This window comes from Paenibacillus sp. CR_12 (genome assembly GCF_041953985.1).
Taxonomy (GTDB): domain Bacteria; phylum Bacillota; class Bacilli; order Paenibacillales; family Paenibacillaceae; genus Paenibacillus_AQ; species Paenibacillus_AQ lautus_A.
Genome location: NZ_JAVFHO010000004.1, coordinates 517,965 through 633,307, shown reverse-complemented (window position 1 = coordinate 633,307; position 115,343 = coordinate 517,965). Strand labels below are relative to the sequence as shown.

Annotated in this window: 97 protein-coding genes and 1 pseudogene (2 of these 98 cut by a window edge); 69 read left to right on the top strand and 29 right to left on the bottom strand. The window is 53.2% G+C overall.

The features are described from left to right. The 4 genes in view from RB297_RS18525 to RB297_RS18510 are tightly spaced (at most 57 nt apart) and all read left to right on the top strand, a layout consistent with a single transcriptional unit that may run on beyond the window. A protein-coding gene (locus RB297_RS18525; RefSeq protein WP_375121098.1) for a GerAB/ArcD/ProY family transporter crosses the window boundary here: on the top strand, positions 1 to 597 show its 3' portion. 510 nt of this gene lie to the left of the window's left edge; the window shows 597 of its 1,107 coding nt (coding positions 511-1,107); its start codon lies off the left edge, out of view; the stop codon is at positions 595 to 597. After that, the gene (locus RB297_RS18520; protein WP_375121097.1) at positions 590 to 1,741 is read left to right on the top strand and encodes a Ger(x)C family spore germination protein; all 1,152 of its coding nucleotides are present in this window, start codon (positions 590 to 592) and stop codon (positions 1,739 to 1,741) included. The genes RB297_RS18525 and RB297_RS18520 overlap by 8 nt, the downstream gene beginning before the upstream one ends. Before the next feature lie 13 nt (positions 1,742 to 1,754). Beyond that, complete coding sequence (locus tag RB297_RS18515; protein WP_015734068.1) at positions 1,755 to 1,940, top strand: hypothetical protein; 186 nt, start codon at positions 1,755 to 1,757, stop codon at positions 1,938 to 1,940. Positions 1,941 to 1,997: 57 nt separating this feature from the next. Next, positions 1,998 to 3,788, top strand: a complete 1,791-nt coding sequence (locus tag RB297_RS18510; protein WP_096772953.1) for a peptidoglycan D,D-transpeptidase FtsI family protein — start codon at positions 1,998 to 2,000, stop codon at positions 3,786 to 3,788. Here the strand turns inward: RB297_RS18510 and RB297_RS18505 are convergent. Next, positions 3,737 to 4,900 carry an AI-2E family transporter gene (locus tag RB297_RS18505; protein ID WP_015734070.1) on the bottom strand — a complete coding sequence of 388 codons (1,164 nt, stop codon included), beginning with the start codon at positions 4,898 to 4,900 and terminating at the stop codon, positions 3,737 to 3,739. The two genes, RB297_RS18510 and RB297_RS18505, sit on opposite strands and share 52 nt — an antisense overlap. Positions 4,901 to 5,043: 143 nt before the next feature. Here RB297_RS18505 and RB297_RS18500 point away from each other — a divergent pair, with 143 nt between their 5' ends. Then, positions 5,044 to 6,426, top strand: coding sequence for a polysaccharide deacetylase family protein (locus tag RB297_RS18500; protein WP_375121096.1), 1,383 nt, complete (start codon positions 5,044 to 5,046; stop codon positions 6,424 to 6,426). 131 nt (positions 6,427 to 6,557) lie between these two features. Here the strand turns inward: RB297_RS18500 and ilvD are convergent, their stop codons facing one another. Together ilvD and RB297_RS18490 are read right to left on the bottom strand one after the other, a co-directional pair. Further along, positions 6,558 to 8,246, bottom strand: a complete 1,689-nt coding sequence (gene ilvD, locus RB297_RS18495) for a dihydroxy-acid dehydratase (RefSeq protein ID WP_015734072.1) — start codon at positions 8,244 to 8,246, stop codon at positions 6,558 to 6,560. A 237-nt stretch (positions 8,247 to 8,483) separates the two neighbouring features. Beyond that, positions 8,484 to 8,723: pseudogene (locus tag RB297_RS18490) on the bottom strand (KGG domain-containing protein); the annotation flags it as partial. Between the two features lie 212 nt (positions 8,724 to 8,935). Here RB297_RS18490 and RB297_RS18485 point away from each other — a divergent pair. From RB297_RS18485 to mgrA, 3 genes are all read left to right on the top strand, one after another. After that, positions 8,936 to 9,703 carry an HAD family hydrolase gene (locus tag RB297_RS18485; protein WP_015734073.1) on the top strand — a complete coding sequence of 256 codons (768 nt, stop codon included), beginning with the start codon at positions 8,936 to 8,938 and terminating at the stop codon, positions 9,701 to 9,703. A gap of 37 nt (positions 9,704 to 9,740) precedes the next feature. After that, positions 9,741 to 10,493 carry an NAD-dependent protein deacylase gene (locus RB297_RS18480; RefSeq protein WP_096772956.1) on the top strand — a complete coding sequence of 251 codons (753 nt, stop codon included), beginning with the start codon at positions 9,741 to 9,743 and terminating at the stop codon, positions 10,491 to 10,493. Between the two features lie 124 nt (positions 10,494 to 10,617). Beyond that, positions 10,618 to 11,634 carry an L-glyceraldehyde 3-phosphate reductase gene (gene mgrA, locus RB297_RS18475; protein WP_375121122.1) on the top strand — a complete coding sequence of 339 codons (1,017 nt, stop codon included), beginning with the start codon at positions 10,618 to 10,620 and terminating at the stop codon, positions 11,632 to 11,634. 116 nt (positions 11,635 to 11,750) lie between these two features. Here mgrA and RB297_RS18470 read toward each other — a convergent pair whose 3' ends face one another. Beyond that, positions 11,751 to 12,614 (bottom strand): AraC family transcriptional regulator, encoded by an 864-nt coding sequence (locus RB297_RS18470; RefSeq protein ID WP_375121095.1) that lies wholly within the window; start codon positions 12,612 to 12,614, stop codon positions 11,751 to 11,753. Between the two features lie 187 nt (positions 12,615 to 12,801). On the opposite strand from RB297_RS18470, the gene RB297_RS18465 reads away from it, so the two are divergent. From RB297_RS18465 to RB297_RS18410, 12 genes are all read left to right on the top strand, one after another. Continuing rightward, positions 12,802 to 13,980, top strand: a complete 1,179-nt coding sequence (locus RB297_RS18465) for a galactokinase (RefSeq protein ID WP_375121094.1) — start codon at positions 12,802 to 12,804, stop codon at positions 13,978 to 13,980. Between the two features lies 1 nt (position 13,981). Next, the gene (gene galE / locus RB297_RS18460) at positions 13,982 to 14,971 is read left to right on the top strand and encodes a UDP-glucose 4-epimerase GalE (protein WP_375121093.1); all 990 of its coding nucleotides are present in this window, start codon (positions 13,982 to 13,984) and stop codon (positions 14,969 to 14,971) included. A 19-nt stretch (positions 14,972 to 14,990) separates the two neighbouring features. After that, positions 14,991 to 16,580 (top strand): UDP-glucose--hexose-1-phosphate uridylyltransferase, encoded by a 1,590-nt coding sequence (locus RB297_RS18455; RefSeq protein ID WP_375121092.1) that lies wholly within the window; start codon positions 14,991 to 14,993, stop codon positions 16,578 to 16,580. 179 nt (positions 16,581 to 16,759) lie between these two features. After that, positions 16,760 to 17,923: an iron-containing alcohol dehydrogenase gene (locus RB297_RS18450; RefSeq protein ID WP_096772960.1), complete on the top strand. Its 1,164-nt coding sequence runs from the start codon at positions 16,760 to 16,762 to the stop codon at positions 17,921 to 17,923. A 203-nt stretch (positions 17,924 to 18,126) separates the two neighbouring features. Beyond that, positions 18,127 to 18,660, top strand: coding sequence for an NfeD family membrane protein (locus RB297_RS18445; protein ID WP_015734081.1), 534 nt, complete (start codon positions 18,127 to 18,129; stop codon positions 18,658 to 18,660). A gap of 4 nt (positions 18,661 to 18,664) precedes the next feature. Next, positions 18,665 to 20,194, top strand: a complete 1,530-nt coding sequence (locus tag RB297_RS18440; RefSeq protein WP_009591831.1) for a flotillin lipid rafts scaffold protein FloT — start codon at positions 18,665 to 18,667, stop codon at positions 20,192 to 20,194. 150 nt (positions 20,195 to 20,344) lie between these two features. After that, complete coding sequence (gene glcT / locus RB297_RS18435; RefSeq protein ID WP_375121091.1) at positions 20,345 to 21,202, top strand: glucose PTS transporter transcription antiterminator GlcT; 858 nt, start codon at positions 20,345 to 20,347, stop codon at positions 21,200 to 21,202. Between the two features lie 282 nt (positions 21,203 to 21,484). Further along, positions 21,485 to 23,566: a glucose-specific PTS transporter subunit IIBC gene (gene ptsG / locus RB297_RS18430; RefSeq protein WP_375121090.1), complete on the top strand. Its 2,082-nt coding sequence runs from the start codon at positions 21,485 to 21,487 to the stop codon at positions 23,564 to 23,566. A gap of 58 nt (positions 23,567 to 23,624) precedes the next feature. Further along, on the top strand, positions 23,625 to 23,900 hold the full coding sequence (locus RB297_RS18425) for an HPr family phosphocarrier protein (RefSeq protein ID WP_009591829.1): 276 nt from the start codon (positions 23,625 to 23,627) through the stop codon (positions 23,898 to 23,900). Beyond that, positions 23,893 to 25,614 carry a phosphoenolpyruvate--protein phosphotransferase gene (ptsP, locus tag RB297_RS18420; RefSeq protein WP_096772963.1) on the top strand — a complete coding sequence of 574 codons (1,722 nt, stop codon included), beginning with the start codon at positions 23,893 to 23,895 and terminating at the stop codon, positions 25,612 to 25,614. Before RB297_RS18425 ends, ptsP begins: the two co-directional genes overlap by 8 nt. A 333-nt stretch (positions 25,615 to 25,947) precedes the next feature. Further along, positions 25,948 to 28,308 carry a type I pullulanase gene (gene pulA, locus RB297_RS18415; protein ID WP_375121121.1) on the top strand — a complete coding sequence of 787 codons (2,361 nt, stop codon included), beginning with the start codon at positions 25,948 to 25,950 and terminating at the stop codon, positions 28,306 to 28,308. A gap of 186 nt (positions 28,309 to 28,494) precedes the next feature. Next, on the top strand, positions 28,495 to 29,127 hold the full coding sequence (locus RB297_RS18410; RefSeq protein ID WP_015734086.1) for a 50S ribosomal protein L25: 633 nt from the start codon (positions 28,495 to 28,497) through the stop codon (positions 29,125 to 29,127). Positions 29,128 to 29,205: 78 nt separating this feature from the next. Here the strand turns inward: RB297_RS18410 and RB297_RS18405 are convergent, their stop codons facing one another. From RB297_RS18405 to kduI, 4 genes are all read right to left on the bottom strand, one after another. Then, on the bottom strand, positions 29,206 to 30,090 hold the full coding sequence (locus tag RB297_RS18405) for a transporter substrate-binding domain-containing protein (protein ID WP_375121089.1): 885 nt from the start codon (positions 30,088 to 30,090) through the stop codon (positions 29,206 to 29,208). Positions 30,091 to 30,352: 262 nt separating this feature from the next. Next, positions 30,353 to 31,105 (bottom strand): 2-dehydro-3-deoxy-D-gluconate 5-dehydrogenase KduD, encoded by a 753-nt coding sequence (gene kduD / locus RB297_RS18400; protein WP_009591832.1) that lies wholly within the window; start codon positions 31,103 to 31,105, stop codon positions 30,353 to 30,355. A gap of 90 nt (positions 31,106 to 31,195) precedes the next feature. Continuing rightward, on the bottom strand, positions 31,196 to 31,945 hold the full coding sequence (locus RB297_RS18395) for a DeoR/GlpR family DNA-binding transcription regulator (RefSeq protein ID WP_192569288.1): 750 nt from the start codon (positions 31,943 to 31,945) through the stop codon (positions 31,196 to 31,198). 40 nt (positions 31,946 to 31,985) lie between these two features. Then, a complete protein-coding gene (kduI, locus tag RB297_RS18390; protein ID WP_009591835.1) occupies positions 31,986 to 32,819 on the bottom strand; it encodes a 5-dehydro-4-deoxy-D-glucuronate isomerase in 834 nt (277 codons plus the stop codon). A 271-nt stretch (positions 32,820 to 33,090) separates the two neighbouring features. Here kduI and RB297_RS18385 point away from each other — a divergent pair, with 271 nt between their 5' ends. The 11 genes from RB297_RS18385 (at position 33,091) to RB297_RS18335 (ending at position 45,872) form a co-directional block, all read left to right on the top strand. Further along, on the top strand, positions 33,091 to 33,987 hold the full coding sequence (locus tag RB297_RS18385; protein WP_375121088.1) for a glycerophosphodiester phosphodiesterase: 897 nt from the start codon (positions 33,091 to 33,093) through the stop codon (positions 33,985 to 33,987). A 301-nt stretch (positions 33,988 to 34,288) separates the two neighbouring features. Continuing rightward, positions 34,289 to 35,548 carry an urea ABC transporter substrate-binding protein gene (urtA, locus tag RB297_RS18380; RefSeq protein WP_375121087.1) on the top strand — a complete coding sequence of 420 codons (1,260 nt, stop codon included), beginning with the start codon at positions 34,289 to 34,291 and terminating at the stop codon, positions 35,546 to 35,548. A 58-nt stretch (positions 35,549 to 35,606) separates the two neighbouring features. Then, on the top strand, positions 35,607 to 36,512 hold the full coding sequence (gene urtB / locus RB297_RS18375) for an urea ABC transporter permease subunit UrtB (RefSeq protein ID WP_015734091.1): 906 nt from the start codon (positions 35,607 to 35,609) through the stop codon (positions 36,510 to 36,512). A gap of 15 nt (positions 36,513 to 36,527) precedes the next feature. Further along, positions 36,528 to 37,616 carry an urea ABC transporter permease subunit UrtC gene (urtC, locus tag RB297_RS18370; protein WP_015734092.1) on the top strand — a complete coding sequence of 363 codons (1,089 nt, stop codon included), beginning with the start codon at positions 36,528 to 36,530 and terminating at the stop codon, positions 37,614 to 37,616. Further along, positions 37,591 to 38,430 (top strand): urea ABC transporter ATP-binding protein UrtD, encoded by an 840-nt coding sequence (urtD, locus tag RB297_RS18365; RefSeq protein ID WP_375121086.1) that lies wholly within the window; start codon positions 37,591 to 37,593, stop codon positions 38,428 to 38,430. Before urtC ends, urtD begins: the two co-directional genes overlap by 26 nt. Further along, positions 38,408 to 39,103, top strand: coding sequence for an urea ABC transporter ATP-binding subunit UrtE (gene urtE / locus RB297_RS18360; protein WP_375121085.1), 696 nt, complete (start codon positions 38,408 to 38,410; stop codon positions 39,101 to 39,103). The genes urtD and urtE overlap by 23 nt, the downstream gene beginning before the upstream one ends. A 254-nt stretch (positions 39,104 to 39,357) precedes the next feature. Next, positions 39,358 to 40,845 (top strand): L-arabinose isomerase, encoded by a 1,488-nt coding sequence (gene araA / locus RB297_RS18355; protein ID WP_375121084.1) that lies wholly within the window; start codon positions 39,358 to 39,360, stop codon positions 40,843 to 40,845. A 101-nt stretch (positions 40,846 to 40,946) separates the two neighbouring features. Then, positions 40,947 to 42,035, top strand: coding sequence for a GntR family transcriptional regulator (locus RB297_RS18350; protein WP_375121120.1), 1,089 nt, complete (start codon positions 40,947 to 40,949; stop codon positions 42,033 to 42,035). A gap of 93 nt (positions 42,036 to 42,128) precedes the next feature. Then, complete coding sequence (gene araD / locus RB297_RS18345) at positions 42,129 to 42,818, top strand: L-ribulose-5-phosphate 4-epimerase (RefSeq protein WP_096772973.1); 690 nt, start codon at positions 42,129 to 42,131, stop codon at positions 42,816 to 42,818. Between the two features lie 45 nt (positions 42,819 to 42,863). Further along, entirely contained in the window at positions 42,864 to 44,534 is a 1,671-nt protein-coding gene (locus RB297_RS18340) for a ribulokinase (protein ID WP_096772974.1), read from the top strand. A 132-nt stretch (positions 44,535 to 44,666) separates the two neighbouring features. Further along, positions 44,667 to 45,872, top strand: coding sequence for a sn-glycerol-1-phosphate dehydrogenase (locus RB297_RS18335; protein ID WP_375121083.1), 1,206 nt, complete (start codon positions 44,667 to 44,669; stop codon positions 45,870 to 45,872). 140 nt (positions 45,873 to 46,012) lie between these two features. Here the strand turns inward: RB297_RS18335 and RB297_RS18330 are convergent, their stop codons facing one another. Next, positions 46,013 to 46,930, bottom strand: coding sequence for an ArsR/SmtB family transcription factor (locus RB297_RS18330; protein WP_009590874.1), 918 nt, complete (start codon positions 46,928 to 46,930; stop codon positions 46,013 to 46,015). Positions 46,931 to 47,339: 409 nt separating this feature from the next. On the opposite strand from RB297_RS18330, the gene arfA reads away from it, so the two are divergent. From arfA to RB297_RS18305, 5 genes are all read left to right on the top strand, one after another. Continuing rightward, positions 47,340 to 48,839: an arabinosylfuranosidase ArfA gene (arfA, locus tag RB297_RS18325; RefSeq protein ID WP_213579778.1), complete on the top strand. Its 1,500-nt coding sequence runs from the start codon at positions 47,340 to 47,342 to the stop codon at positions 48,837 to 48,839. Positions 48,840 to 49,000: 161 nt separating this feature from the next. Further along, positions 49,001 to 50,329, top strand: a complete 1,329-nt coding sequence (locus RB297_RS18320) for an ABC transporter substrate-binding protein (RefSeq protein WP_015734101.1) — start codon at positions 49,001 to 49,003, stop codon at positions 50,327 to 50,329. Positions 50,330 to 50,407: 78 nt separating this feature from the next. Then, a complete protein-coding gene (locus RB297_RS18315) occupies positions 50,408 to 51,301 on the top strand; it encodes a carbohydrate ABC transporter permease (RefSeq protein WP_036666213.1) in 894 nt (297 codons plus the stop codon). A gap of 2 nt (positions 51,302 to 51,303) precedes the next feature. After that, positions 51,304 to 52,137 (top strand): carbohydrate ABC transporter permease, encoded by an 834-nt coding sequence (locus tag RB297_RS18310; protein WP_015734103.1) that lies wholly within the window; start codon positions 51,304 to 51,306, stop codon positions 52,135 to 52,137. Between the two features lie 100 nt (positions 52,138 to 52,237). Then, positions 52,238 to 52,453 (top strand): DUF2905 domain-containing protein, encoded by a 216-nt coding sequence (locus tag RB297_RS18305; RefSeq protein ID WP_009591958.1) that lies wholly within the window; start codon positions 52,238 to 52,240, stop codon positions 52,451 to 52,453. A gap of 180 nt (positions 52,454 to 52,633) precedes the next feature. Here the strand turns inward: RB297_RS18305 and RB297_RS18300 are convergent, their stop codons facing one another. From RB297_RS18300 to RB297_RS18280, 5 genes are all read right to left on the bottom strand, one after another. After that, positions 52,634 to 53,503 carry a YitT family protein gene (locus tag RB297_RS18300; RefSeq protein ID WP_096772977.1) on the bottom strand — a complete coding sequence of 290 codons (870 nt, stop codon included), beginning with the start codon at positions 53,501 to 53,503 and terminating at the stop codon, positions 52,634 to 52,636. Positions 53,504 to 53,520: 17 nt separating this feature from the next. Continuing rightward, positions 53,521 to 54,765, bottom strand: coding sequence for a cation:proton antiporter (locus tag RB297_RS18295; protein ID WP_096772978.1), 1,245 nt, complete (start codon positions 54,763 to 54,765; stop codon positions 53,521 to 53,523). Between the two features lie 3 nt (positions 54,766 to 54,768). Further along, complete coding sequence (locus RB297_RS18290; RefSeq protein ID WP_009591954.1) at positions 54,769 to 55,260, bottom strand: cation:proton antiporter regulatory subunit; 492 nt, start codon at positions 55,258 to 55,260, stop codon at positions 54,769 to 54,771. A gap of 237 nt (positions 55,261 to 55,497) precedes the next feature. Beyond that, on the bottom strand, positions 55,498 to 55,842 hold the full coding sequence (locus RB297_RS18285; RefSeq protein WP_015734106.1) for a hypothetical protein: 345 nt from the start codon (positions 55,840 to 55,842) through the stop codon (positions 55,498 to 55,500). Between the two features lie 141 nt (positions 55,843 to 55,983). Continuing rightward, positions 55,984 to 56,175: a hypothetical protein gene (locus RB297_RS18280; RefSeq protein ID WP_096772979.1), complete on the bottom strand. Its 192-nt coding sequence runs from the start codon at positions 56,173 to 56,175 to the stop codon at positions 55,984 to 55,986. 217 nt (positions 56,176 to 56,392) lie between these two features. Between RB297_RS18280 and RB297_RS18275 the strand changes: the two genes are divergently transcribed. The 11 genes from RB297_RS18275 to RB297_RS18225 all read left to right on the top strand — a co-directional run bounded on the left by RB297_RS18275 (position 56,393) and on the right by RB297_RS18225 (position 73,430). After that, positions 56,393 to 57,022 carry a stalk domain-containing protein gene (locus RB297_RS18275; protein WP_375121082.1) on the top strand — a complete coding sequence of 210 codons (630 nt, stop codon included), beginning with the start codon at positions 56,393 to 56,395 and terminating at the stop codon, positions 57,020 to 57,022. A gap of 47 nt (positions 57,023 to 57,069) precedes the next feature. Further along, entirely contained in the window at positions 57,070 to 57,501 is a 432-nt protein-coding gene (locus RB297_RS18270) for a zinc ribbon domain-containing protein (protein WP_375121081.1), read from the top strand. Between the two features lie 181 nt (positions 57,502 to 57,682). Beyond that, entirely contained in the window at positions 57,683 to 59,242 is a 1,560-nt protein-coding gene (locus RB297_RS18265) for an extracellular solute-binding protein (RefSeq protein ID WP_375121080.1), read from the top strand. Then, the gene (locus tag RB297_RS18260) at positions 59,224 to 61,074 is read left to right on the top strand and encodes a sensor histidine kinase (RefSeq protein WP_375121079.1); all 1,851 of its coding nucleotides are present in this window, start codon (positions 59,224 to 59,226) and stop codon (positions 61,072 to 61,074) included. Before RB297_RS18265 ends, RB297_RS18260 begins: the two co-directional genes overlap by 19 nt. A 26-nt stretch (positions 61,075 to 61,100) precedes the next feature. Then, positions 61,101 to 62,711 (top strand): response regulator transcription factor, encoded by a 1,611-nt coding sequence (locus RB297_RS18255; RefSeq protein WP_213577345.1) that lies wholly within the window; start codon positions 61,101 to 61,103, stop codon positions 62,709 to 62,711. An 18-nt stretch (positions 62,712 to 62,729) separates the two neighbouring features. Beyond that, a complete protein-coding gene (locus RB297_RS18250) occupies positions 62,730 to 62,966 on the top strand; it encodes a hypothetical protein (RefSeq protein WP_375121078.1) in 237 nt (78 codons plus the stop codon). Positions 62,967 to 64,123: 1,157 nt separating this feature from the next. Next, complete coding sequence (locus tag RB297_RS18245) at positions 64,124 to 65,092, top strand: ABC transporter permease (protein ID WP_050802821.1); 969 nt, start codon at positions 64,124 to 64,126, stop codon at positions 65,090 to 65,092. 16 nt (positions 65,093 to 65,108) lie between these two features. Then, positions 65,109 to 66,026: a carbohydrate ABC transporter permease gene (locus RB297_RS18240; protein ID WP_375121077.1), complete on the top strand. Its 918-nt coding sequence runs from the start codon at positions 65,109 to 65,111 to the stop codon at positions 66,024 to 66,026. Between the two features lie 288 nt (positions 66,027 to 66,314). Continuing rightward, positions 66,315 to 67,847, top strand: coding sequence for an extracellular solute-binding protein (locus tag RB297_RS18235; protein ID WP_096772987.1), 1,533 nt, complete (start codon positions 66,315 to 66,317; stop codon positions 67,845 to 67,847). 124 nt (positions 67,848 to 67,971) lie between these two features. Continuing rightward, the gene (locus RB297_RS18230) at positions 67,972 to 72,621 is read left to right on the top strand and encodes an S-layer homology domain-containing protein (RefSeq protein ID WP_375121076.1); all 4,650 of its coding nucleotides are present in this window, start codon (positions 67,972 to 67,974) and stop codon (positions 72,619 to 72,621) included. Positions 72,622 to 73,322: 701 nt separating this feature from the next. After that, the gene (locus RB297_RS18225; RefSeq protein ID WP_015734120.1) at positions 73,323 to 73,430 is read left to right on the top strand and encodes a hypothetical protein; all 108 of its coding nucleotides are present in this window, start codon (positions 73,323 to 73,325) and stop codon (positions 73,428 to 73,430) included. A 23-nt stretch (positions 73,431 to 73,453) separates the two neighbouring features. On the opposite strand, the gene RB297_RS18220 is transcribed toward RB297_RS18225, so the two are convergent. Continuing rightward, positions 73,454 to 74,215 carry an aminoglycoside adenylyltransferase domain-containing protein gene (locus tag RB297_RS18220; RefSeq protein WP_375121075.1) on the bottom strand — a complete coding sequence of 254 codons (762 nt, stop codon included), beginning with the start codon at positions 74,213 to 74,215 and terminating at the stop codon, positions 73,454 to 73,456. A 184-nt stretch (positions 74,216 to 74,399) separates the two neighbouring features. On the opposite strand from RB297_RS18220, the gene RB297_RS18215 reads away from it, so the two are divergent. Further along, a complete protein-coding gene (locus RB297_RS18215; RefSeq protein ID WP_375121074.1) occupies positions 74,400 to 75,107 on the top strand; it encodes a 4'-phosphopantetheinyl transferase family protein in 708 nt (235 codons plus the stop codon). A gap of 74 nt (positions 75,108 to 75,181) precedes the next feature. On the opposite strand, the gene RB297_RS18210 is transcribed toward RB297_RS18215, so the two are convergent. Next, positions 75,182 to 76,756 (bottom strand): FAD-dependent oxidoreductase, encoded by a 1,575-nt coding sequence (locus RB297_RS18210; protein WP_375121073.1) that lies wholly within the window; start codon positions 76,754 to 76,756, stop codon positions 75,182 to 75,184. Between the two features lie 145 nt (positions 76,757 to 76,901). Next, the gene (locus RB297_RS18205) at positions 76,902 to 79,214 is read right to left on the bottom strand and encodes a helix-turn-helix domain-containing protein (protein ID WP_375121072.1); all 2,313 of its coding nucleotides are present in this window, start codon (positions 79,212 to 79,214) and stop codon (positions 76,902 to 76,904) included. 198 nt (positions 79,215 to 79,412) lie between these two features. Here RB297_RS18205 and RB297_RS18200 point away from each other — a divergent pair, with 198 nt between their 5' ends. The 8 genes from RB297_RS18200 (at position 79,413) to RB297_RS18165 (ending at position 88,612) form a co-directional block, all read left to right on the top strand. Then, positions 79,413 to 80,951: an extracellular solute-binding protein gene (locus tag RB297_RS18200; RefSeq protein ID WP_375121071.1), complete on the top strand. Its 1,539-nt coding sequence runs from the start codon at positions 79,413 to 79,415 to the stop codon at positions 80,949 to 80,951. Positions 80,952 to 81,161: 210 nt separating this feature from the next. Beyond that, complete coding sequence (locus RB297_RS18195) at positions 81,162 to 82,700, top strand: extracellular solute-binding protein (protein WP_036672196.1); 1,539 nt, start codon at positions 81,162 to 81,164, stop codon at positions 82,698 to 82,700. Positions 82,701 to 82,850: 150 nt separating this feature from the next. Continuing rightward, positions 82,851 to 83,744 carry an ABC transporter permease gene (locus tag RB297_RS18190; RefSeq protein WP_375121119.1) on the top strand — a complete coding sequence of 298 codons (894 nt, stop codon included), beginning with the start codon at positions 82,851 to 82,853 and terminating at the stop codon, positions 83,742 to 83,744. Positions 83,745 to 83,765: 21 nt separating this feature from the next. Then, positions 83,766 to 84,644, top strand: coding sequence for a carbohydrate ABC transporter permease (locus RB297_RS18185; RefSeq protein WP_009592190.1), 879 nt, complete (start codon positions 83,766 to 83,768; stop codon positions 84,642 to 84,644). Between the two features lie 46 nt (positions 84,645 to 84,690). Further along, entirely contained in the window at positions 84,691 to 86,100 is a 1,410-nt protein-coding gene (locus RB297_RS18180; protein WP_375121118.1) for a family 43 glycosylhydrolase, read from the top strand. A gap of 14 nt (positions 86,101 to 86,114) precedes the next feature. Then, positions 86,115 to 87,233 (top strand): hypothetical protein, encoded by a 1,119-nt coding sequence (locus RB297_RS18175; protein WP_375121070.1) that lies wholly within the window; start codon positions 86,115 to 86,117, stop codon positions 87,231 to 87,233. A gap of 181 nt (positions 87,234 to 87,414) precedes the next feature. After that, entirely contained in the window at positions 87,415 to 87,747 is a 333-nt protein-coding gene (locus RB297_RS18170) for a cupin domain-containing protein (RefSeq protein ID WP_375121069.1), read from the top strand. Positions 87,748 to 87,802: 55 nt separating this feature from the next. Continuing rightward, positions 87,803 to 88,612 (top strand): alpha/beta hydrolase, encoded by an 810-nt coding sequence (locus tag RB297_RS18165; protein ID WP_375121068.1) that lies wholly within the window; start codon positions 87,803 to 87,805, stop codon positions 88,610 to 88,612. A 96-nt stretch (positions 88,613 to 88,708) separates the two neighbouring features. Here RB297_RS18165 and RB297_RS18160 read toward each other — a convergent pair whose 3' ends face one another. Genes RB297_RS18160 through RB297_RS18150 form a run of 3 tightly spaced genes read right to left on the bottom strand, consistent with a single transcriptional unit; the run spans position 88,709 to position 91,969 of the window. Further along, positions 88,709 to 89,812: an ABC transporter permease gene (locus tag RB297_RS18160; protein ID WP_228468769.1), complete on the bottom strand. Its 1,104-nt coding sequence runs from the start codon at positions 89,810 to 89,812 to the stop codon at positions 88,709 to 88,711. Then, positions 89,778 to 90,800, bottom strand: coding sequence for an ABC transporter ATP-binding protein (locus RB297_RS18155; RefSeq protein ID WP_096772997.1), 1,023 nt, complete (start codon positions 90,798 to 90,800; stop codon positions 89,778 to 89,780). Before RB297_RS18155 ends, RB297_RS18160 begins: the two co-directional genes overlap by 35 nt. 5 nt (positions 90,801 to 90,805) lie before the next feature. Beyond that, positions 90,806 to 91,969, bottom strand: a complete 1,164-nt coding sequence (locus tag RB297_RS18150; protein WP_375121067.1) for an NEW3 domain-containing protein — start codon at positions 91,967 to 91,969, stop codon at positions 90,806 to 90,808. A gap of 221 nt (positions 91,970 to 92,190) precedes the next feature. On the opposite strand from RB297_RS18150, the gene RB297_RS18145 reads away from it, so the two are divergent. The 3 genes from RB297_RS18145 to RB297_RS18135 all read left to right on the top strand — a co-directional run bounded on the left by RB297_RS18145 (position 92,191) and on the right by RB297_RS18135 (position 94,789). Continuing rightward, positions 92,191 to 92,790, top strand: a complete 600-nt coding sequence (locus RB297_RS18145) for a sigma-70 family RNA polymerase sigma factor (protein WP_015734135.1) — start codon at positions 92,191 to 92,193, stop codon at positions 92,788 to 92,790. After that, positions 92,771 to 93,667: an anti-sigma factor gene (locus tag RB297_RS18140; protein ID WP_375121066.1), complete on the top strand. Its 897-nt coding sequence runs from the start codon at positions 92,771 to 92,773 to the stop codon at positions 93,665 to 93,667. The genes RB297_RS18145 and RB297_RS18140 overlap by 20 nt, the downstream gene beginning before the upstream one ends. Positions 93,668 to 93,757: 90 nt before the next feature. Further along, positions 93,758 to 94,789, top strand: coding sequence for a dienelactone hydrolase family protein (locus RB297_RS18135; protein WP_096773000.1), 1,032 nt, complete (start codon positions 93,758 to 93,760; stop codon positions 94,787 to 94,789). Between the two features lie 180 nt (positions 94,790 to 94,969). On the opposite strand, the gene RB297_RS18130 is transcribed toward RB297_RS18135, so the two are convergent. The 5 genes from RB297_RS18130 to RB297_RS18110 form a co-directional block, all read right to left on the bottom strand. After that, on the bottom strand, positions 94,970 to 98,221 hold the full coding sequence (locus RB297_RS18130; RefSeq protein WP_375121065.1) for a carbohydrate-binding protein: 3,252 nt from the start codon (positions 98,219 to 98,221) through the stop codon (positions 94,970 to 94,972). Positions 98,222 to 98,301: 80 nt separating this feature from the next. Beyond that, positions 98,302 to 99,651, bottom strand: coding sequence for an ABC transporter substrate-binding protein (locus RB297_RS18125; RefSeq protein ID WP_375121064.1), 1,350 nt, complete (start codon positions 99,649 to 99,651; stop codon positions 98,302 to 98,304). A gap of 98 nt (positions 99,652 to 99,749) precedes the next feature. After that, positions 99,750 to 100,649 (bottom strand): carbohydrate ABC transporter permease, encoded by a 900-nt coding sequence (locus RB297_RS18120; RefSeq protein WP_192569260.1) that lies wholly within the window; start codon positions 100,647 to 100,649, stop codon positions 99,750 to 99,752. A 14-nt stretch (positions 100,650 to 100,663) separates the two neighbouring features. Continuing rightward, positions 100,664 to 101,554, bottom strand: coding sequence for a carbohydrate ABC transporter permease (locus RB297_RS18115; protein WP_096773004.1), 891 nt, complete (start codon positions 101,552 to 101,554; stop codon positions 100,664 to 100,666). Continuing rightward, positions 101,541 to 102,872 (bottom strand): glycoside hydrolase family 125 protein, encoded by a 1,332-nt coding sequence (locus RB297_RS18110; protein ID WP_375121063.1) that lies wholly within the window; start codon positions 102,870 to 102,872, stop codon positions 101,541 to 101,543. The genes RB297_RS18115 and RB297_RS18110 overlap by 14 nt, the downstream gene beginning before the upstream one ends. Before the next feature lie 526 nt (positions 102,873 to 103,398). On the opposite strand from RB297_RS18110, the gene sigK reads away from it, so the two are divergent. Beyond that, a complete protein-coding gene (gene sigK / locus RB297_RS18105; protein WP_006208952.1) occupies positions 103,399 to 104,100 on the top strand; it encodes an RNA polymerase sporulation sigma factor SigK in 702 nt (233 codons plus the stop codon). A gap of 179 nt (positions 104,101 to 104,279) precedes the next feature. On the opposite strand, the gene RB297_RS18100 is transcribed toward sigK, so the two are convergent. From RB297_RS18100 to RB297_RS18090, 3 genes are all read right to left on the bottom strand, one after another. Beyond that, complete coding sequence (locus RB297_RS18100) at positions 104,280 to 104,549, bottom strand: hypothetical protein (RefSeq protein ID WP_375121062.1); 270 nt, start codon at positions 104,547 to 104,549, stop codon at positions 104,280 to 104,282. Positions 104,550 to 104,754: 205 nt separating this feature from the next. Then, complete coding sequence (locus RB297_RS18095) at positions 104,755 to 105,033, bottom strand: hypothetical protein (RefSeq protein WP_096773007.1); 279 nt, start codon at positions 105,031 to 105,033, stop codon at positions 104,755 to 104,757. A 103-nt stretch (positions 105,034 to 105,136) separates the two neighbouring features. Continuing rightward, complete coding sequence (locus tag RB297_RS18090; RefSeq protein ID WP_375121061.1) at positions 105,137 to 105,973, bottom strand: sugar phosphate isomerase/epimerase family protein; 837 nt, start codon at positions 105,971 to 105,973, stop codon at positions 105,137 to 105,139. Between the two features lie 302 nt (positions 105,974 to 106,275). Here RB297_RS18090 and RB297_RS18085 point away from each other — a divergent pair, with 302 nt between their 5' ends. From RB297_RS18085 to RB297_RS18055, 7 genes are all read left to right on the top strand, one after another. Next, positions 106,276 to 107,241 (top strand): acetylxylan esterase, encoded by a 966-nt coding sequence (locus RB297_RS18085; RefSeq protein WP_277748348.1) that lies wholly within the window; start codon positions 106,276 to 106,278, stop codon positions 107,239 to 107,241. Positions 107,242 to 107,522: 281 nt separating this feature from the next. Then, positions 107,523 to 107,897, top strand: coding sequence for a Na-translocating system protein MpsC family protein (locus tag RB297_RS18080; protein ID WP_009592183.1), 375 nt, complete (start codon positions 107,523 to 107,525; stop codon positions 107,895 to 107,897). Between the two features lie 149 nt (positions 107,898 to 108,046). Further along, positions 108,047 to 108,826 carry an ABC transporter ATP-binding protein gene (locus tag RB297_RS18075; protein ID WP_009592193.1) on the top strand — a complete coding sequence of 260 codons (780 nt, stop codon included), beginning with the start codon at positions 108,047 to 108,049 and terminating at the stop codon, positions 108,824 to 108,826. A gap of 30 nt (positions 108,827 to 108,856) precedes the next feature. Next, complete coding sequence (locus RB297_RS18070; protein WP_375121060.1) at positions 108,857 to 109,738, top strand: ABC transporter permease; 882 nt, start codon at positions 108,857 to 108,859, stop codon at positions 109,736 to 109,738. Positions 109,739 to 109,791: 53 nt separating this feature from the next. Then, entirely contained in the window at positions 109,792 to 110,835 is a 1,044-nt protein-coding gene (locus RB297_RS18065) for an ABC transporter substrate-binding protein (RefSeq protein ID WP_375121059.1), read from the top strand. A gap of 45 nt (positions 110,836 to 110,880) precedes the next feature. After that, a complete protein-coding gene (locus tag RB297_RS18060; protein WP_375121058.1) occupies positions 110,881 to 111,543 on the top strand; it encodes a cysteine hydrolase family protein in 663 nt (220 codons plus the stop codon). 100 nt (positions 111,544 to 111,643) lie between these two features. Further along, positions 111,644 to 113,047: an MFS transporter gene (locus tag RB297_RS18055; protein ID WP_096773498.1), complete on the top strand. Its 1,404-nt coding sequence runs from the start codon at positions 111,644 to 111,646 to the stop codon at positions 113,045 to 113,047. A gap of 74 nt (positions 113,048 to 113,121) precedes the next feature. Here RB297_RS18055 and RB297_RS18050 read toward each other — a convergent pair whose 3' ends face one another. Further along, positions 113,122 to 114,195 (bottom strand): M42 family metallopeptidase, encoded by a 1,074-nt coding sequence (locus RB297_RS18050; protein ID WP_009592187.1) that lies wholly within the window; start codon positions 114,193 to 114,195, stop codon positions 113,122 to 113,124. Between the two features lie 559 nt (positions 114,196 to 114,754). On the opposite strand from RB297_RS18050, the gene spoVAC reads away from it, so the two are divergent. Together spoVAC and spoVAD are read left to right on the top strand one after the other, a co-directional pair. Further along, positions 114,755 to 115,243, top strand: a complete 489-nt coding sequence (spoVAC, locus tag RB297_RS18045) for a stage V sporulation protein AC (protein WP_015734151.1) — start codon at positions 114,755 to 114,757, stop codon at positions 115,241 to 115,243. A gap of 7 nt (positions 115,244 to 115,250) precedes the next feature. Then, positions 115,251 to 115,343, top strand: the 5' end (the start) of a protein-coding gene (spoVAD, locus tag RB297_RS18040; protein WP_096773012.1) for a stage V sporulation protein AD. It continues 921 nt past the right edge of the window; the window shows 93 of its 1,014 coding nt (coding positions 1-93); it begins with the start codon at positions 115,251 to 115,253; its stop codon lies beyond the right edge, outside the window.

Below are 115,343 nucleotides of genomic sequence, written 5' to 3'. Positions count from 1 at the left end.
AGCTTAAACATGCACTTTCTGCTGCCTGTGTTTAAAACCGATTGGAGAAGAATCGTTGCCTCTTCGAAGGATACGGTATTCTCCTACCTCGGACTGGAGATCATGCTGTTCTACAACATCTATGTCGCTAGGAAAAGCAAGCTTCCAGGCTCTATCTTACGCGGGCTGATGATACCGATCTGCATATACTTTGTTGTTTTTGTGTTTGTCATTGGCGTTTTTGGACCGATGGTGGTTTCCAATACGCTGTATCCGTTAGCCGAATTGGCCAAAGAGGTTGAAGTTCCGGGAGGAATATTCGAACGGTTTGAATTTTTCTTTTTTGTCATCTGGTTGATGACGTTGTTCAGCACGAATGCGATGGCGTTTGACGTGGCTTTATTGGCGTTGGAATCCGTATTCCCTAAACATCGAAGATTTACGATGATCCTTGTTCTTGGACCGGTACTGTTCATCCTCGGTTTATTGCCGAGCTCGCTCCGAGAACTCAACGTATTTGCCGAATGGATCAGTTATATGGGGGTCGGATTCGCATGGGTGCTTCCGGCACTGCTGCTCTTGATCGCTAAAGTTCGGGGGGTGAAGGGGGATGGCTAGAAAACTCCGGATGTTCCTGGCGCTTATGCTGTTATGGCCGACAGCCGGCTGCTGGGACCGCATCGAAATCGAGGAGCGCGGATTTGTAGTCGGCACGGCTCTTGACGCGGCAGAGGAAGGACAAATTAAGCTTACGTTTCAAATTGTCGTGCCTACGCAGATGAAAGGCTCCAGCGGCCAAAAGAGTGAGGGAGGGAGCCCTTTTATCAATCTGTCCTCGACCGCGAGCAGCGTATTCAAAGCCGCCCGGAAGATGTCGAATGAGATCAGCCGCTCTCCTTACCTGGCCCATAATCAAGTGATCATTATCTCCGAAGCGCTAGCCGGAACGGAGCACATAGGCGATGTACTGGATTTGTTTGTCCGGGATCCGGAGAACCGGCGAGCTTCCAATATTATGGTCGCTGAGGGAGAGGCAAGCAAGATCCTGGAGATCCATTCAAAGATTGAAACCCTGCCCGTGCAGTACATTCGTTCGACGCAAGAAAATAAGGACAAAAGCGAATCCATCACGCCTCCAACGAATATGGGGGAACTGCATCATTTCCTGTTGTCCAAGTCGAGTTATGCGCTGCCCCGGGTATCGATCACGCAAGACGACAGAGTATCCACCAGCGGCGCGGCTGTGTTTAACGGCGAGAACTACAGGTTCATGGGATTCCTGGACAACGATGAAACCACGGGCCGGAACATGATGCAGGGAACGGTAAAAACCGCATCCCTGGAACTGGTCGTTCACGGCAAACAGCTCGTTTATGAAGTCAGGGAATTCAACCGGATCATTCGAGTCCATCTGGACGATCGCGGACTTCCCGAGTTTGACGTTGAAATTTCGGTCAGAGGCAATATTGGGGAAGCTGAGATGGAAGAGAGCGAAATCGTTCGCGAACTAAACGGGGAGATCAAACGCAAGACGGAGGAACGGATCAAGGAAATCGCAATGGATGTCATTCGAAAGGCCCAGAACGATTATAAATCGGACTTTTTGGGCTTCTGGAAGAAATGCCAAGAGCAGGAGTACGAAACTTGGAACCGTTACAAGGACGACTGGGACCGAGGTCAAAACATTTTTTCGCAATGCAAGATCCATGTGCACGCAGACGCAAGAGTCCGAACCATTGGAACCATTACCGGGACGGAATAAGGAAGGCAGGTTGATGGAATTCATGGATCTTCGCTACGATATTTTGTTAAATCCGCTTGTCGTGATTGGTATACTGCTGCTCATCCTCGTACCGTTGACCTTATTCCAAACGAACCGGTATCTGCACAAATACGGGGATCCGCCCTGGAAGCAGCCGGAGAAACCGGATGATGGTGCAGAGAGAAGCGAACATGATTGAGTCAGGTTCCATATGGAAATAATGAGGAAACAAAGACTCAATTGGAGGAGCGGAAACATGAGGCTAATCCGCAATAAACGAATTACATACGGATGGCTGATTTTGACGGTACTGATTGCTATTTTGACGATGCGCCTTGCTTGGGTGCAGCTCGTGATGAAGCATCAACGGGTCCCCGGAAGCCGGCATACAATGGTGGAGGCATCGCTTATCCAGCGGGAACGGGGCATCGTGCTGGATTCGGGCCGCGGACATTTTACGGATCGCAACGGAAAACCGCTCACAGGCAATTTGATCTGGACAGCCGTATTGTTTCCGGCCGGCGAGAAGGAGCTGAGGAACGCCCATCATCAGGTTGCCAAGCTGGCCCGCATCCTGGGAACGGACACGAATCAGTTGCTGCAAATCTGGGGCAAGCTAAAGGAGCCGCAGCTGTGGCATGGAGCGGATTCCCGCATTCCGCGTTCCTTGTCCAAGGAGCAGATCGAGCAGATTCGCGAGCTTGAGCTCCCCAAACTCAAGGTTCTTCCTTATGAGCAGCGGTACGGTAATCGCCAATCGGGCATGCAGTGGCTTGGTTTTGTATCCGGCCAGCGTAAGGAAAGCCTGTTCTTTCAGGATTATCCGGAGATTTCGGGAACCAGCGGACTGGAGAAGACGATGGATTCGCTGATCCGGGGTGAAGGACCTACGGTCGTCTATTTTCCGGTAAACAGCACGAATGAAGTGATTCAGGATATGAAGCCGATGGTGAAGGCGCCGGACAATCGGTACTATCCGTTACGGGTATCCACAACGATCGATATCGACATTCAGCGGGGGATCGAGGACATCACGGAAAAAGCGGGCATGAAAGAAGGGGCGGTTGTCGTGCTGGATGCACGCAATGCCGATATCGTGGCGATGGTATCCAGACCGTTTTACAATCCGGAGCAGATACATCCGAAAGACGGTCAGTGGGAGAATCGCGGATTGAAAGCGGCCACGCCAGGCTCCGTGTTCAAGCTTGTCACGGCAGCGGCCATTTTGGAGAATGGTCTCAGCTCGCCAAACGAACATTTTCATTGCGATGGGGAATACGGCAAGTTCGGATTGTCCTGCTGGAAAAAGGGCGGGCATGGAACGATTGATCTGCGCGAGGGCTTTGCGGAATCCTGCAACGTCGTATTTGCCACGCTTGCGGAAAGATTAACCCCACAGCAAATAATCTCAGCGGCATCCGCGCTGGGCTTTGGTCAAAGCGTAGGCTGGCAATCACAGCAGTTTTTAGGGCTTCGCTCATTTGCACCGTTGGATCATGAAGAGAAGGGGACGGTCTTTTCAGGCTCCGCGGATGCCTCCGATGCAGGCGTAAGAGTGCAGACAGGCATAGGCCAAAGAGACGCTGCCGTATCTCCGCTCCAAGCCGCTAATGCGATGGTGACGCTGCTTCATGGCGGGGTGAAGAGCAAGCCGCGTATTGTGAAGCAGATTCGGTACGCGAACGGCCAGTTGCTTCAGGATACGAATCCGCTGTACGAACGCCCAGCAGGAAACGGTATTTCCCGGGAAACCTCTTCGATCCTGCTCGAATGGATGGAGGATGTCGTTCAAGAGGGAACAGGAAGCGCTTTGAATCATCGCAAATGGACCCTTGCAGGCAAATCGGGAACCGCTCAGGTCAAAGTAAAGGGCCGCGCCCGAAACAACCAGTGGTTTGTCGGGTACGGCCCGGTGGAGAAGCCACGTTATGCGGTGGCAGTATTGGTGGAGAATCGGAGCACGAACAGCAGCAATCAGGCAACCGAAATATTCGGTCAGGTCTCCGATTTCTTGGCCTCGGTTGAAGCGGGCTCCGGCTCCGCGTAAGAGCGGGACATATCCCAAGGGGACACATCGAATTCTTCGCTCGGCAGATGGATCCACTGCTTCAGATATCCCTGCGCAAGCAATTCCTTGATGAGAATCAGCAGGATGGGAGCCAGAATCAAACCGGCAACCCCAAATATCGACAGGGAGATCATCATAAAGGACAGCATCAGAAAGGCGGAGGATACGCCGATCGAGTTTCCCGTAATTTTAGGCTCAAGCAGCTGTCTGGAAATGACCACAACGGCAAGCAGAACGATCAAGCCGATTGCAAGCCCGGTGTTGCCTACAATGAACAAATAGGTGATCCACGGAATAAGAATAACGGGAACCCCGAGCAGCGGCAATACATCGAATACGGCGCAGATAAGCGCGACGGACAGGGAATTGCCCGTACCTAATATCAAGAGTCCTATGTATACAATGACAAAGGTGATGCTGACCAGCTTCATCTGGGCTTTAATATAAGAGCCGATTGCCTTGAATACATTGTCCTTCAGGAAAACGAAAGCCGTCTTAAGCGTCTTCGGCGTCTTGTCCTTGGCGATTCTCCGCCAGCTGCCGATTTCCGTGCTCAGGAAGAAAGCGAGGATAATCGCAACCCCGAAATTCGCGATGAACGAGGAGAACGACCCCATGAATCCAACGATGTAACGGAAGAACGACTCGGCAGCGCCCTGGGCAAAGGTGGTAATGTCTTGGAAGTAACCGTTCAGGCGGTCCGTCAGATCCGGCGGCAGCGCGTCGAGCTTCGTCTGCAGGAACATCAGGGTTTCCGAGAAATGCTTCTGGATCGTTTGGGTGTAAGCCGGCAAATTGTCCTGCAGGTTCATGAATTGCGATACGATGAGCGCTCCGGCTCCAAACAGGATGCCAAGGATGACGAGCAGGAAGAGCAGAACGGATATCGCCGCGGCGAAGGGCTTCGGAAGCCCCCTGCGGTGCAGGAATTTGGAGAAAGGCTCAATAATCAGGAAAACGAGGAAAGATAAAAACACCGGAGCCGCAATCTGGTAAAGCTTGCTGAATATGAGCATGATCAAGTAAACCGTAAGCACGATTAAACCTATATCGAAGGCGGTTCTCCAATATTTTTTATACAAGGGAAGCATAGTGGGATATCGGCTCCTTTATACTTTATTGATAGATATCATTGTACACGATTTGCGAAAAAAAAGCCTATTTCTTTAAGTGCTATGATAAAATAATAATAGTGTCTTTCATTAGAAAAAGAAATAAAAAGCGGGGAGTTAGCATGCAAACGTTACTGCTATGGTTGTTTTACCTTTCATCTTTTTATGCATTCATTCCCGGCATCCTGACCCGGATATTCGGTTTTCGAGTATTTCGCAGGGGAACAGGCTTGGAAGACTTCGCCTTAACCTTTGATGATGGTCCTGATCCGTTCTATACGCCAAGACTGCTGGATCTATTGAAGCGGTATAATATGAAAGCGACTTTTTTTCTGGTCGGTTCCCATGCCGAGAAGCATCCGGAGGTCGTCAAACGCATTCATAGCGAGGGTCATCTGATCGGGATTCACAACTATGTTCACAAGAGCAATTGGTTAATGCGACCCGTGACCGTCCGCAAGCAAGTCAAGCGCACGGACGATATCATCTACGCCATAACCGGCGAGCGCTCGAGATATTACAGACCGCCTTGGGGAATCGTGAATCTATTCGATTTTGCCAAGAATACCGGCTGCCGCATCATCTTATGGTCCTCGATGTTTAATGATTGGCGAAGCAAGATCGGCGCTGACAAGCTGACTCAGCGTATGCTGGCCAAGCTGAACGGCGGCGAGGTTATGCTCCTCCATGACTGCGGTACGACGATGGGAGCGAACCCCGATGCGCCGGAGCAAATGCTGATTGCCTTGGAACGCGTACTGAAAGTCGCAGAGCAGAAAGGAATGAGAAGCATCCGAATCGACGACATGATGGCTAAGGAAAGCAAAGCGAAAGCGAAGAAGCTGTCTCCTCTCAAGCGGTTGATCGTCTCATTGTGGCTCTTGTGGGAAAAAGCATTTCATGCGGTGTTCGCGCTCGAAACGGTTAATCCGGAGGATCCGATGCTGCATTTCCGAAAGCGTGCCTTCACCGGCAAAACGGTCGTGATGGAAGACGGCAGCCGGCTTGAGAAGGGAGACCAGGTGCTCGAGCTCCACTTTGACAACAAAAAATTGTTCGAGATCGGCAGCCGCTCCCGCTCGGAAGTGCAGCTTGCCATCAAAATGATTCGTGCCGTGCAGAAGGATTTGCCTTCTCTGGCGAACATGGTGATGGACCGGCCCGAGTTTAAGGATATCAAAGGTTTGTATGCCGTAACCATGATTTCGCGGGGCCCCGAGCAATTCGGATTCCATGTGATGGATTTGCCTCGGGGGCTGTTCGCAAGCTCGTCCAGACTGTATCTGAAACTGCTGCTCAGCGTCATTCACCCGAAAGGGCAGGCCCGCCTGAAGGAGGGCACCCAGATGATGGAGCCGAAAATGCTCATCATGCCGGTGGATGTTCTGATCGGACGTTATGCGGAGAAGAAAACGCAGGTTTTGCCTCCATCGGAGGAACAGCAGGAAGTTCAACAGGAGCATGCGGGTGATCTGGCGGTTGCCAGTGTATCGCAAGGCATGTAGTTCATCGAATCGATGGTTTCCGCTATTATGCATGGATTATCTCTTAGATGGTTTTGGTTATAAAAAAGGGGGTTATCCCCGCAGGCTGCTGCAAATGCCTGCGCGGGATAACCCCTTTGCTTTATTAAGGATTAGATTTTCAATACGCCGCCAGAGCTGGCGTTGGTCACAAGCTTCGAGTAGCGGGCAAGGTAACCGGTTTTCACTTTCGGTTCGAACTCAACCCATTTGCTGCGGCGTACAGCCATTTCCTCTTCGGAAACGTCCAGCAATTGAATCGTCCGTTTATTCAGGTCCAGCTCGATGATATCCCCGTCTTCAACGAAAGCGATAGGTCCGCCTTCAGCCGCTTCCGGCGAGATGTGTCCGATGCTGATGCCGCGGGAAGCGCCGGAGAAGCGTCCGTCAGTGATCAGACCGACTTTGGCTCCAAGCCCCATGCCTGCAATCTGCGAGGTCGGCGCCAGCATTTCCGGCATGCCCGGTCCGCCCTTCGGCCCTTCATATCGAATGACAACCACATGGCCTTCCTTGACCTTGCCGTTGGCAATGCCGCTTAGCGCCTCGTCCTGGGAGTCAAAGCAGATGGCAGGTCCTTTATGGTATCCGCCAACCGACGGATCGACCGCACCGACTTTGATGATGGAGCCTTCAGGAGCCAGATTGCCGTACAGTACCGCGAGTCCGCCGCGCTCGGAATACGGGGAATCGATCGGATGGATGACGTTCTCATCCTGGATTTCACAGCCCTCTACGTTCTCGGCCAGCGTTTTGCCGGTTACGGTAATGCAATCCCCGTGCAGTGCGCCGGGCTTCTTCAGAAGCTCGTGCAGAACCGCGCTTACTCCGCCTGCCAAATGCACATCCTCGATGAAGTAATCCGAAGCCGGAGCCAGCTTGGAGATGTGTGGAACGCGGTCAGCGACTTCGTTGATCCGCTCCAGCGGGTAATCAAGGCCGGCTTCTTGGGCAAGCGCCAATGTATGAAGCACCGTGTTGGTGGAGCCGCCCATCGCCATATCGAGCGCAAACGCATTGTCGATAGCTTCCAGGGTTACGATGTCACGCGGCTTCAGGTCCATTTTGACAAGTTCCATCAATTGTTTGGCCGATTGTTTAACAAACTCTCTGCGCTCTTCGGCGATGGCAAGAATGGTGCCGTTGCCCGGCAGAGCCAGACCCAGCGCTTCGGCGAGGCAGTTCATGGAGTTGGCGGTGAACATGCCGGAGCAGGATCCGCAGGTTGGACATCCGTATTGTTCCAATTCCAGGAGCTCATCGTCATTGATTTTGCCGACCTGGTGAGCGCCGACGCCTTCGAATACGGAAGTCAGGGACAATTTGCGGCCTTTGCTGTCCACGCCGGCCTTCATCGGTCCGCCGCTGACAAACACCGTCGGGATGTTAACGCGCAGGGCGCCCATCAGCATGCCGGGCGTAATTTTGTCGCAGTTCGGGATACACACCATACCGTCGAACCAGTGGGCGGATACAACGGTTTCCAGGGAATCCGCAATGATCTCGCGGCTTGGCAGCGAGTAGCGCATGCCGATATGTCCCATGGCAATTCCGTCATCCACGCCGATGGTGTTGAACTCGAACGGAACGCCGCCGGCTTCACGGATCGCATCCTTCACGATCTTGCCGAATTCCTGAAGATGCACGTGACCCGGAACGATATCGATGTAAGAGTTGCACACGGCGATGAACGGTTTGCCGAAATCCTCTTCCTTAACGCCTGCTGCACGCAGCAAGCTGCGGTGCGGCGCGCGGTCAAAGCCTTTCTTGATCATGTCTGAACGCATTTTTTTGGTTGTCATGATGTCGATTTCCCCCCAGATCTATTTTAAAATTGTTACGCTTTAGCGCGGTCTTCCGGCAAAGCAGCCGGGTACCTGTAAACAGCGAATAGGTTTTAAATGAGTCTATCACAAAAAGGTAGGTTTTTCTACATGATATTAATAGGAAGCGATGGAAGGAAGCCTGTCGTGAAGGCCAAGAAAAAGCCTGTCCCCCTTGGTCGGGAACAGGCTTCCTACTGAAAAGATATGCTATTTCTTGCCGCCTTTGCGGCCAATTTCCTGATAGAATTCGCGATTATGATTCCGCGAGGTGGCTTCGCCGCCCTTTTGACCGATTTCCTGGTAAAACTCGCGGCTATGGTTTTTGGACGTCGCTTTGCCGCCTTTTTTGCCGATTTCCTGATAGAATTCGCGGCTGTGTTTTTTGGCGGTGGCTTCGCCGCCAAGACGTCCGGCTTCTTCGCGGGTCATCTTTCGATTGCTGCTGGTGGCCATGAACAAATCACTCCTTTACCGTCGTATTTGCTATGCGTATATGTTACTTACCACGGTCCATTTGTCATGAATCAAAACATTCGACTAAAGATTGGTAAATTTTCAAGTCGGAGCGATTTCTTGATCCCATGCGCCAATAACGCTTAAATCAGAGTTTATTTCATGGTTTAATAAGAGTATGATCAAGAATAGGATAGGGAGGTTTTGAACCATTGCCGTTTGTTCAACTGAAAGGACGAACCGTTCCCTGCCAAGGGATCTTGTTTGATAAAGACGGTACGCTGCTTCATTTCATGGCGCTGTGGGGAGGATGGGCCGATTATGTGCTCGAGTTCATGGAGGAACGGCTGGAGCTGATGGGATCCGGCTTTACGCTGCCGAAAGAGAAGGTGCTGGGGACCAAGCACGATGCCGGCGGACGCGTATCGGGGTATGATCTGCGGGGTCCGCTCGCCATGGGCACCGTGGAGGAGACGAACGGGCTTCTGGCCTGGCAATTGTACGCAGCCGGGATGCCATGGAACGAGGCGATTGTGCAGGTCCATCAGATTACGAAAAATGCCATGTACGAAGTCCGTCAGCGAAAGCCGGCATTCCCGATGCCCGGACTGGAACATTTTCTGGAAAAATGCAGCTTGGCCTCCGTGAAGATGGCAGTGGTGACTTCGGATCAAACCTCAGGCGCCGTGGAGCAGTTGGAATGGATGGGGCTTCGCTCGTACTTTACGGTCATTATGGGAAGAGATCAGGTTCGAAATGGCAAGCCGCACCCCGAAATGACCGAGGCGGCCTGCCGCCGGCTCGGGATCAAACCGGAGGAAGCGGTCGTCATCGGCGACAGCAACGCGGATATGCAGATGGCGAAGCAAGCAGGCGCTGCGCTGGCCGTAGGTTTAATGACGGATGAAGGGGAGCCGGCGCATCTGACAGATGCCGATGTTGTCATATCCGATTATAATGAATTAGACGTGCACAGGTAGACGTGTTATTTTAAGGGCTGTACGGAGGTGTATAAGAGTGGAGAACAGGGAAAAGATCGAGCAGTTGGCAACATGGATCGAAGCGAGCGACTACATTGTTTTTTTCGGGGGAGCGGGTACCTCCACCGAGAGCGGAATACCAGACTTCCGTTCGGCAGCCGGACTGTACCAGAGCGAGCACCAGTCTCCGTATCCGCCGGAGGTCATGCTCAGCCATACTTTTTTTATGCAGCATCCGGAAGTGTTTTACGACTTTTACCGGAGCAAGATGCTGCACCCGCTTGCGCAGCCGAACGGCTGTCACCGCCTATTGTCGAGACTCGAGCATGACGGGAAGCTAAAGGCGGTCATCACGCAGAATATCGATGGCCTGCATCAGTCGGCGGGATGTTCCGAGGTGCTGGAGCTTCACGGTTCCGTGCACCGCAATTATTGCATGGATTGCTCCCGATTCTACAGCCTTCAGGAGATTCTGGACATTAAGGAAATCGTCCCGCGCTGCAAGGATTGCGGGGGGCTGGTTCGGCCGGACGTCGTGCTGTATGAAGAGGAATTGGACCAGAACGTCATCATGCGCTCGATCCAGGAAATATCGACGGCCGACTTGTTGATTATTGGGGGGACTTCCCTGACGGTACACCCCGCCGCTAGTTTGATCTCCTATTTTCATGGAAGCAAGGTAGCTTTGCTGAATGCAGATCCAACCCCATACGATCATCGGGCAGGCCTCCTGATTGCGGATCGGATCGGTCAAGTCATGACGCAGGTGGATAAACTGATCAGCACGTGAGGGGACAAAAGGCGGCGTATTGCCGTACCTGTCCCTGTAATCGTTTTCTTGTCAAAGGAAGACCAAACGCGATAAGATGGAATTTAGCAATGGACCTATTCACTTAGAGAGGCAGGGATTGCAAGTGACCTATGTGGCTAGCGAAGACCGCTATGAAGGAATGAAGTATAACCGCGTGGGGCGGTCCGGGCTTAAACTTCCCGCGATCTCCCTTGGATTATGGCATAATTTCGGTGGCGTCGACACGTACGAGAACGGGCGGAACATGATTACGCGCTCCTTCGATCTGGGCATCACCCACTTCGATCTGGCGAACAATTACGGACCTCCTGCAGGCTCTGCCGAGGAGACTTTCGGTAAAGTGCTTTCCAGAGACCTTAAGTCATATCGTGACGAAATCGTCGTTTCGTCCAAAGCCGGCTATTATATGTGGCCCGGTCCTTACGGCGATTTCGGATCGCGTAAATATCTGGTATCAAGCCTCGACCAGAGCTTGAAGCGAATGGGCCTGGACTATGTGGATATTTTCTATCATCATCGGATGGATCCGGGAACGCCGCTCGAGGAAACCATGGCAGCGCTGGATCATCTCGTTCGTTCCGGCAAGGCGCTGTATGTCGGAGTCTCCAACTATTCGCCGGAGAAGACCCGGGAAGCGATATCGATCTTGAAAAACCTGGGTACCCCGCTGCTCATCCATCAACCGAGCTACTCCATGCTGGACCGTTGGGTGGAGAACGGATTGCTTGACGTCCTGGAAGAGAACGGGGTCGGAAGCATCGCATTCACGCCGCTTGCTCAAGGGCTCTTGACGAACAAATATTTGAACGGCGTGCCTGTCGATTCCCGTGCCGCAAGCGCATCCGTGTTCCTGAACGAAAGCAATATCACGCCTGAGGTGCTGCGCAAGATCAGAGCCTTGAACCAAATCGCCCAAGCCCGGAACCAGAGTCTGGCTCAATTCGCGCTCGCCTGGGTTCTGCGCGGCGGCCGGGTGACGTCTGCCCTGATCGGAGCTAGCAAAGTAAGCCAGATTGAAGACAACGTGGCTGCCTTGAACAATCTGGAGTTCTCGAAGGAAGAGCTGGATCGGATCGAAGCGATTCTCAAAACGGAGAATGCATCTTCTTCGGAAGGATAGATGCTGGCGAAAACACGGTGGCATTAAAATAGATACATGAAAAGGAGCGCCTTTAGGATGATAACCGACCTGAAGGGCGCTCCTTTTTTTGCTAAGGGATGGCTTGGGCGCACTCTTTAAGTAAGCGCGGATGAAGAGATGATGTCCTTGCGGTACCGCGACGGGGATCGGCCGACGAGCCGCTTGAATTGGCGTGAGAAATAGAGCGGGTCGGTCAGTCCGACCGATGCGGAAACCTGCTCGATGGACAAATCGGGACGTTCGCGCAGCAGCCGTTTGGATTGGTCGATTCTTAATTTAAGCAGATACGTGATCGGAGTCATGCCCGTTTCCTGCTTGAAGATCCGTGACAGGTATGCGCGGTTGTAGCCTAGGCTCGTACACATCTGTTCGATCGAGACGGGATGGGCGTATTGGGAAGCCATGTAACTGATCATCTGCTTCACCGTGCGCTGAACCTGGGGTTCTGACAGCGTCAATCGGGACGGCCGGTCGCTCTGATTCATGATCTCGGCCCAGATTAAATGCAGGTAACCGATGGCGGCCATGTGAGAGCTTTCTTCCCTGGATTGAAAATGGCCCTGGATGAGGGATACATAGCCGGGAATGGGGTTGTTCTCCACGAGGTGGAGGACAGGCTTTTCGGGCGTGAGCCCCAAACGGGATATCTCTTCATCGGCGTGTTCTCCGTCAAAGGCGACCCAGCGGTAACGCCACGGCTGGCTCGCATCGGATACATAGCTGACAATCTGGCCGGGATGAATCAGGAAGCAATCGCCGGGCCCGAGCTGGTATCTGTCGGTTTCGGTCCGAAATACGCCATGGCCCAATTCGATGATGTGCAAGAGGTAATGATCGAATATTTTGGGCCCCAACGCATGCTCCGGAAGGGTCTGGCTCTCGCCGGCGAATCGCACGTGGAGCCAGCCGCCGCCTTGCTGTGCTGGGTTGGAAGCAACAGAATAGGTTGGTTTCATCATTCATTTTCCTTTACAATGAGTTTGGGAAAAAGAGGAACTATAGGGATTTCGTGATCATAAATTTATTGTACCTCCATAAGTCACATAAATCCATATGTATCACACAAGATTTCATTATCGGTAAACGAGATTTCCATTATACTGAAGACAGTAAAACTACCATATGTACAGGATGGAGTGATAGGCAGTGACGACGCAACAGCTTATGGAAAGATTTATGGACAAGCACGGTGAGAGCCAGCATAAGGTTCGCATATTTAATGCGCCAGGGCGCGTGAACCTGATCGGGGAGCATCTGGATTACAACGGGGGTTATGTGCTTCCGGCAGCCCTGGAGTTTGGCACAACCTTGATTATCCGACCGCGTGACGATAACAAGGTGAGCTTTTCATCCACCAATATCCCCTATGAATTAACGATCAGTTTGAACGAGGATTATGGCTACAAAATCGATCAATGGACGGATTACCCGGTCGGCGTCATTACCGAGCTGAATAAAATCGGCTGCGGGCTCAGCAGCGGCTATGACCTGCTGTACCACGGGGATATCCCGAACGGGGCAGGCCTCTCGTCCTCAGCGTCCATCGAAGTGGTCACGGCTTACGCCTTCTTGAAGATGGAGGGCAAGGAGACGGATACGGTGGAGATCGCAAAGCTTTCGCAGCGGGTGGAAAACCTGTTCGTCGGCGTCAACTCCGGCATCATGGATCAATTCGCCGTAGCCAACGGCAAGCAGGATCATGCCATTCTGTTAATGTGCGATACGCTGGAGTATGAGCTGGTGCCTTTCCGGACCGGAGCATACAAAATCGTGATTTCGAATACCAACAAACGGCGCGGGCTCGTCGATTCCAAATATAATGAACGCCGCAGCGAATGCGACCGCGCTTTGGAAATTTTGCAAAAGGAGCTCCCGGCGTTATCGTATCTCGCCCAGCTGAATCCGGATCAATTCGCGACCTTGCGGGACAGCATCCAGGATGAGACCGTCAGAAGACGCGCCCAGCATGTCGTCGAGGAGAACCAGCGCGTGCTTGATTCCGTGAAGGCTCTGAAAGAGGGGAATCTGGAAGTTTTCGGACAGTACATGAATCAGTCCCATGACTCTTTGCGTTATCTGTACGAAGTCACGGGCGACGAGTTGGATGCTCTGGTGGAAGAAGCCCAGCGGATTCCGGGTACGCTCGGTTCCAGAATGACGGGAGCCGGCTTTGGCGGCTGCACGGTATCCCTCGTGCACGAGGACGCGGTGGAACGTTTCATCGCGGAAGTGGGACAGCAATATGAGGCCAGAACGGGACTGAAGGCGGACTTCTACGTATGCGGCGTAGGTCAAGGCGTGCATGAAGTAAAGGAGGGCGAATAATATGGCTATTTTAGTGACCGGCGGAGCAGGTTATATCGGTTCACATACCGTGGCGGAGCTGCTGGAGCAAGGGGAAGACGTTGTAGTCATCGACAGCCTGGAGACGGGTCATCGCGAAGCGCTGCTGGGCGGAAAGCTGTATGTCGGCGATCTGCGCGACAAGGCGCTGCTGAAGCAGCTGTTCTCGGACAACGATATTGATGCCGTTATCCATTTTGCCGCAAATTCACTGGTCGGCGAGAGCATGAAGGATCCGGTGAAATATTACGATAACAACGTGTACGGCACGCTGTGCCTGCTGGAAGCCATGAATGAGGCGGGCGTTCGAAAGATCGTCTTCTCTTCAACGGCCGCGACCTACGGTGAGCCCGAGAAGGTGCCGATCGAGGAAACGGACCGGACCCAGCCGACGAACGTGTACGGGGAAACCAAGCTGATGATGGAACGGATGATGTCCTGGTTCGATACCGTGCTCGGGGTGAAGTATGTCTCCCTTCGTTACTTCAACGCGGCCGGCTCGCATGCCAGCGGCAAGATCGGCGAGGATCACCGGCCGGAGAGCCACTTGATACCGCTCGTTCTGCAAACCGCTTTGAAGCAGCGCGCCAGCATCTCGGTGTTTGGCGACGATTACGCAACTCCCGATGGCACGTGCGTCCGCGATTACATTCACGTCAGCGATCTGGCGAATGCGCATCTGCGCGCGGTTGAATACCTACGTCGCGGCGAGTCCAGCAATGTGTTCAATCTCGGCAACGGACTCGGGTTCTCGGTCAAGGAAGTGATCGAGACATCGAAGCGGGTGACGGGTGCCGACATTCCGGTTGTCATGGAAGCCCGCCGTGCGGGTGACCCTGCGGTATTGGTGGCGTCTTCGGACAAAGCGCGCACGGTTCTCGGATGGACGCCGTCCAGAACGACGTTGGAGGAAATTATCGAGAGCGCATGGATGTGGCACAGCAGTCGTCCGGACGGTTACGGCGACAATTAATCCAAGGGGGACGATGAACATGAATGCTGCAACATCAAGTACTCCCGAATCCAAGCAGGTTCTGCATGCCATTGAAATGCTGGTGCGATTCGCGCTTCATAAAGGCCTGATCCAGGCAGCGGATGCGGATTACAGCCGTAACCTGCTGCTGGAGGATTTCGGGTTCAGCGAGCCGTACGGCGACGAAGTGAACGACCCGATGCCGGATGGGCCCCAGGCTATGCTCGACATCCTGATCGATTACGGTGCGGCGCATGGCATGATCCCGGAGAATACCGATACGTACCGGGATTTGCTGGACGCCAAAATCATGGGCCGCCTCATGGCAAGACCTTCGGAAGTAACCGCTCGGTTCCGGGCGGTAGAGCAGGAGCAGGGGATCATCGAGGCTACACGGCAATTTTACAGCCTGTGCATCGACTCCAACTACATTCGGATGGATCGCGTAGCCAAAAACGAATACTGGCGGCATGCCAGCGCGTACGGCGATATTGAGATTACCATCAATTTATCCAAGCCGGAGAAGAGTCCGAAGGAAATCGCCATGGCCAAACTGCTGCCTCCGCCGATCTATCCGAAATGCCAGCTCTGCCGGGAGAACGTGGGTTATGCAGGCAGGGTCAATCACCCGGCACGGCAAAACCTGCGCATTATCCCGCTGGAGTTGAACGGTGAACCATGGTTCTTCCAATACTCGCCGTATGTTTACTATAACGAGCACTGCATCGTGTTCCACCACGATCACGTGCCGATGAAGCTGACCAAGGAGACGCTTGCCCGCCTCTTGAGTTTTGTTGATGCTTATCCGCATTATTTTCTCGGATCGAACGCGGATCTTCCGATTGTCGGGGGCTCCATTCTCACACATGATCATTTCCAGGGGGGGCGGCATACCTTCCCGATCCAGAAAGCGCCGAAGGTGGCCGGGTTTACGCACGGGGATTATCCGGAGGTATCCGTTGCCATCGTGAAATGGCCGATGTCGGTGATCCGCCTATCCTCAAGCGATCGGGATTCGCTGCTTGAATGCGCGAACGGCATTTACGAGGGCTGGAAAACCTACAGCGACCCTTCGGCAGACATCGAGGCCTTCAGCGAAGCGGACGGCGAACGGGTCCGCCATAATACGGTGACTCCGATTGCCCGCCGTAATGACGAGGGCATCTATGAGATGGATCTGGTTCTGCGGAACAATCGCACCAACGAGCAGCATCCGGAAGGGATCTTTCATCCTCATCGGGAGATGTTCCACATCAAGAAGGAAAACATCGGCTTGATCGAAGTGATGGGGCTGGCGATCCTGCCGGGCAGGCTCAAGGAAGAGCTGGATCAGATCGCCGAGATTCTGGCGGGGAACGAGGCACTGTATGCGGACAGCCAGGCCGCTGACCATCCGCTCGCCGTCCACGGCGACTGGATCGAGGAGCTGCGGGGCCGGGGCATAGCCGCATCCGATAAAGCCGGGGCCACCCAACTGGTACGCCGGGAGGTCGGCAGCAAATTCACGACGATTTTGGAGCATGCCGGGGTATACAAACAGACGGCGGAAGGGCAGCAGGCATTTCAGCGATTCCTGAGCCATATGGGGTACGTCCCTGACAGCAGATAAATATTCTTGGATGACAAATATGAATGTATTGAAGCTAACGATAACTAGGATCATCATTCAAACAGCCGATCTTCCGAAAGAAGGACGGCTGTTTGTTTTGCTTAATGGGAATGGTATAGAATGAAAAAGCACGCATGAATGAATTAGATGCAAACCAGATGCGATGGAGGTAATGTGACATGAGACCTTTTGTCTTTCATAATCCGACTCAGTTGATTTTTGGCAAGGGCAAGCTGAGTGCTTTAAGCGGTGAAGTGGCCAAATACGGCCGGAACGTTTTGCTGGTGTACGGCGGCGGCAGCATCAAGCGCAGCGGCCTTTACGATCAGGTCATCGCCTTGCTGAAAGAAGCGAATGCGGTGGTGACGGAGCTTGCCGGGGTGGAACCGAACCCGCGCCTGTCAACGGTACATAAAGGAGTGGAGTTGTGCCGGGAGCATCACATCGACCTTATTTTGGCCGTTGGCGGCGGAAGCGTCCTCGACTGCTCCAAAGCGATTGCCGTAGGGGCCAAGTATGACGGAGATATGTGGGATTTCGTAGAGCGCAAAGCCGTACCGCAAGCGGGTCTGCCGCTTGGAACGGTGCTTACGATGGCCGCAACGGGATCGGAGATGAACGGCGGCTCCGTCATCACCAATGAAGTGACCCAAGAGAAGATGGGCTGGGGCAGCCCGCATGCTTATCCCGCCTTTTCGATCCTGGACCCTGTGCATACCTTCTCCCTTCCCCGGGATCAAACGGTGTACGGTATCGTGGATATCATGTCCCACGTACTGGAGCACTACTTCCATCAGGATACCAATACGCCGGTGCAGGACGGTTTCTGCGAAACGATTCTTCGAACCGTTATCGATACGGCGCCGAAGCTGGTTGAGGACCTGGAGAACTATGAGCACCGCGAGACGATCATGTACTGCGGTACGATGGCGCTGAACGGCATGATCAACATGGGAATGGCCGGCGACTGGGGAACCCATAACATCGAGCACGCGGTGTCTGCCGTATACGACATTCCGCACGGCGGCGGCCTGGCAATCCTGTTCCCGAACTGGATGAAATATAATCTGAACGCGGATCCTCAGCGCTTCAAGTCGCTTGCCGTGAATGTATTCGGTGTTGATGCTGCCGGGAAAAGCGATGAAGCGGCCGGACTGGAAGGAATCGAGGCGCTCCGCCGCTTCTGGACTTCCATCGGTGCGCCGAGCACGCTGGGAGATTACGATATCGACGACCGCGAGATCGGGTCCATGGCCGATAAAGCGATGCGCTTCGGTCCTTTTGGCAACTTCCGCAAGCTGCAGCGCGAGGACGTCGTTGAAATCTATCGGATGTCGTTATAGGGGTTGTCCTGTCGTTAGCTGACAAGGAATAAAAATGGTTTTAAAGCCTGCCGGTTCAAGCCGTGCAGGCTTTTTTGCTGGGGCGTCGAATATAGATTATGAAGAGATTTTCATACGTTTGAGGCAAATAATTGAAACTTTAGCAAACATTTTGCCGTATTACTTGTTATACACAGTAAGGAATTCCAGAGGGGGCAATCAACATGGAAGCGTTATATTGGGGCTGTCTGATCGGGGGCGTGATCTTCGCCATCGTAACCGTGGTGCTAGGCGACATACTTAGCTCGGCGCTTGACGGATTGTTGGACTTTTTGTCAGTGGATTTTTTCAATCCGGTTGTGATCGCCGGGGGAATCACCGTATTCGGCGGGACCGGAATCATGCTGACGAAATACACGGAATTGGCGGCAGGTGCCCATGTAACGCTATCTGTCTTGGCGGCCATCGTCATTTCGATTCTCGTCTACTTCGGGTACGTGAAACCGATGGAGAACAGCGAGAACTCGACGGGCTTTTCCATCAAGGAGCTTGCGGGCAGGATCGGCGTAGTCACGGTGCCGCTACCTGCTGAAGGATTCGGGGAAGTGATGGTCAAGGTCGGGGCAGGCAACACGATGCACATTGCCTCAAGCTTTGATCGTCAAACGCTTCCGGCAGGTGTCCGCGTGGTGGTTGTCGACATTGTTGATGGCGTCCTGAGGGTGTCCGAACTGGAAGAACGAAAAGGAGAGGATTGATTCAATGCCAGAGTACTTAGTAATTCCGTCGATTGTTGTAGGCGTCATTGTCGTGTTAGGACTTGCGTTCTGGGCCCGCTACAAAACGGTGAGCCCGGATGAAGCGATGATTGTCACCGGTTCTTTTTTGGGAAGCAAAAATTTGTCGGAGGACGAATCCGGCCGCAAAATCAAAATCGTTCGCGGCGGCGGCGCTTTTATACTCCCCGTGTTTCAGCGCTCCGAATTCGTATCGCTCTTATCTCATAAACTGGATGTCATGACGCCTGAAGTGTACACGGAGCAAGGCGTGCCGGTTATGGCGGACGGGGTGGCCATCATTAAAGTGGGAAGCTCGATCGAAGATGTGGCGACCGCAGCCGAGCAATTCATGGGCAAGCCCATTGAAGCGCTGAAGGGTGAAGCCCAGGAGGTGCTGGAAGGCCATCTTCGTGCCATTCTCGGTTCCATGACAGTAGAGGAAGTATATCGTAACCGCGACAAGTTCGCGCAGGAAGTTCAGGGGGTCGCAGCAAGAGACCTGAAGAAGATGGGTCTGCAGATCGTTTCCTTTACCATTAAGGACGTTCGCGATAAACACGGATATCTGGAAGCGCTTGGTAAACCGCGGATCGCTACGGTCAAGCGGGATGCGGAGATTGCCGAAGCCGAAGCGATGCGGGATGCGCGGATTCAGAAGGCACGCGCCGAAGAAGAAGGACAGAAGGCCGAGGTCGTACGCGATACCAATATCGCGGAAGCCGAGAAGGAAAGGGAGCTGAAGGTCGCGTCCTTTAAGAAGGAGCAGGATACGGCAAAGGCCGAAGCGGACCAAGCTTATCATATTCAGGAAGCCCGAGCCAGACAAACGGTGGTTGAGGAGCAGATGAAGGTTGAGCTCGTTCGCAAGGAACGCGAAATCGACCTGCAGGAGAAAGAAATCATGGTTCGCGAGAAGCAGTATGACGCGGACGTGAAGAAAAAAGCCGAAGCGGATCGCTATGCGGTTGAGCAGGCTGCCGAAGCGGATAAGGCCCGGAAGATGCGCGAAGCGGATGCTGTGCAATACTCCATCGAAACGCAGGCCAAAGCGTCTGCCGAGCAGAAGCGCCTAGACGGTATGGCGGTTGCGGATGCCGAGCGCGCGAAAGGTACGGCGGAAGCCGAAGTCATCCGCCTGCGCGGTATTGCCGAAGCCGATGCCAAAGAGAAGCTGGCCGAAGCGTTCCAGAAGTTCGGCGAGGCTGCTGTGCTCGATATCATCGTGAAAATGCTGCCTGAGCTTGCCGGCAAGATTGCTCAGCCGATCTCGTCCATCGACAAGCTGACCGTTGTGGATACTGGGAAGGGCGAAGGAGCGGCTCGCGTGAGCAATTATGTGACCGAGCTGATGTCCACGGCGCCTGAGATGCTGAAGAGTGTGTCCGGGATTGACGTGGAGGATCTCATTAAAGGATTAACAACGAAAAAATCCGCCACGGCTCAAAAGCCGGTGTCCATCGAGCAGGAACTTGTACCGGTCCCTGTAGAGACAAGTGCCGCTAAGGAAGAGTAGATCAAGCCGCAAGCAGGGGCCGGAATACATGGTGGCAGGCAGCGGTACGGCACCTTGAAGACTTTGGCAACCACAAATGATTTTGCCGCGCTCTTATATTTCTGATAAGATATCCGAGTATACGCGTATGAATCAAAAAGAGGTGCGAACGTGAGCAGCTTACAAGTGGCTAAAGTGTTGAACAATAATGTAATCATAGCGAAGCATCCTCAACATGGCGAGGTTGTTGTTATCGGCAAGGGCATCGGCTTTAACCGGAAGAATAAAGACCGTATCCCTGCCGCCGCTGCCGAGAAGATGTTCATTTTGACCAAACCGGAGGAGCAGGAGCAGTATAAGCAGCTGGTGCCTCACATCGACGAGAAGCTGATTGAGGCGATGAATGATATTATTCTGAATGCCGCCAAGTCCAGCGACGCTCCTCTGAATGAGCATATCCACATTGCCTTGACGGATCATATCGCATTTGCCATTAAACGCCATGCCCAAGGTCTTTATATCCACAATCCTTTTTTATACGAAACCAAAGAGATGTACCCTGAAGAGTACGAGATGGCCGAATATGCCGTCCGTACCATTCGGGAGAAGCTCGGGGTTGACTTGGGCCAAGAAGAAATCGGATTCATTGCCCTTCATTTTCACGGTGCCCTTACGAACCAGCATATCTCCGAGGTCCGCAAGCATTCGGAGCTGATCGCCGACTTGGTACATACCGTCGAGCAGCAGCTGGAGTACGCCATCCCGAAGGATACGCTGGATTATTCCCGATTGCTGACGCACCTCCGGTTTGCCTTGGAACGGGTTCGGCGGGGGGAAGCGGTGAACGAGACGAGTTCGCTTGACGGCCTTTTGAAGCGTGAATATCCCGAGACCTATTCCCTGGCATGGAAGCTGACCAAAATGATGGAGCAGCGGCTGAAGAAACCCATCTATCCCGCTGAGGCCGGTTATTTGACCATACATCTGGAACGGTTGGTCCAGCGTAAAGAGCAGGGCGGGCAAATGTGAAGATTTTATTAAGTCCCTTACCATGTGGTTGCAACGATAAATGAACGGTGTTACAATACGAACAGTTATGAACCATAAAACTTCAAATCCAACGTGTAACTGATTCGATCAGGCATGAGTATTGCAGGAATTTGGTTGTTATTACCCATTTTTGGGTAATCTAATCCATGAGATTAGTCATCCATTTACCTGTGGTTGCTCATGCCTTTTTTGATTTGATGGCTTTATGATGATCTACCTACAGCTTGTGATAACAACTAGAGACAGAGGGTGAGAATTTTCATGTTTAAGCGGCTTTTTGGCGTACTGCAAAGGGTCGGTAAAGCTCTGATGCTGCCAGTGGCCATATTGCCGGCGGCCGGACTATTGCTCGGTCTTGGAAATATGCTGGTCAACCCCGATTTCCTGCAATATGCACCTTGGCTGGATGCGGCCTGGGTTCAAGCGGCTGCCACGGTCATGATGAATGCGGGACAAATCGTATTCACGAACCTATCCTTGCTGTTTGCAGTGGGGGTTGCGGTCGGTTTGGCCGGAGGTGAGGGCGTTGCGGGTCTGGCCGCGATCATCGGTTACCTTGTCATGAACGTCACCATGGGCAGCGTGATCGGCGTGACGCCGGCCATGGTCGGCACGAATTACGAATATGCCAGCGTGCTTGGCATTCCGACGTTGGCTACCGGGGTATTCGGCGGAATCATCGTCGGTATATTGGCAGCCAGCATGTACCGACGGTTTTTCAAAATCGAGCTTCCGTCCTATCTGGGCTTTTTTGCAGGAAAACGTTTTGTTCCGATTATGACGGCCGCAACGTCCGTTTTGCTTGGTCTGTTGATGGTGTTTATATGGCCGCCGATCCAGTCGGCGCTTAACACGGCGTCGCATTTCATGCTGGAACAAAACCTGACGCTGTCCGCTTTTGTGTTCGGCGTCGTGGAACGCGGATTGATTCCGTTCGGACTGCACCACATTTTCTATTCCCCGTTCTGGTTTGAATTCGGGGAATACCTGAACCAGGCAGGACAATTGGTTCGAGGGGACCAGAACATATTCATGGCCCAGCTTCGGGACGGCGTCGAGTTTACGGCAGGCACATTCATGACGGGTAAGTATCCGTTCATGATGTTCGGTCTCCCTGCGGCAGCGCTTGCCATCTATCATGAGGCAAGACCGGAGAACAAAAAGTTCGTGGCCGGCATCATGGGGTCTGCGGCGCTGACTTCCTTCTTGACCGGGATCACGGAACCGCTTGAGTTCTCGTTCCTGTTCGTCGCACCGATCCTGTTCGCCGTGCATGCGTTGTTTGCCGGCCTGTCCTTCATGACCATGCATATTTTGGGCACCAAAATCGGCATGACCTTCTCCGGCGGCCTGATCGACTACATGATCTTCGGTGTCATTCCGAACCGGACGCCATGGTGGAATGTTCTCATCGTGGGTGCTATTATGGCTGTAATCTATTACTTCGGCTTCCGGTTTGTCATTCGGAAATTCAATCTGAGGACGCCGGGGCGCGAGGAAGCTTCGACGACAGAGCCGGAATCAGGCTCTGGAGCAGCGGTCGCTGGCAGTAAAAATGATCTGCCGTCTAATATCCTGACTGCACTGGGCGGCCAGCCTAACATCGCGCATCTGGATGCATGCATCACTCGTCTTCGCGTAGAGGTAAAAGACAAGGGACATGTCGATAAGGCAAGGCTGAAGCAGTTGGGTGCGTCAGGCGTGCTGGAGGTGGGGAATAATATCCAGGCGATATTCGGAACCCGTTCCGATACGATCAAATCGCAGATTCAAGACATCATGTCGGGAATCACGCCGACCACTGCGCCTCAAGCAGAGGCCTTGGAGACGATGCCGACGGCTCAAGAGGAACAGCAGGCCGGACAGGACGGGGAAACGCTCGTTAAGGAGGAAATCGTATCCCCGGCCGATGGAGAGCTTATGGATATTTCCCATGTGCCTGACCCCGTGTTTGCCGAACGGATGACAGGGGACGGATTTGCGATCGTGCCTCATAACGGAACGATTGTGTCTCCCGTTAACGGCACCGTGTTCAATGTGTTCCCCAGCAAGCATGCCGTCGGCATTATGTCGGATGGCGGCAAGGAAGTGCTTGTCCATATCGGCGTCAATACCGTTAAGCTGAAAGGGCAAGGATTTGAAGTCCTGGTGCAAGAGGGGGACCTGGTCTCCACCGGTCAACCGATCATGCAAGTGGATCTGGATTATGTGAAGGAGAATGCCAAATCGATCATTTCTCCTATTATCTTCTCGAATCTGCCGGAGGGAGCTTCCGTGAAGCTGAACAAGACCGGTGAAGTAAAAAGCGGCGAGGAAGGGATCATTACCCTATTGAAACCTTAACCTCGCGATGGTTTCCAGGATTCTAAAAATTAAAATATACGAAAGTAGGATGATGAACATGCAACAAACATTCAGAATTATTGACGAAGATGGAATTCACGCACGCCCGGCAACCGCATTGGTGAATACGGCTAACAAATTCCAGGATACCAACTCTTTTGCCGAAGCTAACGGCAAAAAAGTAACGCTGAAGTCGATTCTCGGCGTTCTGTCCCTCGGATTGGAGCAAGGCGACACATTGACACTGATCACGGAAGGCGGCAATGAAAGCGAGGCGCTGACAGCATTGCAAGAAGTGATGGTGAACGAAGGGCTAGGCGAGCTTCATGAATAATTTGAAAGGTATCGCGGCTTCGGCAGGTATTGCGATAGCACGTGCTTTTACGCTGGAGCATCCCGATTATTCCGTCACGGAGAAGCAAGTCACGGACACGGATGCGGAGCTCGCGAAGCTGGATGCGGCGCTGGCCCAGTCACAGGCTGAGCTGGAAGCGATCAAAGCCCGCACGCTTCAGGAACTCGGGGAGAAGAAGGCTGAGATTTTCGAATCTCATCTTCTCATCCTGAATGATCCCGAATTGATTGAACCGGTCAAGGCGAAAATCGCTTCCGAATCGGTTAACGCGGAATATGCGCTGAACGAAACGGCAACCCAGTTCATTCAAATGTTCGAGAACATGAAGAGCGCCTACTTGCAGGAGCGAGCAGCGGATATGCGCGACGTCACCAAACGCATCCTGAAGCATCTGCTCGGCTTGAATTATGTCAGCCCTTCGGAGATCAGCGAAGAAGTGATCGTGGTTGCAGAGGATTTGACTCCGTCGGATACGGCGCAGTTGAACCGGAACTACGTTAAGGGCTTCACGACGAATATCGGCGGACGTACCTCGCACTCCGCCATCATGGCCCGTTCCCTTGAAATTCCGGCTGTCGTCGGGACGAAGAACGTGCTCTCTGCGGTCAAAAACGGGGATATGATCATCGTTGACGGATTGGAAGGGGATGTCATCGTTAATCCTACGGAAGCCATCGTAGAACAATACCGTGCGAAGCAAGACGCCTATGCCAAGCAGGTGGAGGAGTGGAAGAAGCTGCGCTCCGAACCGACGGTTTCCAAGGACGGAATCCATGTGGAGCTGGCTGCCAACATCGGGACGCCGAATGATGTGGCCGGCGTGTTGGAGAACGGCGGAGAAGCCGTAGGATTGTACCGTACGGAATTCCTGTACATGGGCAGAGACAAACTTCCTTCCGAAGAGATCCAGTATGTCGCTTACAAATCGGTTCTGGAGAAAATGGAAGGCAAGCCGGTTGTTGTTCGCACGCTTGATATCGGCGGGGATAAGGAGCTGCCGTATCTGGATCTTCCCAAGGAAATGAATCCGTTCCTCGGATTCCGTGCCGTCAGATTGTGCCTGGACCGCCAGGATATTTTCAGAACACAGCTTCGGGCGCTGCTGCGTGCAAGCGTCCACGGCAACCTGCGTATCATGTTTCCCATGATAGCGACACTGGGCGAGTTCCGCGAAGCCAAAGCGCTTCTGGAGGAAGAAAAGGCTAAGCTTATAAGCGAAGGCATTTCGGTTTCCGAAGAAATCCAGCTGGGCATCATGGTGGAGATTCCATCTACCGCCGTGCTTGCCGATCAATTTGCCAAAGAGGTGGATTTCTTCAGCATCGGAACCAATGACCTGATTCAATACACGATGGCCGCCGACCGCATGAATGAACGGGTGGCGTATCTGTACCAGCCATACAATCCGGCGATTCTGCGACTGGTTAAAATGGTCATCGATGCCGCCCATCGCGAAGGCCGCTGGGTAGGCATGTGCGGCGAAATGGCCGGCGACGCGACTGCTATTCCGATTCTGCTCGGTCTGGGGCTGGATGAGTTCAGCATGAGCGCGACCTCCATTCTGCCGGCTCGCAGCCAGATCGGGAAGCTGTCCCGCAGCGATATGCAGGCACTTGCAGCCAAAGCGCTTGAAATGGGTACCGCAGAGGAAGTAGTGGCTCTGGTGGAATCCATTGAGGCTGCAGCCGAGTAAGAAGGAAGACAACGTCCAACTTGATCGATCCCTGCAGTCGTATTACGTTTGTTTCTGGGGACTCTACCAATCTTTTTCCACGATAGCATCACATTGACAACATCTGTCCATAGCGGACAGATGTTTTTTTTGTCAAAAGAAAGACACCGGGCATATTTGCTAGTATAATAGCCTAAATATATAGTGAATTGGCTTGGAACCCAAACCAATTCAGGGCTTTTGGCATACCATGATATATGAAAGCGTTCTAAATTCATGTGCTAGAGGTCTGTCTTATGATTCAGGCGCCCATACTAGGAAGTAAATCTACTATAAGTGACGGTGACGATGAGTATGGACATGATCAAGAGCTGCACAAGCGTTAAGCTGGGAGCGACCTACCGAAGAGAGGGAACGGCCTTTCAGGTATGGGCTCCGGATGCGGTTAATGTAAAGCTGGCTTTATATGAGGGTCCGGGAGAGTATAACGAGCAGGGTCTTGTGACGGATCACGAGGGCGGTACGCTGTATGCGATGGTCCGGAATGAGGAAGGCGTATGGTCGGCTCAGGTAAACCGTGATCTCCATGGAACTTATTATATGTACCGAATCGAGTCTGCGGAGGGAGGCGTCTGTTATGCCGTTGACCCTTATGCAACCGCTGTGTCCGCGAATGGCTGCCGCGGCGCGGTGGTCGACCTGGCGAAGAGCAATCCGCCGGGGTGGGAGCAGGATGTTAGACCGAACCTGCTAAAGCCTACGGATTCGGTGCTCTATGAGCTGCATGTACGCGATTTCTCGATCCACACGGATTCGGGAATGAAATATAGAGGAAAATACAAGGCATTTACGGAGGGCGGTCTGCGAGACTCCGAAGGAAACGCCCTTGGTCTGGATCATCTTGAGGAATTGGGCGTGACCCATGTGCATCTGCTGCCGGTATTTGATTTCCGGACGGTCAATGAGCTGGACGGATATGCAAGCGGGCGTTTAAACCGCGAGTATAATTGGGGCTACGATCCGCAGAATTACAATGTGCCTGAAGGTTCGTATGCAACAGATCCCATGGATCCGATCGTGCGCATCCGGGAGCTGAAAGAGATGGTTTTGGCCCTTCATGCAAGGGGAATTCGCGTCGTCATGGATGTGGTTTATAACCATACGTATACGGTGGACGACGGCCCGTTCGAACGATTGGCGCCGGGGTACTTCTATCGCAAGGACGGATACGGGAATCTATCGAACGGTTCGGGCGTAGGGAACGAGCTGGCCACGGAGAAGCCGATGGTGCGCAAATACATCAAGGATTCGTTAAAATACTGGGCCCAGGAATATCATATCGACGGATTTCGGTTCGATCTGATGGCTCTGATCGATACAACGACGATGAAAGAGATCGTAAGCGAGCTGCGCCGAGAGGTCGACCGTTCTCTCTTGTTCTATGGTGAGCCATGGACGGGAGGAATGAGCCCGTTAACGGAGCAAACCGTCAAGGGAAGCCAGAAGGGCCAAGGCTTTGCCGTATTTAATGATCATTTCCGGCATGCCATCAAGGGGGACAATGACGGGCGCGGCCGAGGGTTTGCTACGGGCGAGCCATGGTACGAAGGGGCCGTCGTTGAAGGAATGATGGGCTCGATCCATGATTTTGCGCTCCACCCGGAGGAAACGGTGAATTATGTCACCGTGCACGACAATTTGAATCTGTGGGACAAAATTTTAGTGACGCAAGGCATGGAAGAGCAGGCAGGGCTTCTCCGTTTGACGGATGGGAAGCTGGTTAACGAAGGAGATGTATGGCAGGCAACCGCTGCGTCCACACCCTATGCCGGCATACCCGATGAAGATGTGATGTCGGCTGCGGCCGTGAGCCGGAGCTTGCTGGCTAACGGCATCGTGCTGCTCTCCCAGGGGATTCCGCTGCTGCATGCGGGCGATGAGCTGCTACGCACGAAATACGGCGATCATAACAGCTACCGCAGCGGGGACGCCATCAATGCCATTCGCTGGTCCAATAAGCGACGCTTCAAACCGGTGTTTGATTATTACAGAGGTCTTATCGCCCTGCGAAAAGCCCATCCGGCGTTCCGGATGGCATCAAGAGAAGAGATCGAAGGCCATATGGAAGTGCTGCGAAGCAGCGATCGGATCATTGCTTACCGCCTTACGAAGCCAGCCGAACAAGGCAGCTGGGGCCAAATCGTCGTCATCGTTAACGGCAATGAACATGAAATGCCGGTGGATCTGCCGCCTACCCCTTACCGCTGGAACATCGTGGTGAATGATCGTCAGGCGGGGATAGATACGATCCAGACGCTGGATCAAGGGAAGGCAGTCATTCCAGGTCTGTCGCTGATGGTGTTATATGAGGATCTGGCCCATATGAAACAGGGGCTGACGGCCGTCGAGATCGAATATGAGAGACGCGACCAAGCATACGAGGGATGGAACGTATGGGTATGGGGAACGGGCGTGCAGGATGGCAGCATTCCATTCTCCCGCACGGACAGCGGCAGGGCACGGGCAGTCTTCTACGCGGCTTCCGGAACCGATCGGATCGGCTGTATCGTCAGGCTGAATGAATGGGAGGACCGGGAAGGCGAGAACGATTGGTTTATCGATATTCCGCCGGATGAAGCAGAGGTTCGGATAACGCTGCGAAGCGGTCAAAGCGAAGACAGCGACACTAAAGAGCAGCGGGATATCGCCAGTTAGAATAGGATGAAATAACAAGGAGCCCTTTCCATGGTGAAAAGGGCTCCTATTTACATATTTTCAAAAGGGGTACTCTTTATTACCCGCTGCATTGTCATTTAAAACATCGAAATTCCATGATTAGTTAGCAGGTAAATAGGGTAATAATGAGATAGACTTTGTTTTCGATAAAGGAGGATGTCACTCATGTCAAAAGGAAACACAGTTCAACTGAAAGCCAATGTGCGTGATGAATTTACCCGGGCTTCTCGCCGAGAGCTTCGCGAAAGCGGCGGACTTCCCGGTGTTGTATACGGTGCGGGCGAGGAAAGCATCCCCGTAGCTGTTGATTTCAAGGATACGGCGAAGCTGTTCCACACCGGGCGTTCCGAGGTGTTTCAGCTAGATATTCCGGGCTCTGGCAAAGTGCCTGTGTTGATTAAGGATATTCAGAAGAGACGCGGCAACGTATCCCATGTGGACTTCCTGCGCATCTCCATGAACAAGCCGGTCCGTGTCAGCATCCCGGTGGATTATCAGGGCACTGCTGCCGGAACGAAGTCCGGGGGCATCCTGCAAACCCAGGTCACGGAAATCGAAGTGGAGGGTTTGCCGGGCGATCTGCCTACTACCCTGGAAGCGGACGTATCCGCCCTGGAGATTGGGGACAAGCTCACGGTAGCTGATCTTAAGGTGCCGGAGGGTATCACATTACACGCTTCGGAAGAGGAAATTCTCGCTACGGTCATCGTGCCTCGCGCGGTGGAGGCGGCGGAGACCGAGAGTGAAGCGGATGCTGAGGAAGCGAATGCGGAAGAGGCCACAACCGAAGAATCATAATAAGCATGATAAAAAGGCGCTTGCTTTGCTGGTATCCAGCAGGGCAAGCGCTTTTTTTGGCGCAAGGCAGGAATGGCTTTATTTAACCTTGCGGTCATGAATGCCTTTGTAACTGATCGGAGCGTTCCCGAAGTATTTGTTCCATATGGTCAAATACGTTCCGTCCTGCTGCATGGTAGCCAGGGCATTATCCACGGCCGCCACGAGATCCGGATTCCCTTTGACAAAGGCTGCGGAAATCTCGGATACTTGATCGGCGGATTCGGCGGCAGCGACCGGTATATCCGGGAACTGCTGCTTTAGGTTGGTGGCGGATAGCTGGTCCGAAATGACGGCATCCAGGTCTCCATTTGCGAGCATGTTAGCGGCGTCGGATATATATTTAATCGGGACCGCTTCCGCTCCGTACCGCTTGGCCATATCCTTATAGATTCCGGTTGGGTTCAGGCCGACGCGCTTGCCCTTGATATCCGAAAAGGTACGGATCTGAGCTTCGCCCGAGGAATGAACCAGGAGGACGGGGGTAGAGGATAAGTAAGCGACGGAAAAATCATAGAGCGCCCGCCGGTCCGGCCGGTCTTCGATCTGGTTGAAGACGGCGTCGTATTTGCCTTCCGTCAGCCCAGGCAGCAGATTCTCCCACCCGGTCTCAACGAATTCGGCCTTTAGCTCCATATGACGGGCAACCTCTTCAGCGATTTCCACATCGAATCCCGTAAGTATTCCGCCTGTACCATGGTAACTGAAAGGGGGATAATCCCGTTCCGTGGCGATTCGCAGGGTTCCGCGTTCCACGGCATTCCGAAGCAGGAAGCCGGTGTTCACCCGGTATGGATTAACGCCCATGTTCGGGGACGGGACCCGGTCGTTGCTGTTCACCGTACAGCCGCTAAGCACAATGGAACCGAAAAGAGAAAGCAAGCAGGCAAGACTGACATAACGTATCGATTTTGTTCCGCGCATGACTCCAAAAACCATCCTTTCTTTATTCACGGTCCTTCGAGGCCCATTTCGTAAAGTTAGCATGTCCCAAAGGATGGTTCGTATATTCGCGAAATGTCAGTGCCCGGCCATAATAACGTGTACTAATTCAACGTAAGAGTAACGAACAAAAAGAGGCCTTGCCTCCTCCGGCTGCGGCAGCAGCAGAAAGCGCAAGGCCTCTTATCGCTAGAATCGGTTGGAGCTCACTACGGCAAGGCTTAAAGATAACGCCGTTTCTTGGTTAACGGGCCATCCATCCGCCGTCCACGCATAACACATGCCCGTTCATGTAATCCGAAGCGGCGGAAGCGAGGAACACGGCAGGGCCTCCGATATCCTCGGGCTTGCCCCAGCGTCCGGCCGGAATGCGGTCCGTAATGGACGTGCGGCGATCCTCGTCCTGACGGATGGCTGCCGTGTTATCGGTTTCGATGTAACCGGGAGCAATGCCGTTCACCTGGATGCCGCTGGCTGCCCATTCGTTGGCCAAAGCCTTGGTTAAGCCGGCAACGCCATGCTTGCTCGCCGTGTAACCGGGCACATTGATTCCGCCTTGGTAGGACAGCATGGAGCAAATGTTAATGATCTTGCCGCTGCCGCGTTCGATCATATGTCTCCCGGCCAGTTGGGACAGCAAAAAGACGGTGTTCAAATTCAAGTCGATCACGTCAAGCCAATCCTGCACGCCGTGATCCTTGGCCGGGGTCCGGCGGATAATGCCGGCATTGTTTACCAGAATGTCCACATGCCCGGTCAGCTCCAGCGCTTGATCAAAGGTCTGCTGAAGTTTGCTTTGGTCGCTTAAATCGACCCGAATCTCGGAGGCTTTTCTGCCGAATCCCTTGATGGCTTCAATCGTTTCGGCGCTTGTATTCATGGACACGGCAACGATATCCGCGCCGGCCTCGGCCAGCGCTATGGCGATGCCTTGCCCCAGTCCGCGGGCCGAGCCGGTGACGATCGCCGTTTTGCCTGATAAATCAAACCTGTTCATGCTCCGTTAATCCCCTCTCATATGTTCGCTAAATGGATGCAGTACGAAACTAGGCCGTTCGTTATAGAGGTAAGAGTCTCAAGCGGGCGGTTACAGCAGGGTAACGCCGGCTCCCTCGTATTGCTTTACCGTCTCGGGAGACAGTCCCGCATCGGTCATGATGCCGCTGATCTCCTGCAAGGATGAAAAAGTCCGCAAGGCCGTCTGACCGAATTTATGATGATCGACGACGGCATAAACCTCCGCCGAGGTTTCGATTAAGGCCCGTTTGAACGGAATCAAATCCCCGGTATAGATGGACAACCCATGGTCAAGATGGACGCCCGTGGCAGATACGAAGGCTTTTTGAATGTTCAGCTGCGTTACGTACGCTACGCCTTCCGGGCCTGCGAGCATGTTCCGCACCCGGTAGCCCCCCGGAACGACCAGCCGGATATGATTCTTGGTCGCCAGCTCGCTGATGATATAGACATCGTTCGTAATGATTGTTAACGGCATATCCTCCAGCCTGCGGGCGATCTCCAGCGTGGTGCTGCCGCCGTCAAGGGCAATGATGTCGTCCGTGTTGATATGCTTCAGTGCCTTCTGCGCGATTTCGGTCTTCTCATCCGGGTGCTTGGCCAGCGGTTCTTTTGAGGGCAGAATGCCGAATTGGTCGCTGTGCGCCAGCACGGCTCCGCCGTGCACGCGGACGATCAGACCCTGCTCCTCGAGCTTGGTCAAATCCTCACGTATGGTTTTTCCGGTTACCTGAAGCTGCTGGCTCAAATCGGCGACGGTCACTTCTTTATGGGTTAGAAGGTACTCCATTATTTTTTCATAACGTCGTAACGGGTTCATATGGTTCTCAACTCTTCCGTGGGTTAATGGATATTCCCCTCTATTTTAAATCCTTCATGGACACGGGGTCCATATCATCATAACGTTTGTTGTCCCCGGCCATGCCCCAGATAAAGGTATAGTTGCTTGTACCTACTCCGCTGTGGATCGACCAGCTCGGCGAAATCACGGCCTGTTCGTTGCGCATGACGATGTGGCGCGTTTCGCTAGGTTCACCCATCAGATGGATGGCGACCGCATCCTCCGGCAAGTCAAAATACAGATACGCCTCCATGCGTCTTGGATGCGTATGGGCAGGCATCGTGTTCCACATGTTCCCTTCCTTCAGCAGGGTCATGCCCATGACAAGCTGGGCACTCTGAATGCCTTTTTGATGAATGAAGCGATAGATCACGCGATCATTGGAATTTTTGATGTCGCCCAAAGCGCTGGAATCGGCTTCTTCAAGGGTGGCTTTGGCCGTCGGGAACGATTGGTGGGCCGGGGCCGAATTCAAATAGAATTTGGCAGGATTGGCCGGATCGGTGCTTTGGAAAATGACCTCTTCGGTCCCCATGCCAACGTACAGGCATTCTTTGTTGTTCAGCTCATGCTCCGTCCCGTCAACCAGGACGGTACCGTGTCCGCCGATATTGATGATGCCAAGCTCACGGCGCTCAAGGAAAGAGGAAACGCCAAGCTCTTTAAGGTCGGTATCCAGCTTGACCTGCTCCCGTACGGGTGCGGCCCCCCCGATAATCAAACGGTCTTCATGCGTCAGGACCAGCTCCAGCTTGTCGGGCGTAAACAGGACGGGAATATGGAATTCCTTCCGAAGCCGTTCCGTGTCAAATTGTTTCACTTCATTCGGATGTGAGGCATAACGTCTTTCCATTGCATGTCATCTCCTTAAGAGTCATTTTATAATCCATTCATAATGTTCATATAAGTACAAATTACTCCATTTACGTTCATATTACAATAGCCAAAATTCAAAATGAACGAATTGTTGAGTCTTGAAAAGCCGTTTTCCTCCATTTTTACCGACTGAAAAGGGGGAGGAAAGGGAAGAATTAGCTTGAGAAGATATGACAAAGGATGAGCGGACGAACGCTAGTTAGGAAGTTATAAAGCGAACAAAGCAGGACTAGGAGATGGGAAGCCCTATGAAAAGAATGATGGTTATCTTTGCTGCTCTGCTGGCAGTAACCGGTTCCCAAACGGCAGCCGACGTGCCTCATTATCCATTTCATCATGCCAGGGAACGAGAGGCCTGGATCAGGTCCGGGGATGAACGCGACGAGTCCTGGGTCAATATCGCCCATCGGGGGGCGTCGGGTTATGCGCCTGAGAATACGATGGCTGCGTTTGTCAAAGCGTTTGACATGGGAGCGGATATGCTGGAGCTGGATGTTCAGCTGAGCAAGGATGGAGAGGTCGTGGTGATCCATGATTCCACGGTTGAGCGAACCACCGACGGGCAAGGCGAAGTGGGCGGCCTAACCTTGGAGGAACTGCGGCGGCTGGATGCGGGTTCGTGGTACGATTCGTCGTTCAAAGGAGAAATCATTCCGACATTGGCGGAGGTGCTTGAGCACTTCGGTGGCCGGATCGGATTGCTGATCGAATTGAAATCGCCCTCCCGGTACCCGGGCATCGAGCAAAAGGTTGCTGGCGATCTGAGAAGATATGCCGCCCAGACTGAAGGACAAATGTACAAGGACCTGATTATCGTACAGTCTGCCGATACGGACTCGCTGGTTCGGTTCCGCCAGCTGATGCCCGATATCCCGCTTGGCGTAGTTATCACCAATGCGGGCGACTTATCCAAGCAGCGGCTGGATAATATGAAGGCGTACGCGGACTACGTGAGTATATCGATGAGGCTCGTCTCCAAGGGCCTGGTCCAAAAGATCCATCAATCGGGGATGAAAACGATGGTGTGGACCATTCGGGATATGCTGCAAATACCTTATGTGCTTCAAATTAACGTTGACGGTATCATTACGGATTATCCGGACCGGGTGCCGATTACGATTTCGAAGAGGAACATGACCAGATAAATAATGAACGACGGCAGTCTCTTGAGAAATCAAGGGCTGTTTTTTTATTTTACGTCAATAAAAATAACACGTTATAAAGAAAATTCATTCTATCATTATATAATCACAAACTTAATGTTATTTTATATAACACAAAATAGGGGATTCACACGACAATTTTACTAAAAATGAAAAAATGAAATAAAATTATGTAAGAATTATTGACACAGGAAATATAAGGCAACTATAATGTGGAATAACGAACAGAGTAGAGAGGTTATAGACGGAATGTTCGGAAACGGAAAAAGGGAGTGGGGAGCCAATGAAAAAACAAAGCTTAATCGTTAAAGGATGGGCCTCGTTTGTATTATGCGCCATTTTAATGTCAGGCTGCGTGACGGAAAAGGAAACCGCTCCAACCGCCGGAGCGGGTAACGGGAGCCCGCCGGTAGAAGCGGCAGGCGATTCGATCAAGGTCGGCATTCTTCACTCGCTCAGCGGAACGATGGCGATCAGCGAGGTGTCCGTTAAGGATGCCGAGATGCTTGCGATCGAAGAGATCAATGCGGCGGGCGGCGTGCTCGGCAAGCAAATCGAACCCGTGATCGAGGACGGCGCCTCGGATTGGCCGACCTTCGCGGAGAAGGCGGGCAAATTGCTGCAGCAGGATAAGGTTGCCGCCGTATTCGGAGGCTGGACCTCCGCCAGCCGGAAAGCCATGCTCCCTGTTTTCGAACAAAACCACGGTCTTTTATTCTATCCGGTTCAATATGAAGGGCTGGAATCCTCACCTAACATTTTCTATACGGGCGCAACAACCAATCAGCAAATCGTGCCTTCGGTGTCCTGGCTGCTCGAGAACCGCGGCAAAAAAATGTTTCTGCTCGGCTCCGATTATGTGTTCCCAAGAACGGCCAACAAGATCATTAAGGCCCAGCTGACGGCCGAGGGCGGCGAGCTGGCGGGAGAGGAATACACGCCGCTCGGCCACACCGATTTCAGCACGATTATAGCCAAGATCAAAGATGCGAAACCCGATATCGTCTATAACACGCTGAACGGCGATAGTAATGTGGCCTTCTTCAAGCAGCTGAAGGATGCGGGCATTACCTCCAAGGATATGACCACGCTGTCCGTAAGCGTAGCGGAGGAGGAAATCCGCGGCATCGGCGCCGATATCCTGGAGGGCCATCTGGCAGCCTGGAACTACTATCAGTCCACGGATACTCCGGAAAACAAAGCTTTTGTTGATAAATACAAAGCGAAATACGGCGCTGACCGGGTCACGGCCGACCCGATCGAGGCAGGTTATACCGCGGTGTATTTGTGGAAGGCTGCGGTAGAGAAGGCGGGAACCACGGACGTGGATAAGGTGAAGGAAGCGGCCAAAGGCATTGAGTTCGCGGCCCCCGAAGGCAAAGTGACCATCGATGGCGACAATCAGCATATTCATAAAACGGTGCGCATCGGCGAGGTGCAGGCTGACGGACAATTCAAGGAGCTCTGGAACTCGGGCGAACCCGTCAAACCGGACCCCTATCTGAAAACATACGATTGGGCAAAAGGTTTGAGCGGCGAATAAAACTTCATCTCATGCATGAATGGCCTGCGGGCCTTTCGTGAAAGGAGGTTCACCCCGGATGGATATGACGATCCTGCAGGTGTTTAACGGACTGAGCGTCAGCTCGATATTATTATTGATCGCGCTCGGTTTGGCGGTAACGTTCGGCTTAATGAATGTCATTAATATGGCCCATGGCGAGCTGATCATGATCGGCGCTTATTCCACGTACGTTACCCAAGGTTTGTTCTCCGCTTATATGCCGAAATCGTGGTTCGATACCTATTTCATCGCCGCATTGTTAGTATCCTTCATGGTTGCCGCCGCGGTCGGCTGGCTGCTTGAAACGGTGCTTATCCGCCATTTGTACGGCAGACCGCTGGATAGTCTGCTCGCCACATGGGGCGTCGGGATGATGCTGCAGCAGATCGCAAGGTTCATCTTCGGCGCACCGAACGTGGCCGTAACCAGCCCTTCCTGGCTGAACGGCGGGCTTGCGATCACCTCAAGCATCATCCTTCCTTACAAGCGGCTGTTCATTGTCTTGCTCGTGGCCGTCGTGCTGACGGCGATGTATCTCTATATTTACAGAACGGTTCAAGGCCGTAGGATGCGGGCGGTGATGCAGAACCGAAGCATGGCCGGTTGTCTCGGCATTTCGACCCGGCGCGTGGACGGACTGACGTTTGCGATCGGCTCGGGCATCGCCGGTATTGCGGGCTGCGCATTGACGCTGCTCGGCCCGATCGGACCCTCGATCGGAACCTACTATATCGTCGATGCTTTCATGGTGGTGGTGCTGGGCGGCGTCGGAAAGCTGGTCGGCACAGTTGCAGGAGCGCTGGGCATCGGCGTGTTCAACACGCTGTTTGAGACCTATACTTCGGCATCCATCGGCAAAGTGCTGGTGTTCGCCTGCATCGTGGCCTTCCTGCAGTGGAAGCCCCGCGGGCTCGTCGCGCTGCGAACGCGCAGTTTGGATTAGAGAGGAGGGGAATGCATGGTGCTGAAATGGTTGACAGGAAACCCCGGCGGCCGATCGAAACGGATTCTATGGAGCGCGGTGCTGCTCCTGATGTGTTTGGCCCCCTTGTTCACGACGCCTTTTCGCCTCGGATTGCTAACGAAATTTTTGGCTTTGGCGATCCTTGCGGTCGGGCTTGACCTGATCTGGGGATACGGCGGCATTCTGAGCCTTGGACATGGCGTGTTCTTCGGGCTGGGCGCTTATGCCATGGCCATGTACCTGAAGCTGGATGCCAGCGGCTCGGCCCTGCCTGATTTTATGGGATGGAGCGGGGTGGCGTCCCTGCCCTGGTTCTGGGAGCCTTTCCGATCGTTCCCGGCGGCCTTGATACTCGGGATGCTGCTGCCGGCCCTGCTGGCGTTGATACTCGGATTCTTTACGTTCCGCAACCGGATCGTCGGCGTGTATTTTACGATTCTGACGCAGGCTCTCGTCATGATCGTGGTTACGCTGTTTGTCGGCAAGCAGGAGTGGACGGGGGGCACGAACGGGCTTACGGGCTACAGCTCCATTTTGGGATTTAACCTGAACGCGCCCTCCACGAAAATAGGATTGTATTTTATTACGCTGGCCGCTTTGGCAGGAGCCTATATTCTATGCAGAAGAATTGTGAACAGCCGCGTGGGCCAGGTGCTGGAAGCGTCGAGGGATGGGGAGAACCGGGTACGGTTTCTGGGATTTGATCCTTCCCGCTACAAAACCTTTGCGTTTGCCGTATCGGGGGGGCTGGCCGGGCTAGCAGGCATGCTGTTTGTCCTTCAGGTCGGCATTATTTCGCCGTCCATGATGGGCATCGTCCCGTCTATTGAAATGGTGCTCTGGGTCGCGCTTGGCGGCAGGGGAACGCTGATCGGCGCCATAATCGGCGCCGTGCTGCTGAACGCGGCCAAGACCGGGATCAGCGAAGCTTATCCCGAAGGGTGGCTGCTGGTATTGGGCGCTTTGTTTGTCATCGTTGTGGTCTTGATGCCGAAAGGATTGACCGGGTTGTGGAGCAAGGCGGCTTCGTCATTATCCAAAAGAGGAGGGACTGTCCATGCAGCCGTACGCAAAGAGAGCTGATGTTTCGCTAGCCGCACATGGGGAGGTCAGGGGCATCGGCATGTCGCCAACCGTTCTGTCCGCGGAAAATATAACGGTGGCCTTTGGCGGGTTTGTAGCGGTAAACGGCATGAATCTGGCGCTTCGCCAGCATGAGCTGCATTTTCTGATCGGCCCGAACGGGGCAGGGAAGACCACGATGCTGGATGTGATCTGCGGAAAGACTAAGCCTGGGGCGGGGCGGGTGCTGCTCGGCGACGGTCTTGAGATTACGAGGAAGCGGGACTATGAAATCGCGGGTCTCGGCGTGGGCCGGAAATTCCAGGCACCGTCGATATTCCCCAATCTGAGCGTCAAGGAAAACCTGGAGCTGACCGTCGATTCGGACCGAAGCGTGCTCCGGGCGCTGAAGGTCAGGAGAAATCGATGCACTACGTTCGAGATGAAGAAGGTGCTGGAATTGATCGGACTTCCCGATCGGCTTCATGTTCGGGCAGGTTCCCTGTCGCATGGAGAGAAGCAGTGGCTGGAGATCGGCATGCTGCTGCTTCAGAAGCCGCGGCTTCTGCTGCTGGATGAACCGGTAGCGGGAATGACGGACGAGGAAACGATGAAGACCGGCGAGCTCCTTCAAGGCATTGCTAAGGAATGCTCTGTCGTTGTGGTCGAGCACGACATGGAGTTTGTACGTTCTTTTGCCGCCAAGGTTACCGTCATGCATGAAGGGAAACTGCTGAAGGAAGGGTCCATGCAGGAGATTCAGCGCGATCCGCTGGTGGCCGAGGTTTACCTTGGAAAAAGGAGGGAGGCGAATGCTCAAGCTGCAGGGTATTGAATCGGGTTATGGGGAGAGTGCCGTCCTGCGCGGCGTGTCCATGGTCGTGGACCCCGCAAGGATCGTATGCCTGGTTGGGCGTAACGGAGTCGGGAAAACCACACTGATGCGAACGATAACCGGGCAATTGAAAATCCGGCAGGGGCGGATGAGCCTTGGCGAGCAGGAGGTTACCGGCTGGGATTCCGTAAAGAGAGCAAGAGGCGGGATCGGGTATGTCCCGCAAGGGCGCGAGATTTTCCCTCAACTCACTGTAAAAGAGAATCTCCTGCTCGGCCTTGAGCCATGCGTGCCTCGTACGAAGGCATTCCCGGAGGATGTGTTAGCCTTGTTTCCGGTACTGCCGCAAATGTATCACCGCCAAGGCGGTGACCTAAGCGGAGGACAGCAGCAGCAGCTTGCTTTCGCGAGGGCGCTTGCCTCCCGGCCCAAGGTGCTGCTGCTCGACGAGCCGACCGAAGGCATCCAGCCTTCCATCGTGGAGGAAATTCAAGACGTCATCCGCGGGATCAAAGCCAAAGGAGAAACGTCGGTCGTTCTGGTGGAGCAGAGCATCGAATTCGTCCGAAGCGTGGCCGATTATATCTATGTCATGGATAAAGGGACGATCGTAGCCGAAGGGGTGCAGGATGCCATCGATATAGAGCAGTTCGAGCATTATTTGACGGTCTAAAGAGTTTTCATGAAAGCTGGTTCGCATTTGAAGGTAGACCGTCAATGAGATTTGAATGATAGAGGTTGTCTCTATGGGTTCGTTGTTACCTATAGGGCAGCTCTTTTTTTTATTTTGATCTTGCTATTTTGGAGATGCGGGGGTAGAATGTGAGTGATTCAACTTGTACGTACATGTTTTTAATGATCATTTATTTATATATAAAGGTATGTACAAGTTAGTGAGCAATCATTCGTACAGGAGGCGTTATAATCATGAATTTGAAACCGCATTCTTTTTGGTTTGTCACCGGAAGCCAGCACTTGTATGGTCCCGAAACGCTGGAGCAGGTCGCCGAGCACTCCCGGATCGTGGCAACGGAGTTTGACAAAGATCCTGTATTTACGTACCCCATTGTATTCAAGCCGATCGTAACGACACCCGATGAAATATACAACCTGATTCTTGAGGCTAACAACGATGAGTCCTGCGCAGGCATCATGACGTGGATGCACACGTTCTCCCCGGCCAAAATGTGGATCGCGGGCCTATCCCAGTTGCAGAAGCCGCTTCTTCATTTCCATACCCAATTCAACCGGGACATTCCTTGGGAAACGATTGATATGGACTTTATGAACCTGAACCAGTCCGCTCACGGCGACCGCGAGTATGGCCATATCGGTGCTCGTCTGGGCATCGCACGCAAGGTCGTCGTGGGCCACTGGGAAGACGGGGAGGTTCGCGGCAGCATTGCCGGCTGGATGCGGACTGCCGCGGCCTATGCCGAAAGCCGCAGGCTGAAGGTGGCCCGCTTCGGCGACAATATGCGTCAGGTAGCGGTAACCGAAGGGGACAAAGTGGAGGCGCAAATCAAGCTTGGCTGGTCCGTGAACGGTTACGGCATCGGCGACCTTGTGCAGTCCATGAACGAAGTCGGCGATGAAGAGGTCAAGGCGCTCCTGAACGAATACGCGGAGTCGTATTCGATTACCAAGGAAGGGCTTAGCGACGGTCCCGTGCGCGATTCGATCGCGTACCAAGCCCGGATCGAGATTGCGCTTCGCCGTTTCCTCGAGGAAGGCGGCATCGGCGCATTCACGACGACCTTCGAGGATCTGCACGGAATGAAGCAGCTCCCGGGACTCGCCGTGCAGCGCTTGATGGAGTCCGGTTACGGTTTCGGCGGGGAAGGCGATTGGAAAACAGCGGCCCTGACACGCGTGTTGAAGGTGCTTGCAGACAATAAAAGCACATCCTTCATGGAGGACTACACCTATCATTTCGAGCCGGGAAATCATATGATTCTCGGATCGCACATGCTGGAGGTATGCCCGACCATCGCGCTGGATAAACCCACGCTTGAGGTTCATCCGCTCGGGATTGGAGGCAAGGGGGATCCGGCACGACTCGTGTTTAACGGCCAAGACGGCCCTGCCGTCAATGCTTCCCTGATTGATCTCGGGCACCGCTTCAGACTGCTGGTGAATGTGGTGGACGGCGTCAAGGTGGAGCAGCCGATGCCGAAGCTGCCGGTAGCCCGCGTGCTGTGGAAGCCGCAGCCATCCCTTCGCGAATCTGCGGAAGCGTGGATTTTGGCCGGCGGCGCGCATCATACCGTTCTCTCTTATGCCATGACGGCCGAACACTTAAGCGATTGGGCGGAGATGGCCGGCATTGAAGCGGTCATTATCGACAAGGATACAACGATACCGCGCTTCAAGAACGAGCTCCGCTGGAGCGAAGCCGCATACCGTCTGCGGTAACTGGTTCTGTCGGTATTCGCCTAGCCTGTGTTACAATAGCGAGATAGCTTAGGATTGCAGGGGATCCTAATATAATGAGTGCGTGAGGCTAGAGGTGAATGATGAATAATAGACGGATACCCAAATATATTGTATTAAAAAACGAACTGCTCTCGTGGTTTGAATCCGGCCGGCTTCAAGCAGGCAAACAGGTTCCTTCGGAGCATGAAATCGCGGACCAGTTCGGCGTAAGCCGCCAGACGGTCCGCCAAACCTTCGGCGAGCTGGAGCAGGAAGGCTGGCTCGAACGGATTCAAGGCAAAGGAACCTTTGCCCGCAATCCGGAGCGGCGGGAAAGCGAGCAGGTCAAGACGATCGGCATCATGACGACGTACATCTCGGATTATATTTTCCCGCATATCGTCAGGGGAGCGGAGGCGGAGCTGCGCAGCAAGGGATACCGCCTGCTGCTCTCCAGCACCGACAACAACAAGGAGAAGGAGATGGAGAGCCTTCAGCTCATGACCAGCCAGCCGCTGAGCGGGCTGATTATCGAGCCGACCAAGAGCGCGGAGGGCAATCCGAATCTGACATATTTCCTGTCCCTGCAGGAGAAGGGGATTCCGTTTCTGATGATCAACGAGAAGTATCGGGAACTGGAATGCCCTTGCCTTAAGCTGGACGATGAGCTTGGCGGTTACAAGGCTACGCGGCATTTGATCGAGAACGGCCATTCGGCGATTGCCGGATTCTTCAAGCGGGACGACCTTCAGGGCGTAAACCGGCTGAAGGGCTTCTTGCGGGCGCATCGGGAGGCGGGCATTCCCGTTTCGCCGGAGCGGGTGGTTACGTATACAACGGAACAGAAGGGCCGTTTCCCTTATGAACAGGCCGTCCAATTGCTGAAGCAGCCGATCGGGCAGCGGCCGACGGGATTCGTATGTTATAACGACGAGCTGGCCGTGTCTTTGGCGGAGGCGGCAGGGGAATGCGGGCTGCACATTCCGCAGGACGTGTCCATGGTCGGTTTCGATGATTCCACCCTAGCCGTTGCTTCCGGCGTGAAGCTGACGACGATGACCCACCCGAAGACGGAGATGGGGATCATGGCGGCCAGGCAGTTGATCAGCATGATCGAGCATCATACCGTATTTGAGGATACGGTTTATCAACCGGAGCTTGTGGAGAGAGAATCGGTAGACAAACGATAGAGAATAGGGAGTTTAAGGTCCGATATTTCGGACCCTTGCTTGCCGACTTGTACGTACAACTATATTTTCAAGGCTGGAGAGGAGCGGTTGTTCATGTTGGAGGATTTGAAGCAGCAGGTGCTTGAGGCGAATCTGGAGCTTCCGAAGTACGGGCTCGTTACCTTTACATGGGGAAACGTCAGCGGCATCGACCGTGAACGCGGACTGTTTGTCATTAAGCCGAGCGGCGTGCCGTACGAGGATTTAAAAGCGGACGACATGGTCGTGCTGGATTTGAAGGGGAATGTCGTTGAAGGGGATTTGCGCCCTTCCTCCGACACCCCGACTCATCTGGTGCTGTATCAGAACTTTAAGGAGATCGGCGGGATTGTGCACACCCACTCGCCATGGGGAACGAGCTGGGCTCAGGCGGGTCGCGCGCTGCCTGCTTACGGAACGACGCATGCCGACTATTTTTACGGGGAGATTCCGGTTACGCGGCCCATGACCCGGGAAGAAATCGAAGGGGCCTACGAGCTGGAGACGGGCAATGTCATCGTTGAACGATTCGCGGATCTGGATCCGAACATGGTGCCCGGGGTGCTTGTGCATTCCCATGCGCCGTTCGTGTGGGGCAAGGATGCCCATAACGCCGTGCATAATGCGGTGGTGCTGGAGGAGTGCGCCAAGATTGCAGCCCGGATGCAGCAGATCAATCCCGAAACCGAACCGATGGATCAGACGCTGCTGGATCGCCATTTTTTGCGGAAGCATGGAGTTAATGCTTATTACGGTCAAAAGTAACGCATATATTCATCATTCATGATTTCATCGGTAGGAGGAAATGAGATGGGGAATAAATACACCATTGGTGTCGATTACGGAACGCAGTCCGGACGTGCGGTATTGGTAAATCTGGCGAACGGGCAGGAAGTGGCGGATCATGTAACGCCTTATCGGCACCATGTTATTGATGAGTTTCTGCCGGGTTCCGGAAAGCGGCTGGAGCATGACTGGGCGCTTCAGCATCCGGGGGATTATCTGGAGGTTCTGCAGGTATCGGTGCCTGCCGTCATCCAACAATCCGGCATTGATCCGGCGGATGTGATCGGCATCGGCATCGATTTTACGGCTTGCACCATGCTGCCGGTTGACGAGCTTGGCGAGCCGCTCTGCTTCCACCCGGAGCTGGCCGATCAGCCGCACAGCTGGGTTAAGCTGTGGAAGCATCACGCGGCCCAGCCGGAAGCAGACAAGATCAACGCGATCGCCGCTGAGCGCGGAGAAGCTTTTTTGCCCCGTTATGGCGGGAAGATCTCATCCGAATGGATGATAGCCAAAGTCTGGCAGATTCTTGACGAGGCGCCGGCCATCTATGAACGCGCGGATCGGTTCCTGGAGGCCACGGATTGGGTCATCTCCCAAATGACCGGCCATATTGTCCGCAACAGCTGTACGGCTGGTTACAAGGCGATATGGCATAAGCAAGACGGATATCCAAGCAAGGATTACTTTAAAGCGCTGGATCCCAGATTGGAGGATCTGGCTGATACGAAGCTGCGCGGAGAAGTCCGTCCCCTTGGGAGCAGCGCCGGCGGCTTGACCGAGAAGATGGCGGAAATGATGGGCTTAACGCCTGGCATAGCCGTGGCCGTCGGCAACGTTGACGCGCATGCCGCAGTACCGGCGGTCGGCGTCGTAACACCGGGCAAGCTGGTCATGGCCATGGGGACCTCGATCTGCCATATGCTGCTCGGCACGGAAGAGAAGCAGGTCGAAGGGATGTGCGGCGTCGTCGAAGACGGCATCATTCCGGGATTATACGGTTATGAAGCCGGGCAATCGGCGGTGGGCGATATTTTTGAATGGTACGTTGAGGAAGCGCTTCCCGCGTACGTTAAGGAGGCTGCGACCGAGGAAGGAATCGGTGTGCATCAATGGCTGGAACGGGAAGCGGCTGCATACAAACCGGGCCAGAGTGGTCTGCTAGCGCTGGATTGGTGGAACGGCAACCGCTCGGTGCTGGTGGATACGGATCTGACCGGGTTGATGTTAGGGATGACGCTGTTGACGAAGCCGCAGGAAATCTATCGCGCCCTGCTGGAGGCGACGGCTTTCGGCACGCGCAAAATCGTGGACGCCTTTCATGAGAACGGCGTGGCTGTGGATGCTCTCTATGCATGCGGCGGACTGCCGCAAAAGAATCGTCTCCTGATGCAGATTTATGCGGACGTTACCAATCGCGAAATCTATGTGGCTGATTCCAAACAGACGCCGGCGCTTGGTGCCGCGATGTTCGCCGCAGTGGCGGCGGGTCAGGCGAAAGGCGGATATGATTCCATTATCGATGCGGCCGAAAAGATGGCGCGGGTGAAGGAAGAGACCTTCAAGCCGATACCGGAGCATGTGGAAGTGTATGAGCAGCTGTATCAGGAATACAGCAAGCTGCATGATTATTTCGGCCGCGGGGAAAACGACGTCATGAAACGGCTGAAGCGGATTAAGCAGACGGCAGAATAGGCTGGCGGAGCAGCGCAAGACCAGAAGAGGATCGTCCCGCTCTGCATATAGAGGGCGGGACGTCCTTTGAGACAAATATAGACCAGATGCTTGGATCGTCAACATGGGATGGGATGAAAGGGGAGGAGCTGTATGACGGATTATTTGAACGAAGCAAAAGGTTTAATGAGCCGAATGAGGGAAGTCCGGCCGGCGTTCCGCGGACTTGAAACGATGGAGCTGGAGCCCGGCGCTATTTCAGCTGTGCCCGCGTACCTTAAACGGCAGGGCCTCAATTCACCGATCGTGGTGGCCGATGCGAATACGTATGAAGCTGCGGGTCAAACGCTGATGGAGCGGCTGGAAGCGGAAGGTCTGGAACCCCGGCTGTGCTTGATCCAGCCTGATGAGTTAGGCGACGTGGTGGCGGATGAACGCTCGCTGATGCAGCTTTTTATCGAGGTGGAGCCAGAGCGGACAGGATGCCTCATCGCTGCCGGATCCGGTACCCTTCATGACATTACCCGCTTTGTCGCTCATCGGTGCGGGAAGCCGTTCGTCTCTGTACCTACGGCACCTTCGGTAGACGGCTTTACTTCGGCCGGCGCGCCGATCGTGGTTCGGGGGATCAAGCAGACCTATGCTGCAACGGCTCCCATCGCCATATTCGCCGACCCGGATATCCTTGCGAAAGCCCCGCAGCCGCTTATAGCGGCGGGGTTTGGCGATATGCTCGGCAAATATACGTCGCTGCTGGATTGGAGATTCTCCTCGACCACGGCCGGCGAGCCCTATGATGGCCAAGTGGCAGAAATCACGGAGCGGGCACTGGAATCTTGCATCCAGCACGTGGAGGCCATCGGCCAGCGCACGGAGGAAGGCATCCGCATTCTGATGACGGCTTTGATTGAATCCGGGATCGCGATGCTGCTGTTCGGGCAGTCCCATCCTGCCTCAGGGGCAGAGCATCATTTGTCGCATTACTGGGAGATGGAGTACTTGCGCCGCGGCAACCGGGCGCTGCTTCATGGCGCCAAGGTAGGGGTAGCCTGCAGCGAGATATCGAGCCTTTACCATGCTGCGGCTGATCAACGAGTGTATCCTTATGCCGAGCCCAAGCTTTGGGAGACGTATGGGGAGCAGGTTCGGGAGTGGCTTCGGAAGGTTCCTTCGAAGGAGGAGATCGCCGGGCTGCTGCGGCAAGCGGGAGGTCCTTCCAGCCTGGAGGAGCTTGGCATTGATGAGGAGCTGTTTGGGGAGAGCCTGCGGGAGGCGCATAAGCTGCGCGACCGTCATACCATCCTGAGGGCACTGAACGAGGCTGACGGGGCAGGACAACCTGTGACTTCATACAGATAGCACAGCAGAGAGCGGGCCATGTCCGTCCGCCGACCTAAAGAATGGGCTTGCTGATAAGGTTATAGAAGGTATTCCGTTTAGCTAAAAAAGGCCTCTACATGATCGAATGATCATAGAGAGGCCTTTTTTGCGTCGTTCTCTTATCCTTCCTTCACATCATACAGAACGCGGGCCAACAGATCTTGACTGTAGTTTCCGAAATGCTTGCCGTAAATGGTTAAGCCGCGTTTATTCACCGACTGCTCGTTAACGGCAATCCTGAAGGTAAGCTCGCTCTTGTAATCGAGCTGTATTTGGTCCAAACCGACATCCGAAATGCGGCACCCGTCGATAAAGCTGCCTTCTTTATTAATTCGGATGAGCTTCAGCATGCCGTATTGGTTCAAGTGGGGTGGCCACCATTCAGGGTTGAAGGTACCGCGTTTGTCCCCGAAATCCCCCGGACTTGTCCAGCTGCCGATTTCGATCCCGTTGACGTAAAAGAAAATATCCGACGGGTAATTATCGCAATGTCCCGGTGCTTCAGACCCCAGCTCCAAGGAGAATTGGATCTCGCGGAACGATTGGTTGGATTTCAAATAATTCGGGATCCGATATTCCAGGAAACCTTCGGTCAGCCAAATAATCTCCGAATTGATGCGCTCCGGATCGGCGAAATAGCGCGGATCGTCGAAATCCCCGATGATGCTGTCCTTGGTCGCAAGTCCGCAGGTCGGGATGGCTTGGTAGTCGCTGTAATGGCCGACCCGAATTTCCACCTCGTACAGATTATTAATATCCTTGCTTCGCAAATCGACCATCAAGGTGTCTTTATTCAGATAGCAGATCTTCTGGATGCCATGCTTCCCGCCCGTGGTATGGATTTCGATCAAGCCGCTTTCCTCCAGCTTCTTGATATGCATGGTAATGGCGCCATTGCTAAGGTTCAGCCTGTTTGCGAGATCATTCAGGTTCAGGCTTTGATTCTTGGCCAGCAGCTCCAAAATTTGAATGCGGATCTCGGAGCTGAGCGCTTTGAAGATATCAAGTCCGCTCATTAAATCTTTAATGTAGATCATCTTATTTCAAACCTTCTTCCGATTAAGGGATTTATAAGGATGGGATGTTTGCAAACGTTTATTTCAAATAATTATAAATCAATATGAGCGTGAAATAAAGATGTGTTCAAAATCTTAAGAAAACTTGTGCGTGAAACAATAAAATCGATGCTGAAAACGCTTTTATTTGAGGATTATATTAAATTAGGAGTGCGAAAAACAAGTGATTTCGGCTATTTTCGACAGAAAATGCACTGTTTTTTTTGATCATGAAAATTTATTTTTTATTTATATAAATCATTTTACATTTTTATATTTACAGAGACTCCCTCATATGATATTTTAAATTTGAAAACGAATTCATTTAATTATATTTGAATTGTTTTACAATTATATCAAACGGAAGGTGAAGAACTTGGCAGCTGAGAACATGAAAGCACGAATGATCGTGGATAAGTCGTTTCGGATCGCGCAAGTTGATAACCGCATTTATGGTTCATTCATTGAACACCTAGGCCGCGCAGTATATGGCGGGATTTACGAGCCCGGCCATGAAACCGCGGATGCGGACGGTTTTCGGAATGACGTAAAGGAATTGATCAAGGAGCTGGACGTCCCGATTATCAGGTATCCCGGCGGGAATTTCGTTTCGGGGTATAACTGGGAAGATGGCGTGGGGCCTGTTGCCGAACGGCCAAAACGGCTGGAGCTGGCTTGGAGAACGCTGGAGCCGAACGATGTCGGCACGAATGAGTTTATATCCTGGGCCAAGGAAGTAGGCTCGGATGTCATGATGGCCGTGAATCTGGGGACGCGGGGGATCGATGCCGCCAGAAACTTGCTGGAATACACCAACCATCCGGGAGGCACGTATTGGAGCGACCTGCGCCGCCGCCATGGTTTTGAACAGCCGCACAAGATCAAGACCTGGTGCCTCGGCAACGAGATGGACGGACCTTGGCAGATCGGACACAAAACGTCCGAAGAGTACGGCCGGCTTGCGCTCGAAACGGCAAAAGCCATGCGGCTCGTCGACCCGACCATTGAGCTGGTTTCCTGCGGAAGCTCGAGCACGGGCATGCCGACATTCCCTGAATGGGAAGCCGTAACGCTGGATCATACGTATGAGGCGGTCGATTACATATCCCTGCATCAATATTACGGCAACCGTAATAACGATACCGCCAATTACCTGGCACTTACGCTCGATATGGACCACTTTATTCATACGGTGAAATCCACCTGCGATTACATCAAGGCCAAGAAACGCAGCAAAAAGACGATGTATCTGAGTTTCGATGAGTGGAATGTCTGGTATCATTCCAATGACGCCGACAGGCAGATTGATCCATGGAGCATCGCTCCCCCTCAGCTGGAGGATGTGTACAACTTCGAGGATGCGATTCTTGTGGGCAGCATGCTGATCACGTTCCTGCGCCATGCGGACCGGGTCAAGATGGCTTGCCTGGCACAGCTCGTGAACGTGATCGCTCCGATCATGACCGAGAACGGCGGACGATCTTGGAAGCAGACGATCTTTTATCCGTATCTTCATGCATCCAAATTTGGCCGGGGCGTATCCCTGCTGCCGATCGTCGACTCGCCGAAATACGATTCCAAGGACTTTACCGACGTTCCTTATCTGGACAGCGCGGTCGTTCATAACGAAGAGGATGAAGAAATTACGATTTTTGCCGTGAACCGCCATCTGGAGGAAGCCTTGGAGCTCGAATGCGATGTTCGCAGTTTTGAAGGTTACCGGCTGTTGGAGCATATCGTGCTGGAGCATGAGGATCTGAAAGCGGTGAACACCGCATCCGAGGAAAAAGTAAAGCCTCATCATCAGGGGGGCGCGAAACTCGATAACGGTATGGTTAACGCAAGGCTTGCCAAGGCATCATGGAACGTCATCCGCTTGAAAAAAGCCTAATAACAGCAAGGGGGCGGTCCTCGATGTGGGCTGCCCCGTCTCCCAAACACTCATATCAAATTACACACAATATGAAAGCGCTTTATTTCTGAGGAATAGCAGAAGTACCGATGTTCGAAGTGTAGGTTTGTATGAACGAAAATTAAGGGAGGTCCAGTAAGATGATGAAAAGATGGATGATTGTATTCATGGTGTTATGTATGACGCTCTTCCTGTGGGGATGCGGCAAATCGAACAATGCCGGCGGCGAAACCTCGGTCCTGGACGGGGGGGCGGGAGAAAGCGCTACGGAGCTGTCGTATTGGACGTTTGTTGAGCTGCACGGCCAGCACTTCGAGAAAATGCTGGGCAAATGGAACACGGAGAACCCCGATCGCCAGATCAAGCTGAACGTAACGGTCATGCCTTATGACGACATGCATAACAAATTATCCATCGCGGTTCAATCGGGGACGGGTGCCCCCGACATTGCGGATATCGAGCTTGGGAAATTTCCGGATTTCCTTGCCGGCACGCCGCAGCTTGAACCGCTCAACGACGTCATTGATCCATACCGGGATACCATCGTGAAATCCCGTATCGACCTTTACAGCAAGGAGGATGTGAATTACGGCATCCCGACCCATGTCGGAGCTTCCGTCGCCTTCTATAATACCGAGATTTTGGAGGAGGCCGGGGTCAATTATCAGGATATCGTGACTTGGGAGGATTTCAAGCAGGCCGGTATCCAGGTGTATGAAAAAACCGGCAAGTATATGGGGACGGCCGATACAAGCGCAGCTTGGCAAGCTTCCATGCTGCTCGCTCAGCAAGGCGCGGATCTGACGGACGATTCCGGCAATCCGATCGTGAATTCGGAGCCGATGGTGAAGGCCATGACGCTGCTCAAGGATCTGCAGGACAGCAATGTCATCGCGACCATCGCCGGCGGTCAGCCTGACACCGAAGAGGCCTACGGCGAGTTTAATGCAGGAAATTATGCCACGGCTTTCATGCCGTTATGGCAAATGTCCAGATATACCAATTACATGTCCGATTTGTCGGGAAAAATAGCCATCGCGCCGATTCCGGTCATCGAAGAAGGAATGCCCCGGTCGGTTGGCGGCGGCGGAACCGGCACGGTCGTGACCAAGACGGCAAAAGACGTGCAGCTGGCAAAAGATTTTCTGGCCTTCGCCAAACTGTCCCTGGATGCCAATAAAGAAATTTGGAACACGCTTGGATTCGATCCGGTCAATATGGACGTCTGGGATATGAAGGATGTTACGCACAATGCCGAGAATCAGTTCGTGAAATATTTCGTCAATAACCCGTTCGATGTCCTGAATGAGATCCGGGATGAAATCCGTTTAATCAAATCGACCTCCGCATCGCCCACCATCAACAACGTCCTGTGCACAACCACCTTCAACGAGATTTTTGAGGACGGCAAGGACATTACCGAAGCCCTGAATGACGCCCAGAAGCAAATCGAACAGGAATTGAAATAACGTTCGCTTATACGGTACAAAAACGAAGAGCTGCTCATGGATCGTCGGTGAGCGGCTCTCATTCAAAGGAGTCGAATCATGATTAAAAAATTTCTGTACTCTCAAAAGGTTGCTCCTTACGTGTTTGTCCTGCCGTTTATTCTGGTATTCCTCGTATTCTGGGTGTTTCCGCTCGGCAGCTCATTCAGCATGAGCTTTCAGAAAACGCAGCTGGGGCAGGAAGCGGATTGGGTCGGCTTGGCTAATTACGGGAAGCTGATGGGGGACGGCGTCTTTTTGAAGGCAGTCACGAACAGCGCGATTTACATGGTGTTGACGCTCCTGATCCTGATTCCGTTTCCAATGCTGTTCGCGGTGCTGATCAACAACAAGTTCATGTGGGGAAGGGAGTTCTTCAAGTCGTCTTTTTTCTTCCCTGCACTGACGTCGGTCGTTGTGGCAGGCACCATCTTCCGGCTCATGTTCGGCGAGATGGAAGGATCCCTGATCAACAGCATCCTGGGGTGGTTCGGGATCGATCCGGTGAAGTTTCTGAAGGGACAGGTCACCGGCTTTATCGCGCTGGTGGCTCTCGCCACTTGGCGGTGGACGGGGGTCAATATGCTATATTTTTTATCGGGACTCAAGAACATTCCGGGTGAATATTACGAGGCGGCATCCATCGACGGTGCCTCGGCCTTCCAGAAGTTTACCAAAATCACGATGCCTTTGTTGAAGCCGACCACGATTTATGTGTTAACGATCAGCATTTATGCGGGGCTTGCCATGTTTATCGAAAGCATGATGCTCTGGAACGGCAACAATTCTCCGAAGAATATCGGCCTCACGATCGTCGGTTACCTGTACCGTCAAGGCATCGAGAAGAACAATTTGGGTTATGCCGCCGCTGTAGGGATCGTGCTGCTGGCAATCACCATGATCATTAACCTGACGCAGCTGAAGCTCTCCGGCATGTTCAAGAAGGAGGATTGAGGATGAGAAGAGAAACGCTGGTCAAAATAATCCTCTTGATCTTGTTCTCCATACTGTGCTTTCTGATCCTGGTGCCTTTTTATGCCGTCACCATCGCTTCCTTCAAACCCGGCGAGGATTTGATCCGGTATGGCCTGAATTTGAAATTTGATCTGTCGGTGATGAGCTTGGACAATTTCGCTTACCTGTTTACGGGCGATCACTCCTACTTCATGTGGTTTTTTAACTCCTTGCTCCTCACGGTGGTGCAGGTTACGTTAACCCTGCTGGTCAGCGCAACCGTTGCCTATGGGTTTGCAGCCTATGATTTCATCGGCAAGAACTTCTTGTTTATCTGCGTGCTTTTGATTATGATGGTTCCTTTTGAAATTCTTCTTCTTCCGTTATACTCCCTGACGTACAATCTGGGCCTCATGAATACGTACTCGGCGATTGTGCTGCCGGGGATCGCAAGCGCGGCCACGATTTTCTTCTTCAGGCAGTATTTAAGAGGGGTTCCAAAAGAAATGATTGCGGCAGGTCGGGTCGACGGGGCCAGCGAATACGGGATCTATGTTCGGTTGATCCTGCCCGTGATGAAGCCGTCCTTTGCAGCCATGGCGATTCTGAACGGCATGAACAGCTGGAACAATTTCCTATGGCCGTTCATGGTGCTCAGCGATGATCGCAAGTACACGCTTCCGATCGGGTTGAAGACGCTGTTGACTCCTTACGGGAACAACTATGATTTATTGATTGTCGGCTCCTTTTTCTCGATCATCCCGATTTTCATCTTGTTCATGGCCTTCCAGAAATATTTCATTGACGGGATGACGGCGGGGGCGGTGAAAGGCTGATCGTTCGGTCGGTATGACCGGTCCTGCCCTTGCTGTCGGCACCTCAAATCCATTATGATACAAGGAAACCTGCGTATTCTGATGAATGAGGTGACATATCGTGCATCCTGTAACAAAGGCTCTACTATGGATTGGCGGCGCTCTGATCGTGATCGGTCTGCTGTGGCCTGTCATCGGCCGATTCGTCGGCCGGCTGCCGGGCGACATCGTCGTGGATAAACCCAATGTCAAAATTTATTTTCCGATCGTAACCTGCCTCGTCATCAGCGTGGTGGGTTCGTTGATTCTGTTTCTGATCCAGCAGTTTCGCAAGTAGTCGGGATTTCATAAGAAAAACGTCATCGACGTACTTTCTCAGAAGACAGACCGCGGTTAGGGGATGTTTTTCTTGCGATATCAGGAAGGCCTAAGCTTCGGAGTTTATACTTTCTGATATCTAAAAAACAGGCCGGTTAGGGGAAACCCTTAACCGGCCTGTTTACGTGGAACAGCCGTTTTATTTTTGGATGATGGTGATTTCGGCATTCGGATCCAGGCTAAACACGATGGATTTGAACCTGGGCATTTCCAGAATGTGAACCCGGTAGACCAGCTGCTGCGAATGAGCGGCGTCACCGTGGTTCGCGCCTTCACCCTTGGCATGTGCCGATAGGGGATCATACCCCATGATGGCTTTCATGGTGTGCCGGATTTCCGCTTCGCTAATGCTTAGAATCCGTACCTCCCGTTTAAGAGGAAGGCTTGAAGTCGTAACGCGCCCCGTCTCCAGTGCCATCAGGCACGCGATGGCGGAATACATCGCCCGTTCCCAGCCGAGGAGGAGCCCCGCCAAAGTCAGTACCAACAGATTGATCATGATATGGACGTAGGGCAGCTTCAGCCGGGTCAGCAGCTGCGATAGCTGCTGGGGGATCTTCGGCATCTGGAGCGTATCCAGGACGACGCCGTAACGAAGGCCGATGCCGATGCCGAGACCGAGGAAAATGCCGCCGATGCCTGCGCTCCCGATCTTGCTGTCGATGAGAGCGGGGATCGGAAAGAACAGGATCGAGCATACGGAAAACGTAAGCAGCCCGACGGTTGCGATGACGGCTTTTTCCCGGTTCGACCGGCGATAGGCCAGCAGAAGCAAGGGCAGATTTAATGCAAACAAAAACATGCCCGTATGAAGTCCCGTCAGATGCGAAGCGAGCGCAGAGATTCCCGTTACGCCGCCCGCGATGATTCCGCTAGGAACAAGAAATAAATCCAAACCGAACGCTGCGATCAGGCCTCCGATGGCAGCCATGCTCAGTCTTCTTCGTGTACTTGCCTTGCTTGCGGCCTCTTGTGCACCGTTCGTTGTCCGAACCGGGGCTTGAACCATAGGCAATGTACCCTCCTTTATCCGCTGGCACTTTCATCCTTTAGCTTCGGTTTAACCGGTTTCTTCTCCTTATGATCTTTAAATTTAAATATTTTGTTCAAGAAGTTATAGACGTGCTTGGACTCCTTGGTCAGCAGCGGTCCGAGTATGGCGAGTATCAGTACATACAGGGCCGCGAACGGTTGAATGAAGGTTGCAAGCCCGCCGGCTTTCCCCATATTGGCGAGAATGATGGAAAACTCCCCGCGGGATACAATCGTCAGACCGATATTGGAGGATGCTTTCGAAGACAATCCGGCGCTGCGGCCGGCAAGCATGCCTGCAATGAAGTTGCCAAGAAGCGTGATGATCACGGCGATCAGCGATAACCACACAGCTCCGCCAAGCTCGGACGGTACTATCGTTAAACCGAAGCTAAAGAAGAATATGGCTCCAAAGAAATCGCGGAATGGTAATATCAAATGCTCAATGCGTTCACGATGCTCGGTCTCGGCCAGAACAAGCCCGACGAGCAGCGCGCCGATGGCCTCGGCAACATGAATCGTTTCAGCGAATCCTGCGAGCAGGAACAACGCGCCGAATACGACCAAGGCAAACAATTCGTTAGACCGTATATTCAATGCTTTATTCAGAAGCGGTACGGCTTTACGCCCGATAATAATGACTAGCAGCATAAATCCAAGAGCGATCACGGCAGATATCAGGACGCCGCCCAGCGACGAGGAGCCGCTCAATACGAGTCCGGAAAGAATCGAGATATATACAGCGAGGAATACGTCCTCAAACATGATGATCCCGAGGATCATCTCGGTCTCCGGATTCGCCGTTCTTCTCAAGTCGACCAGCACCTTGGCTACGATAGCGCTCGAGGAGATGGTCGTTATGCCTGCGACAATGAGCGTCTCCGCCAAGGGAAATCCGGCAAAGATCCCGATCATCAGTCCAAGCGTAAAGTTAATGGCAATGTAGATGCTGCCACCTACAACGATGGACTTGCCCGATTTGATCAATCGGCCGACCGAGAACTCGAGTCCGAGATAGAACAGAAGGAAGAGTACGCCGATCCGCCCCATAAAGTCGATGAGCGGAGCACTTTCTATAAAACGAAAATCGAAAGATCCAAAATGAAAAGCATGAGGCCCAACCGCCATCCCCACCAGAATATAGAAAGGGACGACGGAAAACCGGAGTTTAGCTGATAGCAACCCCGCCAGGGCGATCAAGGCAATCGCCAATCCTACTTCTAAAACCAAATGATCCATTCATCAACCACGTCCGTTCATCAAGATTTGTTTAAATAGCCGCTGTTGTTGACGTTCACCTACGACGACGAGCGTCGAATCCGGTGTAATGATAACGTCAGGTCCGGGATTGATTTGTTTGCTGTTTTTGTCAACTCTTGCAATGATGGTTGCGCCTGAGGCTTGGCGTACGCCCAGATCGCCAATCGATTTACCTGCCCCGTAATAGTGGGGCTCGATGCGGTACCACTCGATGATCAATTCATCCAGCGCCATGTCGATCGTTTCGAGCGCCTTCGGTTTATACGTGAGACCGCCGACGATGGCCGCAATTTGACGGGCCTCGTCATCGTCCAGGGAAATCATGGAGATGCTTTCGTCCGGATCGTCGTATTCATAATGGTACATTTCACGGCGGCCGTCGTCATGAATGATGATGACCAGTTTATCGCCACCGCGGGTATCAATTACGAATTTCTTACCGATTCCAGGCAAATCTGTTTCGCGAACATGCATAGATTAGAGTCCTCCTAAGAAAATACACTTTTTAGTTGTTTTGCACACCGATCACACGGATATCAAAAATACACGCAGCCAAATAAAACAATCCATTCACGATGAAATTGCACAGTCTTTAATAAACCCTAATGCATAGGTCAATCTGCACAGGCTGTTTATGTTGTTGCATGGGAAAAGAAAAATTGGAAAATTTAAGAAACCGCAGTCAGTTGGAATGCGAAAAAGTGTGGAGGACTAGACGAACTTCGATGTGTATTTAATGGGGAATAATACTAAAAGCCGGAGTCGAAGCGGAATAATCGGCCGATAGGGCAGACGTGTTTTGGGAGCCTGCTGCATCACAATGGCCGACATCAATAAGAACAGCGCTATGGTATTGCCGGCTGCCTTAAGTTTGGAGAGAATTTGAGAGTGTTTCAGAACAGCCGCTTTCAGATGATGGTCATGCTTGTAAACATACCGCTCATCTTGGGTTTCGTTGCTGTAATACTCCTGGACGGGAATGTATAGGGCAAATGCCGTAACCAGAACAAGCACCAGCATCCATGCGATTCTTGCCGTTTTTAAGAAACAGTTCACGGTTACTCCCCCCTTCGTCCCAAGCTTCTATGTTAATCATAACATAAAAATAATCGTTCTCAAAATGAGAACGATAAATTATTTTTGAACACTTTTACAGATCGATTCAATTTTTTACATTATATAGAAGCGATGCTTCTTCTATTTTTTGCGAAGCTTATCATAGTTTTCCGTATCGGGCCCGATATCGGCTTTCGCTTGATCCTTGTCTTCCAAAACGCCGAGGACAAGATCGTCGAGTTTATCGGTTGCGGCCTGATCCGGCCGGTCGGGCTCGGGAATCGGGTCCACGCCGGGAAATTGACCGTCAAATTCAGGTTTCTGTTTGCTCATTGGGCTCTCATTCCTTTCTGGCAATATTGTGGCACAAAAGGATCTTTTATATGTAACGAATAAACGCGGGAGATGAAAGTGAAACAATGCAGGAACGTCGGCCTGGTAACAATTCATAACAATTCACCTTCTATATAATGTAACCCTATATATCAATCAGCTATATAAGAATATGCTAGAATAGTAGAGGAATATTATACCAGGGGGTTATTTAGGCATGAAGAAAAAATGGATAGGCTGCACCCTTGCTTTATTGCTTGTATCCGGCTCTGTCGTATCTGCGCATCCGGGACGAACGGATGCCAACGGAGGGCATACCTGCCGAACCAATTGCGAACGCTGGGGTCTGTCATATGGCGAGTATCATTATCATAACGGCGGTGGGAGCTCTTCCGGAAGCAAGTCGTCCCCATCCGCGCCTAAGTCGAAATCATCGCAAAAGAGCACGGCTAAGCCTGCAGCGCCGAAGCCCGCGGCTCCTGCATATGCTAAGTCCGGCCTTAAAGTTTACGTCAACGGCAGCGTGGTAAAATTTGATAGCGAGCCATTGGTGTACAACAACATCAATCTGGTGCCGCTGCGGGAAATTGCGGAGGGCATGGGGGCTAAGGTCAACTGGAATCGCGATGCGGCCAGCATCGGCGTGCAGAGAGGCAATCATAAAATCACGCTCACGATCGGAAGCAAAACCGTTTATTATAATGGCAAATCGGAAACCGTTGCGGTCGCTCCCAAAGTGATGGACGGCGTGACGTATGTTCCCATTCAGGTGTTTGCACGGGGGCTGGGCGCTGGCGTGAACTATACCGAGCATGATAAAATTCTGAGAATATCGTTTAAGGAATAAAATAAACACGGGTTCCATTTTGCGAACAGAGAGGGGAAGAGTTTGCTTTGAGTTTTTTTGATAAATTTAAAGCCGGTGTATCGGACGCCGGAAACAAAGCGAAAACGCTGGTAGAGATCAATCGCTTAAAGCTGCAGAACAACGGCAAAAAAAGCGATATCGACGAACAGTTCCTGGAAATCGGCAAGGTTGTATTCGCTTCAACCGAAGCAGGGAAGTGGCCGCCTGATCAGGAGAGCATCCAAAGCTACGTGGCCAAGATTCATCAATTGAATTTCGAAATCGAGCAAAATCTGCTCCAGATTGCCAACCTTACGGATGAGAAAATATGCCGGGGGTGCGGGAACAGTTCAGCCATGAACGCCAAATTTTGCGCCCACTGCGGCCGTACGTTCGAAGTGATTCAAGTTCAAACGGAAGAGCAGCGCAAAGAGGTTCCGCTGCTGGAGGATGGCGGCGACCAAGAGGAGCCGAAATAGAAGCTGTTTGCTTCATGAATAGCCGTACCCTGGTTCGGGAATGACCAGGGTCGGCTTTTTCTTTTTGTCCGGGGTGAAGGAAGCAGCGCTTGATTAGGAGAATGATTATTAAGGTGATCTTACTCACGACATCATCGTTATATAGTAATATTAGCTTACTAGCTGGAGGGAGTGAGGACATATGCCGAAGAACAAGGCCTGTAATGATGAATTTAGTCAACATGGGGATCGAGGGGTGTCAAGGCTGCTTAAAGGTAACGTTCTATTGCTTCCCGTATGCGTAATTTTGATGCTCTTTGCTGCCGGGTGCAACGGCCCGGGGTCTTCGGATGAGGAGAATCCGCCGGAGAACCTCCCCAAGGGCGCATCCATCAACATCGTCATTTCCAGTCTGGGGATGACGTTCCCTGCAGGAATGGACGAGAATGACAATCCGTACCTGAATTACATCGAAGAGCGTACGGGGCTCGAGATCGGAGTCAATCTTCCTCCGCCCGAGGTGTACAACGAGAAGCTCGACGTCATTATGTCCTCAGGCAATTTGCCGGATATGCTCCATACGTACGAGCCGGTGTGGTTCGACAATTACGTTAAGCAGAAGGCATTTATGCCGCTGGATGAATTAATCGACGAGTACGGCCCCCACCTGAAAGAAAAAATTCCGCCAGAGGTCTGGGATCGGGTCCGATACGGCGGTAAAATCTATGCGGTTCCGAGCTTGAATGAGGTGACTGGAGCCGAATTGATGTATGTCCGGAAGGATTGGCTCGATCGGCTCGGCTTAGAGCCGCCCGAAACGCTGGAGGAATATTACGAAGTCATTCGTGCCTTCACCCTGGATGATCCTGACGGCAATGGCGTCCAGGATACGATCGGTTTAACCTTGACCTCGAGCCTGGGAAGGTCCTCGCCGTTTTTCGGCGCTTTCGGCACGCAGCGAAATACGTGGTTTGAACGGGACGGGCAGCTGGTGAACGGAAGCATTCTGCCGGAAACGAAGGAAGCCCTCGCCTTTTTTAACAAGCTGTATCAGGAGAATCTGCTCGATCGGGAATTTCCTTTAAACCTGCAAAACAATCTGTTCGAAAAAATAGAAAACGGCACGGTCGGCCTGTTCTCCGCGGCTTGGTACGATACGCGCGGACCGATTGCGGCCAATATGAGCAAGGACCCCGAGGCCGAATGGATGCCGCTTCCGTATCCGACGGGACCGGACGGATTTAAAGGCGTTGAAGGGAAGGACATCATACGAGGTTATAACGTCATACCGGCCGAATCGGAGAAGGCTGCCGAAGTAATCCGGTTTCTGGACTTCATTGCCAGCGACTACAAGACGCTGAAGCTCGGCTTCGAGAACGAAATCTGGCGCTGGGAGGACGGGGCGATCGTTACGGACTTCGCGCTGCACGACAAGCATTTATACCGCGGCATTTACCAATCCCTTGTCGACGTGCCGGATCAATTGCTGTTCAAGGAACGGCTTGACTCGCTCGGGGACTTCAATCTGTACAACAATCTGCAGCTGATCAATCAGCATATTATTCCGAATGCATTCTACGGAGTTCCTACCCCCGGGATGACGAAATACAACACGAAGCTTAAAAATCTGGAGGATGTGTTCACGAAAATCATCATGGGGCTTGAGCCGCTGGACGCATTCGACGACTATGTGAAGACCTGGAAGGAAGAAGGGGGAGATGAAATCACGAAGGAAGTGAATGAATGGTACTCCAAACAATAATGCTGGCGGCCAAGAGCGCGGGGGACCGAGTGATCGACTTGTTTCGCTGGATCCGGGATCGGTTTTCGCAGAACATTCAAACCCGCTTGACCGGTTATTTTCTGCTGATCCTGCTGCCGCTGGTCATTATCAGCCTCTTCGCCGTAGAACGGTCCCGGGATATTCTCTACGAACAGGCGGTGGGGAGGACGGAGATGGCGCTGTCGTCGGCGATGAACCATTTTGATCTGGCGCTGCAAAACGTGGAGGAGATATCGACCCTGATTGCAGGGGATCCAGGAATGAACGAGCTGCTTAACAAAAACAGCACCAACTTCTCCCCTCAATCGATCGTGGATTTCTCGCACATTTTGGAGCAGCTGTCGAATTCCGTATCGGTAAACCGGTTCGTATCCCAAATTACGGTGTATCATCGGGCTTCCAACATGTTCATCTCTACCCATTACGGCGGCAAAAAGCTGACGGGCGAGACGCAGCAGGAATGGCTGGTGGAAGCTGCGCGACGGAACGGAACGGGGATTTCCTACGTCATGTCGGAAGCCCCAGTGGCGGAGGGCATTACGTTTGGCCAGATGACCAATACGGACAGCATCTCCCTGATTCGGGCCATGGACCTGTACAACAGCGAACGGCAGTCGAATCTGCTGGTGGTGTCATTCAATAAAAGCAAACTGCTGAATATCATCAAGACGCTGCTTCCGTCCGAGAACAGCCGTATCGCCCTCCTGAACGAAAGGGGAGAAGTGGTGGTGGAGACCGGAAGAGTGTATGAGGAGGACATTACCGAGAAGGATATGACCGTCACGATTGATTCGGATTACTCCACATGGCGTCTTGAGCTGGTTCAGCCGAAAAGCGAGCTGTACAAAGAGACCGATCAGCTGCGCCTGTTCACGGTTGGGATCATCGGGCTGAGCATCCTGCTGGCCATTATCATTTCATGGGTGGTGTACAGCGGGATTGCCTCGCCTGTGTTGAAATTGTCGCGCGGGATGAAGCGGCTTAGCAGCGGAGAGCTGAACATTCATGTCGACACCAAACGGAAGGACGAATTCGGTTTTCTCATCCAGTCGTTTAACAAAATGGCCGTCGTGCAGAAGCATCTGATCGAGGATCATTACGAGCAGCAGCTTCGATTGACGACAACGGAGCTGAAGTTCCTGCAATCCCAGATCAATCCGCATTTTCTGTATAACACCCTCGATTCGATTTATTGGACGGCCAAAAACTACGATGCGGATGAGATCAGCGAGATGGTGATGAACCTGTCGAAGTTTTTCCGGTTGAGCCTGAACAAGGGCAGGCAGGTGTTTACGATTGAGGAGAGCATTACCCACCTGCACTACTATCTACGAATCCAGCAGCTTCGTTTCATGGACAATTTCACCGTGGATTATCAAATTTCGGAAGAGAGCAAGGGGGTTCCGATTCTCAAGCTCCTGCTTCAGCCTTTGGTGGAAAATGCCATCATTCACGGCATGGAGGGCAAATCCTCCGGAGGGAGCCTGGTCATCTCCAGCCGGATTGAAAAAGGGCATACGGTGGTTATCAGCGTACAGGATAACGGGCCCGGGATCAGCGAAGAGCGGCTGCGCTACATCCAGCATGAGCTGGAGATGATGGGCTCGCGCAGCGTGCCCGCGTCTTCCCAGGATGAAGAGCATGTGAAGGATCTGTTCGGTCTTCGGAACGTGCTTGGCCGAATGAAGCTGTATTATGGCAGAGAAGCGGATCTGACGGTACACAGCGTGGCAGGGGAAGGCACCACCGTCACGATTTCCATCCCGCTGGACCGCTGCAAGGAATTTAACCTGAAGCAGACACTTATATAGAGATGCTCGAAAGGGGAACAAACCGAATGAATCTCATGATCGTGGAAGATGAACCCCGGCTGCGCAACGCACTGGCTTACAATATCCCATGGGACAAGCATGGGATTGAAGTTGTGGGCATGGCGTCCAACGGCATCGAGGCCCTTGAGCTGGTTGGCCGAAAAAAACCCGATATTATGCTGATCGATGTACAGATGCCTGAAATGGACGGGCTGACGCTCCTCGGCGAGCTGCGAAGCCGGCAGGACATCAGCCGTTTGACGAAAATGATTATCCTGAGCGGACATGACAACTTCGAATTTGCGCAGCTGGCGCTGGAATACGGGGTGTCCAAATATTTATTGAAGCCCGCCGGCGAGGAAGACATTCTCGAAGCGGTGCTTGAAGCGAGGCAGCAGCTGCGGGAGGACTTGGAGCAGTGGCAGCGCAAGGCGGCTTTGGAGCAGAAATGGAAGGACAATCTGCCGCATTTGCAAAATCTCTTTTTTATCCAATGGGTCAGCGGCAAATATACGAAACAGGACGTCCTTACCAAGGGCAGGGAATTATATATTTCATTGAAGGAGAACGACCGTTTCGCCGTCGCCGTGGTGGATCTGGACCCCTTGCCGGAGAGCGAGACCCGCTTTCAGCGGGGGGATGTCGAGCTGCTGCAGTTTACGATGCAGTGCCTGGCCAAGGAGCTGTTATCCCATCCATCGCTCTGGATCACGTCGGATTCAGGCAATATGCTCCTGATGGTCCTGATCCTGGAGGAAAGCCAGGATGCCAAGGAAGCCATGCTGCGGCTGAATGCGGACGTATCCAAGCTCCTCTCCCAAACGAGGGAGGTGCTGAAGATAACGGCCAGCGCCGGCATTTGTGCATCCATCGGGACGATCGAGGAGATGAGCCTCTTGTATGCGCAGGCTTGCCGGGCGCTTCAGGAGCGCGTCGTGTATGGACACGACCTCGCGATTCCTTACCGGGAGCAGCTTCAGCGGGATATTCAGGGCGTGATCGTGCAGCAGAACCTGGAGAAGACGCTGGAGATCGCGCTGGAAACGGCGGATGAAACGAAGGCGCTGGAGGCGCTGAAGGGATTATGGGAGGAAGCCTTCTCGAGGTCCGAATCCTCGGACGAATTTCAGGAGGCGGTGCTTTACATGAACAGCTTCTTTACCCGCATGATCCAGAAGCAGGGCTGGACGGTTAAAAGAGTCGTCGGCGACGATATCGAATATTTTCACAACGTCAAGCTGCTGAGCACCAAAATGCAAACCTGGTCGCTCCTGGAGCGAACGGTGAAGCATATCATCACGTTTATGGGCGAACAGCGGAAAACGACAAGCAATCAGGTGGTAAAGGACATTCTGAACCTGCTCGAGGAGGAGATGGACCAGGAAATTACGCTGCACACGGTAGCGGACCGGCTTTACGTGAATTCTTCCTACCTCAGCCGGCTGTTCAAGCAGGAAATGGGGGTCGTCTTCTCCGCATATGTGCTGGAACGCAAAATGGAGCGGGCCAAGTCGCTGCTGCAGGACGGTCTCAAGGTATACGACGCAGCCCGGCTGGTCGGGTACCGTGATGTCAGTTATTTCACCAAGGTGTTTCGGAAGTATTGGGGCGTGAACCCGGGGGAGTTCAAGGGATAAGGATATGGGAGAGGCCGTATGGCACTGCTGCACAGGTCTGAAAGCCCGCTGCGCGGCCGTATCGTTCTTTCAATCGCTGTTGTCGCCAAATTTCCTGGAATGAATGTTGCAGAGGAAGAAATTCAGCTACAGTCAATGCTTTCGATGCGAGTTTTCCGTTGGAAAACTTTCGGGCGCCCGCTTCGCTTTTCGGAATCGATTCGTCCACTCCGCTGGTTCATGTACGGTCTATCGCAAGAACGTCTTCCCCCTTGAGTTTGGGTGAAGGGAGGGAAGTGGAAGCCCGCTGCGCGGCCGTATCGTTCCTCCAATCGTTGTTGTCTCCGAATTTCCTGGAATGATGAAGACAGCGGAAGAAATTCGGCTCCAGTCAATGCTTTCGATGCGAGTTTTCCGTTGGAAAACTTTCGGGCGCCCGCTAACGCTTTTCCGGAATCGATTCGTCCACTCCGCTGGTTCATGTGGGGCAACCCCCTCCATATCCTCTCTCAATTGGTAGGGGAAGGGAGAGAGGTGGAAGCCCGCTGCGCGGCCGTATCGTTCCTCCAATCGCTGTTGTCGCCAAATTTCCTGAATGAATGTTGCAGAGGAAGAAATTCGGCTCCAGTCAATGCTTTCGATGCGAGTTTTCCGTTGGAAAACTTTCGGGTGAGCGCTAACGCTTTTCCGGAATCGATTCGTCCTCTCCGCTGGTCACGTGGGGGTCCCCCATCCTCCCCCAAATGAGGATGGGGGAGGGGGCAAAACGCAGCGCAGCAGAGCGTGCGCAGTTACATAAACCAAGCAAACGAGCCGTTCGGGGCATACATCCCGAACGGCTCGTTTGCGTTTACCCCCAGCCCCGACCATCGGCAGGGCGGAAGTAATCACCCGCGCAGAATGGTTGAGGCTAGGGAGGCCAAGCTCGGCGCAGAGCAGAGGAGGCCTCGCTTGGCGACGAAGCACGGCATTGCCGTATTTCGAATGCCAACGCCATGATTGAAACGGCTTCAACGGAGCAGGCGGAATTGTTCTGGAGAAGCGGCAGCGGTCCCCTTTATCACCGGATTTCTACATTATCTATCCATTCGGAAGAAATCCGGGGGTAACAGGGATCGGAAGAACAATCCGCATGCGGAGTGATGAACAATCCTCTTTTTTTGATGTGGGTTTAAAGGCTCCTAGGGGTTCAAATAGCGTATGCTTTGAATCCAGTTATGAATTTCGTTGCCAACGGTTCGCCGATCGTCACAAGTTAACATCCCATGAAACACCCACCGCAGACCCATGGCAGAATTACTGACGTCCGTGCCCCAACACAACATCATATTACCATAAATAGTAATGATCCTCGCCTACTCAGTCCCTGCGCAGGGAATTACAATTTGTAGTAACCAAGGAGATTGAATCAATAGAAAGGGGGAGACGAGTCGATGAAACCCACGCTAGAACCATCGCCCGCACCGCATAGAGAGATGAAGCCAAAACGAGGGTATTGGGGCCGTTTAGGGTCCGATATATGGAAAGAGTGGGATCTTTATCTGCTGCTCGTGCCGGGCATTTTGTTCATTTTACTGTTCAAGTACACGCCGATGTACGGGATCACGATCGCATTTAAGGATTTCAACATCTTCACCGGATTTGCCGACAGCCCGTGGGTAGGATGGAAGCATTTCGAGAAGCTGTTCACGTCGCCGGATTTTGCTCAGGTATTCAAAAATACGGTCATCATCAGCTTCCTGAAAATCGTGATCTTGTTTCCGCTCCCTATCATTATCGCACTGATGCTCAATGAGCTGAGGCATATGGTATTTAAACGCACGGTGCAAACCGTCATCTATCTTCCGCATTTCCTGTCCTGGGTCATCGTTGGCGGATTGTTTATCGATTTGCTGTCAACGAATGGAGGAATCGTCAACAAATTGCTGGTGTCTCTGGGCATGGAGCAGATTGCGTTCTTCCTGGATAACAGCGTGTTCCGGAGCGTGCTGATCACGTCGGCGGGATGGAAGGAAACGGGCTGGAGCACCATCGTATATTTGGCAGCGTTTACAATGATCGATCCGATGCTGTATGAAGCGGCGAAGATTGACGGCGCCGGACGCTGGAAGCAGTTGTGGCATATCACGCTGCCGGGGATTGCTCCAATCATTGTCCTGATGTTTATCCTGCGGCTGGGGAATGTGCTGGAAGCGGGAACCGAGCAGATTCTGGTCATGTACAACCCGGTGGTGTACCAGGTGTCGGATGTCATTGGTACCTATGTTTACAGGCAAGGCTTAGGGAACCAGGACTACAGCTTCTCGACCGCGGTCGGCTTGTTCGAAGCGGTGATATCGTTCACGTTGGTCATTCTCGGCAATGCCATGAGCAGAAAATACTTACAGCGCGGGATCTGGTAAAGAAAGGGTGGCACAAATGGATCACAAAAAAGCTTTGGAAGGAACAAACACCACCCGAGGTGTCATCAAAACGTCGTTCTCGGAAAAATGCTTCTCGGTATTTAATTATACGTTCTTCATCGTGATGGGTTTAACGACCCTGCTGCCTTTCATGAACCTGATCGCGAAATCCCTGAGCAGCGAGGGAGCCGTCATATCGGGTCAGGTTGGGCTGCTCCCGGTCGGGGTTCAATTCGAAACGTACAAGTACGTGCTGCAGGATTCCATGTTCTTGAATTCGCTCAAGGTGTCCATCTTACTGACGATCGTCGGAACGGCTTGCAGCTTGTTTTTGACCACGCTGACGGCTTATCCGTTGTCCAAATACCGGCTGCGCGGACGGAAAGGCCTTCTGTTGATCTTCGTATTCACGATGCTCTTCAGCGGCGGACTGATTCCGACTTACCTGCTCATGCAGAATTTGAATCTGGTGAACTCCTTCCCGGTGTTATTCCTGCCGGCGATGGTGAATGTGTACAACATGCTGATCATCAAAAACTATTTCGAGGGTCTTCCGGATGAGCTGGAGGAATCCGCCAAGCTGGACGGCGCGGGGAACATCCGCATTTTGGTTTCGGTCATCGTGCCGCTCTCGCTCCCCGTCATGGCAACGATCGGATTGTTCTTTGCGGTTGCTTTCTGGAACGACTATTTTGCAGCGATGATCTACATTACCGATCCGGCGATCAAACCGATGCAGCTGTACCTGAAGGAACTGCTGGTTTCGTCCAGCGGGGATTTCCTGAAGGACAATGTCGACGCCGCGATCAACGCAACGCCGCAGTCCATACAAGCTTCGTCGATCCTGCTGGCAACGATCCCGATTTTGCTGGTGTATCCGTTCCTGCAAAAGTATTTTGTCAAAGGCGTGCTGGTGGGTTCGGTTAAAGGTTAGGGTCATCAGGTTTTCTGAAGATATCAGAAAGTATAAACTTTGGAGGATCTGCAGCCTGGTATCGCAAGAAAAACCACCGCTAAACGCGGTCTGTCTTCTTTGAGAGTACGTCGATAGACGTTTTTCTTAACATTATAGAAGTTATAATTTTCGGGGTCCCCGCAAAGAACCTGAATGGACTTCGGAGCAAAGCCCCACTTTGTGGGGGGATCTTAAAGGTGGTGATGCGCTTCGTATTGCTCAGCTGGCAGAATTCATTGAATTTCTCAATCACAAGGAGGGTTATCCATGATCAAGATTAAAAAATCCGCGGTACTAGCCGGGATTCTCGGATTCACGCTGGCGCTGTCCGGCTGCGGCGGCGGGGGAGGCGGCACGACGAACACGCCGGCGGCTCAGCCATCGGACACACCGGCGAGCACCCCGAAAGACGACGGGAACAAAGACACAACGGCTGAAAAACCAGGGCTGCGCATGATCATGCAATATGGATTGTTTGATCCGAAGACCGAATACGTGGCCAAGTACATCCAGGAAAGAACCGGGTTCAACGTGGAATACGAGCTGCTGCCGGCCGAGAACGCGGACGAGAAGCTGAACCTGCTCGTGTCCAGCAAAGATAACTACGATCTGGTGAAATTGAATGCGGCCCAGTTCTACAATCTGGCCTCTGCGGGTGCGCTCGAGCCGATCGATGAGCTGTTGGAATCCCACGGCAACTATATTAAGCAGTCCATTAAACAAGAATCCTTCGGCAGTGCAACGATCGACGGCAAGATTTTCGGCATTCCTGAAACCGGAGCCGGCGTAAGCATCGGGGAGGAGCTTGTGGTCAGACAGGATTGGATGGATGAGTTAGGGCTGGCCACGCCTACGACCGCCGATGAGCTGTACAATGTGCTCAAAACGATCAAAGAGAAGAAAAAAGTCATTCCGCTCACCATGAGCAAGGACTCCCTGTATGGCGACATCGCAACGACATTCGGCATTTTGACCGATTGGAAAGAGGTTGACGGCAAGCTGGTGCATCGTGCCGAGCAGCCGGAAATGAAAGAATACATCACCTTTATGAACAAACTGTACAAAGAGGGTCTGCTGGACACCGAAACGCCGATCAATACCGCGCAAAAGTCCATCGAGAAATTCTCGGGCGGCAATGCGGCGATGTATAAGCTGGCATGGTGGAACGCAGGCACGACGATTGCCGCACTGGAGAAAAACTTCCCGGATGCCAAAACGTCCATCATTCCTTATCTGAAAGGCAAGGACGGCAAAGCCGTGGTCGGAGCGAAAGCGAACACCACTTGGTATGTAGCCATCCTGAAATCCTCGAAGAACAAGGAAGCCGCCATGGAATTCCTGAACGCAAAGATGGAGCCGGAGACCTTCAAAGGCATCGCGCTGGGTAAAGAAGGCGTCCACTATGAAGTGAAAGACGAAAAATACTATCCGATTCTGCCGATTTTCAATGATGAATTGAGTAATGCAAGCAGCTTCCTGACAGGGGTAGACGAAGAGAAATACCCGATCTACTGGCAGGCACGCGTACGTAAAGATCCGATTCTGCAAGCGCATTTCGAAGCCTTCCAGAAGAATGCCGAAGGCATCATCGTTGTGGATCCGATGTCAACGGCACCGCCGATTGAAGCCGTATCCAAAAACCTTCTGAAATTGACGACCATGCTCGATGACAACGTGCTGCAATTCATTTCCGGAGCGAAGCCGATTGATGCTTACGATCAATTCCTGGCTCAATGGAGAGCCGAAGGTGGAGCCGATATGGTGACCGCAGCAAATGAATGGTTTCAATCCACGAAGTAAATGACCTAAACGAAAAAGCAGTCTGCGCAAGCAGCTGCTTTTTCAAAATTCGTAAAGGGGGTGACTGTTGAATTTATATTCACGTGATCGTTCATTCTGAATAAAAGAAGGGTGGTATTCCTTGATGTATCGTTTATTTCGCAGGCGGATCGCGCTGCTCCTCAGTTTGTCGCTGATCGTATCGCTCATCGTGCCGATTGGTTCTTCCGCGTTCGCGGATAACGAAATTGCCCCGGCTCAAAGCGCGGTTCCCGAGCCGGTTACGCTGGTCTCCCAAGGCGGAAACAGTCTGGAATTCACGGATATCAACGTGGCAGGCGACGCGCTGGAGAGCAAAAATGACTACTTGGCGCTGTACACGAGCGGTGCTTCGGTTACGGGCTCCGTGTACACCGATGAGGTATGGGTTCCCACGCTTCATGTTGCGGTCTCGGTGGATGCCGGCGGTCAAGTGCTGGACATTCTCGGACCGAAAGACGATCCTCCGACTGCCTGGGATCCGGGCACGCTGCTGCCGATTCCGGCCGGCGGTTATGTTGTCGTGGCCGGCGGGACGCTTCCGTGGGAGCAATCCGCTTTTCAAAAGCCTCTCTTTAATCAAAACAAAACAGGAGATTCGGTGAAGCTGATGCGCGCGGGCGTCGAAGTGAAAGCAGCCGATTTCCTGCCGGATCAGCCGGGGCCAGGGCCGGATCCGCTGCCTCCGGAGCTGCATCTGCTTACGCCAAACGATGCGACCGTGGATATCCCGGTCATTGAGATTGCGGGTTTTGTGGCGAACTATGCCGCGGACCTGGATTTAAGCGTGACCGTCAATGGCGATGAAACGGCGCTTACGGCGGATGGCGTGTTCCGCACGAATGTGTATTTGGAACCGGGCCCGAACGCGGCTGAGGTAAAGCTGTTTAAGGGAGACGGCGAATTGGCCGTCCAAACGCTGAACATCGTGTACGAACCGATCGAGAACCAGGATTATATTGAAGTCGAGGCGGCACCGAAGGATATTACGATCGACATCGAAGGTCCGCGCAAGAAGCTGGATTACGTCGATAAGGATGTCACGGGCGTGCCGAACATCGTGGCGGTATTTACGAGAGATTACGGCAGCTCCATCACGATTCCCCAGACTAATGTGGCCGTGCAGGTGGATGCCAACAACCGCGTATTGCTGGTGGTCAATCCTTCGATCAACGGCAAGCCTCCGGTATGGACCGGACCGACCGATCTTGAAATACCCGAAGGCGGTTATGTGCTGATGGCACAGGACAACAGCTATGCAGGCAACAACATCAAGCGGTATTTGGCCGAGAACTTTAAGGTCGGCGACATGATCAAGCTGCGCAAGAACGGGGAAGTGGTTCAGGTACGCGACATCATGAGCGGCAACGGCCTCATTGCACGGCTCACGCTGGATAACCAGACGATGTACACCGTAACGGAAGGCAGCACCGCCATCACGGGGCGCATCGACAACATAGACGATGTTGCGGCGATCAAGCTGCTGGTGAACGGGAACGAGATTCCGTTTGAAGGGGATGGCACCTTCACTCACAATTATACGTTAACGAACGGCACCAACTATATCGAAGTGAAAGTGATGAAGAATGACATCGAGCAGGATGTGCGTCATTTGGCCGTGTTTGCCAGACCTGGTTTTTCTCCGGAAAAAGAAGTCATTCTCTGGGTGGACCAGGCATCCAATGCGAGAAAGTTCAAAACCAGCGAGGATGTTTTGGCATTCCTGCAAAAAGCCAAGGAAACGGGCGTGACTTCGGTCGCGTTTGACGTGAAGGGCGTTGAAGGCTATGTTTCGTACAAAAAGAACGATTTGACGGGCAGACCTTACGTCAGCGAGATCAAAGCACCCGAAAAGGCGGGGGCAAGTCCGGATCTGGACCTGCTGCAGGAGTTCATTGACCATGGTCATGCCCTGGGATTAGAGATCCATGCGGCGATCAACGTGTTTGCCGAAGGATCGATCGCCCATAACGAGTATGCGGTTCTGAACGACCATCTCGACTGGGAAGAACGCGTGTATTTCCCTGAAAACAACGGCGAGATCAAGCGTCTGCGCGAAAGCAAAAAGCAGGGCCTGGTTGCCTTCGTCAATCCGTCCAATGACGAGGTCCGCGATTATCAGCTCAGAACGTTCGAGGAAATCATCAAGAACTACGACGTGGACGGGGTCGTCCATGACCGAAGCCGGTATGACAACGAAGGGGCCGATTTCAGCGACGAAACCCGCGTGAAGTTCGAGCAGTTTTTGCAGGCCCGGGGCAAGCAGCTTGACAATTGGCCAAACGATATCTTCTCCTATGAAAACAATGTAAGGGTATACGGTCCGCTGATTCAGGACTGGTGGGAATTCCGCTCGGGCACGATTCAGAGCTTCTTCGGCGAAGTGAAGGCGCTGGTGGATTCCTATGAAGTCTCAGAAGGCAGAAAGATCGAGGTATCCTCTTATGTAGGATCCTGGTATGAGACGTATTATCTAAACGGCGTCAACTGGGGCAGCAAGAACTTCCGGTTCAATCCCGCACTCGGCATGCCGGACGAATCGGTGTATACGGAGGAATATTACCAAACCGGATACATCGAGTATTTGGATTTTCTGATGATCGGAGCTTATCAGACCACCAGTCAGGAAATCCAGAAATACATTACGCTCGGCAATATCGTAACGAACGGGGAAATTCCGCTGTATGCAGGCATTGCCATGAACAACGTGCAGGCGCCGGCCGTCCAGCGCGAAGTATTCCAGGCGGGGCTGAAGTCCACGAACGGCCTGATGCTGTTTGACGCATCCCAGGTCAACTGGCCGATCGCGGCTGCCGCTCTCCAAGATAAGGAGTGGGTGAAGGACTACCAGCTCGGCATGAGCTTGCCGGGAAGCCCGGATTCGTTCCTTGAAGGCAATTTCTATAATATCAACCGGATCGAGGGCAACGTCAACGTGATGACGGAAGCCTTCGGATACTCCACAGGCACGAACCGCTTCGGGGTTGAAGTGGTTGTGGATAACACGGGTCACGTGACGCGAGTAGTCAACCGGAACCAAGCGATCAACTGGAGCTGGGGAGCCCCGGAAGAGAATAACAGCGTCATACCTGCGGGAGGTTTTGTTATTTCCGCTCTGGATCCGTCAGGCACAAGAACGCTTCGTCAGCTCGTGGCCAATGCTTACAATACGGGCGACCAGGTTCGTTCGGCCGTATTAAGCGGGCTGATGGACGACGAAGGCAAGGAAACGCGCGCCAGCCAGCTTGCGTTGACAGGGCTGGTCGAAGTTCTCGGACCCGGCCAAGCGGCCGTGAAGGTGAACGGTGCCGATGCGACCCTGTCGGCGAAAGGTGAATTTACAGCGAACGTGCCGCTGCAAACGGGCGCCAATTCGATCACCGTAGACGTATTCGTTGACGACTTCAAAACAAACAGCAAGACGTTTGAGGTCATCCGGACTTCTACCGGAGACGGCGGATCCGATCCGGGAAATCCGGGCGGAGGATCCGGTTCACCTGGTGGAGGAACGACGCCGCCCCCTCCAAAACCGACCGAACCCGAGCGCTTGAACATCAAGAAAGAGACGGCACCGGACGGCAGGACGGTCATCATAGCGGATGCAAACGAGAAGTCTTTGCTCGATGATGTGGCACGGCTTAGCAAGCTGCCTGCGGCTTCACGCTTGCTTACGTATTCGGTGACCGACGCTTCGGATTCCGTCATTCTTCACTTGCCGGTTCAAGGGCTGAGCGCCGCCGTGAAAGACCTGCCGGGGGGCTCCATCGTGTTGGAATCCTCCCAAGGGCGATTGGAAATACCGCTCCAGTCGCTGACGGAAGCTCTGCAGCAGCGAGGGACGGCGGAAAGCTTGCAGATCCGCGTCGGGTTTGCTTCGAAAGAAGAAGAGGACCGGATGAAGGCAGCACTGGAGGAGGGAGCCTCCATGCTGGATGCAGCGCTTGCCATAACCTTGGCTTGGAAACAAGGTGACAAGTTGTCGACACTTCCGGCACTGAAAGGGCCTTACGCTAAGTTTACGAAGGTTCTATCCCGTGTCGCCAGTCCATCCCAAACGACGGTGCTGCGGATGGATCCGGCTTCCGGCAAGCTGGTCTTCGTACCGGCGCTCATTCGCACATCGAACGGTACCTCCCAAGCGGAGTTCAAATGGAGGGAGAGCGGTGTTTATTCCGTTGTCTCTCATGCGAAGACATTTGAGGATTTAAGCAGTCATTGGGCCAGCGAGGACGTATCGCTGCTGGCCTCGAAAAAATTGATTGAAGGACTGAGCGATACGCGTTTTGGTCCGAACGAGCCGATCACGAGAGCGCAGTTCACGGCCATGCTCGTCCGTGCGCTCGGGTTGAAGGATCAGGGAGCCGACACGGGCTTCCAGGACGTAAAGGCAAACGATTGGTTTGCGTCCGCTGTCGCTACGGCTGTGGAGAGTGGGCTGATCGAAGGCTTCAGCAATGGCACATTCCGTCCGGACGAGGAGATTACCCGTGAGCAGATGAGTGTCTTGCTGCTCCGGGCGCTGAAGCTTGCCGGCAAGGATCTGGAGACAGGAGACTCCGGCTCCATATTGGAAGGGTTCAAGGATCGTGACCGCATCGCATCCTGGTCCGAAGAGGCCGTGTCGGCCATCGTCCATTCAGGTCTGATGGAGGGACGTTCTTCTGACAAGTTCGTTCCAAAGGCACATTCTACCCGTGCTGAAGGAGCAGTCGTATTAACCAGAATGCTGCAGATGGCAGAATTCATTAATCGTTAAAGCCAAAGACCCGTTCGATCCTATCGAACGGGTCTTTGTTATGTACCAGGGCGTTGCGCATAAGCAACGATCTATTGAATACGGATAGATCATTATCGATCCGTATCGTTAGTGTTATTTTTTATTCTTAAGTAAACCCATCTAACAATCAACAGTATCAGGAAGGAGGTTGTTACGTACCAAGGAGTTGCGTTACCAACGAATCTGCCGAGCAAGAAAACACCGATAAATAGAAGAATGAATATAACAACCTTCAACCGATTCCCTCCTGTCGATCGTGAGACTGTAATAGACTTTCTAAATCTAAGTGGGGTTTTAGTGCATCGCTGCGGCTACTGACCCAACCTTCAGTTGAATAGCTTCATCATCAGTCGCGGGATATATAACACGGTATCAGATATGAGGGTAACGATGTTTGCCCAGTTTTCTATACGGGATCTTCCAAACCTGAACTTTTTCATATTAAGCACCTCGCTTCAGAATGAGATCAGCATCTTAAAGTAAATATTACGCAGGAACCTGTACAAAGTTCCAATAAATAGGAGGTGAGCGGATGTACCGAACCCTGCTTCGGACATGCAGGAGGCATGACATGGAAATTAGACTCATGCACATTCTGATCATCATTGCCGAAATGCCCTGTCTAAGGGCATCCGTTTACATAAACTGTACCATACCATCACACAAGGAGGTTTATATCGATGAGCTACGATAAATGCTGCTACGGCGGCGGATACGGAACTTCGGTAGGCATTGTTCTGGTATTGTTTATTCTGTTGGTTATTGTATTAAGCACCTTTTGGATTTAAGTCATGATGAGCATCCTCGTCAATCATAAAGCCTTTCGGATTCGCTCCAGCATGTCGCCGGCAAACGCGACGAGTCCTTCCGGTGCGGATTCCGCGGGTTTCCCGGCTCCGCCGGTATATTGATGCAGGGCATGCTCGATCATCGGATGATACTGCGAGGGAAGTGCGCGAAGCCCCCATTCGCCTCCTTCTTTTTTGGAGGACACCACGCCTTCCCTCAGATAGTACAGCACCCGGCAAAGGTTCAGCGTGTAATACACAGGAGAGGCGGTAATATCCTGTACCGCACTCTCTACATCCTCGAGGACGGCTTGAACGTAATAGGATCGGTCCACGGGCGGGAAGACCTCGCGAACGGGTTTGCCGTACAGTGCAATGCCCCGATGATAGATCACGGTATAATGGGCGGCCAGGTCCGCATCTTGGAATCCGCCGCATAGGTAATCGTCATCGGCCAGATACCTCTCGCGATGGAAGGCGGAGTAGTGGAATTCGAATGGTGGCGGATAGACGAGCTCCCGAAGACTGGACTCCAGGACCAGGCTCAGTTCCAAACCCTGCTGATTGGCCATTCCATCGTGGAGGGCTATGAGTTTGTTGGCAAGCCGCCTCAATTGATCCCGGGACGGCTGCCTTGCTGCCACGACCAGCAGATCCACGTCGCTTGCTTCCGGGTTGAAACAGCCCATAGCCAAGGAACCATGCAAGTAAACGCCGACCAAATGGCTGCCCAGCTCCTCCGTAAACAAGTCCACCGCTTGATCCAAAACCGATTGCGTGTCCAATCGAACCCCCACCTTCATTTAAACGATAATTTTCTCCATTATGGTAGGGTGGTCTTTCCGTTGTCAATGATCATTCCTTCCCCCGTATATGAGGAAAAGGCAGTAGGAGGGCGGAAAGAAGCAGGGGAACGGTACGTACATATCGAAGTGAACACGGGACAATGTTTAGAGAAAGGGCGGAGTTATGGACACTTTTAATGAGAATCAGCCTAGCGCTGTGGAGGTCTACGCGATCCGGAATTCGGATCATATCCGCGACGAAACGTTTCGGGCCTTGTTCCAGAGGCTGTCCCCTGGTCGACAGGAGTATGTGTCCAAGTTCAGAAGGGCGAGCGATTACCAACGTTCGGTGCTTGGCGATGCCTTGGCCCATCGCATGCTTCGGGATAAGCTGGGACGGGAACGGACGAATATGGAAATCATCAGAAACGCTTACGGCAAACCATTCTTGAAGGATCATGATAACCTGCATTTTAACGTCTCCCATTCCGGGCAGTGGGTCGTGTGCGCCGTCGGCTATGAGCCGGTCGGGATCGACGTCGAGAAAATGGAGAACATCGATATGGATATCGCCAAACGTTATTTCCATAAAACCGAGTTTAACGCGCTGCTTAACTGCCCTCCATCCGAACGGCTTTCCCGCTTCTTTGATTTATGGACGCTAAAAGAAAGCTACATCAAGGCCGTTGGCAAAGGCTTGCATCTGCCGTTAGATTCTTTTGTAATGGAGCGGCAAGGCGTTGAATGGGAGTGGGCACCCGTGGTTGGCGAGAACGGAGGAACCTACTATTTTAAGCAATACGCGCTGGAAGAAGGGTACAAGCTGTCGGTGTGCAGCATGGATCGCCATTTCCCCGAGCAGATTCAATACGTAACGGCTGATGAGTTATAAAATGGAAAAACCAAAACCAGCTCAGGGCGTTGTCCTTGAGCTGGTTTTTGCAGCGGTTCTATAGCGGCGGCGGATCAGACGGGCCGGAGTGCCGGCCATGCCAGCTCGATGCCTTCGCTTACGAGCTTTTGCTGGAAGCTGGCCAGTCTTTCTTCGTCGTTCCGAACATCCGTCGGCAAAATGTCATGATCCAGGCAATGGCTGATGCAGTATCCGGCGGCCTCGCCGATGTTCCATTCTACGGGATGCAGCCGGTAGCAGCCGTTCGTAATGTGGGTGACCCCGATGTTTTTGCTGGCCGCCAGCACATTCTTCACCCGCTTCGGTATTAAGCTGCCCAGCGGAATTTGGAATGGCAGGGAAGAGATATCAATGTAAGGACGCTCACCCGTGCTCGGGTGCAAATCGATCCGGTAACAGCCGATACCGACGGAATCGTGGAACGTTTCGGCAACGCCGTCAGGGCGCGATTCGGTTGCCACATGCTGTTCCAGGACCGTGAACTCGGCCTGAATTCTTCTCGACTCACGGATGTAAGGATACATGGCCATTCCGTCTTCCGTTCCAACCACATCGGGACGCAGACGCAGTCCGGGATAACCCTGTCCGCCATCCGGCCGGGGCACCTCGGTTTGAAGCCAGTACAGCAGGGACAAGCTGAGCTGTTTGGCTTGATCAATATGATGGTCGGCCTCTTCCTTCGGCACATCGATAATGGAACCCAGCCAGTAGTCGTTCTGCGGCCAGTTCACTAGCGACACCGAACTGTCGAACGTACCTTCGGCAAAATGCTTCGGGTCCAGGATTTGACGGTATTGATAAAGCGGGAACTTGCCGTGTCCCGGGAAAATCTCATACTCGACCGGCTCATTCGTCGACGGCTTGACGGCGGTCAGGCTTAACAGCTTATCCGGCCAGAAATCGGGTTTATACTCCCGCCAAAAATCATAAAGCGCGGGCTTCTCAATCGTATGGTCTTCACCCTCCAGATAGTCGACGGCAAAACAATACGTAAAGCCTTGCATGTCCTGCGGCAGCGGATCGCCGTCGACGGCGTGCGGCTCCCCTGTTTGGGATTTGGACTCCGCACCGGTGACATATTCGATGCCTGCCAGCGGAAGCAGATCCCCTAGCTCGGTGGCATCCACGAAGAACGGGGCGCGGAGGACGATTTGATCCTCGGTTTCAAGATGACGCACGGTTACGCTGTCCACGCGATCCCCTGAAACGTCGGCAGACTCCGCCGCATATTGATACAGGATCGTCAGCCGCCCGCTGTGAATGTACGGGGCCAGCATTTGGTGCAGCACGGCGAGCGCCGTGCGGGGCTCATGGCACAGCCGGCTGACGATGCCGCTGCCGGGATTCAACTGCACGTTGGATCTGGCCTCGGGCGTCATGGGAAAATAATCGCGATAGTACTGGCGGACGCCTTCGCGGAACTGCCGGTAGCTGCGCGTGCAGCCAAAGGATTCAATCCACGGATGCTCGTCGGGCGGAACCGCCTGGCTGGTCAGCTGTCCCCCGATCCAAGTCGTTTCCTCGGTCATGATGACGGTTTTTCCTGATTTGGCGGCGGCAAGCGCAGCGGCTGTTCCTCCTGTCCCGCCGCCGAGAATGACGATATCGGCCTGCATTTCTCGTATCATGGCACAGATTCTCCTTTTGGGATGGTTTCGTAAATGATCAACAATCGGCACAAAAAGTGACTATTCTAATTGTAGATGCTCATCCTTAGGAAAAGTACGGGACACAGGTGACCTTTTTTGGTAATCTGATGCCGTTTTACAAGGCTTATGATCCGGTTTTGTATTTGCTGCGGTATTGCCCGGGCGTCATCCCCTCCAGCTTGCGGAAGGACCGGATAAAGTTCTGCGAATTGTTGTAACTCAGCTTCTCCGCAATATCCTTAATGGGCATATCGGTTTCGACAAGCCATTTCTTGGACATCTTGAAGCGGTATTGGGACAGGTATTCGCTGAAGGACATGTTGGTTTCTTTCTTGAACACGCTGCTTAGATAAAAATTGTTGTAATGGAGGCGCGAAGCACATTCCTCAAGCGTAATGTTGCGGTCGAATTCCTTGCGGATCATCTCGATCATCTGCTCGGAGAGGTTCTGGTATTGAGAGTCCTGGCGATCCCTGAACACACTCACCATCGGCCGGATGATCCGGGATTTGAACCAGCTCTCGATATCGGGATTGGTGTAGAGCCGAAGAAGCTCCTCCACGAGGGAGCTGTCCCGGATGTCAAGCTGCTCCAGCATGATCCCGTTCTCCTGCATCACGATCATCAGGTCATTCAACAGCCGGATGAGCGAGATTTGATACTCATGCGGCGTCCGGTCCTTGCGAAACACCTCGTCCAGCCACTGCCTCAGAAGCTCCACGGCCCGTTCCTCGTCAGCCAGCTTGATGGCATCGATCAGCTCGTTCTCCACCTGCATCGGGTAGAAGTAGACCCGGGTATGCTTGCCGGAGTTCAGGCTGAAATAAGGGACGATGACGCCGGTTCCCAGCTTGATGCGGTGTTTCAGGGCTTCAAGCCCTTCCTGGTAAGCGCGCGACGTTTTGGACAGGTTGTCGTAAGGCAGGCTGATGCCGATGCTGACCTCCAGGTCCAGGAAACTTCGCGTCGTCTTCTGGATCTCCTCCGATAGGGTATACACATAATCGTTGAATGCCTCAGGCGTGATGCCGCCTCGTCCGATGAGCGTAACCTGCGTAAGGTCGATAATGACGGAGGGGAGCCGGTGGGAGAAGGGGATCATCTCCTCGATGATATTGTTGACGGCAAACAGCAGCAAATCCCGGTCTTTGCGTTCATAGCGGGTTTCGTCCAGCATGTCGATCTGGAGGGTGAAGACCGCCAGCTGTTCCCATGCGGATACTTGCTCCTTGAAGCCGAACATCTCGATTTGTTCCATCGCTTCGGGCGGATTGATCTTGCCCAGGAACAGTTTATGGAGGAAAAAGGTGCGCACCTGCTGGCTCGTCTGCCGAAGCTCGCTGCGGAGCTTGGTATTCGAATTGAACATATCCCGGATATGTTCGTCGATGACTTGCAGCTCGCTCTTTTTGTTCGCTTGGATTTCCGGGAGACGCTCCACGATATTTTCGAAAATGTGACGGATCGGCGTATACATCTTCCGCGTTCCAAGCCATACAATCAGGACGCTGAAACCGATCATCAGCAGGCAGATATACAGCGTGAACCAGCCGATGGAACGGGACTCCTTCGTGATGGCGGACATTTCGGTGAAGGAGGCATACAGCCAGCCGTTAAAATCGGAACGCACGTACGTAACCGACACTTGCCTGTTGTCGATCTTCGTCTCGAACTGCCCCGATTTGCTGTCAAAATGGTCCAGCTCCGCCTCCGCATACCCGGTATCGGTCAGATATAGTCCCAGTTTCCCTTGCTCCGGATGTACAACGATCCGGTAATTGTGGTCCAGCACCATGACCTCCCGGGATTCGGAAGGGCTGTCCATCATGGCGGCAAGACTGCAGCTGGGAATGGTGGCAAGGGCGACGCCTCGGGCGCTGGAGGAAGAGAGCGGCATTTTCTTCACAAGGGCGATCGTATAGGGGCAGGCATAACTGAGCGTATCGCTGGAGCCGAGGGATTCGGTCTCCAGCATCATCCAATTGGAGTTTCCTTGCAGCTCGAGAAGCTTCAGGAGCGTCCCTTTGGAAGCGTATTCATTAAATTCGTACATGCCCCGGTTATTGATCAGCCAGTTGCTTGTCGCATTCGCAAGAATGACGTCCGTTACTTTGGTTTCGGGAGACTGCAGCAGACTCATCTCTTCTCTCAGTTTGTTATACAGCTGGAAGTCATAATAGGACAGGGGACGATATAAGGCGCTTTGCAGCATGTTGGAATTGATGACGTAATTCAGTGTATAGTCTACGGTCCTCAGCACCTGTTCAAGATTGCTGTTCGTTTGATTCATGATCTGGATGTTGCTGCTGTTGACATGGTTTTGCACGGAGGTGGATGATTTCATGAACGAGAAGAAGCCGAGGGCCACAAGAGGAATGATGCTGATGAAGCAGCCGAACAGGACCATTTTAGAATAAAAGCTACTTTTTGGATGCAATAGGTACACCTTCCTGTTTAACAAAGTGTATAATCATTGTATGGGCAACCCCCGTTACATTCAATAATCATTTCAAAATGAATAATCACTGGATTTGATCATCCTGGTTTGTCATGAAAAAAGATGTACATATGATATGATCGTCTCAGTCACCTGGGATCCGCAAGAAACATGGGGGAACGGAGGTAGAACGGATTGATGACCCGTCTGTCAAACTATGTTATGCTTACGCTCGCTATCCTATTGGTATCGGCTGCTTGCATCACCATGGCCCGCTCATCGGGGGCGGATGGCGGAAATGCGTCTTTTGAACGCAGTACCCGCATTTCGATGATGGCCAACCTGCACACCACCGAGATTCCATCCGATCGGATCGAGAAAGAGATCGAGGAAAAAACGGGCGTTCAGCTGGACATCCAGTGGGTGCCGGACGGCAGTTATGATGAAAAAGTGTTTGCAGCGCTTGCGACAGGGACCTTGCCGCAAGTCCTCTATCTCAAGAATGCCGCATCCTTGTCCTACTTCAGGGATGAAATACGAAGCGGGCTGTTCTGGGAAATCGGCCCGTACCTTGACGGCTATCCGAATTTAAAGCGATTGAAGCCCGAGGTTTTAAGGAATACCGCTATTGACGGGAAGCTGTACAGCCTGTATCAGGAGCGTGCCTTGGCCCGATCGGGCATCATTTACCGGAAGGATTGGGCGGATCGGCTGGGGCTTCCGGCGCCGGAAACGCTTGACGATTTATACGAAATGCTGAAAGGGTTTACATTTAACGATCCGGACAACAACGGCATCGATGATACCATCGGCTTAACGGACCGCAACGACTTGATTTACGGGGCTTTCAAGACGATCAGCTCCTACTACAAAACGCCGAATCGTTGGGGATGGTACAACGATTCGTTGCAGCCGGAATTCGTCTTTCCGCAGTATATGGAAACGATGAGATTCTTTAAGAAGCTGCATAGCGAAGGACTGGTGAATGAAGATTTTCCGATTACCAGCAAGACGGACCAGCAGGAGCTGTTCATTACGGGGAAAGCCGGGGTCTATATCGGCGCGATGGGGGACGTCCTGTCTCTGCAGTCAAGGCTGCTGGCGAATGACCCTGAGGCCGTACTCGATGTTCAGAATCGGGTTCGCGGGCCGGAAGGGTTCGGGATATGGGCATCGCAGGGATACGGAACGGTCATCTTGTTTCCGAAGTCCGCGATCGCCACGGAAGAGGAATTGAAGAATGTGCTCTCCTTCTACGATGCGCTAATGAGTCCAGAGCTTGCGAACCTGATGTATTGGGGAATCGAGGGCACCCACTATACCGTACAGGATGGCAAAGCGGTGGCGGTGGATGCTTTTGAGCTGAGGGAGAAGGACGTGAAGCCTTACCAGGCTTTGATGGCCGGAAGCTTCAGCACCATCCCGGGCATGCTGGAGCCGGTTAACACGAATAAGGTCAAGGATAAAGCCGAGCGGCTGATTTATGATAATGAAAGCTTCCTCATCTATGATCCTACCGCACCGCTCGAATCTCCGCTGTATAACGAGATCGGCGTCCGATTGAATGAACGCATGCGGGACGCCACCTATCAATTCATGCTGGGAATGATCGATGAGAAGGGGTTCGAGGCGGAGATCGACCGTTGGCTTGAAGAAGGGGGGAGCCAGATTATCGAGGAATATGATGCTTCGTATCGAAGCACGGTGGGACCGTATCTGCATGAGAAATACCGCTAGGGGATTGATTTCCCCGGCGGTTTTTTTGTTGTCGCGCCATCATCGGCGATCCCATTGCCTATGTAATCATTAGATTTGATTCCCCCGGCTTCCTATGCCGGGTGCGGCCGAACTCCCCATATCCAATCGAAGGATTATATACGCACCGAGCTTCCGTCATCTAAGCTGTTTCTTGTCAGTCCTTAACCCAATTATAACGGAGGTCAGATGATGAAGAAGAAAAAAGCCAGTACCATCCTGGCAATTGTAACCGCTTTATCCGTGTTGGCGGGCTGTGGCGGCGGCTCCGCCCCTGCAGCAACCGGCAGCAGCACAAATGGAGGTCAGGCGCAAGGCGAGAAACCAAGCGAACCGGTTGCCATCTCGATCATGGCCAACCTTCACACCCCTGAAGTTCCTTCCGACATGATCGAGAAGCTGCTGGAAGAGAAAACGGGCACCAAGCTTGACATTCAGTGGGTGCCGGACGGCACTTACGACGAAAAGGTCAATGCATCCTTCGCAACCGGAACGCTGCCGCAGGTGACGTATCTGAAGAATGCCGCTTCGCTAGTGAATATGCGGGACGCGATCCGCAACGGGCAATTCTGGGAAATCGGGCCGCTGCTGGATCAATACCCGAACCTCAGCAAGCTGAAACCCGATGTGTTAAAAAACACGGCGGTGGACGGCAAAATCTATGCGTTATACCGTGAAGTGCCTTTGTCGCGCCAAGGCATCATTTATCGCAAGGATTGGGCCGACAAGCTTGGGCTCAGCGCTCCGACCAATATTGACGAGTTCTATAATATGCTGAAGCAGTTCAAGGAAAAGGATCCTGACGGCAACGGCCAAGACGACACGATTCCGTTGACGGACCGGAACGATCTGATCTATGGGGCATTCAAAACGATAAGCTCATGGCTCGGGACACCGAATAACTGGGGCGAGAAGGACGGCAAGCTGGCTCCCGAGTTCATGTTCCCCGAATATATGGAGACGATGAAATTCTTTAAGAAACTTCATCAGGAAGGGTTGATCAATCAGGATTTCCCGGTTACCAGCAAAACCGATCAGCAAAATTTGTTCATTACCGGCAAATCGGGCGTTTATATCGGAGCGATGGGGGACGTATCCAGCCTGCATCCCAAGGTCGTCGAAGTGAATCCGGATGCGGAGCTCGATGTTCAGAATAAAATCGAGGGAGGACCGAACGGCTTCGGAATCTGGTCGGTTCCCGGCTACGGCTCGGTGATACTCTTTCCGAAAACAGCCATCAAATCGGAGGAAGAACTGAAAGGAGTGCTTGCCTTCATGGATCAGCTGATGAGCCCTGAGCTCGGCAACCTGATCTATTGGGGAGTGGAAGGACAGCACCACCAGCTGGAGGAAGGCAAGGTCGTTCCTTCGGAGGACACCAAGCTGACCGATCGTGAAGTGAAGCCTTATCAAGCGATGCAGGTGGGCGGGCCGCTAACGATCGAAGGATTCTATGAGCCGAAGCATATGCTTCCTGTTAAAGCGAAGGCGGAGGAGATGATCGTGGAGAACAATGATTATCTCATAGAGGATCCTTCGGCTTCCCTGGACTCCAAGACGTTTAACGAAAAGGGCGTGCAGCTGCAGGAGATGATCAAGGACGGCACGTATCGGTTCATGCTCGGAGATCTGGACGAGGCCGGATTCCAAGCCGTCGTGGACAACTGGCTAAAGAGCGGCGGTCAGCAAATCATCGATGAGTTCAACGTTTCCTACGAATCTTCCAAATAACGAACATGCCAGCATCCCGAACGGCCGGAGACTGCAATGCTGCAGTCTCCGGCAGGCTTCGGGGCAGAAAGGAAGTCTGAGATCATGAGCGAAACCGCAGTGAAGACCGGGATGCGCAAGGACGCCCCCACAATACCGGAGTCCGGTCGAATGAGAAGAATCGTTAAAAACCGGGCGATCTATCTCATGATACTTCCGGGATTTTTATACTTCCTGATCTTTAAATACATCCCGATGTCGGGATTGATCATAGCCTTCCAGGATTATCAGGCTTATCTGGGCGTAACGGGCAGCCCCTGGGTGGGGCTCAAGCACTTTGAGCGGCTGTTTACCGAGCCGATGTTCTTCACGATATTAGGCAACACGCTGCTGCTGTTTTTCTTGAACCTGGCATTTTATTTCCCCGTGCCGATCATTCTTGCCTTAATGCTCAACGAGGTCCGGCGCGAAGCGTTTAAACGTTTTATCCAGACGCTGGTGTACATTCCCCATTTCATGTCGTGGGTCATCATCGTATCCATTTCGTTTGTCATGCTCTCGATGGATCGCGGCATTATCAATGAGCTGCTGGTTATGGCCGGATTCGAAAAAATCAATTTCCTGATGAGCAGCGAGTGGTTCAGGCCGATGTATGTCCTGCAGATCATCTGGCGTGAGGCCGGCTGGGGGACCATCATTTATTTGGCCGCCATGGCCGCGATTGATCCGGGTTTATACGAAGCGTCCCGAATTGACGGAGCCAGCCGCTTTCGGCAAATGTGGCATATCACGCTCCCTTCGATTCGAAGCGTGATCGTCGTTTTATTGATTTTGAAAATCGGCGACGTGCTGGAACTTGGGTTCGAACATATCTATCTCCTCTTAAACTCGATGAACCGGGATGTTGCGGAGATTTTCGATACGTATGTGTACACCGCGGGTCTGAAGCAAGGACAGTTCAGCTTCAGCACGGCGGTCGGGTTCTTTAAATCGCTGATCGGTCTCATTCTGGTGATGCTGGCCAATTGGCTGGCCAAAAAGGCCGGAGAAGAAGGCATCTATTAATTATGAGAAAGGTGGACCGCTATGGTACAAGATAAAACGATATCGAGCCGAATCTTCGATATCGTGAACTACACGCTGCTGTCGATCATCGGCCTCGTTACCATTCTGCCTTTCCTTCACGTCATCGCCGGATCGTTCACGACGGTGACGGAGCTGGCGCAGAAGCAGTTTGTCCTGTTTCCGACCGTATGGTCCCTTGACGCTTACAAATACGTGTTTTCGACCAATACGGTTTTTCGTTCGCTAGGCGTTTCCGTTGGAGTAACCTTCCTGGGCACTTTGTTCAGCATGCTGTTAACCTGCCTGATGGCCTACGGGCTGTCGCGCAGGGATCTGGATGGCCGAAATTTCATCATGTTCATGGTCTTGTTCACGATGCTGTTCAGCGGGGGGATGATACCGACGTTCCTCGTAGTGAAGGAGATGGGGCTCATCGATACGTATGCGGCCTTGATTGTCCCGACGGCGATCAATGCCTTCAACCTCATCATCATGCGAAACTTTTTTCAGAACCTGCCCGAGGGGCTGGAGGAATCCGCAAAAATCGACGGGGCCGGCGATTGGGGCATCCTGTTCCGAATCGTGATTCCGCTGTCGATGCCTGCCATTGCAACGATATCGCTCTTTTATGCGGTTACCTACTGGAATACGTATATGTCGGCGATTCTGTACCTGAATGACGCGGCCAAGTGGCCTGTGCAGGTCATCCTGCGGCAGATCGTCATTCTTGCCAGCGGCTTGACGGCCGATACGTCCGGCATGGACGAATTCGTCCGCCCGCCGGAGCAGACGGTGAAGATGGCGGTCATCGTCATTGCCACGCTGCCGATACTATGCGTGTATCCGTTCCTGCAGAAGCATTTTGCGAAGGGCGCGCTGCTGGGATCCATCAAGGGATAGAGAGGAGCGAAGGAGCGTGTTGGAAAAGAAACGGCATGCGCCGATCATGGCCGGCAATTATGCGGACCCGTCGATCATCCGGGTCGGCGAGGATTATTACATGACGCATTCATCCTACAAGCTGACGCCCGGGCTCGTCATCTGGCATTCGCGTGATTTGCTGAATTGGAGCCGGGTCGGGGCCGCACTGCCCCATTACGAGGGAGATGTGTGGGCGCCGGATTTCGTCGCGCATAACGGGAGGTATTACATCTATTATCCGGCAGGGCGGACGAATTGGGTCGTTACGGCATCCAGTCCGGCGGGACCGTGGAGCAAGCCGATCAATCTGGGGATCAAGGGAATTGATCCGGGGCATACGGCAGGACCGGACGGAAAGCGTTATTTGCATATGTCGGGCGGTGATTTTGTAGAGCTTACGGCAGACGGGCTCGCGGTCGCGGGCGAAGTGAGGCATGTGTATAACGGCTGGCGGTATCCGGAGGAGTGGGTCGTAGAGGCATACAGCCTGGAAGGGCCGAAGATGACCGTTCGCGACGGATATTATTATCTGACGGTAGCTGTCGGGGGGACGGCAGGACCGCCTACAAGCCATATGGCTGTATCGTCAAGATCCCGAACGCCATGGGGGCCGTGGGAGCATTCGCCTTATAACCCGGTCGTTCATACGGAATCCAAGGAGGAGCCCTGGTGGTCCAAGGGACATGCCTCGCTGATCGACAGTCCTGACGGCCAGTGGTGGATGGTCTACCATGCATATGCGGGCGGATTCCATTCGCTCGGTCGGCAGACGTTGCTCGAACCGATCGAATGGACCTCGGACGGGTGGTTTCATGCTGCGGAAGGCCATGAGAGGCTTGACCGGCATGTTGGGTCGCACGACGAAGAAGAAATCGATGCGGTAAATCAAAGCGTTTCATTCAGGGATACCTTTGCCGGATCTGAACTGGGCCTTCATTGGCAGTGCGAAGGCGTGGAGCCTTCCACCCGGTTCCGTCCGGGGAATCATCAGTTGGCAGCCGAAGCAGCACCCGAGGAAGCCAAAGCTTCTCCGCTGCTCTACATGGCGGGCCATAAGCGTTACTCAGCAGAGGTCGAGATTATCGTGGAGGGTCCGGCGGAGGGCCGACTGCTGCTCTATTACAACGATGCGGCATATCTCGGCATGGGAGTCAACGAGCGCGGAGTCCGGCATTTCCGGTCATTCAAGGGATACGGCACGATGCCGAACCATACTCGCAGGGCATTTCTGCGGTTGGTTAACGATGCGCATATCGTTTCGTTCTATTACAGCTTCGAGGGGACGCAGTGGATCCGGTACGACAAGGTCGCGGATGTTTCAGGGTTCCATCATAACACGTTTGGCGGATTTCAGAGTCTCCGCGTCGGATTGGATGCCATCGGCAAAGGCAGGGTGATTTTCCGGAACTTTTCATATAACGTCATAAGCAGCTGAAAGAAGGGGTAGAAATGGCACAGGGATTAGAGGATATTCTGGCAGGCGGCGACAGGCTGTTTGAAGGCTTCTTCGAATGGCTCGAGGGGCAATACGACGCGGCTTCCGGCGGTTTCTATTATGCCCGCAGTTCACGGGATTCCGAGGCGTTCGTTCCGGACATCGAGTCGACCGCGCAGGCATTGGGCATTATCGAGCGATGCGGGCTTCTGCAAAGACTGTCCGATGGCATCAAGGCGGGGCTCGTGCGGTTTTTTCAGTCCAAACAAGACCCCGCGACGGGTTACTTTTATGATGCCGATCCCAATATGAGAACAGACGATGTGATGGTGGGACGAGCGCTTGGGTACAGCGTGGGAGCACTCCGCAAGTTGGGTGCAGCCCCCTTGCACCCGCTGCCGGGCAATCGGCATTTGGCTCCGGCATACTGCCGCTCTCCCGAGGAATATGCGGAGTGGCTGCGCTCGATCAGTCTGGTGAACAGCTGGCGCGGCTGCGATCGTCTGTGTAATTCGGCCCCTTATTTATCCCAAATGCCGCAGGAAGAGAGGGGGCCGTTTTTGCGTAAGGCGCTGTCGTATTTTGCGAGCATGCAAGATCCGGCGACGGGGCTGTGGGGCGAAGGCACGCCATATGTCCGAATATCGGGAACCTTCAAGCTGCTGACGTTCTATAATCGGTTTCAAGCTCCCTTGCCGCGGATATCGGAAATATACCATTCGTTGATGCGTGCGCTGCAAAGCGAGGAGGCCGTTGATATGTGTTATGTCCGGAACCCGATCAGTCTCCTCACATCGATGAAGCTGCGCATCCCGGAGCAGGATGTTCGGATCATCGCGGAAATCACCTTGCAGAATATGGCGCGTCTCAAACGCGCGGACGGCGGATTTTCACGGGAAATCGATCATTCCCCGCCGGCGCCGAATGTGGCCCAGGTAAAGCCGGGAGAGTATTATCCCGACATGCCGGAGGCGGTTCCGCTGGGCAATGGAGAGGTAGAGGGGGATATGAATGCGGGAACCCAGGCGATTCTGATCCGCTATTCGCTGCGGGAGCTGGGCGGGCTGCAGGAGCGAAAGCTGGATGCCGCCGATTCCGCATTCTCCAATCTTCGGGCAGCTGCAGATATATAGTTGCGGGTTTGAAGGCAAGGACCTTCTCATTAAGAAAGATCCATCTTCGTGCGGACATTTCGATTTTTTTGGTGATGGCCATAGGAAAATGCATGACCTTCGCCGAAGAAGTAGAAAGCTCGTTTACGGAAGAATCGATGGCGCGAAAATAAGGCGCTTGGCACAGGAGAGGAGAAAGAGGATGGCGGAGATCGGGGTTTGGGAGCACGCGGAGCCCGGTGTGACGAGGAAGGTATTTAAACCTGGGACCGGTCTGATGATGATGGAGGTTCACTTTGAAGCAGGAGCGGAAGGGGCACTCCACAGTCATCCCCATGAGCAGATGAGTTATTGCCTGAAGGGAGCCATTGAATTCTATATCAACGGCGAGACGACCCTTGTGCGTCAGGGAGACACCATCGTCATTCCCGGCGGAGCGGAGCATGGCGTGAAAGCACTCGAGCCATCCGCTCTTTTGGATGCGTTTACACCGTTGAGGCTTGATTTGCTTGGACCCGAAGAGAGTTGCGGCTGAAAGAAATCGATTCGAAGGACAACGACAATTATGAAGTCGGAAAGGAATGGATAGAATGAAGCTTTGGGAACAGGATACACCAGGATATGCGTCGGTGGAAGAGTCGTTCACGCCTTATATGACACCTTATCTTCTACAAAAAGAAACACCACACGGAGCCGTGATCGTTCTGCCGGGCGGCGGATATGGACGGCGGGCAGATCATGAGGGCGATCCGGTTGCCCTGTGGCTGAATTCGATCGGCTTATCGGCATTCGTCGTTCATTATCGGGTTGCCCCGTACCGGCATCCTTATCCGCTGTATGATGCCCAGCGGGCGATTCGGCTCGTAAGGCATCATGCCAAGGAATGGAACATCGATCCGGAACGCATCGGAATTCTCGGATTCTCTGCCGGCGGACATCTCGCGGCCAGTGCAAGCACCTATTTCGATGAAGGAAATCCGGAGGCCGAAGATCGCGTTGAGAGGCAGGGCTCCCGTCCGAACGCATCCATTCTCTGTTACCCGGTCATTTCATTTAAGGACTACTACCATGAGGGCTCCATGATCAATTTGTTGGGGGAGAATCCGGCGGAAGACTTAAGGAATGCGATGTCCCTCGAATGGGCGGTAAAACCGGGTACCCCGCCTTCCTTTCTGTGGCATACCGCGGATGACGGCGCGGTCCCGGTCGAGAACAGCCTGATGTATGCCGGATCGCTGAGCAAGCAGCAAATTCCGTTCGAACTGCATGTTTTCCCGGAAGGCCGGCATGGCCTTGGCCTTGCGGAAGAAGATGCCAGTGTTTCGCAATGGACGCGCCTGTGCGAGGGTTGGCTGCAGAAGATTGGGTTCCTGTCGCAAGCCGTCGTGCAAGGAAGGTAGAACAAATCATATAACTTGAGAACGCTTGAACGCTCGATAAAAAAACAAGCTCATCTGAAGAATCCTTCAGATGAGCTTGTTCGTATAGCCTGAAGATCAGGACCGGCCTCGAATCTCCTGGCGGAGGAACAGGACGTAGGAGATGGCAAAGCAGATCAGCGTGGCTGCGGCCAGCCCGATAATTTGCGGCCAGACGAGCAGCAGGCTTTGGCCGAACGGCAGCGGACTGGCAATGGCTCCATACACCTGCTCCTGCGTGAGCGGACCGAGATTGCGGATGGATGGCATCAACAGGGTGGTCGTCGCTTCATTGAACAGGGTATACGGCGACAGCCGGCCTAGCCACAGCATCAGATTCTGATAGGTCATGACATCTTGGACCGTCGCCGAGGCAGTACTGGGAGCCAGTCCCCGCGACAGCAGCTGCAGGATCATGTCAAAGAAGAAGCTGAAGAACAGCCAGACGGCGATGCTCGACAAGGCGGAGGTGGCCGGCTGTCGGAACCTTACGGAGAACGTAATGGACAGATTCAGCCAGAAGCCGACGTAACAGATCGTCACGACCAGAAAACTGATGATCCGTAAAAATTCCTCAAAGGTAGGCGGAATGCCGATAATCAGGGTGCCCAGTGCCATGGTCAACAGCCCGAGCGTGATAAACATGATGCTGATGACGATCAGGGAAGCCGCGAATTTCGCATTGAGCAGATCGTCGCGATGAATCGGCTGGGCCATGATTCGGCTGAGCGTGCCTTTGTTCCGTTCACTGTTGATGGCATCAAAACCCATGCCGATTCCGAGCAACGGACCCAGGAAACCGACAAACCCGATGAAGGTCGGAAGGGTGCCGTCCGAGATGGTGAACAGCTTCAGAATGACAAAATCATGGACCCCGTTCTCCGATCCGAGGGCTTCCCGTATGCTGTTCATGGCGGTATACAGCGAGGCTACGCAGGTTAAGGCAATGATGCCTAGCAGCAGGATGAAGCGCCAGCTGCGGATATGGTCCGCTATTTCTTTGCGGACAAGCACGCCGAATGCCGAGGGCATGGAGGGTTGGGCGGATTTTTCGGCTGCCGTTTCTCCGGGGGCCCGGGCGGGCTTGGCAGATCCCTTTTTCCTGCTTTCGAATAAGGCTTGCAGCCGGCGGCCCATGCCGGTCAGCTTAGCCGGTATGCTTGGCGTCGTTCGTTCTGCCATGCTCCTCACCTCCTGCAAAATAACGGTGGTAGATTTCGTCCAGGCCGTGCTGCTGGCGATTCAGCGAGAACAGCCGAACGCCTGCATTTACGACCGTTCGGGCAATCTCCGGGCTGCAATCCCTATCGGCCCGAATCAGAACCTGAATTGGCAGGTCTCTGGTCAGCGTGTCGTTTGATTCAGCCGGACCGCTCTCGGCAGGCGGAACTTCGATCTGGTGAACCCCTGGGATGCTGCCGATGGCATCCCGCAATTCGGGCACAAGCTCATCCAGCTCCGCCGTGATCATAATGGGATCATCCGCAAACAGAGTTCGGGACAGACTCCCGACATCGCCTTCGGCGAGGAGCCGTCCCCGAACGAACAAGCCGACGCGGTCGCAAATCTGCTGAACCTGGTGGAGCTGATGGGACGATAACAGCACGGTCAATCCTTGCTCGCGGCTGAGCTTCCGTATCAACCGCAGCAGCTCTTCCATACCTGTCGGATCGATGCCCAGGGTCGGTTCGTCAAGAATGATGATTTCGGGGGATTTCATTAAGACGTCGGCAAGTCCGAGCCGCTGCCGCATCCCGCGGGAATAAGCCCCCGTCTTCTTGTGGGCAGCATGCGTGAGACCTACCTGCTCCAGCAGCTCCAATGCCCTTTCGCGGGCTTGGTTATCCGGAATTCGATTCAACCGCGCGGTTAGCATCAGGTTTTCCATGCCGGTACGGTCTTCGTAAAAGCCGACGTCATCCGGAAGGTACCCAACCCGCCGCTTCACCGGAATCGGCTCTCTTGTCGGATTGATGCCAAGCACGCTTATCGATCCCGAATCCGGTTCGCTCAGCCCCAGCAGCATCAGGATCGTGGTGGATTTGCCCGCACCGTTCGGACCGAGCAGGCCGAAGATCTCGCCCCGCCTGATTTGAAGGGATAAACGGTCCACCGCTCTCGTGTCGTGGTAACTCTTCGTCAGTTCCTGAATGTCAATGACCGTATCCATCAGGGTCATCTCCTTCCGTATTTGCGAATGAGGACATAGATGCCTCCCAGAATGGCTAATATGACAAGCACGCCGATCCAGCCCCATAGCATGGAACCTTTGACGGCTACTCGGAATTGGGCGTCGGAGCTTGCTTCGGCCGCAGCGGCTTTCAGGCTCGTGACATAATCGCCGGCGATGGCTTTGTCGCTTGAAGTCAGCTTGGCTTCTACCGTTGTGGATTTGCCTGCAGGCAGATTCTCGATCGTTTTCGGATTAAAGCTGACCTCCCAATCCACCGGCGTATCGGCGCTGAGATTAATGTCCGAGAGTGGTGCGGTGCCCGTATTCTTCACCAGCAGCTCTATGGTTTTGCTTCCGCCCGCATTGACATTCGTGCTGAGCAAGCCGCTTGGCGTTGTAAGCTCCAGCCCGTAAGACCCTGTAATGACGGCCTCCAGCGCAAGCTCGGAGGACGTCGATGAATTGGAGGCGCGGATCGGAATGGAGAAGGAGCCTTCCGTCACCTCCGCAGGCGGCTTGACATCGACGGTAATGGATTGGCTTGCGCCTGCTTCGATTTCGACGGAGGATACCTGCTTGCCGCCTGACGTGAACGTAACGTCCCAACCCGCCTGGGCATCGGCGCTCAGGGCATAGTTTTGCTTATTGGCCGTTCGGTTTTGCAGATTCACCGTGAAGGTGAACGTGGAATCGGCGTGGCCCTCCAGATTGGCCTGATCGGTTGTGAGCTCGGTTTGATAGGTTCCTTTTTCCGTGATATCCACGGTTAACTGCAGACTGGCCATCGAGCCCGCGGTTAATTGAAACCGGTAGGAGCCTTTATCTACCTTAAGCGGCACGGTTACCTCCAGGGTCACCGATTCGGATTCGCCGGGCTTCACCGATACCTCCTTCAGCTGCCAGCCTCCACCGTTTAGCTTGGTGCTCCAGCCGCTCGGGAGGCTGTTGATTTGCAGCGGAACCGTAATGACGCTATTCGTATTGTTTTTGACCTCTAACGGGTAATTGATGACTTCTCCAGGCGGAACGGAAATCGACGTATATGGCGTGTATAACGTGATTTCTCCGGCCGCTAACGCGGTGTTCCCCCCGCCGTACAAGCAAGCACCCAGGATGAACAAGAGCATCAGGCTCAGCTGCTTGGCTCGTTGTTTACATGATTTCATGACACTACCCCTCCTAAATTTTTTTGTCACAAAGAGTACGTTGGAACGACCGGGATTGGATTTATCGGAAAGATTAAAATTACCTAAAAAATTCATTAAAGGAACCTGAAAAGCGTCCCGGTTTATTCAAAAGCCAAGGACGGTTTGCTAAAATATTGAATCGAAAATGGCCGTATGCAGGCGAGCCATCCTTAATTATTGGAGAGGAGAACAGGTTGGGGATGAACGATCATTCCGCGTTATGGTTGGAGGAGATTGCCGAGGGCTCCGCCGCAGCATTCAGACGCTTCTATGATGCCTATGCCCGTCTAGTGTACCGGTTGGCTTTACAGATGACGAAGGACCCGGCCGAGGCGGAGGATGTATGCCAGGATATCTTCATGGAGGTGCTGCATAAGGCGGATCAGTACGATCCCGCCCGCGGAAGCGTCGAGGCTTGGCTGGCGGTGAGAACAAGGTGCAGGGCGATGGATCGCCTGCGCAAGCGGCAGCGCATCGCTGCGGCCGAATGGAACGGGGAGGCGCTGCCGGAGACGGTATGGAGCGAAGAGCAGGAGTCGGTTGAGCTGGCCGCCTTGCGACGGGTGGAGCTGGAGCAGGTAAAGGAGGCGCTGCAAGGCATTCCGCCCCTTCAGCGGATGGCGGTTTACGGAAGCTACGTCGAGCAGCGGTCCCACCGGGAAATGGCGGAATTGTTAAACCGGCCGGTCGGCACCGTCAAATCCTTAATCCGGTACGGCATCCTCAATGTCAGGCGGCGGCTGGATGCGATGAACGGGAAGGAAGGGGGAAGCGCACAGCATGAAACTTTCAAAGCATAACCTTGAACACCTTGTCCAAGGTGACATCGGCTGCACGGCCTATCCCGAGGAGAAGCTTGTCGATTACGTCATGAAGCGTTTGCCGTACGCGGAGAGCAGGAATCTGGAGCTCCATCTCAAGGAATGCGAGGCGTGCTCCGGCACGGCGGCGGAATGGGCCGGCCTTATGGGAGCAGAAAATCTCTCAATGCCATTCCATGAATCCGATGTCTTCGGGCAGGAGCTGTTTCGAAGCCGTGAGATGGACGGCGAACAGCTCGGATCGACTCAGCCGGCAGGTACGGAGCCGGCCATACGGGGGGCCGTGCAGGATCAAGCTCCGAATGATGGACCCATGCCTCCCGATCGGCTGCGCCACAGGCTCATGCGAGCGGCTTATATCCGGTCCTTCCGAAGCAAGGTCCGAATCAGGAAGCATGCTGCCTTGCAGGCGATATCCGGAGCGCTGCTCATCCTGTTGATAGCCGGTTTATTCACCTTGAAAGGGAACGACGTCCAGACCCAGGCGGCCTTCGAACATACCGTGAGCCAGCGGATTGCCGATATGCAGAGCGACGATACCGAGCGGTACGTCATACAGCCCGTAGAGCCGTTTTACGGCAGCGGATCGGTATGGCTCAAACGCGGCTCTGGAGAAATGCTGATCGTTGTGAACGGCCTGCATTCCTTGCAGGAAAAAGACTATCAGGTATGGCTGCAGGATGAGGAGCGGCTGTCGAGCGCCGGCTTTATGCTGGTTCAGGGTCCGCAGGGAAAGAGTTATTATTACGGGTTCGGCGCGGAGAACGCGAAGCGGATCGTGGTCAGCATGGAACCCAAAGGGGGGAGCCGGAGTCCGACCGGGCCCGAAGCCGTCCTGGTGAATATGGGGCCTTGATGGCCTGAGGTTTAGGTGCAGGGATATGCGATGATCCAAGGGAGCACCTGGTCTACAATAGTGACTTTATCGAAGGGGGTGAGTTTTCGGATGTGGCGTGCAGATGCTTTTCTGGAATCCATGTATAACGAGGCTGAGAAAAAAACGAAAGACAGTCAGGCTGCCATGAGCGCCGAAGAGCGCAATCGGTATTTGAAGCAAGCGCTTCGGCGATTGATCGGCGAGTTCGAAACCAACGAAAATCACAAGCCTGTCCTGCTCGAACAGGTATCATGCGACGGTTATATTCGCGAAAGGATAGAATTATCAGCCGTACCGGGCGTATCCTTTGCCGCGTATATCCTAATCCCGGAAGATCAGCGGAAGCCGATGCCCGCAGCCGTCGCCGTTCATGGCCATGGCTATGGAAGCCGGGAGATCGTAGGGCTGAGGCAGGACGGATCCAACGACTCGGATCCGCCAGGCATTCATCGGCATTTCGCGGTTCAGTTGGTGCGGCGGGGCATGGTGGTGATCGCTCCGGATGTGGCCGGTTTCGGAGAGCGTCGCCTAGCCGCCGATCTTGCACGGAACCCGGAAGCCGCGAACTCCTGCCACCGGCTGGCCGCCCAGCTGCTGATGCATGGCAAGACGCTCGCCGGTCTCCGCGTAGCCGAGACGCTAAGGGCAGTGGACTATCTGGCCGAGCGCCCCGAAGTCCAGCCTGGCGGAATCGGCATCATGGGTTTTTCGGGAGGCGGCCTGATCTCGTTCCTGTGCGCGGCGCTGGATGAACGGATCCGGGCTGCGGTGCTTGCCGGTTATCCCAACACCTTCAAGGACAGCATTATGGCGATGCAGCACTGTATATGCAATTACATTCCGGGTATCCTGAACCATGCCGAGCTGCCGGAATGGATAGGGCTGATCGCTCCGAGATCCTTGTATCTGGAGTCGGGAGCCGATGATCGGATATTTCCGGCTGCGGGTTTTAACTCGGCGGTTGAACAGCTCAGGGAAACCTATCGGCGTGCCGGCGCGGAGGATAGGCTTCAAGCCGACCTGTTTCCTGGAGCGCACGAAATTAGTGGCCGTCATTCGTACGATTGGTTGTTCGAACGGTTAAGCAGCCCGGAGAATTGAAGATTTTCCCTGCTGGCCGCTGATCAGCACTGAAATAGAGCCCGATCTCGCATTGATTAAGGTCTGAACTTGGAAGAGTGGCGCACGCACAGGAGATAAAAGCCGAAAAAGATGACTCCCGAGTGACCGGGAGTCATCTTTTTTACATGTCATCCAGGGGGGGGCTAAAGCGCCTCCGGTTTACTCCAAGTCATCCTGCCAATCATGGATCAGAAAGTTGGCATCCGTATTCAATACTGCTTTGGCTTGATCGTTGATATTGCGTCCCATAGCCTCTTTATTCAGGTGCTTGGTGAAATTCTGCATATGTTTCACGGCCTGATCGCGTCTTCCCTTATCCAGATGATGCTGGACCTGGTTAAGGGCATTGCTCAGCTGGGGAATGAGTGCACCGCGTACATCGCCTGAATCCGTGAATCGCTCGACTAATTGTTTCATGGAATTCACGCTGGTGATGACCCGGAACCGGAGGTTTTTCCGAAGCTTGTTTCCTGAGCGGTCCTCGGTCGTAATCGTGGCGGTTTTATCGCCCAAGTTGCCGGCCAAATCAATGTCGATAGGATCCATGGTCATCGGATCGAGGGTGTAAGCCTTTCCGTCGATGGTGATTTCGGCAAAACGAATGGAAGAGTCCAGGATATTAAAACGGAGGGGCGTAAAATCCTCCATGGAATCGCCGTTTTGCAAGCTCTTGCCATTCACAGTCAGAGAGAAGGCAGGCGAGTCGGTTACCTCGAGGGTGATCCCCTGCGAAACATTGCCGGATAGATCCTTGGACCGGATGAAAAGCGAATAATCCTTGCCCGCTTCGATTCCTTGTATCACCGCTGTTTGAATTCCGCGATTGACCTCGATGACGTCTCCGACCTGCTGCCCATCGCTCCGCAGCGTAATTTGCACTTTTTGAGCATCGATATCGTAAGGACCGTCCCAATACAGCGTCATACTGCCCTCTCCGCGCTTCACCTGCACGTTCTCTACTTCGCCCGGAGCAACGTCGTCTTCTTCGGGTATGGTAGGAGGGGCAGGCTCCGTGAATACGGCCGGATCGCCAAAGGTGAATTTATCGAAGTTGTATAACCAGTCTCCGCCTTTAAAAGACATGAATACAATGTGTTTTCCCGTTACGGGAGTCGTTACGTCCGCTGAGAAAACCTTGAAATTTTGCCAGCCCCCGGTTCCAGAGACGGTTCCGGTAGCAATAACAGGCCCGTTAAGGCTATCCAATCGGACTTCAATTGTCCCGCCGCTAGTGTCGCTGGCCGCATTGACATGGAACTGGGTTGGGCTTTCGCTGCCGAAATCGATGTAATTGTACATGGCATAAGGATTATTCGGTCCGAACATGCCGGCCAGGTAGGTTTCCCCGCCCCCGGTTTCATTGCCGAAGCCTACTCCGTTCGTATAGTTTTCGGCCTCCAGCTTGCCGTAAGCATCCCTGGCTTTTCCTTTCATGGTGGTAAAGGTGAACCACTCCAGATTAAGGGGATAATCGCTGCCGTTCGCTCCCTTGAAAACCAGGTAAACATCGTGCACCCCTACGGCCAGGGTGTCATCGATATTCGCCATAATATCGACCCAACGATCCCAGCTTCCAAGCGCCGGAATTGGGATTACGCCTGCGGTAGGTCCATCCAGGCCGTCCAACCTGACTTCGATCGTGCCGCCCTGATTGCCGCTCGCCACATGGACGGTCACGCCTGCCGCGCCCGATCCAAAGTCGATTCCTTCATAAGCCGCATAAGCATTGTGATGAATACCGTCTAAGTACCCAAGCTCGGCATGTTTGCTGAGACCTTCGCTGCTGTCGTAATTTCCCGCTTTAAGCTTGGCATAGGCATCGGTTTCGGTGGGATCGGTCGTCGTGAATTTAATCCAGTTCAAATTGAACAAATAATCGTCATTCGTTTTGGTGAAGACAAGGTACACATCATGGACGCCGGTAATGGAGCTTGGCGATCCCTGGTCGTCCTTAAGGAGGGTGACGGCATCGATATAATTATTCCAGCCGCCCGTTCCCTCAACGTTCAAGGTCCCGACCTTAGGGCCGTCTTTGGAGTCGAGCCGGATTTCGATATGGCCTCCGCCCGTTCCGCTGGACGCCCTTGCGATGAAGCCGATCGCCCCTTCTGATCCGAAATCCACATTTTTATATGCGGCATAAGAGCCGTGCTGAATTCCGCCCAGTTGGAGCGAACCTTCAAACGCACCCTCGAGCACGAATCCGGAACCGATATTATAGCGTTCCGCCTCGATTTTATCGAAGGGATTCTTAACGCCATAATGAAGGTCGGCTTCCATCGGCTTGATGACGTTCAGAGCTTGAACGGCAGCAGCCGAGGACCAGGACTCATAGGTTCCGGACAGCAGCTGTCCTGCCCAGTTTCCATCCACGATCTGATTCGGATTGCGGTGGCTCCAGGCCATTTCGGTATTGAAGGCAAGCCATTCGTCGAATTCGGCGCTGAACTCCGGGTGCTGCCCGGTCTCATCCAATGTTTTTTGCAGGTGGGCCAAATTGCGCATCAGGATCGTTTTGCCGCCCTTCAGATCCCCGTTGGGACCTTCATAGTTCAACACGCCGTTTGCATCCACCAGACGGCTCTTGGTAAACTTCGCGGCTTTGACCGCGTCGTCGAGGTAAACCGCATTCCCGGTCGCTTTATACAATCCGACGGCCGCTCCGATGTATGTACCCTGGTTGTAGTGAGTGGCGTCCGGAACCGCGCCGCGTTCGAGCTCGATCCGGTCGAATACTTTTCCGTTTCCGTCCGTCAGCATCGTTTTGCCCCATCTGAATATTTGGGTTGCCGCGTTTAGATAATGCTCATCCTTCGTAATATCGTAAAGATACAATGCCGCTTGTGCGGCCGGGAAATTGATGCACGCGTTCTTGGTGTTATGGTCGCTGTTCAGCCACCAAATGCCGCCGCTCGCGAATTCTTCGTCCCACTGCGTGTCGTACACGAAATCGAAATGATGCCTCGCCGCCTCCAAGTATCTTGGGTTCCCGGTGATTTGATAGGCTCTGGCGCTGCCCATCGCCCACCACATGATGTCGTCATTGAACGGATTATTCGTCCAATCTTCGCCGTACTTGGCTACGGTACCGTCATAAACATCGTCGATCTGTGTTCTGAGCTCAGCCTTGAAAGCAGGATCGGAGGTGTGCTGATACGCATCCATGACCAATTCCCACAGCTCGGCCTCTACCCAGAAGTCCTGATGCTTGTCGCGTTTGGTGTCCTTCCAGAACATCTTGGCGTTCGGGTCCCAGAATGTTTCGTTATAAGCTTTCATCGCCGCATCCCCATCCGATGCGGTATAGGCATAGGCTTTGGAAGAGCCGATCCCCGGCATGGATCCAAGCAAGAATGCGAGGGTCAAAGGCACCGTCAAAAACCTGAACCATTTGCCTGATCTTCGTGACATGAATATTCCTCCTTCATTTTCAATTGGAAGCCGATCCGGGCAGATTCGCGATCGGCTTCATGAGCGCTTGATGCTTCCGGTTATTTGCCGGTAGTGATCACGTTATTGAGTTTTTCAGCCATCACATCCAGTTCGGTGATCGGGGCTTTGCCCATCAGTATGTTTTTCCATGATGCTTCGATGAACGGGTACGCTTTGCCCGCCCACGTCGACAGGAAACGAACCGGCTGCGTATTCGGGGATTTCAGAATATGATCGAGGCCTTCGCCTACTTCGGGATGGCCCGCCGCTTTCAGCGCATCGTAATAAGCTGCGGAAGAAGCCTGGTAGGCTGCAGGAGCGACCGGGGTCGATGGGAGGACCTCTTCATACATTTTGGAATCCAGGTACTTGAGCACTTTCCATACCGCCTCGGGATTTTTGAGCGTTGCCGGGCTGGACCAGCCTACGGCGTCGTAAATCTCGGTCTGGCTGTTCACCACCGGCATCGGCGCGTAGCCCCATTCCAATTCCTTGGGAGCCGTGCGGATCAGATCGTCCGCTACCCACTGTCCTTGCAGGGTCATCGGAACTTTGCCTTGTTTGAACGAGCTCATGGCATTCGTTAAATCAAAGGTAGGGGGATTCATGTAGCCGTTTGCAATCGCGGACTTGTACTTTTCGACGCCTTCCCGGAATTGGTCGCTGATTTCCACCTTCGTCGGGTTGATGATGGCGTCGGCGAAGGGAGCACCGCCCGCGGAAACCGAATAGAGTGAGACGTGGAAGGGATCAAGGGGGGCATAATAACCGAATTGCTGCACGCCGCCTTGATTGCTCGAAAGCTTCTCCATCGCCGCAAAGAATTCGTCATAGGTCCAGCCGATTTTCGGTTCCGGAAGGCCTGCCTCCTGGAAGGACTTTTTATTGTAAAAAATGCCGTACGTGTTCAAGAGACCCGGTAAGCCAACGAGCTTGCCATCATAGTACCAGCTGTCCACCACGCCTTCGTAAAAGCCCTCCATGAACGCTTTGTCCTGGGTGGCAAGCTCCGTCCAGTCGTAGAGTAGTCCCTTGCCGGCATTATCGAGCAGCATGTCGTTGCCGGTCATGAAGATGTCCGGCGCTTTCTTGGCCGTGATCATCCCGTTGATCTTGACGCCGTAATTATCCAATGGTGTAGGGATGAGTTTTACTTTGATGTCGGGGTTTTCCTCTTCGAATTTTTTCATGGATGCCATGATTTTTTCGTTCATGGCCGCCGACTCCCAAGTAATCATCGTGACTTCGACGGGTTTGCCGGATCCCGCGTTATCTTGTCCGGACGGCGCGTTCCCGGAGTCCGCCGAACCGGAGCCTCCGCCGCCGTTCCCGCCGCAAGCGGCCAGCAGACTTGAGAAGAACAATAAAGCGATGATAGCGCTGGCCCACCCTTTTGCACCCTGTCTCATTGAAAGACCTCCCCAAAGGTAAATTTAATGAACTGAACATCACCTTGTTTTCGCTTCAGCCAACCCGGTCTGCATCACCTCCCATCCGTGAGGACGACTTACTTCAAGCCTGCGGAATTCATGGAGCCGAGCCCCTGCATAAAAAATTTCTGGCCAAAGAAAAAGAGCAGCAGCATCGGCAGGATATAAATCAGATCCGCGGCCATGAACAAATTCCAGGCTGTCGCATAGGTGCCCGTATAGGTAGCCATTGCCAGAGACAGCGTCCATTTGCTCGGGTCGATAATATAGAGCAGGGGTTCCAAATATTGATTCCATGCGCCTTGGAACGCAAAGATCACCATGGTCATGATCACCGGCATCGACATGGGCACCAATACCTTAAGCAGCACATACAGGTCCGAAGCCCCGTCGATTTTGGCCGCCTCGTCAAACGAAACGGATATCGTTCTTAAATACTGGACGAACAGGAACGAGAACGTGGCGTTTCCAAAAAAAGCGGGCACGATGATGGGCAGCCACGAATCGTACCATCCGATGCTGGTGTACAGATTAAACATGGGAATCATGCCTACGAATCCGGGAAGCATGAGGCTTCCTATAAATAGCGAGAACCACAGCTTCCGCCCCGGGAACTTCAGCCGTGCGAGCCCGTACCCGACCAGCACCGAGCTGATAATCTGCCCGATCGTGCAGGTGATGGCAATGAACAGGGAGTTTCCGAATGTTTGCCAAAAGTTGATTTCCTTCGTTCCGGTCACGAAATTGGACCAATGAAATTCCCGCGGAAACCATTCGGGCGGAATTTTGAACACGTCATTGTTGCTCTTCAGCGCAATGGTGACCATCCAGAAGAGAGGGAACAGCATCGCTATGGCGCCGATGGCCAAGACCATAAATCGAAAGGCGTCAATCCAATTGAACCTTGCTCTCCGCTTCACGCGAATGTCCGCTGGATTCAGATTTCCTCTTAGTTCCGGCCGTACTTCCGCTTGCATCGCTTCTTACCCCCTTATTTGTCGCTTTCGTAATAAACGAACCGGTTGGAGTACCGGTATGAAATAACGGTAAAAATCATGATGATAACGAACAGAACCCATACCTCCGCGATGGCATATCCAAACATTCTTCCGTTGAAGGCATCGGTATAGATCTTGTAATTCAGCAGGGAAGTGGAAAAATTCGGCCCGCCTCCGGTCAGCACCTGAACCTGGTTAAACGCCTGGAATGCGCCGATGATGCCGAGTATAAGCTGCAGAAACAGGATGGGCGTGATCATCGGAAGCGTAATGTTGATCGACATTCGCCATCTGGAGGCGCCGTCGACTTCGGCGGCTTCATACATGTCCTGCGGAACCGACTGCAGCCCGCTCAGAAAGATGATGACGCTGGAACCGACCTGCCATAAACCGATCAACACGATGGATGGAAGCGCTGTCGTTTCGCTCGTCAGCCATGTGCCCGGCGGCAGCCCGAACTCCCTGAGCAGCGAATTCGCCAGCCCGTATTGCGGCTCATATATGAACTGCCACAACGTGAGCGTAGCGATGGAGGGAACGACCACCGGAAGATAAAAGATGGTACGGAACCATTTGATGCCGGTCAGGTTTTTGTTCAGCATCATCGCCAACAACAAACCTAGGATCAGCGATAACGGAACACTCAGGATCACGAAATAAAACGTCGCGCGGATCGATGGCCAGAAAGCCGGATCCTCCGTGAACAGGTATCTAAAGTTCTCGAAGCCGATAAAACGGGGGGTGTCGTACCCGCTCCATTCCGTCAAGGCATAATACATGGACGAAAGCAGGGGATATCCGACAAAAACACTAAAGCCGATAATGGACGGCAAAATGAACAGATAGCCGATGACCCAGCCGCGTAGCTTTCTATTGGTTCCCATGATGATCCCGATGACCTCCTAGGCGTTCATTCGCTTTGACCCGAATGCCGTTATAGTCCATGATCAGCTCGCAGAACATCATATTTGCCCAAGAAAACCATGGGCGGGTATAACGGGCAGGGTCGTCGACCAGAAATCCCTCATGCATCATGCCGGTGCCAGCATCGGTATCCGCCATTAACCGAAGCAGCCGAAGCTTCTCCTCTTGATCGGTGGTCGTCAAGCCCTGAATGGCCAGCCCGATCGGCCATATATAACGAGTCGGCGTATGGGGGCTCCCGATGCCGGAGGCGGCAGTGCCTTGGTAATAATACGGATTGGCCTGGCTCAGCACGAACCGGCGGGTATTTTGATAGACCGGGTCATCGGCGCTTGCATAACCCAAATAGGGGATGGACAGCAGGCTGGGGACGTTGGCGTCATCCATAAGCAGGTGGTTTCCCATTCCGTCCGTCTCATAAGCGTAAATTCTGCCGTATTCGGGATGGTCGAGTACGCCGTACATTTCGATGCCATGCCGGATTTCATCCGCCAGTTTCGCCGCTTCCGCCGCCATCTGGGGATCGCGAAGGACGTCTCGGCAAATTTCCGCCAGATAACCGAGCACGACGACGGCGAACATATTCGACGGAATCAGGTATCCATAGGCGCAGGCGTCGTCGCTCGGACGGAAGCCGGACCAGGTCATTCCCGTATAAGCCACTTCCGTGCCTTTGCCGCCGCGGGGCAGCGTGTCGCTTGGAGGACAATCAAAGCGTTCGAAATAATACGGCGATTTCGATTCATGATGCTGTTCGGTTCGCCAAAGGGCCAGAATCGCCTTGGCAGCTGAATGGAATGTGTGATCGAGGTGAGAGGTTCTGCCGGTTTCTTTCCACAACAGGTAAGCAAGTTGGAGGGGGTAACACAATGAATCGACCTCATATTTGCGCTCCCAAAGCCAGGGGTTCATGGCGGTGCGATCGTTCTGATGGCCTTGACCGGAAGGCGAATCGTTAAACGCGTTGGCGTAAGGATCCAGCAGGATGAATGCCGACTGCCTCCGTACGAGCCCTTCGATCAGATCGGCCAGTCTGGGGTCTTGGCCTGCCGGAACGAGGAACGGCCGGATTTGCGCCGCCGAATCCCTCAGCCACATGGCCGGAATATCGCCGGTAATGACAAAGGTGGTGCCGTCTGGCTGTCTTCGGATGGTCGATCCCAGCGTGTTGTCCAGCATGCTCCTGAACATATGCCCAAGTTTCGGATCATCCGGGGTGCCTTCGGATATCGTGCGGTGCAAATCGTGCAAAACAGCAAAATAGTCCAACGTAAACATGTTAGCTCTTCTCCCTTCCATAGTTCCGGGTGTCGATCGTTGCTGTCATGCCCATATATAAAACGCTTACATTCAATATAATTACATACCAATTTAATGTCAATATATTATATTTAATAAATTTTATGCTGTTATATTATTTTGTTGTTCTGCGCGAGTTAATGGTGGTTATTTGGATCGTTTACTTTGGTTTGAAGTGATATCTCTTTGTTTTCAAGATGTGGATTCTGCTGATTATTTAACTTATATCATGTTATATTGATATGGGGCGTACCTCTGGATTTTCGATGTTTCGGATCGTTTATGTTTGGCAGCAGGATCCATTAGATCCGCAGAAACTCCATTGGCCCAAGAGAGCGAATGGCGTTTGGAATTTACGGGAAAGCGATAGCGCATTTAACGATTTTGCGCATCAGTTTCCCCCGTACAGGCACTTCTGGGCCGCTGCCTACATACAATGAGAAGACCGAGAAACCGAGCGCGATAAGGGCCGGTTGCATTGTAACTTCGCAGGAGGTGTCCTAAAGTGCCTGGATTGTTTACCGCAATTGCTTTGTTCATTAAAGAGTTGACCCTGCTCGTTTCGTATGTGAAAAACAACGCGTTTCCCCAGCCTCTGACCGAGGAGGAGGAAGCTAAACATCTGCAGCGAATGGCCGAAGGCGATCCTCAGTCGCGGAATAAACTGATTGAGCATAATCTTCGGCTGGTCGCGCACATCGTCAAAAAGTTCGATAACACCGGCGAGGATCTGGAAGATCTCATATCCATCGGCACCATCGGTCTGATCAAAGCCATTGAAAGCTTTCGGCCCAACAAGGGGACGAAGCTGGCGACGTTTGCTGCCCGTTGTATAGAAAACGAAATATTGATGCACTTGCGTTCGCTTAAGAAAACGCGCAAGGACGTATCCCTGCATGATCCGATCGGAACGGACAAAGAGGGGAATGAGATTACTCTTATCGATATCCTCGGGACGGAAGCGGATGACATTGTGGATGCAGTGCAGCTGAAAATCGAAAAGAGCAAAATTTATCGAAATCTGGACATATTGGACGACCGGGAGAAGGAAGTTGTCATAGGACGGTTTGGATTGGAAGCCGGGGGAGAAGAACGGACGCAGCGGGAAATCGCCAAGGAACTGGGAATTTCGCGCAGCTACGTGTCGCGCATTGAGAAGCGGGCGCTGATGAAGCTGTATCATGAGTTTTATAAGCAGAAACGATAAGAAGCGGCTGTTCTCACATCAAAAGGATCGAAGAGGATTGTCAATATAAAGAAAGATAAAGCCACTTCCATATGATGGAAGTGGCTTTATCTTAGTTGTTTCGGGTTAGAAAAAACGATGCTCGGCAAGAGGTTTCGGAAACTAGGCGTGCTCAGTCAAAACCATCATGATGCACGGTGTTATGCAGGGTTCGGCGCGCTCGGCTCGAAGAGTGAGCGCAGATCCAGGCGCGCATGACGCCCGGATTTGAGCTGCTGCCATTGCAGCACGCGGCGGATCGCCATCGGGGCGATGATGCTGCCGATCATGCCGAGCAGATCGGATTGAAGCGCTCTTTGAGCGATGATGTAACCGCAAGAACCGCCGATAAATTCGATGGACATGTAGCGCTTGACGTTGGATAACGAAACGACATAAATCACGAATTCCTTCTCTTCCTTAATGGGCATGGTATACTCCCCCGCTCCCTCATGTCTTTTAACACTGCAGCCAACGGTGTTTCTTCCTCTGGGATCGTGTGTTAGATGCGCGTTTTTTACATGCCATTTTATGTATTTTTATAGGCCGTTATGCATTCGGTGTCGGGTGAATACAAGCCCTGTTACGACAAAAACCAACCGTCTTGTCCAAATAACGACGGTTGGTTATAAACTCCTACTCAGGTTTCTCTTGTCCCGGATCTGCTTGCATGCTCTCGTCTTCGCCGGGATACTCCCGCTCGATGCCCATATGCAGCCGGCGATCCTCATAATCGAACCGATTCGGAGGCCGCTGATCCTTGCGCCAAGGCGTGCTCTTGCCGAGGGAATCGCTGCGAAGATCGGAACCGTAGGGTCCCTCGGGAAATTCCTCTGCCACCAGATCGTTCCGTTGGGACTCAACGGTAGACAAATCCGTGGACTCCGCTCGTTTTTCCTTCTCAAATCCGTTCATGCTAAAGACCTCCCGAAAAGGTACTTAACGTACCCTTTCAGTGTGCCCTGTATTAGAGGAATCATTCCGATATGTGCGCGGCACCGACTGTGCAAACTAAATATTACAGACCTGCAGCGCCGAATACGTTGTTGAAGGCTTGGCGCGATTTGGCAGCCAGCTCCTCTGGAGTACCCGCCGGTGTGGAAGGCGTCAATATTTCTTGCGTTACCGGGCCCTTATAGCCGATATCGTTCAGCGCCTGAAGGAAGCCTGGCAAATCAATCACGCCCTCACCCGGGTAAAGGCGGTCATTATCGAGCACGTCCCGAATTGGAATGTCCTTGGCATCGTTGATGTGGACATGAACAATCTGGTCTGCGCGCAGCTGCCGGATATCGTCGGTTGTCATCTCGTTGGTGTACCAGTGATAGGCATCATACAGCAGCCCGACATTCGGCTCCCCGATGGCATCGATCCAGTCCAACGTCTCTTGTACCGTCCATATGAACGGGTTCTTCCATTGGGTGCGCAGATGGTGCGGACCGACGAACTCCAGGCCCAATCGGATTCCGTATGCTCCCAGAATGCTGGCGCAGGCCCGCAGCCTGGAAGTGGCCAGCGCCATGAAATGGGCTGCAGGCGCGTCCGTGGAAGGAAGAATGTATGTACAGCAGCGGGTGCTGCCAAGCGCCTTGGCGGCGGCCGCGGCGGCCGGCAGCTTCTCGAGTCCGCTTAGGAACTGCTCGTTCGACCCTCTCCATTCCACCGGGAGACCGATCGCCCCGATTTCCAGTTGGCGGGATTGCAGCATTTCGGCAGCCGCTTCCGCGCCAAGCCGGTCCACAAGACCTTTGGCATCGATATCGACGCTTTGGAATTCATATTTGGCCGCAAGCTCGATAAACTGTAAATCGCTTTCAAGTTTTCCGAGCCCTGCGCTTGTTAAACCTTGCAGCATATTCATCGTCTCCATTCGCTATATGATGTCGTATTGCTAGAGGCGGGTGCTTGTTTATATCAACCCGTTTGGCATTTCATAGTTTCTATTATGATATGTTCAACTCTATAAATCTATGATCGCTTTTTAATTTTTTGAAGAAAGATAACGATGGTGGCTGCGGCCGATTCGTTATTTTGAGAGGATTTTGTAATAAACCGGCATGAATTCCAATCGTTTCGAAGGGGATAAAGGACGTTATGCCGAAATAACCATGTCATATGAACTTTCACTTAACACGCGAAAAGGAGATTTAACACAGAATGAATACCATTGAGCAGCGTAAGAAAGAGCTTGGCAACTTGCGTCCGGAACCAACGATCGACGAGCAGGTTTTGAATGTTTTTTGGGAGGGAGTGCTGAAGTCGCATGGGGACAGACCGCTTCGCATGGTTAGTAGACCGGAAGCTACGCCTTATCCCCATATGGAGGTATCTCGGGTAACCTATCATGGATATGATGATACTCCTATCAATGCTTGGCATATAGCGCCGGCTAATCATTCATCGAAAGCAGAGGCCAGGCCGTGTATCGTAACCTTCCCGGGTTATACCGGAGACCGCGGATTTCCTGAACGGTATGCTCATTGGCTGATGTTGGGGTATACGGTGTTTGCCGTCGACGTCAGGGGTCAGGGCGGGGAGACGGGGAATTTGCTGCCGCTGGACAGCGGCGTGGTTAAAGGCTGGGTGTCGCAGGGGATTACGGATATCCATCGCTCCTATTACATGGCCATTGCCATGGATGCCGTGAGAGCCGTGGATGCGGCATCACGGCAGCCGGGAGTAGACCCTGCAAAAATCGCCGTGGTGGGCGGGAGCCAGGGTGGTGGCCTGTCGATGCTGGCAGGGGCGCTGAACCCCAAGGTTGCGGCCATCGTAGCCGACATTCCCAACATGTGCAGGATGGATTACGGCATTTTGTATTCGGTCAGCTCGTTGAACGAAATCGCCCAATACATAAAGCGGTACCCGGAGCAGCTGGATCAGATTTTGGCGCATCTCGCGCATTTTGACATGCTGAATCTCGCACCGCGAATCCAGGCGCCGATCATGGTGTCCGTCGGATGGAAGGATACGGTTTGCATGCCCGAGACCATCTATGCGGCTTACAACCGGATCGAGGCGGCAAAAGAAATCAGGGATTATCCGTTCTCCGGCCATGAAGTCAGTGAGTATCAGAAGCGGGAAGGCGTTTTGTTCCTGGAACGGGTATTTAATCAGAGATAGACAAATGAACGGAACGGGAAAATAGGGCTTTGTCCCGTTCTAAGGATGTGTAAAAAATGTGAAAAGAGATCACGCACGAACGGTATATCGCAAGTCAATGTGTTATATGTATGTAATATAAAATAACATAAAATTAAATGTTGTTAACTTTTTTGACGTTAATGTATTGACAATCCTCTGTGTTTGCCTATAATTAAACCCAAGGACACAACGAACTCGATAAACACCCTATACCTACCCCGGTCAATGTAATAATAATTTACACAAAGGGATGTTGAACCATGATGACAGCAGGCGAACTCAAACAGGATCTTTTGAGGGTTTACAACGCGATAAATAAGAAAATATTTAACGTGGGTGTAAAGCAGCAAAAAGTCGATTTCGTTGGCAACAAAATCATCATTGTATCGAGGAATAGTAGAGTCCCCGTCCTAAAACTGCTGGATGAGAATTACCCCCTCTCTACCCGGCAGTTGGACCACCTTTTATTCCAGGTGTTCAAGCAGGAGATTAAAACCAGCCTGGAAGAGAAGTTTCCGTTTAAAATCATCTCCATTCTTAAAGACTATGATGCAGAGACCGAGTTTTCCGGTACCATCGTATTCTTGGAGAAGGAGATAGAAACATATCTGAACGACATGCCGGAACTCGGGTAGAGAGCGGGCCGATCGTCAGTTTGGTACCAAGGTACACGTTGGTGTGCGGCTTGGGGCTGGACTGGCGATTTTTTGTTACATCCGCTTTTGAAAATAAATGTGTGTTGTTACTGAAAAAACATGAAAAACAAAGAAGAGGAGGAAGGGCCATGACTCACAAAATCGAAATTTCGGGCGTCAGCAAATGGTTTCGCAGAAACGGGGAAGAGATTCCGGCCATGCGGGAGACGAGTCTGGCGATCGAGGAGGGGCGTTTTGTCAGCATAATCGGTCCCAGCGGTTGCGGCAAATCCACCCTGTTCAACATTATCGCCGGCCTGATGCCTCCTTCCACGGGCAAAGTGATGGCCGACGGAAAGGATATCGTCGGTACGACCGGTTATGTGGGTTATATGCTGCAAAAGGACATGCTTCTGCCATGGCGCACCATTCTCGATAACATCATTCTGGGCATGGAGGTTCGGGGCGTTCCCTACAAGGAAGCCGTGGAGAGGGCGCTGCCCTTGATGGAAAAATACGGTCTGAAGGGCTTTGACAAGCATTATCCGAAGGAACTCTCGGGAGGGATGAAACAGCGTGCCGCGCTGCTGCGGACGCTGCTCTACGACAGGGACATCATTTTGCTGGACGAGCCGTTCGGTGCGCTTGATGCACAGACCCGGTTGACCATGCAGAACTGGCTGCTGCAGATCTGGGAGGACTTTGGCAAAACGGTGCTGTTTGTCACCCACGACATCGATGAAGCGATTTACCTGTCGGATGACATCTACGTTTTCTCGTCCAGGCCCGGGCGGATCAAGTCCAAAATCACCGTGACGATGGAGCGTCCGCGCAAAACGGAAGACATGACGTCGCCGGCATTCATGGAGCTGAAGCATCATCTCATGGACCTGCTGTCGGCTGGGCATGAGGAAGAGCAAATATCGTAAAGCGAGAAGAACGAAAGGAGAGGGAGCCTGATGGAAACTGCACGCAAAGAGGCTTTTATCGTACATGCCGTGACACCCGCGGAGTCTGCCGCGGGTTCGTCCAAGCGGCCGGAGGTCGTGCCGTACATATTGGATGAAGAGGGACTGGAGCGCCGCAGGAGCCGGCGGATCGTTTGGGGAAGGGTCGCTGTAGCCGTGCTTGTTTTTCTGGTATGGGAAGTGTTCACCCGAATCGGCCTGCTGGACTCCTATTATTGGAGCAGCCCCAGCGCGATCCTTCGCACAACCTGGACCCAGATCACCGAGGGGACCTTGTTAAGGGATATTACGTACACGTCCGGTTCAACCATACTCGGGTTTGTGTTCGGCACCTTCCTCGGTGCACTGCTCGGGCTATCATTCTGGTGGTCGAAATCGTATGCAGGGATCAGCGAGCCGTACCTAATCATACTGAATGCGATGCCCAAGCTCGCCTTAGCGCCCGTACTCGTCATTCTGCTTGGAATCGGATTCTTCTCGAAGGTGGCTCTGGCTTTCTCCATGACGGTTGTCGTGTCGGCCCTGTCGGCATACAGCGGCGTGAAGAGCGTGGACCCGGATATGGAAAAGCTGATGTACTCCCTGGGCGCCAAGCGGCATCAGGTCTTTACCAAGGTCGTTGTACCGTGGTCCATGCCCTGGATCATCAGCAGTTTACGGATCAATATTGCCCTTGCGCTGGCAGGTGCCATCGTGGGCGAGTTCATTGCCTCAAGCCAGGGCGTCGGCCGGATGATTATGTATGCAGGAACGATACTGGATATCAACCTCGTGTGGGTGGGCGTCGTCGTCCTGTCCCTGCTGTCCATGGTGATGTACTGGGGCGTGGTCGTACTGGAGAAGTGGTTATCCAAGGGCTTGACCAAGCAATAGCACTGGACACATCCACCAAAAACGAACTATTTCTATTAAAAAGGGGAATTCATATGAACAAAAAAACGAGGAAACGTTCACTGCTGTTCGCACTGGTCATGGTCACCGCCCTGCTTGGCGCCTGCGGCAACGAGAAAAGCGACGGCAGCACCGTCTCCGCTTCCGGCGACGGGAAGCTCAAGAAAATCGTGATCGCCGAGCCGCTCCACTCCACGGGCTATCTTCCCCTGTACGTCGCACAGCGCGAAGGCTACTTCGAGAAAAGAGGGCTGGACGTCGAGATTATCCAAGCGGCAGGGGGAGCGCACGTAACCGCCGTGGTCAGCGGTGATGCCTGGGGCGTTATCGGCGGGACGGAGTCCAATGCCTTGGCCAACAACAACAATTCCGACCCGATCATCTCGGTCGTCAATGTCGTCAATCGGGCGAACGTGTATTTAATGGCTAAGAAGGGCACCGCGCCTGCGAGCGATTCCCCCGAGGACCTGAAGGCATTTTTGCAAGGAAAAAAGATTAACGCCGGCCGCCATGGAGGGACACCGAATCTCTTGACCCGCTATCTGCTGATTCAGCTGGGGCTCGATCCGGAGAAGGATGTGCAGCTGCTGGAGCCGGCCGACGGCTCCACGGTGGTGACGATGGTTCAACAGGGCGCAGCCGATATCGCCAATGGAGCCGAACCGCAAATCAGCGACGGAATTTCGAAGAACGTGTGGGAGGAGCCGTTTTACAAATTTCATGATCTCGGGGATTTCTCGTATTCGGTGCTAAGTGTGAAGAAGTCTACCATCGAGAAGGATCCGGAAGCCGTTCAAAGCTTTACCGATGCCATCATCGAAGCGCTTGAAGTCGTCCAGTCGGATAAGGAACTGGCCAAGAAGAATCTGAAAGCCGAATTCCCCACATTATCCGAGGATGCGATACAAGCTGCGCTGGACCGTGCCTATGCGGACAATCTGTGGAGCTTGGACGGGATGATTTCGGAAGAAGCGTTGAAGCATGATATGGATGTCATGATAGAGACCGGAATTTTTAAAGGGGATTATACCTATGATGCCCTGGTGGATATGCAGTTTGTGAAACAATCCAAGAAGTAAACGTAAGAAGATTCCGAATATACGGGCCTGAAGGGGAGAGTTACGATGAAATCTTTGAATCAACTGATGCTGGGAAGCAAAGCGGCGGTGATCGTGGTGGATGTGCAAAACGATTATTGCCATCCGGAGGGGGCATTGCCTAGAGCGGGCTGCGATGTTAGCGGGGTGGCAGAGATGATGCCGCAGCTGCATAAGCTGCTTCATTCCGCCAGGGAGCTGAATGTGCCGATTATCTTCATCCAAACGCTGCATGAAAGGGCGACGGATTCCGAGGCCTGGACGACCAGGTCCTCCGGACGCTCGGCTCATGTGTGCCGAAGGGGAAGCTGGGGAGCGGAATTTTACGAGATCACGCCCGAGGCGGACGATATCATTGTCAATAAACACCGGTACAGCGCATTTGTGAATACTAGGCTGGATTCGGTATTAAAGACGCTGAAGATCGAGACCTTGATCATGACGGGGGTCAGCACCAATGTGTGCGTGGAATCGACGGCCCGGGACGGCTTCATGCTGGATTATCATATCGTGCTTGCGTCGGATGCCTGCGCATCGTATTCGCAAACGGCCCATGACATGACGCTCGAGAATATCGAGGGTTATTTCGGGAAAGTTAGTGAGGTGGCGCGGCTTATCGATATTTGGATGGATAAAAAAGCCGAGGAACCGGCGCGGCCGAAATCGGCGGCGCAGCCGGCCATCGGTTAGCTTGCACGGTACGCAGGTTCAAGCAGAGTGGAGCTCTCCGCATGGGGGGCTTTTTCTCTGAGCGGCACCGAAATTCATGAATAAAGCGGGTGAGTCCTGCATGAACAGCACATCAAGGATGATCGTTCAATACACCATATGTTTAGGGGCATTTCTGTCCAATCTGTCGGCCGGCATGTTCAACATCGCGCTTGTAGATATCGCAAGAACATTCGATTCCGGTATCCCCGCGGCACAGTGGATCGTGACCGCATATTTGCTCGTCATCTCCATCCTGCTCCCGGTCATGGGTAAGCTGGGGGACATGCTGGGCAGGCGGAAGATCCACAATATCGGCTATTTCGTGTTTATGGCCGGTGCGCTATGCTGCGCATTGTCTCCTTCATTAAACGGTCTGATATCTTCCCGGATTCTTCAAGGCATCGGAGCGGCCATGTATCAAGCCACGAATATGGCGCTCATCATCTCCGTGTTTCCGAAGGAACAGCGCGGTAAAGCGCTGGGATTAATCAGCACGTTCGTGGCTGCGGGCTCCATGATCGGTCCGAGCCTTGGCGGAATCTTGATTCAATGGTTTTCGTGGCGGAGCAATTTTTGGCTGCTTACGGCGATCTCGCTGGTTGCATGGATATTCGCGCAGCGTTTCATTCCGAAGGACGAGCCGGATCAAGGCGTGAGCCGGCTGGACGTGCCGGGGGCTGCCTTTTTTGCGATATCCTTGACCGGACTGGTCACGGCCGTGAATTTGGGGGCTCAGTGGGGATGGGGTTCCTGGCAGGTTACGCTGCTGTTCATGATGTTCGGGGCAGGAGCTGCCGCATTCATCGGGTGGTGCCTGTCTTCCCGCTGGGAGCGAAAAGGGAAGGGCCATCTTCCGTTTATGAAGCTGGATCTGTTTCGGGATGCAGGCGTTAGCGTCGGAATCCTCATTACCATCATCACCTATATGGCCGCTTTCTCCGCGCAGCTTGTGCTGCCGGTGTTTTTGCTCAGCGAGCTGGGCATCGAACCTGCGACGGCAGGGCTGATCATGATGGGGTACCCGTTGTCGTTGATCATATTCTCCCCCTTAAGCGGAAGCTTGTCGGACAAGCTGGGGACATTTCCGTTATTGTCTGCCGGCTTGCTGGCCATGACGGCGGCGCTAATCGTGCTGGGCTTTGTATCGCCTGCGTATCCGATCTTCTTCCTGATTCTGCTTATCGTCCTGCTCGGCGGTTCCATGGGCTTGATCACGCCGCCGAACAATTCCCTGGTGATGGGCAGGACGTCCAAAACGGACCTCGGACTGATCAGCAGCATTTTGGCGCTGTCGCGAAATCTGGGGATGATGTTTGGCACGGCGGCGGGAGGCGCCATGCTGGCGCTTCCGGGTCAGGCGGCAGGGGGGCTTATCGGATTTCGGATGATATTTGTGCTGAATACGGCGCTGGTTGCCATCGTTTATGTCACGATGCTCATATCGTTTCGCTTCGCCAGGCATAAGGAGACGTTATCTTCGTAAAGGCAGAAAGAAAAAAAGGGTATCCCGCAGTCTGTTCAAGACCTGCAGGATACCCTTTTCCATTTCCGCTTGGCTTACGCACGGTCCAGGATCGTCTGGAGCGTCGTTCGGTCCAAGCCCTTGACGAGCTTGATCAGAAGCTCTTTGGCTGCCTCGTAGTCGTCCGTGTGGATGATGGACGAAGAGGTGTGTATATACCGGGAGCAAATGCCGATGATGGTGGACGGAACGCCGATGCCGCTTAAATGCACTTGGCCAGCGTCCGTGCCGCCCGGCGACACAAAGTATTGGTATTTGATTTTGTTTGTCTCCGCCGTATCCTGAACGTACTCGACCATGCCCCGATGGGTCAGCATCGTCGGATCGAAGATGCGAAGCAGCGCGCCTTGACCCAATTGGCCGAACTGGCTCTTGTCGCCCATCATGTCGTTCGCTGCGCTGGCGTCCAGACCGAAGAAAATATCCGGCTGGATCAGGTTTGCCGAAGTGCGGGCTCCGCGAAGGCCCAGCTCTTCCTGCACGGTCGCACCGGCGTATACCGTGTTGGGCAGCTTCTCGCCATGGAGCGCCTGGACCAGCTCGATGGCAAGGCCTACGCCGTAGCGGTTATCCCATGCCTTGGCCATGATTTTTTTCGGATTGGCCAGCGGCGTGAATTCGCAGATCGGAACGACTTGCAGGCCGGGACGAATGCCGAACGACTCCGCTTCGGCCTTGTTGTCGGCGCCGATATCGATATACATCGTTTTGATGTCGACCGGTTTGCTGCGCTGCGCTTCATCCAGCAGATGCGTAGGAATGGAGCCGACAACCCCGACGACCGGGCCGTTGTCCGTGATGATCTGCAGACGCTGGGCAAGCACGGCTTGGCTCCACCAGCCGCCGAGCGGCTGGAAACGAACCATGCCCGCTTCGGTAATGCCGGTTACCATGAAGCCGACTTCATCCATGTGTCCGGCCACCATGACTTTCGGACCTTCATCGTTACCGCGAAGGACCGCGAACAAACTGCCCAGCCGATCCTGCACGAACTCATCTGTATATGGAGAGAGGGCATCCTTCACCCAAGAACGGAGTTCCCTCTCAAAGCCCGGTGCAGCAGGGAATTCCGTTAATGTACGGAATAATTCCAGTGTTGATTCATTCATGACGAAATCGCTCCTTTAGAAAAGGTATGTAAGAGTTTTTCCTTTTCTAGTATGCCCCTATACATCCGAAAAGTCTACAAAGCCGGCTTCGTCAGGCTGCGTTATATAAATGTAACTGGAACAAGCACCCCCTATCCTGGACGGGAATAGGATATAGAAAAACATGTGGATGTTTGTTGTCAGCGGGAAGGGGCAGAATATGAACCGCCATGGGATTGATGGATACGACTATCATGCCGAAGTCCGAGAACTTCTGCTCATTATGGTCTTGTTCATCCTACTCGTCATTTTATTGAAATACATTCTTATATAACGGCCGGCTCCAAACGAATCAAGTCAGCGAGTTTGAATTTCAGCTTTCAGGATGCTCCTGGAAGCTGATTTTCGCGTTGGCGTCAATATGGCCGGACAAGCCATGATGCGTCGGCGAGAAGGATGATTTTCCAAACATAAAGGGAGATCATTCAAAGCATAATGATATGTGAGTGATATCCATAGCGGCTTTTCAGCGTTTGTTCAAAAGGATTCCATACTTAACCAATTGCGGAGGTGTATTGAAATGTCAGGCTCCAACCAAAAGCCTAAGTCTGATATCACCACGATGAGCTCGGCGGAATATCAGACGATTGCCAAAAAGCATGAGCCTCCCCGCGCCGTGCTTAAAAATTGCTTGCGCGCTTTTTTGGTGGGAGGCCTCATCTGTCTGATCGGCCAATGCATTCAGCGTTTTTTTATGTCCGTATTCGATATGAGCACCACCGAAGCGAGCAATCCCACGGTCGCCGTATTGATCATCCTCTCCGTCATTCTGACGAGCTTCGGCGTATATGACAAAATCGCGCAATGGGCCGGAGCGGGCAGCGCCGTGCCGGTCACGGGGTTTGCGAACTCCATGTGTTCCGCTGCGCTTGAACATCGTGCAGAGGGATTGGTTCTCGGGGTCGGAGCCAGCATGTTCAAGCTGGCGGGCTCCGTGATCGTATTTGGTACCGTGGCTGCGTTCATTATCGGTATCATTTACGCTATTTTCGGCATCGAGGGGAGGTAACGCGATCATGAAGGTGATCGGTCAAACATGGCAGTTCGAGAACAAACCCGTCATTATCAGCACGGGGACGATCGTTGGCCCTGAAGAAGGGGAAGGCCCG

What these genes read in the sequence shown, in the direction of transcription:
- urtE (WP_375121085.1), top strand. Translation starts at nt 38,408, where the DNA reads ATGCTCAAGCTGCAGGGTATTGAATCGGGTTATGGGGAGAGTGCCGTC.
- ilvD (WP_015734072.1), bottom strand. Translation starts at nt 8,246, where the DNA reads ATGACAACCAAAAAAATGCGTTCAGACATGATCAAGAAAGGCTTTGAC.
- RB297_RS18395 (WP_192569288.1), bottom strand. Translation starts at nt 31,945, where the DNA reads ATGAACCCGTTACGACGTTATGAAAAAATAATGGAGTACCTTCTAACC.
- RB297_RS18175 (WP_375121070.1), top strand. Translation starts at nt 86,115, where the DNA reads ATGGCACAGGGATTAGAGGATATTCTGGCAGGCGGCGACAGGCTGTTT.
- RB297_RS18440 (WP_009591831.1), top strand. Translation starts at nt 18,665, where the DNA reads ATGCCAGAGTACTTAGTAATTCCGTCGATTGTTGTAGGCGTCATTGTC.
- RB297_RS18115 (WP_096773004.1), bottom strand. Translation starts at nt 101,554, where the DNA reads ATGGGAACCAATAGAAAGCTACGCGGCTGGGTCATCGGCTATCTGTTC.
- urtB (WP_015734091.1), top strand. Translation starts at nt 35,607, where the DNA reads ATGGATATGACGATCCTGCAGGTGTTTAACGGACTGAGCGTCAGCTCG.
- RB297_RS18055 (WP_096773498.1), top strand. Translation starts at nt 111,644, where the DNA reads ATGAACAGCACATCAAGGATGATCGTTCAATACACCATATGTTTAGGG.
- RB297_RS18080 (WP_009592183.1), top strand. Translation starts at nt 107,523, where the DNA reads ATGATGACAGCAGGCGAACTCAAACAGGATCTTTTGAGGGTTTACAAC.
- RB297_RS18510 (WP_096772953.1), top strand. Translation starts at nt 1,998, where the DNA reads ATGAGGCTAATCCGCAATAAACGAATTACATACGGATGGCTGATTTTG.
- RB297_RS18445 (WP_015734081.1), top strand. Translation starts at nt 18,127, where the DNA reads ATGGAAGCGTTATATTGGGGCTGTCTGATCGGGGGCGTGATCTTCGCC.
- kduD (WP_009591832.1), bottom strand. Translation starts at nt 31,105, where the DNA reads ATGAACAGGTTTGATTTATCAGGCAAAACGGCGATCGTCACCGGCTCG.
- RB297_RS18260 (WP_375121079.1), top strand. Translation starts at nt 59,224, where the DNA reads ATGGTACTCCAAACAATAATGCTGGCGGCCAAGAGCGCGGGGGACCGA.
- RB297_RS18520 (WP_375121097.1), top strand. Translation starts at nt 590, where the DNA reads ATGGCTAGAAAACTCCGGATGTTCCTGGCGCTTATGCTGTTATGGCCG.
- RB297_RS18090 (WP_375121061.1), bottom strand. Translation starts at nt 105,973, where the DNA reads ATGCTGCAAGGTTTAACAAGCGCAGGGCTCGGAAAACTTGAAAGCGAT.
- RB297_RS18290 (WP_009591954.1), bottom strand. Translation starts at nt 55,260, where the DNA reads ATGCATGTTCGCGAAACAGATTTGCCTGGAATCGGTAAGAAATTCGTA.
- RB297_RS18145 (WP_015734135.1), top strand. Translation starts at nt 92,191, where the DNA reads ATGAACGATCATTCCGCGTTATGGTTGGAGGAGATTGCCGAGGGCTCC.
- kduI (WP_009591835.1), bottom strand. Translation starts at nt 32,819, where the DNA reads ATGGAAAGACGTTATGCCTCACATCCGAATGAAGTGAAACAATTTGAC.
- urtD (WP_375121086.1), top strand. Translation starts at nt 37,591, where the DNA reads ATGCAGCCGTACGCAAAGAGAGCTGATGTTTCGCTAGCCGCACATGGG.
- RB297_RS18210 (WP_375121073.1), bottom strand. Translation starts at nt 76,756, where the DNA reads ATGATACGAGAAATGCAGGCCGATATCGTCATTCTCGGCGGCGGGACA.
- RB297_RS18320 (WP_015734101.1), top strand. Translation starts at nt 49,001, where the DNA reads ATGATGAAAAGATGGATGATTGTATTCATGGTGTTATGTATGACGCTC.
- RB297_RS18125 (WP_375121064.1), bottom strand. Translation starts at nt 99,651, where the DNA reads ATGAGACAGGGTGCAAAAGGGTGGGCCAGCGCTATCATCGCTTTATTG.
- RB297_RS18275 (WP_375121082.1), top strand. Translation starts at nt 56,393, where the DNA reads ATGAAGAAAAAATGGATAGGCTGCACCCTTGCTTTATTGCTTGTATCC.
- RB297_RS18240 (WP_375121077.1), top strand. Translation starts at nt 65,109, where the DNA reads ATGGATCACAAAAAAGCTTTGGAAGGAACAAACACCACCCGAGGTGTC.
- RB297_RS18085 (WP_277748348.1), top strand. Translation starts at nt 106,276, where the DNA reads ATGAATACCATTGAGCAGCGTAAGAAAGAGCTTGGCAACTTGCGTCCG.
- RB297_RS18235 (WP_096772987.1), top strand. Translation starts at nt 66,315, where the DNA reads ATGATCAAGATTAAAAAATCCGCGGTACTAGCCGGGATTCTCGGATTC.
- RB297_RS18280 (WP_096772979.1), bottom strand. Translation starts at nt 56,175, where the DNA reads ATGAGCAAACAGAAACCTGAATTTGACGGTCAATTTCCCGGCGTGGAC.
- RB297_RS18405 (WP_375121089.1), bottom strand. Translation starts at nt 30,090, where the DNA reads ATGCGCGGAACAAAATCGATACGTTATGTCAGTCTTGCCTGCTTGCTT.
- RB297_RS18050 (WP_009592187.1), bottom strand. Translation starts at nt 114,195, where the DNA reads ATGAATGAATCAACACTGGAATTATTCCGTACATTAACGGAATTCCCT.
- spoVAC (WP_015734151.1), top strand. Translation starts at nt 114,755, where the DNA reads ATGTCAGGCTCCAACCAAAAGCCTAAGTCTGATATCACCACGATGAGC.
- RB297_RS18200 (WP_375121071.1), top strand. Translation starts at nt 79,413, where the DNA reads ATGACCCGTCTGTCAAACTATGTTATGCTTACGCTCGCTATCCTATTG.
- RB297_RS18300 (WP_096772977.1), bottom strand. Translation starts at nt 53,503, where the DNA reads ATGGTTCAAGCCCCGGTTCGGACAACGAACGGTGCACAAGAGGCCGCA.
- RB297_RS18100 (WP_375121062.1), bottom strand. Translation starts at nt 104,549, where the DNA reads ATGCCCATTAAGGAAGAGAAGGAATTCGTGATTTATGTCGTTTCGTTA.
- RB297_RS18215 (WP_375121074.1), top strand. Translation starts at nt 74,400, where the DNA reads ATGGACACTTTTAATGAGAATCAGCCTAGCGCTGTGGAGGTCTACGCG.
- RB297_RS18470 (WP_375121095.1), bottom strand. Translation starts at nt 12,614, where the DNA reads ATGATGAAACCAACCTATTCTGTTGCTTCCAACCCAGCACAGCAAGGC.
- pulA (WP_375121121.1), top strand. Translation starts at nt 25,948, where the DNA reads ATGGACATGATCAAGAGCTGCACAAGCGTTAAGCTGGGAGCGACCTAC.
- RB297_RS18185 (WP_009592190.1), top strand. Translation starts at nt 83,766, where the DNA reads ATGGTACAAGATAAAACGATATCGAGCCGAATCTTCGATATCGTGAAC.
- RB297_RS18195 (WP_036672196.1), top strand. Translation starts at nt 81,162, where the DNA reads ATGAAGAAGAAAAAAGCCAGTACCATCCTGGCAATTGTAACCGCTTTA.
- RB297_RS18455 (WP_375121092.1), top strand. Translation starts at nt 14,991, where the DNA reads ATGAATGCTGCAACATCAAGTACTCCCGAATCCAAGCAGGTTCTGCAT.
- urtA (WP_375121087.1), top strand. Translation starts at nt 34,289, where the DNA reads ATGAAAAAACAAAGCTTAATCGTTAAAGGATGGGCCTCGTTTGTATTA.
- RB297_RS18265 (WP_375121080.1), top strand. Translation starts at nt 57,683, where the DNA reads ATGCCGAAGAACAAGGCCTGTAATGATGAATTTAGTCAACATGGGGAT.
- RB297_RS18230 (WP_375121076.1), top strand. Translation starts at nt 67,972, where the DNA reads ATGTATCGTTTATTTCGCAGGCGGATCGCGCTGCTCCTCAGTTTGTCG.
- RB297_RS18140 (WP_375121066.1), top strand. Translation starts at nt 92,771, where the DNA reads ATGAAACTTTCAAAGCATAACCTTGAACACCTTGTCCAAGGTGACATC.
- RB297_RS18120 (WP_192569260.1), bottom strand. Translation starts at nt 100,649, where the DNA reads ATGCAAGCGGAAGTACGGCCGGAACTAAGAGGAAATCTGAATCCAGCG.
- RB297_RS18425 (WP_009591829.1), top strand. Translation starts at nt 23,625, where the DNA reads ATGCAACAAACATTCAGAATTATTGACGAAGATGGAATTCACGCACGC.
- RB297_RS18160 (WP_228468769.1), bottom strand. Translation starts at nt 89,812, where the DNA reads ATGGCAGAACGAACGACGCCAAGCATACCGGCTAAGCTGACCGGCATG.
- RB297_RS18410 (WP_015734086.1), top strand. Translation starts at nt 28,495, where the DNA reads ATGTCAAAAGGAAACACAGTTCAACTGAAAGCCAATGTGCGTGATGAA.
- RB297_RS18255 (WP_213577345.1), top strand. Translation starts at nt 61,101, where the DNA reads ATGAATCTCATGATCGTGGAAGATGAACCCCGGCTGCGCAACGCACTG.
- RB297_RS18170 (WP_375121069.1), top strand. Translation starts at nt 87,415, where the DNA reads ATGGCGGAGATCGGGGTTTGGGAGCACGCGGAGCCCGGTGTGACGAGG.
- RB297_RS18385 (WP_375121088.1), top strand. Translation starts at nt 33,091, where the DNA reads ATGAAAAGAATGATGGTTATCTTTGCTGCTCTGCTGGCAGTAACCGGT.
- RB297_RS18505 (WP_015734070.1), bottom strand. Translation starts at nt 4,900, where the DNA reads ATGCTTCCCTTGTATAAAAAATATTGGAGAACCGCCTTCGATATAGGT.
- araA (WP_375121084.1), top strand. Translation starts at nt 39,358, where the DNA reads ATGAATTTGAAACCGCATTCTTTTTGGTTTGTCACCGGAAGCCAGCAC.
- RB297_RS18350 (WP_375121120.1), top strand. Translation starts at nt 40,947, where the DNA reads ATGAATAATAGACGGATACCCAAATATATTGTATTAAAAAACGAACTG.
- galE (WP_375121093.1), top strand. Translation starts at nt 13,982, where the DNA reads ATGGCTATTTTAGTGACCGGCGGAGCAGGTTATATCGGTTCACATACC.
- RB297_RS18065 (WP_375121059.1), top strand. Translation starts at nt 109,792, where the DNA reads ATGAACAAAAAAACGAGGAAACGTTCACTGCTGTTCGCACTGGTCATG.
- RB297_RS18295 (WP_096772978.1), bottom strand. Translation starts at nt 54,765, where the DNA reads ATGGATCATTTGGTTTTAGAAGTAGGATTGGCGATTGCCTTGATCGCC.
- RB297_RS18180 (WP_375121118.1), top strand. Translation starts at nt 84,691, where the DNA reads ATGGCCGGCAATTATGCGGACCCGTCGATCATCCGGGTCGGCGAGGAT.
- RB297_RS18095 (WP_096773007.1), bottom strand. Translation starts at nt 105,033, where the DNA reads ATGAACGGATTTGAGAAGGAAAAACGAGCGGAGTCCACGGATTTGTCT.
- RB297_RS18340 (WP_096772974.1), top strand. Translation starts at nt 42,864, where the DNA reads ATGGGGAATAAATACACCATTGGTGTCGATTACGGAACGCAGTCCGGA.
- RB297_RS18060 (WP_375121058.1), top strand. Translation starts at nt 110,881, where the DNA reads ATGAAATCTTTGAATCAACTGATGCTGGGAAGCAAAGCGGCGGTGATC.
- RB297_RS18155 (WP_096772997.1), bottom strand. Translation starts at nt 90,800, where the DNA reads ATGGATACGGTCATTGACATTCAGGAACTGACGAAGAGTTACCACGAC.
- RB297_RS18330 (WP_009590874.1), bottom strand. Translation starts at nt 46,930, where the DNA reads ATGATCTACATTAAAGATTTAATGAGCGGACTTGATATCTTCAAAGCG.
- RB297_RS18110 (WP_375121063.1), bottom strand. Translation starts at nt 102,872, where the DNA reads ATGTTTACGTTGGACTATTTTGCTGTTTTGCACGATTTGCACCGCACG.
- ptsG (WP_375121090.1), top strand. Translation starts at nt 21,485, where the DNA reads ATGTTTAAGCGGCTTTTTGGCGTACTGCAAAGGGTCGGTAAAGCTCTG.
- RB297_RS18245 (WP_050802821.1), top strand. Translation starts at nt 64,124, where the DNA reads ATGAAACCCACGCTAGAACCATCGCCCGCACCGCATAGAGAGATGAAG.
- RB297_RS18315 (WP_036666213.1), top strand. Translation starts at nt 50,408, where the DNA reads ATGATTAAAAAATTTCTGTACTCTCAAAAGGTTGCTCCTTACGTGTTT.
- RB297_RS18225 (WP_015734120.1), top strand. Translation starts at nt 73,323, where the DNA reads ATGAGCTACGATAAATGCTGCTACGGCGGCGGATACGGAACTTCGGTA.
- araD (WP_096772973.1), top strand. Translation starts at nt 42,129, where the DNA reads ATGTTGGAGGATTTGAAGCAGCAGGTGCTTGAGGCGAATCTGGAGCTT.
- RB297_RS18130 (WP_375121065.1), bottom strand. Translation starts at nt 98,221, where the DNA reads ATGTCACGAAGATCAGGCAAATGGTTCAGGTTTTTGACGGTGCCTTTG.
- RB297_RS18150 (WP_375121067.1), bottom strand. Translation starts at nt 91,969, where the DNA reads ATGAAATCATGTAAACAACGAGCCAAGCAGCTGAGCCTGATGCTCTTG.
- RB297_RS18070 (WP_375121060.1), top strand. Translation starts at nt 108,857, where the DNA reads ATGGAAACTGCACGCAAAGAGGCTTTTATCGTACATGCCGTGACACCC.
- RB297_RS18250 (WP_375121078.1), top strand. Translation starts at nt 62,730, where the DNA reads ATGGCACTGCTGCACAGGTCTGAAAGCCCGCTGCGCGGCCGTATCGTT.
- RB297_RS18450 (WP_096772960.1), top strand. Translation starts at nt 16,760, where the DNA reads ATGAGACCTTTTGTCTTTCATAATCCGACTCAGTTGATTTTTGGCAAG.
- urtC (WP_015734092.1), top strand. Translation starts at nt 36,528, where the DNA reads ATGGTGCTGAAATGGTTGACAGGAAACCCCGGCGGCCGATCGAAACGG.
- RB297_RS18190 (WP_375121119.1), top strand. Translation starts at nt 82,851, where the DNA reads ATGAGAAGAATCGTTAAAAACCGGGCGATCTATCTCATGATACTTCCG.
- RB297_RS18075 (WP_009592193.1), top strand. Translation starts at nt 108,047, where the DNA reads ATGACTCACAAAATCGAAATTTCGGGCGTCAGCAAATGGTTTCGCAGA.
- RB297_RS18335 (WP_375121083.1), top strand. Translation starts at nt 44,667, where the DNA reads ATGACGGATTATTTGAACGAAGCAAAAGGTTTAATGAGCCGAATGAGG.
- ptsP (WP_096772963.1), top strand. Translation starts at nt 23,893, where the DNA reads ATGAATAATTTGAAAGGTATCGCGGCTTCGGCAGGTATTGCGATAGCA.
- RB297_RS18165 (WP_375121068.1), top strand. Translation starts at nt 87,803, where the DNA reads ATGAAGCTTTGGGAACAGGATACACCAGGATATGCGTCGGTGGAAGAG.
- arfA (WP_213579778.1), top strand. Translation starts at nt 47,340, where the DNA reads ATGAAAGCACGAATGATCGTGGATAAGTCGTTTCGGATCGCGCAAGTT.
- RB297_RS18310 (WP_015734103.1), top strand. Translation starts at nt 51,304, where the DNA reads ATGAGAAGAGAAACGCTGGTCAAAATAATCCTCTTGATCTTGTTCTCC.
- RB297_RS18135 (WP_096773000.1), top strand. Translation starts at nt 93,758, where the DNA reads ATGTGGCGTGCAGATGCTTTTCTGGAATCCATGTATAACGAGGCTGAG.
- RB297_RS18515 (WP_015734068.1), top strand. Translation starts at nt 1,755, where the DNA reads ATGGAATTCATGGATCTTCGCTACGATATTTTGTTAAATCCGCTTGTC.
- RB297_RS18500 (WP_375121096.1), top strand. Translation starts at nt 5,044, where the DNA reads ATGCAAACGTTACTGCTATGGTTGTTTTACCTTTCATCTTTTTATGCA.